Annotated in this window: 102 protein-coding genes and 1 tRNA gene (2 of these 103 running past the window's edge); 34 read left to right on the top strand and 69 right to left on the bottom strand. The window is 64.4% G+C overall.

Annotated elements, in window-relative coordinates; all coding sequences use genetic code 11:
* Nucleotides 1-1,119, bottom strand: partial view of a DNA polymerase IV gene (gene dinB / locus VJ923_RS04690; RefSeq protein WP_326439061.1) — the 5' portion only. The gene continues 297 nt to the left of window position 1, outside the view; only the first 1,119 of its 1,416 coding nucleotides appear in the window; the start codon lies at nucleotides 1,117-1,119; its stop codon lies off the left edge, out of view.
* Nucleotides 1,109-1,981 carry a DegV family protein gene (locus tag VJ923_RS04685; RefSeq protein WP_326439059.1) on the bottom strand — a complete coding sequence of 291 codons (873 nt, stop codon included), beginning with the start codon at nucleotides 1,979-1,981 and terminating at the stop codon, nucleotides 1,109-1,111. Before VJ923_RS04685 ends, dinB begins: the two co-directional genes overlap by 11 nt.
* 259 nt (nucleotides 1,982-2,240) lie before the next feature.
* Between VJ923_RS04685 and ileS the strand changes: the two genes are divergently transcribed.
* Genes ileS through hemH form a run of 4 tightly spaced genes read left to right on the top strand, consistent with a single transcriptional unit; the run spans nucleotide 2,241 to nucleotide 7,937 of the window.
* Nucleotides 2,241-5,087 (top strand): isoleucine--tRNA ligase, encoded by a 2,847-nt coding sequence (gene ileS, locus VJ923_RS04680; protein ID WP_326439095.1) that lies wholly within the window; start codon nucleotides 2,241-2,243, stop codon nucleotides 5,085-5,087.
* Between the two features lies 1 nt (nucleotide 5,088).
* The gene (gene lspA / locus VJ923_RS04675; protein ID WP_326439057.1) at nucleotides 5,089-5,649 is read left to right on the top strand and encodes a signal peptidase II; all 561 of its coding nucleotides are present in this window, start codon (nucleotides 5,089-5,091) and stop codon (nucleotides 5,647-5,649) included.
* Between the two features lie 49 nt (nucleotides 5,650-5,698).
* Entirely contained in the window at nucleotides 5,699-6,757 is a 1,059-nt protein-coding gene (locus tag VJ923_RS04670; RefSeq protein WP_326439055.1) for an RluA family pseudouridine synthase, read from the top strand.
* A complete protein-coding gene (hemH, locus tag VJ923_RS04665) occupies nucleotides 6,750-7,937 on the top strand; it encodes a ferrochelatase (RefSeq protein WP_326439053.1) in 1,188 nt (395 codons plus the stop codon). The genes VJ923_RS04670 and hemH overlap by 8 nt, the downstream gene beginning before the upstream one ends.
* Before the next feature lie 69 nt (nucleotides 7,938-8,006).
* On the opposite strand, the gene VJ923_RS04660 is transcribed toward hemH, so the two are convergent.
* Nucleotides 8,007-9,530: a helix-turn-helix transcriptional regulator gene (locus VJ923_RS04660; RefSeq protein ID WP_326439051.1), complete on the bottom strand. Its 1,524-nt coding sequence runs from the start codon at nucleotides 9,528-9,530 to the stop codon at nucleotides 8,007-8,009.
* Nucleotides 9,531-9,747: 217 nt separating this feature from the next.
* On the opposite strand from VJ923_RS04660, the gene VJ923_RS04655 reads away from it, so the two are divergent.
* Together VJ923_RS04655 and VJ923_RS04650 are read left to right on the top strand one after the other, a co-directional pair.
* Nucleotides 9,748-11,400, top strand: coding sequence for an FAD-binding protein (locus tag VJ923_RS04655; protein WP_326439049.1), 1,653 nt, complete (start codon nucleotides 9,748-9,750; stop codon nucleotides 11,398-11,400).
* Nucleotides 11,401-11,640: 240 nt separating this feature from the next.
* Nucleotides 11,641-13,272 carry an FAD-dependent oxidoreductase gene (locus tag VJ923_RS04650; protein WP_326439047.1) on the top strand — a complete coding sequence of 544 codons (1,632 nt, stop codon included), beginning with the start codon at nucleotides 11,641-11,643 and terminating at the stop codon, nucleotides 13,270-13,272.
* A 163-nt stretch (nucleotides 13,273-13,435) separates the two neighbouring features.
* Here the strand turns inward: VJ923_RS04650 and VJ923_RS04645 are convergent, their stop codons facing one another.
* The gene (locus tag VJ923_RS04645) at nucleotides 13,436-15,103 is read right to left on the bottom strand and encodes an FAD-dependent oxidoreductase (protein ID WP_326439045.1); all 1,668 of its coding nucleotides are present in this window, start codon (nucleotides 15,101-15,103) and stop codon (nucleotides 13,436-13,438) included.
* A gap of 327 nt (nucleotides 15,104-15,430) precedes the next feature.
* Here VJ923_RS04645 and VJ923_RS04640 point away from each other — a divergent pair, with 327 nt between their 5' ends.
* The 22 genes from VJ923_RS04640 (at nucleotide 15,431) to gluQRS (ending at nucleotide 39,382) form a co-directional block, all read left to right on the top strand.
* Nucleotides 15,431-16,843 (top strand): helix-turn-helix transcriptional regulator, encoded by a 1,413-nt coding sequence (locus VJ923_RS04640; protein WP_326439043.1) that lies wholly within the window; start codon nucleotides 15,431-15,433, stop codon nucleotides 16,841-16,843.
* Nucleotides 16,844-16,896: 53 nt separating this feature from the next.
* A complete protein-coding gene (locus tag VJ923_RS04635; RefSeq protein WP_326439041.1) occupies nucleotides 16,897-18,222 on the top strand; it encodes a coproporphyrinogen III oxidase family protein in 1,326 nt (441 codons plus the stop codon).
* 559 nt (nucleotides 18,223-18,781) lie between these two features.
* Nucleotides 18,782-18,858: transfer RNA gene (locus VJ923_RS04630), tRNA-Pro, on the top strand.
* A gap of 75 nt (nucleotides 18,859-18,933) precedes the next feature.
* The gene (locus VJ923_RS04625; RefSeq protein ID WP_326439039.1) at nucleotides 18,934-20,316 is read left to right on the top strand and encodes an MATE family efflux transporter; all 1,383 of its coding nucleotides are present in this window, start codon (nucleotides 18,934-18,936) and stop codon (nucleotides 20,314-20,316) included.
* 130 nt (nucleotides 20,317-20,446) lie between these two features.
* Nucleotides 20,447-21,757, top strand: coding sequence for a branched-chain amino acid transport system II carrier protein (gene brnQ, locus VJ923_RS04620; protein ID WP_326439037.1), 1,311 nt, complete (start codon nucleotides 20,447-20,449; stop codon nucleotides 21,755-21,757).
* Nucleotides 21,758-21,919: 162 nt separating this feature from the next.
* The gene (locus VJ923_RS04615) at nucleotides 21,920-23,854 is read left to right on the top strand and encodes an NADH-quinone oxidoreductase subunit 5 family protein (protein ID WP_326439035.1); all 1,935 of its coding nucleotides are present in this window, start codon (nucleotides 21,920-21,922) and stop codon (nucleotides 23,852-23,854) included.
* Nucleotides 23,855-23,867: 13 nt separating this feature from the next.
* The gene (locus VJ923_RS04610) at nucleotides 23,868-24,737 is read left to right on the top strand and encodes a respiratory chain complex I subunit 1 family protein (RefSeq protein ID WP_326439033.1); all 870 of its coding nucleotides are present in this window, start codon (nucleotides 23,868-23,870) and stop codon (nucleotides 24,735-24,737) included.
* 12 nt (nucleotides 24,738-24,749) lie between these two features.
* On the top strand, nucleotides 24,750-25,193 hold the full coding sequence (locus tag VJ923_RS04605) for an NADH-quinone oxidoreductase subunit B family protein (RefSeq protein ID WP_326439031.1): 444 nt from the start codon (nucleotides 24,750-24,752) through the stop codon (nucleotides 25,191-25,193).
* A gap of 6 nt (nucleotides 25,194-25,199) precedes the next feature.
* Nucleotides 25,200-25,946: an NADH-quinone oxidoreductase subunit C gene (locus VJ923_RS04600; protein ID WP_326439029.1), complete on the top strand. Its 747-nt coding sequence runs from the start codon at nucleotides 25,200-25,202 to the stop codon at nucleotides 25,944-25,946.
* 1 nt (nucleotide 25,947) lies between these two features.
* Nucleotides 25,948-27,036, top strand: coding sequence for a hydrogenase large subunit (locus VJ923_RS04595; protein WP_326439027.1), 1,089 nt, complete (start codon nucleotides 25,948-25,950; stop codon nucleotides 27,034-27,036).
* A 6-nt stretch (nucleotides 27,037-27,042) separates the two neighbouring features.
* Nucleotides 27,043-27,408 carry a 4Fe-4S dicluster domain-containing protein gene (locus VJ923_RS04590; RefSeq protein WP_326439025.1) on the top strand — a complete coding sequence of 122 codons (366 nt, stop codon included), beginning with the start codon at nucleotides 27,043-27,045 and terminating at the stop codon, nucleotides 27,406-27,408.
* 133 nt (nucleotides 27,409-27,541) lie between these two features.
* A complete protein-coding gene (locus VJ923_RS04585) occupies nucleotides 27,542-28,228 on the top strand; it encodes a CDP-alcohol phosphatidyltransferase family protein (protein ID WP_326439023.1) in 687 nt (228 codons plus the stop codon).
* A complete protein-coding gene (locus tag VJ923_RS04580) occupies nucleotides 28,215-30,503 on the top strand; it encodes a VanW family protein (RefSeq protein WP_326439021.1) in 2,289 nt (762 codons plus the stop codon). The genes VJ923_RS04585 and VJ923_RS04580 overlap by 14 nt, the downstream gene beginning before the upstream one ends.
* Nucleotides 30,481-31,788 carry a phenylacetate--CoA ligase family protein gene (locus tag VJ923_RS04575; protein WP_326439019.1) on the top strand — a complete coding sequence of 436 codons (1,308 nt, stop codon included), beginning with the start codon at nucleotides 30,481-30,483 and terminating at the stop codon, nucleotides 31,786-31,788. Before VJ923_RS04580 ends, VJ923_RS04575 begins: the two co-directional genes overlap by 23 nt.
* Entirely contained in the window at nucleotides 31,788-32,219 is a 432-nt protein-coding gene (locus VJ923_RS04570; RefSeq protein ID WP_326439017.1) for an amino acid-binding protein, read from the top strand. The genes VJ923_RS04575 and VJ923_RS04570 overlap by 1 nt, the downstream gene beginning before the upstream one ends.
* 64 nt (nucleotides 32,220-32,283) lie before the next feature.
* The gene (locus tag VJ923_RS04565) at nucleotides 32,284-33,720 is read left to right on the top strand and encodes a D-alanyl-D-alanine carboxypeptidase family protein (protein WP_326439015.1); all 1,437 of its coding nucleotides are present in this window, start codon (nucleotides 32,284-32,286) and stop codon (nucleotides 33,718-33,720) included.
* 11 nt (nucleotides 33,721-33,731) lie between these two features.
* Nucleotides 33,732-34,172 carry an FHA domain-containing protein gene (locus tag VJ923_RS04560; RefSeq protein WP_326439013.1) on the top strand — a complete coding sequence of 147 codons (441 nt, stop codon included), beginning with the start codon at nucleotides 33,732-33,734 and terminating at the stop codon, nucleotides 34,170-34,172.
* A 52-nt stretch (nucleotides 34,173-34,224) separates the two neighbouring features.
* Entirely contained in the window at nucleotides 34,225-35,949 is a 1,725-nt protein-coding gene (locus tag VJ923_RS04555; RefSeq protein ID WP_326439011.1) for a thiamine pyrophosphate-dependent enzyme, read from the top strand.
* A gap of 10 nt (nucleotides 35,950-35,959) precedes the next feature.
* Complete coding sequence (locus VJ923_RS04550; protein ID WP_326439009.1) at nucleotides 35,960-36,553, top strand: indolepyruvate oxidoreductase subunit beta; 594 nt, start codon at nucleotides 35,960-35,962, stop codon at nucleotides 36,551-36,553.
* A 1-nt stretch (nucleotide 36,554) separates the two neighbouring features.
* The gene (locus VJ923_RS04545) at nucleotides 36,555-36,998 is read left to right on the top strand and encodes an amino acid-binding protein (protein ID WP_326439007.1); all 444 of its coding nucleotides are present in this window, start codon (nucleotides 36,555-36,557) and stop codon (nucleotides 36,996-36,998) included.
* 6 nt (nucleotides 36,999-37,004) lie between these two features.
* Complete coding sequence (locus tag VJ923_RS04540; protein WP_326439005.1) at nucleotides 37,005-38,390, top strand: phenylacetate--CoA ligase family protein; 1,386 nt, start codon at nucleotides 37,005-37,007, stop codon at nucleotides 38,388-38,390.
* A gap of 11 nt (nucleotides 38,391-38,401) precedes the next feature.
* Nucleotides 38,402-39,382 carry a tRNA glutamyl-Q(34) synthetase GluQRS gene (gluQRS, locus tag VJ923_RS04535; RefSeq protein WP_326439003.1) on the top strand — a complete coding sequence of 327 codons (981 nt, stop codon included), beginning with the start codon at nucleotides 38,402-38,404 and terminating at the stop codon, nucleotides 39,380-39,382.
* Between the two features lie 2 nt (nucleotides 39,383-39,384).
* On the opposite strand, the gene VJ923_RS04530 is transcribed toward gluQRS, so the two are convergent.
* The 5 genes from VJ923_RS04530 to nrdR all read right to left on the bottom strand — a co-directional run bounded on the left by VJ923_RS04530 (nucleotide 39,385) and on the right by nrdR (nucleotide 42,478).
* A complete protein-coding gene (locus VJ923_RS04530) occupies nucleotides 39,385-40,314 on the bottom strand; it encodes a prenyltransferase (protein ID WP_326439001.1) in 930 nt (309 codons plus the stop codon).
* A gap of 105 nt (nucleotides 40,315-40,419) precedes the next feature.
* Nucleotides 40,420-40,962: a hypothetical protein gene (locus VJ923_RS04525; RefSeq protein ID WP_326438999.1), complete on the bottom strand. Its 543-nt coding sequence runs from the start codon at nucleotides 40,960-40,962 to the stop codon at nucleotides 40,420-40,422.
* A 121-nt stretch (nucleotides 40,963-41,083) separates the two neighbouring features.
* On the bottom strand, nucleotides 41,084-41,578 hold the full coding sequence (locus VJ923_RS04520; RefSeq protein WP_326438998.1) for a hypothetical protein: 495 nt from the start codon (nucleotides 41,576-41,578) through the stop codon (nucleotides 41,084-41,086).
* Between the two features lie 13 nt (nucleotides 41,579-41,591).
* Nucleotides 41,592-42,026 carry a dUTP diphosphatase gene (dut, locus tag VJ923_RS04515; protein WP_326438996.1) on the bottom strand — a complete coding sequence of 145 codons (435 nt, stop codon included), beginning with the start codon at nucleotides 42,024-42,026 and terminating at the stop codon, nucleotides 41,592-41,594.
* A gap of 5 nt (nucleotides 42,027-42,031) precedes the next feature.
* A complete protein-coding gene (gene nrdR, locus VJ923_RS04510) occupies nucleotides 42,032-42,478 on the bottom strand; it encodes a transcriptional regulator NrdR (protein ID WP_326438994.1) in 447 nt (148 codons plus the stop codon).
* Between the two features lie 297 nt (nucleotides 42,479-42,775).
* Here nrdR and lexA point away from each other — a divergent pair, with 297 nt between their 5' ends.
* Nucleotides 42,776-43,414, top strand: a complete 639-nt coding sequence (gene lexA, locus VJ923_RS04505; protein ID WP_326438992.1) for a transcriptional repressor LexA — start codon at nucleotides 42,776-42,778, stop codon at nucleotides 43,412-43,414.
* Nucleotides 43,415-43,491: 77 nt separating this feature from the next.
* On the opposite strand, the gene hflX is transcribed toward lexA, so the two are convergent.
* From hflX to VJ923_RS04335, 34 genes are all read right to left on the bottom strand, one after another.
* Entirely contained in the window at nucleotides 43,492-44,811 is a 1,320-nt protein-coding gene (gene hflX / locus VJ923_RS04500; protein ID WP_326438990.1) for a GTPase HflX, read from the bottom strand.
* Nucleotides 44,812-44,947: 136 nt separating this feature from the next.
* The gene (gene miaA, locus VJ923_RS04495) at nucleotides 44,948-45,874 is read right to left on the bottom strand and encodes a tRNA (adenosine(37)-N6)-dimethylallyltransferase MiaA (protein ID WP_326438988.1); all 927 of its coding nucleotides are present in this window, start codon (nucleotides 45,872-45,874) and stop codon (nucleotides 44,948-44,950) included.
* Nucleotides 45,867-47,225 (bottom strand): tRNA (N6-isopentenyl adenosine(37)-C2)-methylthiotransferase MiaB, encoded by a 1,359-nt coding sequence (gene miaB, locus VJ923_RS04490; protein ID WP_326438986.1) that lies wholly within the window; start codon nucleotides 47,223-47,225, stop codon nucleotides 45,867-45,869. The genes miaA and miaB overlap by 8 nt, the downstream gene beginning before the upstream one ends.
* A 12-nt stretch (nucleotides 47,226-47,237) precedes the next feature.
* Complete coding sequence (locus VJ923_RS04485) at nucleotides 47,238-47,567, bottom strand: stage V sporulation protein S (RefSeq protein WP_455423868.1); 330 nt, start codon at nucleotides 47,565-47,567, stop codon at nucleotides 47,238-47,240.
* Nucleotides 47,568-47,697: 130 nt separating this feature from the next.
* Nucleotides 47,698-48,783: an ATP-binding protein gene (locus VJ923_RS04480; RefSeq protein WP_326438984.1), complete on the bottom strand. Its 1,086-nt coding sequence runs from the start codon at nucleotides 48,781-48,783 to the stop codon at nucleotides 47,698-47,700.
* 3 nt (nucleotides 48,784-48,786) lie between these two features.
* Nucleotides 48,787-50,379, bottom strand: coding sequence for a ribonuclease Y (gene rny / locus VJ923_RS04475; RefSeq protein WP_326438982.1), 1,593 nt, complete (start codon nucleotides 50,377-50,379; stop codon nucleotides 48,787-48,789).
* 203 nt (nucleotides 50,380-50,582) lie between these two features.
* Nucleotides 50,583-51,287, bottom strand: a complete 705-nt coding sequence (locus VJ923_RS04470) for a regulatory protein RecX (RefSeq protein ID WP_326438980.1) — start codon at nucleotides 51,285-51,287, stop codon at nucleotides 50,583-50,585.
* A 6-nt stretch (nucleotides 51,288-51,293) separates the two neighbouring features.
* Nucleotides 51,294-52,349 (bottom strand): recombinase RecA, encoded by a 1,056-nt coding sequence (gene recA, locus VJ923_RS04465; protein ID WP_326438978.1) that lies wholly within the window; start codon nucleotides 52,347-52,349, stop codon nucleotides 51,294-51,296.
* Nucleotides 52,350-52,589: 240 nt separating this feature from the next.
* Nucleotides 52,590-53,777 carry a CDP-diacylglycerol--glycerol-3-phosphate 3-phosphatidyltransferase gene (gene pgsA / locus VJ923_RS04460; RefSeq protein ID WP_326438975.1) on the bottom strand — a complete coding sequence of 396 codons (1,188 nt, stop codon included), beginning with the start codon at nucleotides 53,775-53,777 and terminating at the stop codon, nucleotides 52,590-52,592.
* 3 nt (nucleotides 53,778-53,780) lie between these two features.
* Nucleotides 53,781-55,091: a 30S ribosomal protein S12 methylthiotransferase RimO gene (rimO, locus tag VJ923_RS04455; RefSeq protein ID WP_326438973.1), complete on the bottom strand. Its 1,311-nt coding sequence runs from the start codon at nucleotides 55,089-55,091 to the stop codon at nucleotides 53,781-53,783.
* An 8-nt stretch (nucleotides 55,092-55,099) separates the two neighbouring features.
* A complete protein-coding gene (locus VJ923_RS04450) occupies nucleotides 55,100-55,597 on the bottom strand; it encodes a YajQ family cyclic di-GMP-binding protein (protein ID WP_326438971.1) in 498 nt (165 codons plus the stop codon).
* Nucleotides 55,598-55,626: 29 nt separating this feature from the next.
* On the bottom strand, nucleotides 55,627-56,757 hold the full coding sequence (locus VJ923_RS04445) for a helix-turn-helix domain-containing protein (RefSeq protein WP_326438969.1): 1,131 nt from the start codon (nucleotides 56,755-56,757) through the stop codon (nucleotides 55,627-55,629).
* Between the two features lie 52 nt (nucleotides 56,758-56,809).
* Nucleotides 56,810-59,380, bottom strand: coding sequence for an FtsK/SpoIIIE family DNA translocase (locus VJ923_RS04440; protein WP_326438967.1), 2,571 nt, complete (start codon nucleotides 59,378-59,380; stop codon nucleotides 56,810-56,812).
* 7 nt (nucleotides 59,381-59,387) lie between these two features.
* Nucleotides 59,388-61,265: a ribonuclease J gene (locus VJ923_RS04435; protein ID WP_326438965.1), complete on the bottom strand. Its 1,878-nt coding sequence runs from the start codon at nucleotides 61,263-61,265 to the stop codon at nucleotides 59,388-59,390.
* An 88-nt stretch (nucleotides 61,266-61,353) separates the two neighbouring features.
* On the bottom strand, nucleotides 61,354-62,256 hold the full coding sequence (gene dapA, locus VJ923_RS04430; RefSeq protein ID WP_326438963.1) for a 4-hydroxy-tetrahydrodipicolinate synthase: 903 nt from the start codon (nucleotides 62,254-62,256) through the stop codon (nucleotides 61,354-61,356).
* Between the two features lie 142 nt (nucleotides 62,257-62,398).
* Entirely contained in the window at nucleotides 62,399-63,166 is a 768-nt protein-coding gene (gene dapB / locus VJ923_RS04425; protein WP_326438961.1) for a 4-hydroxy-tetrahydrodipicolinate reductase, read from the bottom strand.
* A gap of 169 nt (nucleotides 63,167-63,335) precedes the next feature.
* Complete coding sequence (locus VJ923_RS04420; protein WP_326438959.1) at nucleotides 63,336-65,540, bottom strand: polyribonucleotide nucleotidyltransferase; 2,205 nt, start codon at nucleotides 65,538-65,540, stop codon at nucleotides 63,336-63,338.
* A 157-nt stretch (nucleotides 65,541-65,697) separates the two neighbouring features.
* Nucleotides 65,698-65,985, bottom strand: a complete 288-nt coding sequence (gene rpsO, locus VJ923_RS04415) for a 30S ribosomal protein S15 (protein WP_326438957.1) — start codon at nucleotides 65,983-65,985, stop codon at nucleotides 65,698-65,700.
* 213 nt (nucleotides 65,986-66,198) lie between these two features.
* Nucleotides 66,199-66,966, bottom strand: coding sequence for a DNA repair protein RecO (recO, locus tag VJ923_RS04410; RefSeq protein ID WP_326438956.1), 768 nt, complete (start codon nucleotides 66,964-66,966; stop codon nucleotides 66,199-66,201).
* Nucleotides 66,967-66,978: 12 nt separating this feature from the next.
* On the bottom strand, nucleotides 66,979-68,949 hold the full coding sequence (locus tag VJ923_RS04405; protein WP_326438954.1) for a PASTA domain-containing protein: 1,971 nt from the start codon (nucleotides 68,947-68,949) through the stop codon (nucleotides 66,979-66,981).
* Between the two features lie 195 nt (nucleotides 68,950-69,144).
* A complete protein-coding gene (locus VJ923_RS04400) occupies nucleotides 69,145-69,804 on the bottom strand; it encodes a T6SS immunity protein Tdi1 domain-containing protein (RefSeq protein WP_326438952.1) in 660 nt (219 codons plus the stop codon).
* Nucleotides 69,805-70,037: 233 nt separating this feature from the next.
* Entirely contained in the window at nucleotides 70,038-71,360 is a 1,323-nt protein-coding gene (locus tag VJ923_RS04395) for a hypothetical protein (RefSeq protein WP_326438950.1), read from the bottom strand.
* A 162-nt stretch (nucleotides 71,361-71,522) separates the two neighbouring features.
* Nucleotides 71,523-72,896: a hypothetical protein gene (locus VJ923_RS04390; RefSeq protein WP_326438948.1), complete on the bottom strand. Its 1,374-nt coding sequence runs from the start codon at nucleotides 72,894-72,896 to the stop codon at nucleotides 71,523-71,525.
* A gap of 370 nt (nucleotides 72,897-73,266) precedes the next feature.
* Nucleotides 73,267-74,220: a GTPase Era gene (era, locus tag VJ923_RS04385; protein ID WP_407651367.1), complete on the bottom strand. Its 954-nt coding sequence runs from the start codon at nucleotides 74,218-74,220 to the stop codon at nucleotides 73,267-73,269.
* 10 nt (nucleotides 74,221-74,230) lie between these two features.
* Nucleotides 74,231-74,656 carry a diacylglycerol kinase family protein gene (locus tag VJ923_RS04380; protein ID WP_326438946.1) on the bottom strand — a complete coding sequence of 142 codons (426 nt, stop codon included), beginning with the start codon at nucleotides 74,654-74,656 and terminating at the stop codon, nucleotides 74,231-74,233.
* Between the two features lie 9 nt (nucleotides 74,657-74,665).
* A complete protein-coding gene (ybeY, locus tag VJ923_RS04375; RefSeq protein ID WP_326438944.1) occupies nucleotides 74,666-75,154 on the bottom strand; it encodes an rRNA maturation RNase YbeY in 489 nt (162 codons plus the stop codon).
* A gap of 3 nt (nucleotides 75,155-75,157) precedes the next feature.
* Complete coding sequence (locus VJ923_RS04370; RefSeq protein WP_326438942.1) at nucleotides 75,158-76,117, bottom strand: PhoH family protein; 960 nt, start codon at nucleotides 76,115-76,117, stop codon at nucleotides 75,158-75,160.
* 67 nt (nucleotides 76,118-76,184) lie between these two features.
* Entirely contained in the window at nucleotides 76,185-77,438 is a 1,254-nt protein-coding gene (gene mtaB / locus VJ923_RS04365) for a tRNA (N(6)-L-threonylcarbamoyladenosine(37)-C(2))-methylthiotransferase MtaB (protein WP_326438940.1), read from the bottom strand.
* Nucleotides 77,431-78,339: an RsmE family RNA methyltransferase gene (locus VJ923_RS04360; protein ID WP_326438938.1), complete on the bottom strand. Its 909-nt coding sequence runs from the start codon at nucleotides 78,337-78,339 to the stop codon at nucleotides 77,431-77,433. The genes mtaB and VJ923_RS04360 overlap by 8 nt, the downstream gene beginning before the upstream one ends.
* Nucleotides 78,340-78,348: 9 nt before the next feature.
* Nucleotides 78,349-79,500 carry a molecular chaperone DnaJ gene (dnaJ, locus tag VJ923_RS04355; protein ID WP_326438936.1) on the bottom strand — a complete coding sequence of 384 codons (1,152 nt, stop codon included), beginning with the start codon at nucleotides 79,498-79,500 and terminating at the stop codon, nucleotides 78,349-78,351.
* Nucleotides 79,501-79,550: 50 nt separating this feature from the next.
* Nucleotides 79,551-80,561 carry a heat-inducible transcriptional repressor HrcA gene (gene hrcA, locus VJ923_RS04350; protein ID WP_326438934.1) on the bottom strand — a complete coding sequence of 337 codons (1,011 nt, stop codon included), beginning with the start codon at nucleotides 80,559-80,561 and terminating at the stop codon, nucleotides 79,551-79,553.
* A 104-nt stretch (nucleotides 80,562-80,665) separates the two neighbouring features.
* Nucleotides 80,666-81,823, bottom strand: coding sequence for a radical SAM family heme chaperone HemW (gene hemW / locus VJ923_RS04345; protein ID WP_326438932.1), 1,158 nt, complete (start codon nucleotides 81,821-81,823; stop codon nucleotides 80,666-80,668).
* A 185-nt stretch (nucleotides 81,824-82,008) separates the two neighbouring features.
* Nucleotides 82,009-82,971: a tRNA dihydrouridine synthase DusB gene (dusB, locus tag VJ923_RS04340; RefSeq protein WP_326438929.1), complete on the bottom strand. Its 963-nt coding sequence runs from the start codon at nucleotides 82,969-82,971 to the stop codon at nucleotides 82,009-82,011.
* 12 nt (nucleotides 82,972-82,983) lie between these two features.
* A complete protein-coding gene (locus VJ923_RS04335; protein WP_326438927.1) occupies nucleotides 82,984-83,169 on the bottom strand; it encodes a hypothetical protein in 186 nt (61 codons plus the stop codon).
* A 100-nt stretch (nucleotides 83,170-83,269) separates the two neighbouring features.
* Here VJ923_RS04335 and VJ923_RS04330 point away from each other — a divergent pair, with 100 nt between their 5' ends.
* A complete protein-coding gene (locus tag VJ923_RS04330; RefSeq protein ID WP_326438925.1) occupies nucleotides 83,270-83,917 on the top strand; it encodes a flavodoxin family protein in 648 nt (215 codons plus the stop codon).
* A gap of 113 nt (nucleotides 83,918-84,030) precedes the next feature.
* Here VJ923_RS04330 and lepA read toward each other — a convergent pair whose 3' ends face one another.
* Nucleotides 84,031-85,836: a translation elongation factor 4 gene (gene lepA, locus VJ923_RS04325; protein WP_326438923.1), complete on the bottom strand. Its 1,806-nt coding sequence runs from the start codon at nucleotides 85,834-85,836 to the stop codon at nucleotides 84,031-84,033.
* Nucleotides 85,837-86,171: 335 nt separating this feature from the next.
* Between lepA and rpsT the strand changes: the two genes are divergently transcribed.
* Nucleotides 86,172-86,711, top strand: coding sequence for a 30S ribosomal protein S20 (gene rpsT, locus VJ923_RS04320; RefSeq protein ID WP_326438921.1), 540 nt, complete (start codon nucleotides 86,172-86,174; stop codon nucleotides 86,709-86,711).
* Between the two features lie 378 nt (nucleotides 86,712-87,089).
* On the opposite strand, the gene holA is transcribed toward rpsT, so the two are convergent.
* The 10 genes from holA to VJ923_RS04270 all read right to left on the bottom strand — a co-directional run bounded on the left by holA (nucleotide 87,090) and on the right by VJ923_RS04270 (nucleotide 96,388).
* Entirely contained in the window at nucleotides 87,090-88,058 is a 969-nt protein-coding gene (gene holA, locus VJ923_RS04315) for a DNA polymerase III subunit delta (protein ID WP_326438919.1), read from the bottom strand.
* Nucleotides 88,059-88,072: 14 nt separating this feature from the next.
* Nucleotides 88,073-90,412: a ComEC/Rec2 family competence protein gene (locus tag VJ923_RS04310; RefSeq protein WP_326438917.1), complete on the bottom strand. Its 2,340-nt coding sequence runs from the start codon at nucleotides 90,410-90,412 to the stop codon at nucleotides 88,073-88,075.
* Complete coding sequence (locus VJ923_RS04305) at nucleotides 90,409-91,149, bottom strand: helix-hairpin-helix domain-containing protein (protein ID WP_326438915.1); 741 nt, start codon at nucleotides 91,147-91,149, stop codon at nucleotides 90,409-90,411. Before VJ923_RS04305 ends, VJ923_RS04310 begins: the two co-directional genes overlap by 4 nt.
* A gap of 234 nt (nucleotides 91,150-91,383) precedes the next feature.
* On the bottom strand, nucleotides 91,384-92,610 hold the full coding sequence (thiI, locus tag VJ923_RS04300; RefSeq protein ID WP_326438913.1) for a tRNA uracil 4-sulfurtransferase ThiI: 1,227 nt from the start codon (nucleotides 92,608-92,610) through the stop codon (nucleotides 91,384-91,386).
* Nucleotides 92,611-92,871: a DNA-directed RNA polymerase subunit omega gene (locus VJ923_RS04295; RefSeq protein WP_022739952.1), complete on the bottom strand. Its 261-nt coding sequence runs from the start codon at nucleotides 92,869-92,871 to the stop codon at nucleotides 92,611-92,613.
* 18 nt (nucleotides 92,872-92,889) lie between these two features.
* A complete protein-coding gene (gene gmk, locus VJ923_RS04290) occupies nucleotides 92,890-93,453 on the bottom strand; it encodes a guanylate kinase (protein WP_326438909.1) in 564 nt (187 codons plus the stop codon).
* A gap of 22 nt (nucleotides 93,454-93,475) precedes the next feature.
* Entirely contained in the window at nucleotides 93,476-93,787 is a 312-nt protein-coding gene (gene mihF / locus VJ923_RS04285; RefSeq protein ID WP_022739954.1) for an integration host factor, actinobacterial type, read from the bottom strand.
* Nucleotides 93,788-93,939: 152 nt separating this feature from the next.
* Complete coding sequence (gene pyrF / locus VJ923_RS04280; RefSeq protein ID WP_326438899.1) at nucleotides 93,940-94,668, bottom strand: orotidine-5'-phosphate decarboxylase; 729 nt, start codon at nucleotides 94,666-94,668, stop codon at nucleotides 93,940-93,942.
* On the bottom strand, nucleotides 94,662-95,594 hold the full coding sequence (locus VJ923_RS04275) for a dihydroorotate dehydrogenase (RefSeq protein WP_326438897.1): 933 nt from the start codon (nucleotides 95,592-95,594) through the stop codon (nucleotides 94,662-94,664). The genes pyrF and VJ923_RS04275 overlap by 7 nt, the downstream gene beginning before the upstream one ends.
* A complete protein-coding gene (locus VJ923_RS04270) occupies nucleotides 95,594-96,388 on the bottom strand; it encodes a dihydroorotate dehydrogenase electron transfer subunit (protein ID WP_326438895.1) in 795 nt (264 codons plus the stop codon). Before VJ923_RS04270 ends, VJ923_RS04275 begins: the two co-directional genes overlap by 1 nt.
* Before the next feature lie 149 nt (nucleotides 96,389-96,537).
* Here VJ923_RS04270 and VJ923_RS04265 point away from each other — a divergent pair, with 149 nt between their 5' ends.
* Both VJ923_RS04265 and VJ923_RS04260 read left to right on the top strand, forming a co-directional pair.
* Entirely contained in the window at nucleotides 96,538-96,864 is a 327-nt protein-coding gene (locus VJ923_RS04265) for a hypothetical protein (protein WP_326438893.1), read from the top strand.
* Nucleotides 96,861-97,316, top strand: coding sequence for a type II toxin-antitoxin system VapC family toxin (locus VJ923_RS04260; RefSeq protein ID WP_326438891.1), 456 nt, complete (start codon nucleotides 96,861-96,863; stop codon nucleotides 97,314-97,316). The genes VJ923_RS04265 and VJ923_RS04260 overlap by 4 nt, the downstream gene beginning before the upstream one ends.
* A gap of 210 nt (nucleotides 97,317-97,526) precedes the next feature.
* Here VJ923_RS04260 and carB read toward each other — a convergent pair whose 3' ends face one another.
* The 3 genes from carB to VJ923_RS04245 form a co-directional block, all read right to left on the bottom strand.
* Entirely contained in the window at nucleotides 97,527-100,742 is a 3,216-nt protein-coding gene (carB, locus tag VJ923_RS04255; protein ID WP_326438889.1) for a carbamoyl-phosphate synthase large subunit, read from the bottom strand.
* Nucleotides 100,743-102,095: a glutamine-hydrolyzing carbamoyl-phosphate synthase small subunit gene (gene carA / locus VJ923_RS04250; protein ID WP_326438887.1), complete on the bottom strand. Its 1,353-nt coding sequence runs from the start codon at nucleotides 102,093-102,095 to the stop codon at nucleotides 100,743-100,745.
* 278 nt (nucleotides 102,096-102,373) lie between these two features.
* On the bottom strand, nucleotides 102,374-104,176 hold the full coding sequence (locus VJ923_RS04245; RefSeq protein WP_326438885.1) for an AAA family ATPase: 1,803 nt from the start codon (nucleotides 104,174-104,176) through the stop codon (nucleotides 102,374-102,376).
* Nucleotides 104,177-104,360: 184 nt separating this feature from the next.
* Between VJ923_RS04245 and VJ923_RS04240 the strand changes: the two genes are divergently transcribed.
* Nucleotides 104,361-104,576: a hypothetical protein gene (locus tag VJ923_RS04240; protein ID WP_326438883.1), complete on the top strand. Its 216-nt coding sequence runs from the start codon at nucleotides 104,361-104,363 to the stop codon at nucleotides 104,574-104,576.
* Nucleotides 104,577-104,718: 142 nt separating this feature from the next.
* On the opposite strand, the gene VJ923_RS04235 is transcribed toward VJ923_RS04240, so the two are convergent.
* From VJ923_RS04235 to VJ923_RS04180, 12 genes are all read right to left on the bottom strand, one after another.
* Nucleotides 104,719-106,011, bottom strand: a complete 1,293-nt coding sequence (locus tag VJ923_RS04235) for a dihydroorotase (RefSeq protein WP_326438881.1) — start codon at nucleotides 106,009-106,011, stop codon at nucleotides 104,719-104,721.
* Nucleotides 105,995-106,939, bottom strand: coding sequence for an aspartate carbamoyltransferase catalytic subunit (locus VJ923_RS04230; protein ID WP_326438879.1), 945 nt, complete (start codon nucleotides 106,937-106,939; stop codon nucleotides 105,995-105,997). Before VJ923_RS04230 ends, VJ923_RS04235 begins: the two co-directional genes overlap by 17 nt.
* A 4-nt stretch (nucleotides 106,940-106,943) precedes the next feature.
* The gene (gene pyrR / locus VJ923_RS04225) at nucleotides 106,944-107,540 is read right to left on the bottom strand and encodes a bifunctional pyr operon transcriptional regulator/uracil phosphoribosyltransferase PyrR (RefSeq protein WP_326438877.1); all 597 of its coding nucleotides are present in this window, start codon (nucleotides 107,538-107,540) and stop codon (nucleotides 106,944-106,946) included.
* A 331-nt stretch (nucleotides 107,541-107,871) separates the two neighbouring features.
* The gene (cgr1, locus tag VJ923_RS04220) at nucleotides 107,872-108,582 is read right to left on the bottom strand and encodes a cytochrome c-type protein Cgr1 (protein WP_326438875.1); all 711 of its coding nucleotides are present in this window, start codon (nucleotides 108,580-108,582) and stop codon (nucleotides 107,872-107,874) included.
* A 264-nt stretch (nucleotides 108,583-108,846) separates the two neighbouring features.
* Nucleotides 108,847-110,520, bottom strand: coding sequence for an AMP-binding protein (locus VJ923_RS04215; protein ID WP_326438873.1), 1,674 nt, complete (start codon nucleotides 110,518-110,520; stop codon nucleotides 108,847-108,849).
* Between the two features lie 211 nt (nucleotides 110,521-110,731).
* Nucleotides 110,732-111,283, bottom strand: a complete 552-nt coding sequence (locus VJ923_RS04210) for a helix-turn-helix domain-containing protein (protein ID WP_326438871.1) — start codon at nucleotides 111,281-111,283, stop codon at nucleotides 110,732-110,734.
* Between the two features lie 9 nt (nucleotides 111,284-111,292).
* Nucleotides 111,293-111,826 (bottom strand): 2-oxoacid:acceptor oxidoreductase family protein, encoded by a 534-nt coding sequence (locus tag VJ923_RS04205; protein ID WP_326438869.1) that lies wholly within the window; start codon nucleotides 111,824-111,826, stop codon nucleotides 111,293-111,295.
* Nucleotides 111,826-112,671, bottom strand: coding sequence for a thiamine pyrophosphate-dependent enzyme (locus VJ923_RS04200; RefSeq protein ID WP_326439089.1), 846 nt, complete (start codon nucleotides 112,669-112,671; stop codon nucleotides 111,826-111,828). Before VJ923_RS04200 ends, VJ923_RS04205 begins: the two co-directional genes overlap by 1 nt.
* A 1-nt stretch (nucleotide 112,672) precedes the next feature.
* The gene (locus tag VJ923_RS04195) at nucleotides 112,673-113,743 is read right to left on the bottom strand and encodes a 3-methyl-2-oxobutanoate dehydrogenase subunit VorB (protein WP_326438867.1); all 1,071 of its coding nucleotides are present in this window, start codon (nucleotides 113,741-113,743) and stop codon (nucleotides 112,673-112,675) included.
* 4 nt (nucleotides 113,744-113,747) lie between these two features.
* Nucleotides 113,748-113,954, bottom strand: coding sequence for an indolepyruvate ferredoxin oxidoreductase subunit alpha (locus VJ923_RS04190; RefSeq protein ID WP_326438865.1), 207 nt, complete (start codon nucleotides 113,952-113,954; stop codon nucleotides 113,748-113,750).
* 74 nt (nucleotides 113,955-114,028) lie between these two features.
* The gene (locus tag VJ923_RS04185; protein WP_326438864.1) at nucleotides 114,029-114,811 is read right to left on the bottom strand and encodes a ParA family protein; all 783 of its coding nucleotides are present in this window, start codon (nucleotides 114,809-114,811) and stop codon (nucleotides 114,029-114,031) included.
* 1 nt (nucleotide 114,812) lies between these two features.
* Nucleotides 114,813-114,846: the end of an AMP-binding protein gene (locus VJ923_RS04180; protein WP_326438862.1), read on the bottom strand. Its footprint extends 1,757 nt past the window's final position; only the last 34 of its 1,791 coding nucleotides appear in the window; the start codon falls outside the window, past its right edge; its stop codon occupies nucleotides 114,813-114,815.

Here is a 114,846-nt window from a genome sequence, read left to right as displayed (position 1 = left end):
GCGCTCCGTCTCGTCCATCGCGGCGAGGTCGAACAGCGACTCCTGCACAGGGGCGGCCGGGTCATCGAAGTGGCTGATGGCCACGCCTAGAAGGCGCACTCTCATGCCCGGCGCCCACAGCTCGCCGATCAGGCGGTGCACGACGGGAGTGAAGGCGATGTCGTCGTTGGTGGGGGCGGGCAACTGGCACTGGGCCGAGCGGGTGGTGCGGTTGTCGTAGCGCACCTTCACGGCCACGGTGCGCCCTTTGAGCCCCTTGCGGCGCAGGCGGCGGCCGACTTTGGCGCTGATGGTGGACAGGGCCGCTTCGATGTCGGTGCGATTATCAAGGTCGCGGGCGTAGGTCATCTCGTTGGAGACCGATTTCACCTCATCGTCTTCGGCCACGATGGAGCGGTCGCGTCCCAAGGCGCGATCGCGCATCATCTCGCCGTTCTTGCCGAAGACCTTTCCCAGGAGCGCCCTGTCGGCGCGCCCCATCTGCCCGAGCGTGCGAATGCCGTGGGCGTGCAGGGTCTTCTCGGCCGCCGCGCCCACGCCGGACAAGGTGCGAACGGGCAGCTCTTCCAGAAAGGCCTCTTCGGTGCCGGGGAATACCACGGTAAGGCCGTGGGGCTTGTCGCGGTCGGAGGCGATCTTGGCCACTGACTTCGAGGTGCCCACGCCGATGGAGCAGGTGACGCCGAGGGCGGCCACGCGCTCTTGAATGCGCTGGGCCACGGCTACGGGGTGCTCGATGTTCACGGCGGTAGGGGTCACGTCCATGAAGGCCTCGTCGATGGAGACCTGCTGCACGTGGGGTGTCTCATCGTGCAGGATGGCCATGATGGCCGTCGACACTTCGCGGTAGCGATGGAAGTGCCCGTGGGTCCAGATGGCGTCGGGGCAGAGTGTGCGCGCTATGGACGAGGCCATGGCCGAGCGCACGCCGAAAGCGCGCGCTTCATAGGAGCACGTGGAGACAACGCCGTGGAAATCGGCGTCTCCGCCGACGATGACCGGCTTGCCGCGCCAGGCGGGATGGTCGAGCTGCTCCACCGAGGCGAAGAACGCGTCGAGGTCGACCAGCAGAATGGCCGGCCCTTCCCAGGGTGGCAGGCTGGGAGAGCTATCGCTCACTGGCGAGGAAGAACAGGGCCATGGTGCCGGGGCCGGAATGCGCGCCGATGACCGGGTCGACATAGTTGATGAGGATGTCGGTGACCCCGAAGCGCTCGCGCACGAGCTCGGCCACGTACTCGGCATCTTCCACACAGTCGCCGTGGGTGATGAACACGGTCTGCTCGGACACCGGCGCGTTGGCCGTCTGCTCCATGTGGTCCACCAGCGCTTTAAGCGACTTCTTGCGCCCGCGCACTTTCTCCAGCGGGATGAGGTGGCCCTCGTCATCTACGTGCATGACCGGCTTGATGTTCAGCAGCGTGCCCGCCCAGGCGCTCGTGCGCGAGACGCGGCCGCCGCGGAACAGGAACATGAGGTCGTCCACGGTGAACCAGTGGGCCAGATGCAGCTTGTTGGCCTCCAGCCAGTCGCGCACCTCGCCGATGGGAGCGCCCTCCTCGCGCATCTTCGCGGCGTAGTACACGAGCAGCCCCTCGCCGAGGGAGGCGGCCAGGGTGTCCACCGTCATGACAGTGCGGTCGGAATACTCGCCGGCAAGCTCGGAGAGCATGAGGTCGATGGCCTGGCAGGTGCCGGAAAGGCCGCTGGAAAACCCGATGTAGAGCACGTCCTGCCCGCTTGCGAGCAGCCCCTCCAAAAGCTCGCGGGACTCCTTCAGGTTCGGAAGCGACGTGGTGATGACCTTCCCCTCGCGCATCATGGTGTAGAACTGCTTCAAGTCGGTCTTCTGCCCTTTGAGGTAGCTGCGGTGCTCCACCCCGTCCACCATGAAGGTGAGGGGCAGGATGTGCAGATCGAACTGATCGATGACCTCTTCGGGCAGGTTGCAGGACGAGTCGGTGACGATGGCGAAGGCCATGGAGAGCTCCTTATCGGTGGGAGGGCGTGCGGCAATTGCGACGGCAGCGCGGGCGCCCTCGGTTGCTTTGCGACCATTTTAGCGTAAAACCGCCTCTCATCGCCCGGCGAGCGCTTTGAAGCCTTTCCTGAGAAAAACTTGTAACTATTGCCCGCCTATGCTGCTCTTACCGTATACTTTGCTAGATGCACTCGCAGCCGCCCGCCCCCAAGCGGGCCGTGATAGATAAGACGAATTCGAAGTGGAAGAGGGACGAACCGTGTCGAACAGCTACAAAGACACCATGAACCTGCCCGAGACCGACTTTCCCATGCGCGGGAACCTGCCGGCCAACGAGCCTAAGCGGCTCGCCGTCTGGCAGGACATGGACATCTACCGCCGCGTGCTGGAGAAGAACGCCGACGGAAAGCCTTTCGTGCTGCACGACGGCCCGCCCTACGCCAACGGCCCCATCCATACCGGCCACGCCTTCAATAAGATCTTGAAGGACTTCGTGGTGAAAAGCCATGCTCAGCGTGGGTATTTCACCCCCTATATCCCCGGGTGGGACTGCCACGGCCAGCCCATCGAGCACATGGTGGAGGTCACCTTGGGGCCCGAGAAGATGGCCGAGATCTCCCAGCCCGAGCTGCGCCAGCGCTGCCGCGAGTGGGCCGAGAAGTACGTTGACATCCAGCGCGAGGGCTTCAAGCGCCTTGGCGTGAATGCCGATTGGGACCATCCCTACCTCACGTTCATCCCCAACTACGAGGCCGGTAACGTGGAGATCTTCAAGGACCTGTACCTGAAGGGCTCCATCTATCGCGGCCGCAAGCCCATCCACTGGTGCACCCACTGCCATACGGCGCTCGCCGAGGCGGAGATCGAGTACGGCGACGAGGTGTCGCCCTCCATCTACGTGAAGTTCAAGCTGGATGCCATGCCCGGCGTGTTCGAGGCTTGCGGGGCCGAGGGCGATGCCTGGCTGCTCATCTGGACGACTACCCCTTGGACGCTGCCGGCGAACACGGCGGTGTCTTTGGCCCCCGACGCCGACTACGTCATGGTGACGGTGGGCGGCGACAACCTCATCATGGCCAAGGAGCTCGTTGAGACTGTGGCCGAGGTGGCCGGCTGGGACGACTACGACTTCGTTCGCGGCGCCGACGGGGAGCCGGTGGCGCTTGCGGGCAAGCAGCTCTTCGGGCTCACCTACACCGCGCCGGTGCGCCACGACATCAAGGGCACGGTCATCTACGGCGACCATGTCACGCTGGATACCGGCACCGGTGCCGTGCACACCGCTCCCGGCCACGGCCAGGACGACTACCTGGTGGCGCTGGAGTTCGACATCCCCCTGCTTATGCCCGTGGATGACAACGGCGTGTTCACCGATGAGGCGGGCCAGTTTTCCGGCCTTTCCACCGACGAGGCGAACCCGGTCATCATCGACTGGCTCCGCGAGCAGGGAACGCTCGTGGCCGAGAAGAAGATCAACCACTCCTACCCGCACTGCTGGCGCTGCCACCAGCCGGTCATCTTCCGTGCCACCGACCAGTGGTTCGTCTCCATGGACAAGAACTCCCTGCGCGAGGATGCGCTGCGCGCCATCAATACGGAGGTGACCTGGATTCCCGCCTGGGCCAAGAACCGCATCGGCGCCATGGTGGCCGACCGTCCCGACTGGTGCATCTCGCGCCAGCGCAGCTGGGGCGTGCCGATTCCCGTGTTCAAGTGCGCCAAGTGCGGATCTACCGTGGCCACAGAGGAAACCTTCGACGCGGTCATCGAGCTGTTCAACACCAAGGGGGCCGACGCCTGGTTCACCGAGGCGCCGAGCGATTATCTGCCCCGTAACACCAAGTGCGAGATCTGCGGCTGCACCGAGTTGGTGCCCGAGAAGGACATTCTCGACGTGTGGTGGGAGTCCGGCGTGTCCCACACGAGCGTCTGCCGCCATCGCGCCGAGGCCGACGGTCTCACGTTCCCGGCCGATGTGTACCTGGAGGGCTCCGACCAGCACCGCGGCTGGTTCCAGTCCTCGCTGCTCACCTCCATCGGCGCCTACGGGGTGCCGCCCTACAAGTCGGTCATGCACTGCGGGTTCGCGGTGGACGAAGAGGGCCGCAAGATGTCGAAGTCGCTCGGCAACGGCATCGATCCCCAGGAGATGTGCGACAAGTTCGGCGCCGACGTGATGCGCCTGTGGGTGTCCTCTTGCGACTACTCCCAGGACTTCTCCATCTCGGAGAACATCTTAAAGCAGGTCTCCGACGCCTACCGCCGCTTCCGCAACACCTTCCGCTTCCTGCTGGGCAACCTGAACGATTTCGGGCCCGAGAACTTCGTGGAGAGCTGGGACGACCTCGAGCCTTTGGATCAGTGGGCGCTCGTGCGCCTCACCCAGCTGCTCGCCGACGTGGAAGCGGGCTACGATTCCTTCCGCTACAATGGCGTTTACCGCGCGCTCTACGATTATGTGAACGACATTTCGGCCGTCTACATGGACGTCACCAAAGACCGCCTGTACTCCGAGGCGCCAAACTCTCCGCGCCGCCGGGCCGTGCAGACGGTGCTCATGAACATCCTCGAGGTGCTCGTGCGCGTCATGACTCCCATCCTCTCGTTCACGACCGACGAGGTGTGGGAGTTCTATCCGCCGGCGTTCCGTTCCGTCGAGGGCCGCGAGCCCTCGGTGCAGCTGGCCGGCTGGCCCGCGTTGCGCGATTTCACGCCCGCGCTTCCGTCTGACGCCGGCGCGCAGGTGGCTCCGCTCGAGGAGATGATGGCCGTGCGCGAGGTGGTCACCAAGGCTTTGGAAGACGCTCGCAACGAGAAGGTCATCGGCAAGAGCCAGGAGGCCTCCATCGTGGTGACGGCCCCGGCGGCGCTTGTGGCCACGGCCGCCGCCTTCGATACGGCGGTGTTCGAGGAGCTCTTCATCGTGGCCAAGGTGCAGTTCGTGGAAGGCGAAGGCGACGAGGTGACCGCTGCGGTTACGGTGGCCGAGGGCGAGAAGTGCCCGCGCTGCTGGAACATCCGCGAGCTGGGCATTGACGCGGCCCACCCGGATGTGTGCGCCCGCTGCGCCGGCGCTCTTGAGGCCATCGGCTTTGAGGGCGAGTAACGTGGACAATGTGACGGACAACCGCAAGCGCAACGCCGGCATCTTCGCCGGCGTTGCCTTGGTTTGGCTTGCGCTGGATCTGGCCACTAAGGCCTATTTCAACGCCTTCGAAATCGGCCAGGTGGTGGCCGGGCCCTTTTTGGGGCTCTTCCAATTCCGCCTCGCGCACAACACCGGGGCGGCCTGGGGCATGTTCGACCAGTCCACGTTTGCTTTGGGCGTCATGTCGCTTCTGGTCTGCGTCGCGCTCGCGGCGTACCTATTCACGGCGGGCAAGCGGGCAAGTGTCGCAGAGACGCTCGGCATCGCGCTTGTGGTGGCCGGCGGCATTGGCAACGCGCTCGACCGCTTCACCTTGGGCTACGTGGTCGATTTCATCGACACTACCTTCATCAGCTTTCCCACCTTCAATGTTGCCGATATCGGGGTCACGTGCGGCTTCGTTCTCTTCTTCGCGGGCATGCTCTGGTCCATGCGGAAGGAGTCGGAGCAGGCCGCCGCTTCGATTCACGCGAAGCCCGATGCGAACGATTCTGAAAATGACGTGGACGAGCGCGAATAGCGCGTACAGGGGATAGCTGACCTTTTCCATCCGCGCTAGAATGGGTTTCATGTCAAGATCAATTTGCTATATCGCCACCGCAAGCGACGAGGGAAGTCGCCTGGATGCCCTGTGCGCCGCACGCGGGCTGTACGCCTCCCGCTCTGCCGCCGCGCGCGCTATCGAGGAGGGCCGCGTCTTCGTGAACGGCGCCGCGGTGTCCAAGAAGCACGCCGTGGCCGCGGGCGACACCATCGTTTACGAAGTGGACGACGAGCCCGAGACCGTCGTCGTGTACGGAGAGCCCATCGATTTGGATGTGCGCTACGAGGATGAGGACATGCTCGTCATCTCGAAGCAGGTGGGGCTCGTGTGCCATCCTTCGGCCGATCATTCCCACGGCACGCTTGTGAACGCGCTCATCTGGCACTGCGGCGAGGAGCATCTCTGCAACGTGCAGGGCGAGGAGGCCGACCGCCTCGGCATCGTGCATCGCCTCGATCGGGATACCTCGGGACTAATGCTCGCCGCCAAGACCGACGAGGCGGGTCGCGAGCTCATGGCTCAGATTCAGGAGCGCGCGGTGGACCGCCACTACCTTGCGTTGGTGCACGGCATCATGGCCCACGATACGGGCATGATCGATGCTCCTATCGCGCGATCGGCCGACGAGCGCTGCCGCATGGCCGTGCGCGATGTGCCCTCGGCCCGCGAGGCTATCACCACGTTTCGCGTGCTGGAGCGCTTCGAGGCGGGTCCCAAGGACGACGGCTACAGCCTTATCGAGTGCAAGCTGTTCACGGGTCGCACCCATCAGATTCGCGTGCACATGCAGTACACGCGCCACCCAATAGTGGGAGACCCGGTGTATGCCGCCCACGGCCCTCGCGACGCGCGGGCCCAGCTGGGGCTCGAGCGACAGTTCCTGCACTCCTACAGCATCGCCTTCGAGCATCCTGCGACGGGCGAGTCCATGGCCTTCGCCGACCAGCTGCCGCGCGACTTGGCCGAGGCGCTGGAGGGCTTGCGCGAGCGCTCGGTCGGGGTGACGGATGCGGGCCGCGAGGTGTTCGCCCTCATGGAGGCCTCTCCTGCGCCCTCGGTGGAGGGGAAGGTGCCCCATGAGTAGAAAGGTCGCGCCCGTACCGGGCAAGGTGGGCGTCATCATCGCGAACACGGGCACGCCGGCGGCCCCCACCCCCAAGGCCGTGAAGAAGTACCTCGCCCAGTTCCTCATGGACCCGCGGATCTGCCCCATGCCGCGCCCGGTGTGGTGGATGCTGCTTCACACGGTTATCCTGCGCAAACGCGCCAAGGCCTCGGCCGAGAAGTACTGCGCCATCTGGACGGCGGCCGGCTCGCCGATGGCTGTGGCCTATGGGGCCCTGGAGCGCGGGCTTGCCGACTACTACGCCGAGCGGGGGCTGCCCGTGGAAGTGCGCGCCGCCATGAGCTACGGCGCGCCGTCGCTCAAGCAGGCGGTCCGGGAGCTGAAGGAGGCGGGCTGCGAGCGGCTTGTGGCGCTGCCCATGTACCCGCAGTCGGCGCTTTCCACCACCTCCTCGGTGGCTGACGGGCTTGCCCGGGCTGTGCGCCGGGCGCGCTGGAAGGGCGCGGTAGATTTCATCGACGACTACAGCGAGAACCCGGTATACGTGCGCGCCATCGCGGCCTCCATCCGCAACGCGGGCTTCTCCGAGGAGCGGGGCGACCGGCTGCTGTTCTCGTACCACTCCATCCCGCTGAAGGATATCGAGGCAGGGGACACCTACGAGCTGCAGACCGGGGCCACGAGCCTGGCTGTAGCCGGCGAGCTCGGGCTCGACCGCCGCAGCTGGACCATCAGCTACCAGAGCCGCTTCGACAAGGGCCGTACGTGGCTGTCGCCCTTCACGCGGCCCACGCTCGTGCGCCTGGCCCAGGCCGCCGAGCCGGGCAGCCGCCTGTTCGTGGTGTGCCCGAACTTTGCGGTGGACTGCCTGGAGACGCTCTACGACGTGCCGAACGAGCTGGAGCCCATCTACCGCGCGGCGCTCGCCGGCGAGCTGGTGGATGCCGACGAGGAGCCCGGCGCCCTGGAGAACACCGGCAAACGCGCCGCCCATTGCGATGCGCACCTGGAAGCCCACCGCGACATCGCGAAAACCGTGCGCATGAAGCGCGCCTCCGAGGATTTCCGCCGCGGCGCCCACCGCCAGCTCGAAGCCGACGAGCCCTTCGTGTACGTTCCCTGCCTCAACAAGTCCAAGGCGCATCTGAAGGTGCTCGCCTCCGTGCTCGCTCCCTACGTGGGGGACGAGGGCGTCTAAGCTTTCTGTCATAGCCGTTCGCCGCGGTGCGGCAAGATGCTATACGGCGGCGAACGGCTCCGGTGCGGCTTATTTGGGGATTGAAGTAAGTTGCTGAACGGTTTGACGCACTGAAGTGATGACTTCTTCTTTCGAGTGCAGATCCATTTTCTTGTAGATGTGGCGCACGTGGGTGTCGATGGTCGATTGCGAGATGTAAAGTTCGTTGCGGATATAGGGGAGTGAATATCCTTGGGCAAGGTAGGGAAGAATCTCGCTCTCCCGCTTGGTGAGTCCGAATTTTGCGGATATGGTGTTGCATGCAGCCTGGAAGACGTCTGTGCCGCTTCGGTCGTCTGCGGCGGTATCGCTCGTGAGATGTGATGGGCTCGTAGCGGAAACGTTTGTGTGCTCCTCGCGCTTACCAAGCGTGAACGCAAGCCTATCTTGTGTGGCGATTGAAATCATAACCGCTATGGTCAATGTCGTCAGCGCGATAAGGAGCACTCCTTGGATCGTTCCTCCGGCGTAGGGCGTAAGGCCCAGTGCCGCTGGCGCTATGAGCGACCCCATGAGAAAGCCAAATTCAACGAAGAATCGTCCGAGTCCGAATATTCGCACAGGAGAAGCGCCGGTGCTTTGTGCGAGCTCTGCGAAATAGACAAAAGTAACCAGGTTGAGCAACGCTTGAGCGGCAAAGACAATGAGCGTTGCCGCTATCGCCCAATACGCTCCCTCGAAAAGCAAGAAAGAAAAGGCAATAGCTATGAGGGGAAGCGTCCAGCGATAGAGCGTCCCGAGATTCAACGAGCGAGAATAGCGGAGCAGGTATCCCATGAGAACGAGCGCTGTGATAGAGCCCGAAAGGACCGAGATGCTGAAAGTCCTGCTCTCAAGGGGTATGGCCCCCGCTATGACAAAGCTCCAGTAAAGCGAGACAACAAGAGTCGTTGCAGCGACTCCTATGCCGAGACGCACAAAGCCCCTGAGGGCAAAGTTGCCGCTCTCTTCCCGTGCTTTGCTTTTCAGAGGAGTCTCTATAGAACTCGCGCATTTCAGGCAAAGCACGGACAAGAGGGGAAATGCCAGCACCGTAGCGAAAGCTATGGTTCTCGGTAGAGCGAGAACGAGACCGTAGCAGACGAAAGAAATGAAAAGCGAGAGCGCGGAAACACGCTCTATCGCCGCCATATTGAGACGGCTGTAATGCGTACCCCACGCAACGGTAAGCGCGGCAGTTCCTATCGACGATGCAAACCCCGCAATCACGCACAACAGAGGACGGTGCTCGGCGGCGATATTTACCGTCATCTCAAGGATAATCGTCCCAAGAACCATGAAGGCGGCGGCGAAAAGAACAAGGCGCCTCCAGCCGTTTTCGTCGACGAGACACCGTCCTAAGAGGAAGAACAGAAGCAGTCCGACGGATGCGCCCAACATGGAAGCAAGCCAGAACCAGCCGAGGCTTACCTCGGTATTCGTCGAGAACGTGTCAGTGAAGATAGTCGCCATTCCCCAGGCAATAAGAAATCCCCATCCGCCGTTTGATAGGCGCATGGCCGCGAGCTTGCGACTACTCGGTTCAGGTACCTCACTGCAATTTAGGCTGCTCATTTGAAATCCTCCTTGTTGTTATTGTAGAGCAGGGGAGTGTCGGAGAGGGGCGCGCGAGCTCAATATTTAATCGAGTGAATCACGTGATATATCTTCTGCGACATGCTTTCAGGGGGTTTAAGCGATTGGAGGACGGGCTGGGAGGAATTACATTTATCGCGAAGCGGGGCGACGCTTGACTCGTCGGCCTTTGTCGATTCGCGTTATAGGAGGAGTTATGGAAAAGAAGATCTCGCGTAGGAGCTTTCTAGCGGGGGGAATGGCTGCCGGCATGCTGGGTGCGGCCTCGCTTGCTGGTTGTGCTCCAAAGATGAAGGGCGAGGCTGATTTGGCGGCTACGGGAGAGTCGTCGTCGCGAGAGACGACGGTAATTCCCAGCTCGGAGAATTTCGAGCCTGATTATTGGCCCGAGGAAGGCACAGTTGCCTTTGTTAAAGACCCTATCACAGACATTGCTGAAGTGAAAGAATACGATGTCGTTGTGTGCGGATGCGGTTTTGCGGGATCCTGCGTTGCTGCCTCTTTGGCAGAAAACGGAAAACAGGTGGCAATTCTCGAGAAACGCGCAACCTATGGCGCAAATGGCTACAGCGTAGCTGCTATAGGAGATCGTGTCCACAATGCCATGGGGGTTGAGATTGACAAAGATCGCTTTGTTAGCGACATGATGTCGACGGCGGGCGGCTATCGGGCAAATGAAGGTCTTATTAGAAATTTCGTAAATCGTTCCGGCGAGGCCATGGATTGGCTGCTCGATATGGTCGGCGATAAAATTTCCGAACCTACTCTTGGCACTCAGCAAATGGAGATTGGCGGAATAACTTGGTGGGCAAGTGACGTTTCCTTTGTGAACGATCAAATGGCTGGCGTGATTCCCCATGTGCTTGATTATGCGCAGTCATTCGGCTCAACAGACCTTTTTTACGAGACGCCCGCCTGCCAGTTGATTCAAGAAGAGACCGGTGAAATTACCGGTGTTATAGCGAAAACTACCGAGGGGCAGTATGTTCAGTTCAATGCCAAAGACGGTGTTGTTCTTGCAACAGGCGGCTACGAGCATAACGTTGAAAGGCTGAGGAAGTGCCTTCGTCCTCGAGATCTCATGTGCGCCGCATGGCTCAACATGAATAGCGAAAACACCGGAGACGGACATGAGATGGGACTTGCGGTAGGTGGGTTTGAAGACGAGTATCCCCATTGCTCCTGCACGGACCCTTCGGGAACGCCGAACCACACTTTCTTCGGTGCAGCCATGAACTCCTTCCTGCGTGTCAATGCCCAAGGCGAACGATTTATGAACGAGGGCATCCCCTTTGACTATCGAGCAAATTCCATCGGCAACCAGATTGGGGCGCACTGCTGGACGCTCGTTGACGGCGATGTGCTCGAGCATCTCCCGAGAATTAACCCAACAGCTCCCTATACGCCTGAGGAGCAGCTCGAAACCCTTGAGGCGGACTGCTTCAAGGCTGATACGCTCGAAGAATTAGCCAAGATGATCGAGGTCGACTACGAAACGCTTCAAAAGAGTATTGACCGATACAACGCCCTGTTTGATGCCGGCCAGGATGAGGACTTCGGAACGCCCGTGGTGTCGATGGCACCGGTGAGAACGCCTCCGTTTTATGCCGTCAATGAAAGCATCGTTCACCTTGCGACGGTGTGCGGATTGCAAGTGACGAAGAACTCGGAGGTGTTGAGTCTTCGGAATCGACGTCCAATTCCGGGCCTTTACGCTATCGGAAACGTGTCCGGGTCGATGTTCTCCACCACTTATCCGCATCATATCAGCGCCGTTTCTCTGGGACGCTGCCTTGCGATGGGCTATGTGGTTGGCAGGATTATTTCTGGAGTTGAGCAGCCCCTTTAACGCTCTGTCCTGCTGATTTGCGGTTGATGGGCGGGTATCACGTGAATCACCCGATATCGATGTTTTGACCGTTATTCGGGGGATACACGCGATGGAAATCGAAGCCTTGACGAATTAAGGTGCGTTCTGCAGCAGGGGAGATGAAGATTGCTCCCCGCGTGAAACCAATCCTTGTAGGAGGGACTTATGGAAAACAATGTGACGCGTCGTAGTTTCCTGATGGGAGGAGCCGCGGCAAGTATGTTCGGGCTTGCAGCGCTGGCAGGCTGTGCGCCCAGCAACGCGAGCAGCGCTTCAAGCTCTGCGGCACCTACCCCCGAATCGAATGGGACAACCCCGGGGGCGACTTCGGACAAGCCCTGGGAGGTTGCGCCTGCGGCAATACCTGAGGATGAGATCACCGAAACCATCGAGAGCGACGTGGTCATTATCGGCTTGGGCGCATCGGGCACCTATGCGGCCACTTCGGCCATCGAGAATGGTCTGTCCGTTACTGTTCTGGAGCGCAACGATACCTTCAATGCCAACGGCGGTTCCCACTTCATGTTCAACTCGAAGTGCCAGCTCGAGCAGGGCGAGGCGGTGGATACAGCGGTCGCGGTAAAGGACTTCCTGAACATCGGCAACTATAAGATGGATGGAAGCGCCGTATGGGCCTGGGCCAACCGCTCCGGCGAGGCGGCCGATTGGTTTGCCGATGTGGTGGAGCCCTATGGCCTGCACCCTGTTCTCCAGCATTCCGACGATGTAGTGATCGAGAAGATCTATCCGGGCACCATCCTGTTCATCGGCGGCGCCAACGAGCCCACTTCAGCCATCGACCAGGATCCCTACAATGGCGATTTGGGTCTCGGATTCGTTCCAGAGATCGACCTTCTGGGCACGCTGCTCGAGCACATCCAGGGCAAGGGGGCCGATGTGCGCTTCAAGCACACCTCCCAGCAGCTCGTGCGCGAGGAGGGCGGTCGCGTGACGGCGGTCATCGCCACCGACGAGTCCGGCGCCTACAAGAAGTTCGTCGGCACCAAGGGCATTGTCGTGGCCACGGGCTCCTACAGCCAGGACGCTGATATGCTCAACTTCTTCTGCCCGATGGTCACTCACAACCCCAACGGCGACAAAGTGGCCCAGTTCAATATGGGCGACGGTTCTGGTATCAAGCAGTCTCTGTGGGTTGGCGGTGCCATGCAGAACAACGGAGATCATCCTCCGATGATGTTCTGGGGATCCACGAACTGCATTAAGAATGTCATGGTGAACGCCACCGGCAAGCGCTTCATCGACGAGAACGCTGGTCAGTCCAACATGGCCGCGGCTCAGTTCAACCAGCCCGGCTCGACCATGGTGGCCCTGTGGAACGACGCCTACGCTGGGCAGCTGCCGGCCATCTCCTACCGCGCTGACGACCCTTCCTGGGCAGCAAAGCCCGAAGAGCTGCTCGCGAAGTGGAACGCGCTGGTGGAGGAGGGCGTCTTCATGAAGGCCGACTCCCTCGACGAAATTGCCGCGGCATTCGAGCTGCCCGCCGATGTGCTGAAGCAAACGGTAGAGACCTACAACGGCTACTGCGCCGCCGGAGAGGACCTGGAGTTCCACAAGGACCCCGCCACGCTCCACGAGCTTACGGGCCCCTTCTTCGCGACGAAGTACGATATTCCGGCTTCCCTGGCCTGTATGGGCGGTCTGCATGTGAACGCTCAGTCCCAGGTGCTCACGGCCGAGAGCGAGCCCATCGAGGGCCTCTACGCCATCGGACTGGCAGCCGGCGATTTCTACGCCAACCAGTACAGCACGCGCTTTGCCGGCAACAGCCTGGGCCGCTGCATGACTTTTGGTTACCTTGTCGGCCGCCAGCTGGCAGGGCTGGAGTAGTCGCCACTCCTGGCGCAAAAGAGACTTTGCGATCCGCGTTCCCCTCCCGCGCGGTGCTAAAGTAAGAAAGGACCTCCGATAACGGAGGTCCTTTCTTTCGGGGTGCCGGCAGCGTTTTGGGAGGGAGGGCGCTGCCGGCCGGATGAAGCGAAATGCGCGCCGCTTAGGCCTCGGCGAGCTCGTGGCCGAGCATGTAGCCGAAGGTGATGCAGCGGCCGTGGCTGTTGCCGGCCACGTTGATGGGATAGTCCACCGCGGTGATGTCGCCCATGATGTTGCCGAGAACGTAGAGGCCCTCGATGACGTTGCCCTCGGCGTCCAGGCACTGGAAGTCGTTGTTGCACTTCAGGCCTCCGCAGACGGCGAGCAGCGCGGGACCGACCTTCAGCGCGTAGAACGGGCCCTGCTTGACGGGCGTGAGGAACACGGGCTTCTTGTAGTAGTCGGTGTCCTCGCCGGCCTCGCACATGCCGTTGTAGCGGTCGACGGTGGCGGTCAGGGTCGCGGCGTCGCAGCCGATCTTCTGCGCCAGCTCCTCGATGGTGTCGGCCTCGTAGGCGATGCCCTGCTCGATGTAGAGCGGAATCTGGGTCTGGAAGTAGTCGGGGGCCAGCTGCAGATCGCTGCCGTAGGGGCGGAAGGAGTCCCAGAACATGCCGCCGCCGTAGGGCAGGCCGTTCACCAGGTCGGTCGGCCAGTTGGCGTCGAAGACCGACCAGGCCTCGCCGCCCGGCTGCTTGTTGATGGCCAAGGACTTGCCCTGCACCCAGGTGTCCTCGCACATGAAGCGCTCGCCGTTGTCGTTCACGAACAGGAAGGGGCCGTGGAACCAGCAGAAGGCCTGGGGGTGCATCATGGTGGGGAAGGGCAGATCCTGCAGCTGGGCGCCGACCCACATGCCCATCTTGTGGCCGTCGCCGGTGTTCACGCCCACCGGGGTGTACTGGCTGCGCGGCTGGCCGTACTCGGCGCAGATGGGGGCGTAGGCCTCGCACATCTCCAGGCTGCCTCCGATGTCGCCGGTGGCGAGCACGACGCCCTTGGCGGCGTTGTACTGCACGTAGCCGTCGGCAGTCTCGCAGATGCAGCCCGTGATTTTGCCGGAGTCGTCCTTGACGAGCTGTACGGCCGGGGAGTTGAACACGAACTCGGCGCCGTCCTTCACGGCGTCCAGGTAGCACAGCTCCGCGCCGGCGAAGCCGGTGGAGGTGAGACCGGCCTCCTCGGGGATTCTAAACATGTGATAGCCCGGCTGCTCGGCATAAACGTCGTCGTGGCTGTAGAAGGCGCCGACCATGGCCGTTCCGCCGAGGGCCTCGCACTTGTCGATGAGCCAGTTGGAGGCCTCCTCGGAGTTGTTGAAGAACTTCACGATGAGGTCCTCGTTGGTGCGGCTGGCGCACTGGGCGATCCAGTGCTGCTTGGCGTTCACCTTGTCCACCTTCGCGCCCAGCTCGTCCATGTAGCGGGAATTGATGGCGCCGAAGCCGCCGCCACGACCCTGGAAGGAGTCCGTCTTCTCGACGACGGTCACTTTGCCCCCCTTCTCGGCCGCCGCGGCCGCGCAGGCGCAACCAGCGAGACCAGCGCCGATGACGAGGATGTCGGTGTCAACGACAGAGGCGACGTCGGTGATAGGCTCCGGGGCGATCTCCCACTCGTAGGTGGCCTCGCCGGTGGCAGCCATGGGCTCGGCGGGCGCAGAAGCGCTTTCGGCCGGAGCGACCGGCGAGCAGCCGGCGAGTCCGGCGACGGCAGCGCCAGCGGCCGCAGTGGCACCGAGGCCGAAGAATGCGCGGCGAGACAGGCCCTTGGAGTTCGTTTCAGTCATAGGTTTCCCTTTCTTTCCCACACGGGACCCTCCGCCCCGTGCTTTTCTCTAGGGGGGCGCCGTGACTGCAGACGAATCGCAGGCTTCAGGCGCCTCCCTTTCGAAGCGCATAATGTCAAAGTGAGCGGCGGATAACATCTAACCTTTAGGCCCATTTCGCCCGTTCAGGCAAAAATGGGCCGATTCGGCCCATGGTCATTTTTAGGTAGTTTGTTAGTTTGAAAACAGGCAACGCGCCGTCGAGGGGCCGCAATCGCGCGGTAGAGTAGGATGGACCATAAAGCAAGTTCGCACTTGCGTGTTTTGGGAGGAATCGTGGGGGAGAAGATGAGGAGCCGGTTTGAGAACTGGCGACTTTTGGGGCTTGGCTTCTGGCAGGCCTGGCAGATTATTGCCATGTGCACCGATATCGTGGCACCCACCTCTGGGTTTCTGCTTGATCGCGATAGTGCGTTGGTCGTTCTGCTCGTGCTTATGACCCTTGGCTACTTGGCGGTCGTGCTCGCCTCGCGGCAGCTCGCCCCCTTCATTCGCCGTCGCGCAGCCTATATCGCGGCAAGCCTGCTCATGACGTCGGGTACAGCGGCCATGCCCTTGGCCATGATGTTTTTCGTCGGCCCTGCGGGTTTTGCTCTTTTCATCTTTGCCGCCGCCTGTGCCTCTTTGGGCAACGCGCTTCTGCTCATCATGTGGGGAGAGCTGTGGAGCGCCCTTGCCACGGGGCGCGTCGGGCGACACCTCTACGCCTCCTACACCTTCGCCTTCGTGCTGTTCTTCGCCATCTACTTCTTGCCACGTCTTTTGGCCGTGGCGGCTGCGGCTCTGCTTCCCATTCTCTCGACCCTTGCTCTGTATGCCTGTCATCGCGAGCCGCGACGAGAGCCTTCCGTAGTGCCCTTGGACGTGCGCACGATTCCTGTGGCGAGGCTTCTGCTGTGCCTGTTCGTCATCAGCGTCATCTGGGGCCTCACCCAGGGTATGGTGGTGACGTTTGCCGTGGGCGACGAGTTCTTTACGGCGAAATCGCTGCTTCTGGCCGGGGGCGGCATCGGCGCCATCACTCTTTCCATGGTGGTGTCCTCTTCGCCTTCCGAAGCGCTCACGCTCTACCGTCCGGTAATTCCCGCCGTTCTCGTCGGCATCATCTTGCTGTTGCTGCAGCCGGCAGTCTATCCGTTTCTCGGCTCGGGTCTCATCATCATGGGCATCTACTGCCTTGATATGCTCATCATGCTCGTGTCCACCGACATTGCCTTCCGCGGGCGAATTTCCGTTGCGCTCTCCTTCGGCCTCGCGATTCTCGTGACCAGGGCTGGAACCCTCGTCGGCTCTGTTTCCGCCGACGCCTTCATGTTCGCGCCGTTCTGGTCGACGCAGCTGCGCACCGACGTCTGCCTTATCGCCGTGCTCCTGCTTGCTGTCATAGGCATGCTGTTCTTCACCATGGCTGACGTCCAGCAGCTCTACGTGACGCCGCGGACCCAGAAGGCCGACGAGTCCCTCGACCAGAAGTGCGCGGCCGTGGCCGCCATGGGCAACCTCACCAAACGCGAGGCCGAGGTGCTCCTGCTTCTAGCCCGAGGGCGCTCCATTCCCTATATTTGCGACGAGCTGCACATTGCTCAGGGCACGGTGAAGCACCATGTGAGCAATATCTATCGCAAGCTCGGTGTCTATGACCGCCAGGGACTGCTTGACGCCATCGAGCAGGGCGGGGTGGGGAAGTCGGCTCTGACTTAGGCGGGAGTGCTACAATCCTCCTTACGCTTGATGAGACCCAGGAGGTACTGTAGATGCTTTCAGAGCGCATGCTCACCACCGTCGTTCGCGCCATGACCGATAAGACCCTCATGCTGCACCCCGTGCCCGAGGGCACGCTTCCCGATCCGGTGGAGGGCCGGCCCTATACGCTCTACGTGCATGTACCGTTCTGCGAGCGTTTGTGCCCCTACTGCTCGTTCAACCGCTTTCCATACCGCGAGCAGCGCGCCCGCGACTACTTTAAGGCCCTGCGCCAGGAGATGCGCATGCTGGCCGCCCAGGGCTACGACTTCGAGAGCGTCTACGTGGGCGGCGGAACGCCGACGGTGGACATCGACGAGCTGTGCGAGACCATCGATCTTGCCCGCGACCTCTTCCATGTGAAGGAGGTCAACTCCGAGACGAACCCCAACCACCTCATTCCTGAGTACCTGGACAAGCTTCAGGGGCGCATCCAGCGTCTCTCGGTGGGCGTGCAGTCCTTCGACGACGGGCTTCTGCGCCAGATGGACCGCTACGAGAAGTACGGCTGCGGTGCCGAGATCTTCGAGCGCATCGGCGAGGCGGCCCCATACTTCGAGTCGCTGAACGTTGACATGATCTTCAACTTCCCGACGCAGACCGAGGACATCCTCATCTCCGACTGCGAGAAGATCGCCACCTGCGGGTGCCACCAGACCACCTTCTCGCCGCTGTACCAGTCTCATGCCACCACGCGCAAGATGGAAGAGGTGCTCGGGCGCATGGACTACGACAAGGAGCGGCGCTTCTACCACATTCTGGACGATATCCTGGCCGGGGGAGAGCGCCCCTTCTTCGAGCGCCGCACCCTGTGGACGTTCAACCGGCTCGACGAGAACTGCGAGCGCAAGCAGCACTTGGAGGTGGACGAGTACGCCGTGGCCTACGAGGAGTGCGTGGGCATCGGCAGCGGCTCCATCACGCATTTGGGCGACAACCTCTTCGTGAACACCTTCAACCTGGAGGAGTACGGCGAGATGGTGCACGCGGGCGTGACGCCGCTGCTCGGCAAGACCGATCTGCCGCGACGCGACCTCATGCGCTATAAGTTCCTGCTGCAGCTGTACAGCCTGCGCTTCGACAAGCATGAGTTTGAGCGCGACTTCGGCGTGTCGGTGGAGCGCGGGCTGCCCGTGGAGATGGCCTTCATGCGCGCCAATAAGGCGTTCGCCACCGACAACGACGACGAGCTCACGCTGACCCGCGCCGGGCGCTATCTGGTGGTGGTGCTGTACCGCCAGTACCTCGCCGGCCTGAACAACCTGCGCGAACAGGCCCGAAGCAAGCTCACCGGCCTGGAGCACGACCTCCTATTCGGCGACGGCACCGAGAAGTAGCGCGCTTGCCGATGCCTAAAACGCAAAGAGGGCTCCCTGAGGGGAGCCTTCTTGTTGGGGGCTCTGAAGAGGGGCTCGACGATCATCAAGGCGACTAAGTCTCTCGGGATTGGCCCCAAAAGACCTCGAGTGCATTGAGAAAATGGTGCAGGTTATCATTTTCGTGAGCTTTCTTACCAGCATTTGATGATATACGATAAATTTGCTCTTTGATTTTTAGCTCCGCTCCGGTGAAATGCCCCAAAAGAATTCACTCGAAGGCATTTGGGGCCATTTGTTTGAAACGGCGTCGACTTCTGGCTGGGTTGCGTCCTGCGAGATGAGGGAGATGGCTCGGCGAGGCGCGTTCCGAAGGCGAGCGCGCTGCCGTGTCCGAGTAGCTCGGTCGTCGAGCCCTGTCCCGCCCTGTCCAGCCCGACAGCTATCGTTTCGCCGGCCTGCGGCAGGGTTTGCGCTCGAGCTTTGGCCGTTGGTCGCTCTTTGCAAAATTTTCTCTTGCAATGACGCGACGGTAAGGTTACTATAGTCAAGCTGTTTGAGCGGAAGCTCAAAAGAGCAACGGGTTGTGGCGCAGTTTGGTAGCGCACTTGACTGGGGGTCAAGGGGCCGCAGGTTCAAATCCTGTCAACCCGACCAGAACTTAGAGAGCCGGCATTATGCCGGCTCTTTCTGTTTGAAGTAGCGTTACAAAGCAAGGAAGTAGAGCGCCTCATGGCCTTTGGGAATGACACGACGCAGCGCGGTAGACGAGAGCGGAGCGCCTCGGTGCTCCGCAGGCTCGTGCTGCTCGCCATTCCCACGTTCGGGCAGTTGGTTGCCGAGCCGGCGTTCGTGCTCGTCGATACGGCCATCGTGGGCCATGTGGGCACTTCGGCTCTGGCGGGGCTGTCGCTGGGGTCTACGGTGGTGCTCACGGCGGTGGGGCTATGCATCTTTCTCGCCTATGCGACAACCTCGCAGGTATCGCGTCTGTTCGGAGCGGGGCATCGCCGTGAGGGACTGCAGGCGGCGATGGACAGCCTCTGGCTGGCGCTGCTCGTAGGCGTTGCGCTCGCCGCGGTGATATTCGCTTGCGCCGAGCCGCTCTGTTTCGCTTTGGGCGGGAGGGGGGAGGTGCTCGCTCAGGCCGTGGTGTACACGCGCATGGTGGTTCTGGGCGTGCCCGGCATGCTGTTGGTCTATGCGTCCAACGGGTTGTTTCGCGGGCTTCAGAAAGTGAGGATCACGCTGGTGGTCGCCGTGGCCGGGGCTGTGCTGAACACGGTGCTCGATCTGGTGCTCGTCGTCGGTCTGGGCTGGGGCGTGGGCGGATCGGGCTTCGCGACCTTCATCGCTCAGTGGTTCATGGCCGCCTGCCTCCTGACTCCCGCCTTGCGATGGATGTGCGAAGACGGCGTGGGTCTTAAGCCGCGCGCATCGGGTCTGCGGGCGGCGAGTGGCGACGGGCTGCCTCTCTTCTTGCGGACCCTGGCCTTGCGCGCGGCCCTGGTGGCCACGGTCATGGCGGCAGCCTCTCTGGGAGAAGAGGCCCTCGCGGCCTACCAGGTGGTGAATGCCGGCTGGAACTTCGTGCTGAACATTCTCGATTCCATCGCCATCGCCGCTCAGGCGCTGGTGGGGGCCGCTATCGGCGCGGGCGCGCGGGACAGCGCTCGCGCCATAACGCGACTTGCCGCGCGGGCGGGGCTCGGTGCCGGCGTAGCGCTCGGCGCCCTCTTCGCGCTGGCGGGGTTTGTCGCGGCGCCGCTGTTCTCGCCAAGTGCCGCTGTGCAGCACCTGGCGTCGGTGGGCATGGTTGCCGCGGGCGCCGGCCTTCCCCTGGAGGGGTGGATGTGGGCCCTTGACGGCATCCTCATCGGCGCAGGAGACTTCCGCTATCTCGCCAAAGCCTGCGCGCTCGTGTCGGCGGCGTACCTGCTTGCTCTTGGCCCTTTGACGTGGCTTGTGCTCCCGGTGGCGGGCGGCGCGGCAGGCACGGCTCTGCTGTGGGTCGGCCTCGGCGCGGTTCTCATGGGCGGACGCGCTCTCGCCAATGGGCTGCGCGTGCGTGGCGATAGGTGGATGGCGCAGATGTCGCGTCGCGCGCTCAAATAACCGTTTTGTGGCGGTTTGGTCCAGCGTCCGTAACTTTCTTTATGAAGATGGAGGGCTGAGTCGGTTTCTCATCGACAATGGAAAGCGCGAGAGAACGTCGCTTTGCCCGCAGGTCGATGGAGGAGGTGCCATGAACAAGGACGCGCTTATCGTGGGTTTGGCGCTGTTCGCCATGTTCTTCGGCGCCGGCAACCTCATTTTCCCACCCTATCTTGGCATGGAGTCGGGCGATTTGTGGCCCGTGGGCCTTGTCTGCTTCGTGTTCTTCGACGTGGTGGTCTCTTGCGTGGGCGTGTTCGCCATCAACAAGGCCGGCGGCTCCATCCTTGCCATTCAGAACGCCTTGGGGAAGAAGGCGGGGCTTGCGCTCAACACGGCGGCCATCTTCTGCGTCGGCATGCTCATCGCACCGCCCCGCTGCGCCGCCACCACCTTCGAGATGGGCATTGCCCCCTGGTTCGGCGACGCTATCGGCCTTTTGCCGTTCTCCGTGGCATTTTTCGCCGTGGTGCTGCTGCTGACCATGCGCCCCACGCGCATCATCGACGTAGTGGGGAAGGTGCTCACGCCCCTGCTTGTGGCGGGCATCGTGGTCATGGTCATTGCCGGCATCGCTTGCCCCTTGGGCCCTGTGGGCGCCCCCGAGACGGACACCGTCGTGGCCGACGGCGTGCTCGCGGGCTACCAGACCATGGACATCCTCGCAGTGGTGGGCTTCTCCATCCTGGTTCAGGAGTCGGTGCGGGCCGCCGGTTACCGCGATAAGCGCTCCCAGATGAGCGTCACGGCCCGGGCGAGCCTTGTGGCCTGCGTGCTGCTCGCCATTATCTATGGCGGCCTTACCTATTTGGGCGCCACCTCAGCCAGCGTGGTGCCGCACAACGTGAGCCAGGCCGAGCTCATCACGATGATCGTGTGGAAGCTCATGGGCGAGGCGGGCGTGGCGGTGCTCGGCGTCGTGGTAGGGCTCGCTTGCCTGACCACGGCCATTGGGCTTTGCGGCGCGACGGCCGATTATGTCGAGCGCATCACCATGCGTCGGGTGAGCTATCGCGCGGCGCTCATCGCCATGGTCGTCATTTCGCTGCTCATCTGCAATCTGGGTCTGACCAATATCATTGCCCTGGCAAGTCCCGTGCTGTCGGTCATCTGCCCGCCGTTCATGACGACGGTGGTGCTGCTGCTGTTCCGCGATCGCATTCGCAGCACGTGGGCGTTCAAGGGGGCGGCGGCGGCCGCTGTGGCCGCAAGCCTGGTGCTGACGCTGCACGAGCTTTCCGGCGCCTTCGCCTTCGTCGAGGCGGCGCCGCTGTACGCCTACGGCTTCGCCTGGCTGCTTCCCTCGGCCATCGGGGGAGTAGTCGGCGCCCTTCTGGGTCGACGGTTCGATTCCGCCGCGAGCGGAGTTTCTGCTCCAAAAATTGAGCAAGTGCACAACTAGAACGACCCTTTTACCGAGTATTGGCTCATCGTTAGAGAACGAGAAGGCGCTCACCTGCGCCTCCTTTGCTAAGGTATCGAGCAAGATCCACTGGATCCCGCCTAGCCGCAGCTATATGTAAGGCTGTGAAAAGGCCGATAGTTTAGGTTAGGAGGATCCTGTATGGAACTCAGTCTCGGACTGCTCGGCTTCCTCATCGTGTTCCCCCTCATCGTGGCCGCCGTGCTCCTGTTCGTGCGGCAGGAGGCGCCCAGACGCGTCATCGTCATCGCGGCGGCTGTCGTCATCGCGCTCGCCTCGGTGGCGCTGGTGGTCATGAACCTGGGGGCGTCCACGACGTTGTTCGAATTCCAGAGCGAGGCGCTCGACTTCGTCTGCACGGGCGTGTCGGTGGCCATCGCGGCGGTCATCATCGGCTTCGCCGTGCGCTACAAGAACATCTGGGCCGCCGTGCTCGCCATCGTGCAGATCGTCGGCACGCTCGTCCTCGAGTTCGCGTTCGCCCATGAGATCGAGGTGCCCTACGGGCTGTACTTCGACTCGCTCTCCCTGCTGATGACCTTCATTATCGGCGTGGTGGGCAGCGGCATCTGCGTGTACGCCCTCGGCTACATGGAGGACTTCCAGGCCCACGAGCCCGCGGGCGCGCCGGATCGCCGGCCGCTGTTCTTCGCGCTCATGTTCGTGTTCCTCTCCGCCATGTTCGTCATCGTGTTCGCGAACAACATGGAGTGGATGTTCACCGGCTGGGAGGTCACCACAGTGTGCTCCTTCCTCCTCATCGGCTACACGCGCACCGACGAGGCCATCGCCAACGCCTTCCGCCAGATCATCATGAACCTGGCCGGCGGCCTGGGGTTTCTGGTGGCGCTCTACTCCTGCGCGCTGACCGTGGGCACGTTCTCGTTCCTCGACTTCCTCGTCATCGGCGCCAACAACCCGGCGCTTGTGACCCTGGCCGCCTGCGCGCTGGCCTTCGCCGGCATCACGAAGGCGGCGCAGATGCCCTTCCAGACCTGGCTTCTGGGCGCCATGGTGGCTCCCACCCCCACGAGCGCGCTTCTGCACTCGTCCACGATGGTCAAGGCTGGCGTGTTCCTGTTGGTGAAGCTCGCGCCCATCTTCCACGTGGCCCCCGCGCCCGCGGTGATGGTCATGCTCGTGGGCGGCATCACCTTCGCGCTCTGCTCGTTCATGGCCATCTCCCAGTCCAACGCCAAGCGCGTGCTGGCCTACTCCACCATCGCGAATTTAGGCCTCATCTGCGCCTGCGCCGGCGTGGGCACGCCTGAGGCCGTGTGGGCGGCGAGCTTCCTCATCCTGTTCCACGCCATCGCCAAGTCGCTGCTGTTCCTGTGCGTCGGCACCGCCGAGCACCACATCGGCAGCCGCGACATCGAGGACATGGACCTCCTGTTCGACCGCATGCCGCGCCTGGCCCGATTCATGATGCTCGGCATCATGTGCATGTTCATCGCGCCCTTCGGCATGCTCATGGCGAAGTGGGCCACGCTCGTGTCCTTCGTGGACGCGCGCCAGGTTGCCCTCATCGTGATCCTGGCCTTCGGCAGCGCCGCCACCTTCATGTTCTGGGCCAAGTGGCTCGGAAAGTTGGCGGGCATCGCCGGCGAGCCCGAGAACGTGGAGCTCACGGTGAAGCCCACCGAGTGGGCATCGCTGCTGCTCATGGCCTGCCTGCTCGTGCTCGGCTGCGTGTTTCTGCCGGTCATCTCCGCGGTGCTGGTGGAACCCTATATCTTCTCGGTGTACGGTACGCTCGGCCAGGACATCGCCACCGACAACCTGTGGCTTGCCTCCATCTGCACCGTCATCGTGGTGCTCGTGCTGTTCGCCGGCGTGGGCGCCAAGCAGAGAGGCCACCGCGTGAACGTGTACCTCGCCGGCGTCAGCCGCGACAACGACAACCGCACCTTCCAGAACGCGCTGTCGGGCACCGCTGAGGCCAGCGTGCGGAACTGGTACATGGAATCGGTCTTCGGCGAGGCGCGCATCGCGCCGGTGGGCGTGGTGTTCAACGCGCTCATCATCGTGGTCGCCTTCGTCGTGTCCTTCGTAGCAACCCCGATCGTCTTCTAGAAAGGAGCGTGCAATGTCTCTGATTTCGACGCTCATCGGCACCCTCCTGTTCGCGATCATCGCGCCGGCGGTCGGCTGCCTGCTCGCCGGCCTCGACCGCATCGTGTCGGCACGCATGCAGGGTCGCGTGGGGCCGCCGCTGCTGCAGCCCTACTACGACGTGCGCAAGCTCTTCGAGAAGGAGCGCGTGGCGGTGAACTCCGTGGAGCGCGTCTATGTGGCCGCGGCCCTGCTGTTCGCGCTTCTCGCCGGCGGCATCTTCTTCTCCGGCGGCAACTTCCTCCTGTGCGTGTTCGTCATCACGCTCTCGAGCCTGTTCTTCATCATGGCGGCCTACTCCACCCGCAGCCCCTACGCCGAGGTGGGCGCCGCCCGCGAGACGCTGCAGGTGATGTGCTACGAGCCCATGGTGCTGCTCATGGCCGTGGCCTTCTTCCAGGCCACCGGCTCCTTCGACGTGGCGGCTGTGTTGGGGATGCCCCATCCCATCGTGTGCAGCATCGGCCTGGTGTTTCTCGGCGTGCTGTTCATCCTCACCATCAAGCTGCGCAAGTCGCCCTTCGACCTCGCGCTGTCGCATCACGCCCACCAGGAGCTCGTGCGCGGCGTGACCACCGAGATGAGCGGCCCCACCCTCGGTATGGTGGAGATCATGCACTGGTGCGAGAACGTGCTGTTCATGGGATGGATCGCGCTCTTCTTCGTGTGGGGAAGCCCCATATCGGCCCTCGTGGCCATCATCGCGGTGGTTATCGTGTACTTCCTGGAAGTGTGGATCGACAACAACTTCGCTCGCGTCAAGTGGCAGTTCATGTTCAAGTCGGCGTGGATCGTGGCCCTCGTGGCCGGCGGCGTGAACATCGCGCTGCTCGCGTTCCTGTAAGGAGGTGCCGCTATGGCATTCGCTTCAAAATCGCCCTGGGTCATCCACTACGACGGCTCCAGCTGCAACGGCTGCGACATCGAGGTTCTGGCGACGCTGTGCCCGGGCTTCGACGGCGAGCGCTTCGGCGTCGTCAACACCGGCAACCCCAAGCACGCCGACATCTTCCTCGTCACCGGCTCGGTGAACGAGCAGAACATCGGCGTCATCAAGGAGATCTACGACCAGATGCTCGAGCCCAAGGTGGTCGTGGCCTGCGGCATCTGCGCCTGCACGGGCGGCGTGTTCCACGACTGCTACAACGTCCTCGGCGGCGTGGACGCGGCCATCCCGGTGGACGTGTACGCCCCGGGCTGCGCCGTGCGCCCCGAGCAGCTCATCGACGCCATCGTGGCCGGCGTGGCCGCCCTCGACGAGAAATCGGCGGCCATGAAGGCCGCCCGGAAGGGAGCGTGAGCGCCCATGGATAAGTTCAGCCAAGTGTTCAACGAGGTGGCCCTCGCCGATGTGCACGAGCTGGCCGCCGCTCGCGCCGCCGACGGCTGGCGCTACGTGCAGATCCTGGCGGTGAACACCGAGGACGGCGTGGATTTGGTGTACTCCTACATGAAGGAGGGCCTGCTCGAGAACGACACGGTGAAGGCCGTGGGCGCCGACGACGTGGTGCCTTCCATTACCGATCTGTTCCTGGAGGCATTCGTCTGCGAGAACGAGATCCACGACCTGTACGGCGTGGACATCGAGAACATCGCCATCGACTTCGGCGGCATGTTCTACCAGCTGGCGGAGAAGGCCCCCATGACCGTGGTGAGCCCCGAGCAGCTGGCCGCCCGCGAGAAGGCGAAGAAGATTGCCGCGGCCAAGGCCGCCAAGGAAGCGGCCGCCAAGGCTCCCGCGACCGAGAACGCGGCCCCGGCAGCGCCCGCCGCCGGCCCCACCGAGGAGGAGATCCAGGCCAAGATAGCCGGTCTCGATCCGGAGAAGGCGGCGAAGGTGCGGGCGGCTATGGAGGCCAAGGCCAAAAAGGCCGCTGCCGCCGCGCAGGCCTCTGAGGCCGCCACTCCCGAGGTGCCGGCGCAGGTCGGCCCCACCGAGGAGGAGATCCAGGCGAAGATCGCGGGGCTCGATCCCGAGAAGGCCGCCAAGGTGCGCGCCGCCCTGGAGGCCAAGGCCAAGAAGGCCCAGAAGACGGAAGGGAAGGGGGAGTAGCATGGGCAAGGCGACCGTCATTCCCTTCGGCCCGCAGCACCCCGTGCTGCCGGAGCCTCTGCACCTCGATCTGGTGGTGCAGGACGAGACCGTGGTGGACGTGCTCCCGCAGATCGGGTTCGTGCACCGCGGCCTGGAGAAGCTCGTGGAGACCCGCGACTACAACCAGTTCATCTACATCGCCGAGCGTATCTGCGGCATCTGCGCTACGGGGCACTCCATCGGCTACGCCGAGACGGTGGAGTCGCTCATGGGCGTGGAGATCCCCAAGCGCGCCGAGTACCTGCGCATCATATGGCACGAGCTGTCCCGTGTGCACTCGCACCTCCTGTGGCTGGGCCTTGCCGCCGACGCCTTCGGCTTCGAGAGCATGTTCATGCACTGCTGGCGTTTGCGTGAGCGCGTGCTCGACCTGTTCGAGAAGACCACCGGCGGCCGCGTCATCCTGTCGGTCGTGAAGGTGGGCGGCGTGGTCCGCGACATCGACGCCACCCAGATGGCCGAGATCATCTCGGTGCTCGATGGCATCAAGGACGACTACACCAAGATCATGAACACCCTGCTCACCGATACCTCGGTGAAGAACCGCACCGTGGGCGTGGGCTACCTCTCCACCGAGGATGCTCGGGCGCTGTCCATGGTGGGTCCGTTCGCCCGTGCCTCCAACCTGCCCTACGACGTGCGCTCCTTCGGGAAGGGCGCCTACGGCGATCTGTCCGACTTCGAGCCCATCGTGGCCACCGAGGGCGACTGCTACGCCCGCGTGAAGGTGCGCTGCCTGGAGGTGCTCCAGTCGATCGAGATCATCAAGGAGCTGGCGGCCAAGATGCCCGCCGGCGACATCGAGGTGGCCGTGAAGGGGGCTCCCGCTGACGGCGCCCAGGCCTCCAACGTGCTCGAGCAGCCTCGCGGCGAGTGCTACTACTACGCGCGCGGCAACGGCTCCAAGAACCTGGAGCGCATGCGCATCCGCACGCCAACCTCGCAGAACCTCGCCGGCATGACCGTGGCGCTCAAGGGCTGCGACTTGGCCGACGTGAACATGATCATCCTGACCATCGACCCCTGCATCAGCTGCACGGAAAGGTAGGCGACCATGGGAAGCTTTAAACTGGGGGGCATGACCCTCGGATCGCTGTTCAAGAAACCCGAGACCGTGCTGTATCCCTTCGAGACCAAGCCGGCCCCGGCCGGCCTTAAGGGTCATGTGGAAAACGAGGTGAGCCAGTGCATCCTCTGCGGCATTTGCCAGAAGAGCTGCCCGGCCGACGCCATCGTCGTCGAGAAGAAAGAGCGCACCTGGTCCATCGACCCGTTCCGCTGCGTGCAGTGCGGCACCTGCGTGCGCCTGTGCCCGAAGAAATGCCTGGCGATGGAGCCGTCCTATACGCCGATCGCTACGGCGAAGACCTGTCGCGTGCTGCAGGTTCCCGACCCGAAGGCCGCAGTGACGGAATCGTAAGACTTGACGGGCCGTTAAGTTTCGTGGTGAGTCGGCGAAGGGCCCGCGCCTCTGGTAAAATGTGCCGATATTGGCGTAAGATGCCGGACCCCTGCGGGGGTCCGGTTTTTGTAGAGAAGGAGCTGGCTGGCTCATGGCAGACGAGCAGCGGGAAAAGCAGACGGCCACCGAGCAGGTGACAAGCGAGATATTCACGGCGGCCAACGTCGTGTCCTTCGTGCGCCTGTTGCTGGTGCCGGTCTATTTGTGGCTGCTGCTTGCGGGCTGCAATCTCGCCGCCACGCTCGTGTTCGCCGCGGCTGCGGCCAGCGATTTCATCGACGGCCAGCTGGCGCGCCGCACCCATACGGTGTCGAGGCTCGGTCAGATCCTCGACCCGGCGGTCGATCGCATCCTCATGGTCACCGGCGTGCTCGGCGTGTTTCTCGTCGGCCGCATCCCTTTGTGGGTCATCGTGCTCGTGGTGCTGCGCGACGCCTATCTGCTCATCGGCGGGGCTTGGCTTTTGTCCCGCTACCACCTTCGCGTGCCGGTCGTCTATCCCGGCAAGTTCGCCACAACGTTTCTGTTCGTCGGCTTCGCGGGCCTGCTGTTGAACTGCCCGCTCATTCCCGGCCTTGGCTGGTGCGACCTCTCCTGGCTGCCCGGCTTCAACGGAGCCGACGTTTCTTGGGGCATTTGGTTTGTCTATGCGGGCCTTGTTCTGTCCCTGGGCGTCACGGTGTACTATTCGGTGACGGCGGCTCGGGCCCTCGCGGCCGAGCTTGCCCGCGAGCGTAGGGCCTCTTCGGAGGATTCGCAGACCCATGGCGCCGCGTAAGCCCGCAGGGGAGAGGCCGAGCACGGAGGAGCGCCGGGCGAGAGCCCGGGCCGAGAAGCGCATCGCCATGCCCTCCAACCGCTCGAAGCGCCCGGCGGTCCAGAAGAAACCTGCGGCGCGCGCCGCTTCCGCCGGACCTTCCTCTCAGAAAAAGCCCACTGTCGCATCGGCGGGCGGCTCCGCCCGGAAGAGCTCTCGTTCCGCGGCGGTGTCCCGGGCGCGCTCTGTCTCGCAGACGCCCTCGCGGCCCTCAGCGGCCAAGCGCCCGACGACGCACGCCGCCTCTTCGCCGAGAACCGCGCCATCGGCCGCGTCGTCCCGGGCGAGGTCCTCTCGCTTCCCGTCGGCCGAAACGGAGAAGAAGCGCGGCCGCGGCCCCAAGCTCGGCCTTGCGGCTCTGGCGCTGCTGCTTGCCGTGATAGGGGGCGCGTGGGTCATCGACGGCGCCGTTAACGGCGCCCGCATTTATGCAGGAGTATCGGTGGGCGAGGTGGATGTCTCGGGCATGACCGAGGAGGAGGCCCGCCGCGCCGTGAGCGCGTTCTACAACCCGCGCGTCGACGAGGGCCGCGCGTTCATCTTCGCCAGCGACCAGGCGCGCAGCACGCTCGATACCGACATGGCTCTGGCTGAAGAGGACGCCCAGGCCGAGCAGCTCTCCATCGAGGAGGCTCGTGCCAACAAGCAGCTCTGGGTGGCCGAGGCGGGCACTTTGGGCGCCGAGGTTCCCGTGAGCGAGCTGGTCTCGCAGGCCTTTGCCGTCGGTCGGGAGGGCGGTCTGCCCGAGCGCCTGGGCGCCTCCCGCGACGGCTGCGTCGTGCCCGTCCATGTCGATTTAGACGAGGAGGCTCTCGAGGCGCTCTGCGCTTCCATCGACGAGTCGGTGGGAGACCCGCGCGTCGATTTCGGCATCGCCATCGAGGAGGGGGCCGTCACGGTGACCGAGGGCCATGATGGAACGGCGGTGGACCGGCAGGCAGTGGCCGACCAGCTTTCCGAGGGGTTCCTCGGGCCCGCCTCTGCCGACGTGCAGTTCGTCGCCCATCCCGAGCAGGCCTCGGTCCGCATCGGCAAGGAGAGGGCCGAGCAGGTGGCCGCGACGGTGCAGGCGGCTCTTGACCGGGGATGCACCTTCACCTTCGAGCAAGCGGAATGGAGCCTTGACGCCGCCGAGATCGGCCCGTGGGTGCGCACGCGCATCGAAGGGGAGGGCGAGCAGGCGGACCTTGTTCCCTATCTTGATGAGGTGGAGGCCTCGGCGGACGTTCTCGCCCTTATCCGAAACGCCGGGTACACCTCCGCCGCCACGGTGAGCTTCGCGGCCGACGCCGGCGAGATTTGGGTGAGCGCGGCCGACGGCTCGCGCTACCCGCATACGGCCGCGGCCGTCGCCGAACTCGACGAGGCGCTGTTCGATGCGAGCGCGACAGGCGACACGCCGCCGGCCATTGCCGTTGAGTGGGGCGCTGCTCCGGCGCGCGTCACGTTCGATAAGGCCCTCGAGATCGGCCTTATCGGCCAGATATCATCGTTCACGACCGAGTACAACGACAGTCCCTCCACGGCCAACCGCCGCCACAACATCCATAGGGCCGCCGATCTTCTGAACGATTCTATTGTGCCGGCGAACGGGGGAGAGTGGTCCTTCAACGCCACGGTGGGCGAGGCCAGCGAAGAGTCCGGCTTCCAGGCGGCCCATGCCATCATCAATGGCGAGTACGACGACGCCATAGGCGGCGGCATCTGCCAGGTGGCCACCACGGTATTTAACGCCGTGTATGAGGCGGGATACCCGGTGACCGAGCGTCGCAACCACTCGCTGTACATCTCCAGCTACCCCACGGGACGCGATGCCGCCATCGCGTTTCCCGATCTTGACCTCACGTGGGTAAATGACGGCACTTCAGATGTTTTGGTGCGCTCGCGCTACACCGACTCCACCCTAACCGTTACACTGTACGGTATCGATCCGGGCTACGTGGTCTCCACGCAGACCGGGGATTGGGAAGCCGGCGAGCCCTTCAAGAAGCGCACGAAGGTGGACGAAAGCGAGCCCGAGGGCACGCGCTACGTCAAAACCGCCGGAGCCGACGGCCGTTCGGTCACGGTGCACCGCGTGGTGCGCGACCGGGCGGGCAACGTGCTCCACGAAGAGGACTTCGCTTCGCATTACGCCCCGATCGACGAGGTGACCGTCGTGGGGCCGAACACACCGACCGCAAACGAGGAAGAGAAGGAAAAGGAGGAGGACCGTGTACTTCCAACCGGAGATTGAGACGATGCCCCGCGAGGAGCTGCGCGAGCTTCAGCTCGAGCGCATGCGCGAATCGCTGCGCAACGCCTACGAGAACGTGCCGCTGTACCGCGAGCGCTTCGATGAGGCGGGCGTGACGCCGGATGATCTGCAGAGCCTTGATGACCTCTCGAAGTTCCCCTTCGTCGTGAAGCAGGACATGCGCGACAACTATCCGTTCGGCATGTTCGCCCGCGAGAACGCCGACGTGGCCCGCATCCATGCCTCTTCGGGCACCACGGGCCAGGCTACGGTGGTGGGCCATACCGCCGAAGACCTGAAGAACTGGGGCGATTGCTTCGCGCGCGGCATCGCCATGGTGGGCGGCTCGAACGAGTCCACCATTCAGGTTTCCTACGGCTACGGCCTGTTCACCGGCGGTCTGGGTGCCCATGCCGGCGGCGAGGCCATAGGCTGCACGGTCATCCCCACCTCGTCGGGCAACACCAAGCGCCAGGTACAGATGCTCAAGGATTGCAAGACCGACATCCTCGCCTGCACGCCCTCCTACGCCCTGCTCATCGCCGATACGGCCATCGAGATGGGCTACAACCCCGCATCCGACTTCCAAATCTCCGGCGGTATCTTCGGCGCCGAGCCCTGCTCCGAGAACATGCGCCAGGAGATTGCCGACAAGCTCGGCATCCAGTACTGCGACGTGTACGGCCTCTCCGAGATCATGGGCCCCGGCGTGGCCATGGAATGCGCGGAGCGCGGCGGCCTGCATATCGCCGAGGACCAGTTCTACTGCGAGATCATCGACCCCGAGACGCTGGAAGTGCTCCCGGACGGCGAGGTGGGAGAGCTCGTCATTACGACGCTCACGCGCGAGTGCTCGCCTATGATCCGCTACCGCACCCGCGACGTCACCAGCATCAATGCCGAGATGTGCCCATGCGGGCGCACCCATCGCAAGATCGGGCGCCTTCTGGGCCGCACCGACGACATGCTCATCATCCGCGGCGTGAACGTGTTCCCGTCTCAGATCGAGCAGGTCATCACCGAGTTCCCGGAAATCGCCACCCAGTACCAGATCGTTCTCACCACACGCGGCCCGCTCGATCATGTGGAGCTTCAGGTGGAAACCGAGCCCGAGTTCCCCATCGACGAGGTGCGCGTGCTCGAGGATCTGCGCGGCCGCCTCGCTGCGGCGCTCAAGAGCAACCTGCAGGTGGCCGTCGACATCAAGTTCGTCGAGCCCAAGACCATCGCGCGGTCCGAGGGCAAGGCCAAGCGCGTCATCGACCTGAGAGGGGAGAACCACTAATGATTTCGCAGCTCACGGTATTTCTCGCCAACGAGAAGGGGCGCCTGGCCGCAGCTTGCCGCACGCTGGCCGACGCCGACATCAATATGAAGGCGCTGTTCATCGCCGACACCGCCGACTTCGGCATCGTGCGCATCTTCTGCGACACGCCCCAGCGCGCCGCCGCGGTGCTCACCGAGGCCGGCTTTCGCGCCTCCATCGCGCCGGTCATCGCGGTCTCGGTGAGCGACGAGCCGGGCACCTTGGCCGACCTGCTCGGATACTGCCAGAGCGCATCGATGAACGTCGAGTACGGCTACTGCTTCTGCACCGCCGACGGCAGGGCCATCGACGTGCTCAAGATCGAGGGAGACCAGGCCGAGGCGGTGCTCGCCGAGGCCGGCTTCACGGTGCTCGCTCCGGAAGAGGTTTACGACGTTGATCCGGCCTAGCATTTCACGACAGAGCCCGGCTGCCCGCGAATGCGCCTGTCTTGCAAGACGGGCGCTCGCCTGTTTGCTGGCCCTTGCGCTCGCCCTGCCCGCGGCGGTGCCCGCACGAGCCTTCGCAGATGTGCGCGGGGCCGATGAGATTCTCGGCGTCACCGTCGAGGCCCGAGGGCTGCCCGCGGCGGCCTGCCCGAACGTCACGGCGGCGTATGCCCTGGTCATGACCGAGGACGGCGAGGTGCTGTTCTCCCGCGACGGCCTGTCCCAAACCCATATCGCCTCCATCACGAAGGTCATGACGGCCATCGTGGCCCTGGATGCGGGGGTTGCGCTGGACAGCACGGTCACGGTGAGCCAGGAGGCGGCCCAAGTGGGGGAGTCTTCGGCGAATCTGTGGGCGGGGGATACGCTCACGCTGGAGGCCGCCGTCACGGGTCTTATGGTCTCCTCGGGAAACGATGCCGCCATCGCCATCGCAGACACCTTGGGCGAGACCATGAAGACCGACGAGGGCCAGACGGCCAACGAGGCCTTTGTCGCCGCCATGAACGCGAAGGCCGCCGAGCTCGGCATGACCGAGACGCTTTTCGCCAACCCCCATGGGCTCGATATCGGCCAGTACGACAACGAGATGTACAGTTGCGCGCGCGATGTGGCCCTCATGTGTGCCTACGCCATGAAAAACGAGACGTTCCGCTCCATCGTGGTCAAGGAATCGGCCCAGATCACGGTGAAGCGCGCCGACGGCAAGCCCGTGGTCATCGACTTGGAATCCACCGACAAGCTGCTCGGCACCTACGAGGGCGCCTGCGGCGTGAAAACCGGCTACACCGAGGCGGCGGGCAACTCGTTTGCGGGCGCCTGCGACAGGGGCGACGGCATGCTGTTTGCCATCGTGCTCGGCTCGCCCTCCGAGGACGCCCGCTTCGAAGACGCCAAGGCGCTGTTCGACTGGGTGTACAACAATCGCGTGAGCTACGCGCTGGCCCACAGCCCGGCCACGGTGGCCTCGGCTGCCCAGGGCGGCGCGGAGGTGCCGCTCATCGCCCAGGTGTCGCACCAGGCGTGGCCCGGACGCACGGTTGCGGCCACCTTCGCCGATCCGAAGGCGGCGGTGGAGGTGTTCGCTCCCGAGGGCAACGTAAGTCAGGAGATCGTCGCCAACGAGCTCGCCGGCGCCGTTGCCGCAGGAGATGTGGTGGGCGTGGCCAACTTCTACCAGGGCAACGAGCTGATCGCCAGCCAGGATTTGGTGGCCTGCGAGGATGCGCCGGCGCCGAGCATCTTCGAGGGCGTCGCCATCTGGTGGAACCGCCTGTGGGGCAACGACGAGCCGGCACCTACGGTAATCGTCAACGAGACGCCCCTCATCTACAGCAAGTCCCCCTCGAGGGAGGATCAGAAGTCCATCGCGGCCATCGCCGCGGGAATCGACGACGAGCCCGCACCGGCTGCCAGCGAATCTGGCGAGGACGGCTCTGCCGCCGACGGAAGCAACCAGTAAGGAGGTGGGCCATGACCGAGCGCTGCCCAGTTTGTTCCCACGAAATTTCACCAAGTGACACGGTATGCCCCACGTGCGGCTTCAAGCTGCTCGGCGCCACCCAGGCCTTCAAGCCCGTGGCGGTGGACGGAGCGGCGCCCGTCGCCCACGAGAGCGCGCCGGCTACAGCGACGCTGAACGTGGTGCGCGGCCCCCAGGTGGGCATCGTCTTCACCATGGGCGGCGAGCCGATCACCATCGGCCGCAGCCCTCAGTGCACGATTTTCCTGAACGATATGACCGTCTCCCGCATGCACGCCACCATCGAGCCCGAGGGCGGCTGCTATGTCATCCGCGACGCGAACTCGTTCAACGGCGTGTGGGTGAACAACGAGTCGGTCGAGGCGCGTACGCTGCGCCCCGGCGATTTCATCCAGATCGGCACCTTCTGCATGCAGTACGAGGAGAACTAGGCCGTATCGAACTTGAGCCGTCGCTGTTGAGGAGAAGAGGAAGAGAGAGTCTATGGAGCTGATGAGCGGCAACGAGGCCATCGCCCAGGGTGCCTGGGAAGCTGGCTGCACCGTGGGCGTGGCCTACCCGGGAACCCCTTCGACGGAGACCCTCGAGGCCTTCGCCAAGAAGGAGGGCGTCTACGCCGAGTGGTGCGTGAACGAGAAGGTGGCCGTCGAGGTGGGCATCGGCGCCTCGGCCGCCGGCGCGCGAGTGCTTGCCACCATGAAGCACGTGGGCGTGAACGTTGCGGCCGACCCGCTGTTCACCGCCGCCTACACCGGCGTCGGCGGCGGCCTGGTGATTCTCGCGGCCGACGACCCGGGCATGTACTCGTCGCAAAACGAGCAGGATTCCCACTACTATGCCCAGGCGGCGGCCGTCCCCTGTCTCGATCCCGCCGATTCGGCCGAGGCGCTGCGCTTCACCCGCGAGGCCTTCGAGCTTTCCGAGCGCTTCGATGTGCCCGTGATGATTCGCTCCAGCGTGCGCATCTCCCACACCAAGACGCCCGTCGAGGCGGGAGAGCGCGCCGAGGTGGCGCCGCGCCCCTACGAGAAGAACCCGGCGAAATGGGTCATGATGCCCGCCTTCGCGAAGCCGCGCCGCCTTGTGCAGCTCCAGCGCATAGACGATCTGCGCGCCTGGGTCGAGGACTGCTCGTTCAACGAGGTGGTTCGCGGCGATGGCGCCATCGGCGTCATCTGCGCCGGGGCGGCCTATCAGCACGTGGCCGAGGCCCTGCCCCAGGCGAGCATCTTCAAGCTCGGCGTCAGCTGGCCCCTGCCCGCAAACGCCCTGCGCGATTTCGCCGATTCCGTTGATGCGGTATACGTGATGGAGGAGGGGTCCGCGTACCTGACCGACGCCGTGCGCGCCTGCGGCATTTCAGTGAGCGAGACGCCGTGCCCGCTGCCGCGAGCAGGAGAGCTGACCCCCGGGCTCATTCGGGCCGCCTTCGGCGAGGCCGAGCTCTCCCACGCCGATGCCGCCACCGACCTTCCCGCGCGTCCGCCCGCGCTCTGCCCGGGATGCCCCCATCGCGTGGTGTTCAAAGAGCTCTCGCGCCTGAAGGCCATCGTCACCGGCGACATCGGCTGCTACACCCTGGGGGCCCTGCCGCCGCTTTCTGCCATGGACACCACGGTGGACATGGGCGCGTCGGTCTCCATGGCCCACGGCTTCGAGATCGCCCTTGCCGGCACGGAGCACCGCCCGGTGGTGGCGGTCATCGGCGACTCCACCTTCGCGCACTCGGGCCTCAGCTCGCTCATCTCCACGGTGTACAACCACGGGTCGGGCACAATCTGCGTGCTCGACAACCGCACCACGGCCATGACGGGACGCCAGGGAAACCCCTTCAACGGCGTGACCTTGCAGAACCGGCCCAGCCGCGAGCTCAATATCGAGGCGGTCGTTGCGGCCCTCGGCGTGGAAGATGTGCGCGTCATCGATCCGAACGACGTGGCGGCGGTGCGCACGGCCTTGAAGGAGGCCACCGCCACCGACGACCTTTCCGTGCTCGTGTTCCGCTCGCCCTGCGTGCTGCTGGAGCGGAATTTCGCGGCGCCGTTGTGGGTGGGCGGCGATTGCACGGGCTGCGGTGTGTGCGCGGGCCTGGGCTGCCCCGCCCTCGGCCGCGAGGAGTCGGGTCGCGCGCTCATCGATCCCGCTCTGTGCATCGGCTGTGGCCAGTGCGCGCAGTATTGTCGTTTCGACGCCATCGTCCCGGAATAGGAGTCCGCTCATGGTAACTGCAACGAAAACCGTGCTTCTGTGCGGCGTGGGCGGCCAGGGAACGATTCTCGCCGCCGACCTGCTCGCCTTCGGGTGCATGAGGGCCGGGTTGGATGTGAAGGTGTCCGAGATTCACGGCATGGCCCAGCGCGGCGGCGCCGTCACCACGGTGGTGCGCGTGGGCGAGGACGTGAAGTCCATGGTGTCCGACCTGGGCGCCGCCGACATCATCGTCGCCTTCGAGACCACCGAGGCGCTGCGCAACCTGCCCCAGCTGAAGGAGGGCGGCGCGCTTATCGTGAACGACGTGGCCATCCGCCCGCTGCCGGTGCTCACCGGCGCCGCCTCCATGCCCGAGCGAGCCCGCGAGCGCCTTGAGGCGGCCGGCGCGCTGCTCATCGACGCCGACGGCATCGCGCGGGCGGCGGGCAATGCGAAGTGCGCCAACGTGGCGCTCGTGGGCGCGCTTTCTGCGCGGCTCGATGTCCCCGTCGAGGTGTGGGAGAAGACCGTGGCCGAGCGCGTGCCCGAAAAGACGGTGGAGGCGAACCTCACCGCTTTCCGTGCCGGGCGGGCCCTCGTCCTGGAGAAGGAGGGCAACTAGCATGACCGTTTCCCAGATCAGCGTATTCGCCAACAGCCGCCCGGGGCACATGAACCGCGTGCTCGACCTGTTCGAGGACGCCGGCGTCTCGGTGCGCGGCTTCTCGGCAGCCGATACCGGAGAGTACGGCATTCTGCGCTTCATCGTAGACAAGCCCGACGAGGCCCTCGAGGCCCTTCAGGAGGCGGGCTGCGCGTGCGTCATCTCGCCGGTGCTCTGCCTCAAGCTCGTGGACAAACCCGGGGAGCTGTCGCGCGTCATGGGCGTGCTCGCCCGATGCGGCATCAACGTGGTCTACAGCTATTCGATGATTTCCACCTATATCGTGCTCTCCACCAACGACCCGGAGCGCGCCCACGAGCTGTTGACCGAAGAGCCCGTGGAGCTCATTTCCCAGGAAGACATCGCGCGCATCGTTGCCGAGCGTGCTGCGAAGGAGGCGTGAGCGAACGTGGCCGACGCTATGGAACCCATCGATGTGACCGCGAAGGGGGCGGCCCTGGCCGCTGCCGCCGCGGGCCGCTTCGACGCCCTGCCCATCTACAAGCCCGAGATCGAGTGCGCGCCGCGCGAGGAGATACGAGCCCTGCAGCTCGAGAAGCTGCAGGAAACAGTAGCCTATGCCTACGAGCGCGTGCCCTACTACCGGGAGAAGCTGGACGAGACGGGCGTATCCCCTTCGGACATCAAGACGCTCGAGGATGTGCGCAAGCTGCCCTTCACCGATAAGGCGGTGCTCCGCGAGACCTTCCCCTTCGGGCTGTTCGCCGTGCCCATGGACGAGATTCGCGAGCTGCACTCCTCGTCGGGCACTACCGGCAAGCCCGTGGTGGTCGGCTACACCGATGACGATATGGATATGTGGAGCGAGTGCATCGCCCGCCTCGTGCAGATGGCCGGCGTCGTGCCCGGCGACATGGCCCAGATGGCGTTCGGCTACGGCATGTTCACGGGGGGCTTCGGCCTGCATTACGGCCTGCAGCGCCTCGGCTGCGCCATGATCCCGGCCGGCTCGGGCAACACCGAGCGCCATATCCAGATGATCGACGACTACGGCACCACCGTGCTCATCGCCACGCCCTCCTACGCCATGCACATCTGCGAGGTGGGGGAGGCCATGGGGTACGACTGGGAGAAGTCGCCCTTGCGCGTGGGCCTGTTCGGCGGCGAGCCGTGCCCTCCGGGCCTCAAGGCCGAAATCGAGCGGCGCATGCATATCGTGTGCACGGACAACTACGGTCTGACCGAGGTCATGGGGCCCGGCGTGTCGGGCGAGTGCCTCGCCGAGCGCTTCCAGCAGCACATCGCCGAGGACCACATCCTGTGGGAGGTGGTCGACCCCGAGACGGGCGAGCCGGTGGGCGAGGGCGAGATGGGCGAGCTGGTGCTCACGCCGCTGTGCAAGCAGGGCATTCCCGTGCTGCGCTACCGCACGCACGACCTGACCCGTGTCACCACCGAGCCGTGCGCCTGCGGACGCACCCTCGCGCGCATGGATAAGGTGCGATCCCGCTGCGACGACATGCTCATCATCCGCGGAACCAACGTGTTCCCCTCGCAAATCGAGGATGTGCTTTCGGGCATCGACGAGGTCACGCCGCATTACCACATCATCGTGGAGACGCGCGGGGGCATGGACGCGCTCATCGTGGAGACCGAGCTGCGCCCCGAGGCATTCCGCGACTCCTTCGAGGCCATGGACGGCCTGCGGGCCCGTATTGCCGAGAAGCTCAAGGGCACGCTGCTCGTGGCGCCGGAGGTGCGCCTGGTGGAGCCCGGCGGCATCGAGCGCGCCATCGGCAAGGCCAAGCACGTCGACGACCGTCGCGAGAAATAGCGGCGAGCACTTTGCCTGCGCAGCCGAAACAGGTCGGATGTCATTCGAGCGGGAGCGAGTCGGCCGGCGCACCTGTCGTTGGCCGGTTCGCCCCATCGCCGACGGGGCGCATGCATGCGGGCAACGTCTACGCCGCCCTTGCGGCCTGGCTTGTGGCCAAGTCCAAGGGCGGGCGCATTGTGCTGCGCATCGAGGATCTCGACCGCGAGCGCTCCAAGACCGCCTATATCGATCAGGTGCAGCGAGACTTCGAGGCGCTGGGGCTGTACTGGGACGAAGGTCCCTATTTCCAACATGATCGCGATGAGGCCTACCATGCCGCCTTCGATATTCTGAGCGAGCGAGGGCTTATCTATCCCTGCTACTGCACGCGGGCCGATCTTCTCGCCGCCTCGGCCCCGCATCGCGGGGAGAAGCCGGTTTATCCCGGTACGTGCCGTCATCTGAGCGCCGAGGAGCGCGCGGAGCGGGAAGCAGGCGGCCGGGCGCCGGCGATGCGGCTTATGGTGGATGAGAGGGAGCTGTCGCTCGCCGATGCAATTCAGGGCCCCTACGGCCAGCAGCTTAAGCGCGATTGCGGAGATTTTCTTGTGCGTCGCTCCGACGGAGCCTTCGCCTACCAGCTCGCCGTGGTCGTCGACGATGCCGCCCAGGGCGTCACATCGGTGGTACGGGGCGTCGATCTTCTGTGCTCGACGCCGCAGCAGATGTATCTGCAAGAGCTGCTGGGTCTTCCTCACCCGACTTACGCCCATGTGCCCCTGCTGATAGGGGAGAGGGATCGCCGTCTTTCGAAGCGGGACAAAGATGCCTCCCTCGAGGAGCTTTTGGAACGGTTCCGCACGCCCCAAGCTATTGTAGGGCATATTGCCGGCATCACGGGCCTGGCTGAAAGCGATGAGCCTGCGACGCCCGAGGAACTGCTCGGGAGATTCTCGCTTGAGCAGTTCCTCGGGCGAATCCCGGATTTGGTGCAAATTCCCTGGCGCTAGGCCTAAACGAGCAGGGCTGCGGCGTAGAGGGCGCCCAGAGCCACGTTGAGCGCGCAAATCTGCCCCATGGCGCCGATGCGAGCGGCGGGGGTCAAAAGGTTCTTCCACAACCCCATGATGAGGGGGTATGAGGCAAGAGCCAAAAAGGGGAGTACGACAATGCCCCGAGAAAACCAGATGGCGATAATGAACACGATAGCGAGAACCCAGGCCACCATAAGGCCATGATAGAGCTTGCGCGTCTTGTCGCGTCCGAGCAGACAGGGGAGCGTTCGGCGCTGCGCGTCGATATCCTTTTCAATATCGCAGGTATTGTTGGTCATCATAATGAGGCCCACGCCCACGATAGTCGGCAGGGCCCACAGCAGCGCCAAGAACGTGAACGATCCCGAGAGGACGTGGTAGCACGCGAGCGGGATGAGGCCGCCCATGACCAAGCCGCTTACGGCCTCGCCGATGGGCAGATAGGATATCGGGGTCTTGCCACCGGAGTAGGCGACGACGATGACGGCCCCTACAAGAGCGATGACCAAGGGAATGAATCCGGCCTGCATGATGACGTAGATGCCCAGCGCGAAGGCGATGACGAGAAACCCGATGGCCAAAACGAGCGCTGACTTCGGGTTGACATCGTTGTAGACGAGCACCGAGTCTGACGCTTCCACATTATCGTCGGCAGTGTCGGTACCCTTAACGAAGTCGAAGTAGTCATTGAAGGTGTTCACCGAGGACTGCATCAGGATGCAAATGAGAAGAAGAAGCCAGGTCATAGCCGTATCGAGATACCCGGTTACGGCCAGGGCGCAGCTGGCGGCAACGAGCACGGGCATGATGGCTGCCGGCCAGGTGTGCGGAGCAGCCAGCTGAATCGCGAGGCGAGGGGAGAGGGGAGTGCGCGCTCCCCTACTGGATTGACTTGATGCAGAACCCATGTTCGAATTCGCTTTCATTGTGAGAGATGTTTGTTTACCTGGCATTATAAAAGAAGGACGCCCGAGAAGGGCGCCCTTCGAAAGGTTTGCAAGCTGGCGGCGCCTTTAGTTGGTCATCAGCGCCGCGGCAATGTCGCCGGAGGTGGAAGAAGCCGGTTCCCAGGTGTCGTCAACCTTCGTGTAGTTGATGGTAATCGGCTGCGTGGCGGCAAGCTCCACGCCGTCGAGGGAGCCGATGACGATCTCACCGATCCTCTGGTTGATCTCGTCGCTGGAGAGCGCCGCCAGCGAATCGGGGTCGGCGGTGATTTCCTGGACGGCCTGCTCGAGCGCAGCCTGGTAGCCTGTGTAGCTCTTGCAGGTGAGCGTGATCTGGGCCGTGGCGGTATCTCCGTCTACCGTGATGGAGTCGATGGCGTAGTTGAACCCATCGAGATAGGACTTCATGAACTCGGTGCCATCGATGCCGTAGACCGACAGCTGGCTCATGTTAATGGACTCGTTGAACTCGCTGACGAAAGCGTCGTCGATGTTCTTGATGCTGTCCAGTTCGGAAGTCAGCGAGGCACGAATGACATCTTCATCAGTCTGGCCGCCCGCACAACCGCTGAGAGAGACCATTCCGAAGGAGAGAGCCAAAACAGCCACCAGAGCAGCCAAAACTCCCTGTATAGTTGATCGAGAAATTAATTTTACATAACCCATATTATCAGCCTTTCTTATTACGGTATCTAAAAAGATGCGCCTATTGTAGCGTATTGGGTTTGCTTTAGCCCCATGCATTGCCGCCGTTTGAGGGCTGGGAGACGGTCGCTCCCTCGCCGAGGATGGCGCTGAAGTCTCCGGTCTGCATAGCCTCCAGGAGAACGGGCATCATGAGCGCGACGCCAATGGCGTTGATGATGAGCGCTGCCGCGCCTACGACGATACCTAGAATGGCCGTTTGGCGCAGTGCCATGGCAAAGTTGCGCTGGGAGTCGTTTATGACGGGCAGTAGCCTTCTTACTTTCAAGAACGAGATAATGCCGCACACGAGCGCGACGGTGCTGAGTGCCATGCCTCCCAAAATAAACGAGACAGGCCCTGCGATGGTGGCTACAGTGGAAAGCGTGCGGGCAGATTTCAAATCGGCCTCGATGAGCGCTCGCTGCTGGTCTTGGACCAACTGCCCGTTAGGGTCAGTGTTCTGCAGCGCATTCGAGGGCTCTTGTGGCGCCTCCGGCTGCTGAGGGGCTTCGGTGTTTTGCTCGTTGTGCTCGCTCATAGTTGGCTCGATTCTAAGAAACGCCGCTGCTGCCGAAGCCTTGGGCGCCTCGATCGCTGTTTGGCAGTGCTGAAATGTTATGTAAAGTGATAGAGGGGGTAGCTACAATCATCATCTGCGCGATGCGTTCCCCCTTTTTGAAGGAGAATGATTCATGGGGGTCGAGATTGACGAGGGCGACCTTGATCTCTCCGCGATAGCCGCTGTCTACCAGTCCCGGTGCATTCACGATGGAGATGCCGTGCTTGGCGGCCAAGCCGCTTCGCGGGATGACGAGGCCGGCAAAACCGTCGGGAATGGCCATGGCGAAGCCGCAGGGCACCAAAGCACGCTCAAAGGGCTTCAGTTCCCCATCTTCGGCGGCGCGTAAATCGAGGCCGGCATCGCCTGGATGGGCATAGGAAGGCGCCGGAAGCGCTTCGTCGAGCCGCTGTATCATCACATCCATGATTCTTACCCCAAGTCCTTCAAGGCCTCGGAGAACTCCTCGACGTTCTGGAAGTCCTTGTAGACGCTGGCAAAGCGGATGTAGGCTACGTCGTCGAGGCCGGCAAGGCGCGCAAGCACCATGTCGCCGAGATCGCGCGAGCGAATCTCGTTGCGCTGGCCGGAGCGAAGTTCGGATTCAATACTCGAGATGAGGTTGTCGATCTTCTCCGGAGTGATGGGGCGTTTCGCGCAGGCGATGAGCAGACCGCGCATAAGCTTCTGTCGATCGAAGACCTCCGATGAGCCGTCGGCTTTCGTGACGAGAATGGGGTTTTCGGCGATGCGCTCGTAGGTGGTGAAACGCATGCCGCATTCCAGGCATTCGCGACGACGCCTGATGGAGGCGCCTTCGTCGGCCGAGCGCGAGTCGACGACTTTCGATTCAAGGTAGCCGCATGAAGGACAGCGCATGGGTTCTCCTTCTCTGATTGGTGAGTTGATTACCTATGATACCCTACCTAGTCAAAACCTCTCCCCTCTTCAAAACATTGCTACCTTCGCGACATCGGATGAGGCGCGACTTAGGCGAAGAAGATGAGAAACGAGGCAATGGTGCTGAGAGCGAAGGCGATGGGAAATTCATAGCGTGCCATTTTTTACTCCTGACCTCTTGCGTAGAACCTTTGTTCGCAGTTATAATAGAGCGAACAAAGGTTCACGTCAAGAGATTTTAGAAACAAATGTACGCTTTATTTGAAAGGACGCTCTATGACCCAGAAAGTGACCAAGCGACAGCAGGCGGTTCTCGACTGCATTGAAGCGTGCATTCGCGAGAAGGGCTATGGCCCTACCGTGCGCGAGGTGTGCCAGACGTTGGGCCTCTCCTCCCCCTCCACGGTCCATGTGCATCTGAAGGCGCTGGAGGATAAGGGCTTTATCAAGCGCGACCCCCTGAAGTCCCGCTCCATTGCCCTCACCTACCCCATCGAAGAAGTGCCCTCCCCCTCCACGGCGTTTGCGGCTGCCTACAGCAAGCTCGTCAACGTGCCGCTCGTGGGCAATGTGGCCGCGGGCTCCCCCATCCTCGCCGAGGAGAACATTACCGACACTATTACGTTGCCCACTGATATCGTGGGCGATGCTCCCTCCTTCATGCTTTCGGTGCGCGGCGAGTCCATGATCGAAGCCGGCATCAACGACGGCGATTACGTGGTGGTCAAAGAGCAGCCGGTGGCCAACAATGGCGATATCGTGGTGGCCATCATCGACGACGGAGCCACGGTGAAGCGTTTCTATCGAGAGGCCGACCATATCCGTCTTCAGCCCGAGAACTCCACCATGGAGCCCATCATCACCACCAACTGCGCTATAGCGGGCAAAGTGGTTGCCGTGTTCCGGCGCCTCTAGCTCCGTTTTGCTCCCCGGTAAGCGACAACGGCCCCGATTGAGATCGGGGCCGTTGTCGCTTTGTCGGGGGCATTGGCTTACACGTCGTCGGAGGCGAGGTAGCCGGAGAAGGCGCTAGCGAAAGCTGGGGCAGCGAGCATCTGGATGCGCGTCCCCTCTGCCTCGTGGCTCTCGGTGACGATGTGGCAGCGCTCGTGGGCCAGCGAGACCAGATCGCCGCGCTGGTAGGGTATCAACACATCGAGCTTCGTGTCTGTCGCCGACGCCGCTTGGGCGATGGCGCCGATGAGGACGTCTATGCCCGCTCCCGTGCGCGCCGAGACGAACTGAGCGTGAGGGAAGCGCCGATTGAGCCCGGCGAACATGTCGGCATCGAGCAGATCGCACTTGTTGAACACCGTTATCGTCGGAATCTTCTGGGCGCCGATCTGGTCGAGCACTTCGTGCACGGCGTCGATTTGAGGCTCGAACTCCGGCGATGAGGCATCGACCACATGCAGGATGAGGTCTGCGCCCGTGATCTCGTCCAGGGTGGACTTGAAGGCCTCCACGAGCGTTGTCGGCAGCTTCTGGATAAAGCCGACGGTATCGGTGATGGTGACCTCGCGGCCTTCGGGCAGCTCGAACTTACGTGTCGTGGAATCGAGGGTTGCAAAGAGCTTGTCGTAGCTGAGAACCTCTGAGCCCGTCAGGCGGTTGATCAGCGAGCTTTTTCCCGCATTGGTGTAGCCGGCGAGGGCCACCTTGAACATGCCGCTGCCGTAACGGCTCTCGCGCTGCAGCGAGCGAACACTGGAGAGATGCTCCAATTCGCGACGAATGCTCGTGATGCGCTTGCGCACCATGCGGCGGTCGACCTCGAGCTGGCTTTCGCCCTCACCGAAGCGCGAGCCCACGCCGCCGCCCATTCGATTCGAGGCAAGGTGGGCCCACATGCCGCGCAGACGCGGGTAGAGGTACTGGTTTTGGGCGAGACGCACCTGCAGGCGTCCCTCCTTCGAGGTGGCATGCAGCGCGAAGATGTCAAGAATGAGCGCCGTTCGGTCGATGACCTTCACGGACTTGTCCATGATCTTCTCGAGATTCGCCTGCTGCGAGGGCGTAAGCTCATCGTCGAAGATCACTAGATCCGCTTCGGTTGCCCGCGCCAACTCGGCGATCTCCTCGGCCTTGCCCGAGCCGACGAAGGTGCGGGGGTTCGGCGATTCGAGACGCTGCGTTGTGGTGGCCACTGCATCGGCCCCGGCGGTATCGGCCAGGCGCGCGAGCTCGGCAAGGGACGATTCCAGGGGCCAGGCGAGTCCTGGACGGTCGACCCCGACAAGGACGGCGCGCTCGCGACGCTCTTCGGCCATGGTGGCCGGACCTTTTTGGATTACGGATTCGTATTCAGTCATAGAAGATGCTCCTTATGCGGTAACGACAGATAGCCCCTCAAGGGGTAGTAGGAAAAAAGTATCAGTCGTTACAGGCGCATGAGCATCACTCCTTAAACGGGGCACGCAGCGGTGCCGCGAAACGCTCGCTATGATATCACAGTTGCGCGAGAATCTCGTTCGCTACCTGTTCCGCGTCTCCTTCATTGGCGTTAATCCAGCGGATGCGCTTGTCGCGCCTGAACCACGTGCGCTGTCGCTTTCCATAGCGGCGTGTGGCGAGCTTGATGGCTTCGATGGCCTCATCCAGCGTGCAGCGCCCCTCGAGGGCCTCGACGATTTCCTTGTAGCCGATGGCCTGAGGTGCTGTGACGCCCTGGCGAAAGCCGCTGGAGAGAAGGTCGCGCACTTCCTCCACCAAACCTGCCTTGATCATGGCATCGACTCGCGCGTTAATGCGGGCGTTGAGCACTTCCGGGTCAACCGAGAGCCCGAATTGAACAGCGGGAACGAAGGGCGCCACCGAGGAGAGGCGCTCCTTCTGATCCGCGTAGGATTCCCCTTCCTCCAGCATTTCGAAGGCGCGAATGACGCGGCGCACGTTGTTGGGGTGAAGCGCGGCAGCGCTGCGGGGGTCGCGCTTTTCGAGCTCGTCCCAGAGCGCTTGGGCCCCATGCTGCTTGGCGAAGGCCGTCCACCGTTCGCGAACGGGGTTTGCCACCTGGTCCCCTTTGGGAAACGAGAAATCGTCGAGGGCCGCTTGCACGTAGAGCCCGGTGCCGCCGCAGAGCACCGCCCGCTTGCCCCGGCGGTCGATGTCGGCGAACGCATCGCGCGCATAGGCTTGGAAGAGCGCCGCAGAATAGGGCTCGCCGGGGTCGACGAGGTCGAATCCGTGGTGCGGCACGCGCTGCTCGCAGACCGGGAGCTTGCCGGTGCCGATGTCCATGCCACGATAGATCTGCATAGAATCGGCGCTCACCACCTCGCCGCCGATCCGCTCGGCCACGATTTGGGCGGCATCGGTCTTGCCCGAGGCCGTCGGCCCTACAAGGGCGATGACCGGCGCGGAGATATCAAGCATCGACGACCGTGCCCGACAGGTACCAGGTTCTCGCCTCTTCGATGCGCACTGGAACCATCGAGCCGATAAGGGCCGCCGCATCGATGCCGGAGGGAATGGGAGCGTGAACCGTTTGGTTCTTGGGACTCTTGCCGGCGAGGATGGCGCCATCGCGCTTCGAGGTGCCCTCCACGAGCACATCGACGACGGTGCCGAGCTCGGCTTGGTTCGCCTCAAAGGCCTTGCGCTGCACCAAATCGACAAGGCGGTCGAATCGGTCCTGGATGACCTCGCGGGGCGTATCGTCTTCCATCTCGGCGGCCGGCGTGCCCTCGCGCTTGGAATAGATGAACGTGAACACCTGGCTGTAGCCCACTTCCTCAACGAGGCGGTAGGTCTCCATGAAGTCCGCTTCGGTCTCACCGGGAAAACCTACGATGATGTCGGTGGACAAGGCGATGTCGGGGCGCACCGCGCGCAGCTTCTCGATAAGGGACAGGTAGCGCTCGCGGGTGTAGCGCCGGTTCATGGCTTCAAGGATGCGGTTGGAGCCCGATTGCACGGGAAGATGGAGCGCCGGCATGAGCGAGCGAAGGGTGCCGAACCGCTCGATGACCTCATCGGTGAGGTCCTTAGGGTGGCTCGTGGCGAAGCGAAGCCGCTCGATGCCCGTCGCGTCTACCGCATCGAGCACGTCAACGAAACGGGGCTCGCCGTAAAGGTCGCGCCCGTAGGAGTTCACGTTTTGGCCGAGCAGGGTGATCTCCTTCACGCCCGCCTCGACGTAGCCGCGCGCCTCTTGGGCGATGTCCTCCAGCTTGCGCGACTTCTCGCGGCCGCGCACGTAGGGAACGATGCAGTAGGAGCAGAAGTTGTTGCAGCCTACGGTAATGGGAAGCCATGCGGCCCAGGCATGCTCGCGGGCCGTGGGCAGATCGGACGAGAACGCTTCTCCCGCCTCAAGCACCTCAGACGCGCGGTCGTGGCGCTCGATGGCGCGTCTGAGCAGTCCCGGCAGCGAGCCGAGGTTGTGGGTGCCGAAGACCACATCAAGGTGCGGCAGAGCCTTAAGGAGCTTTTCGCCGTCGCGCTGGCCGATGCAGCCGCCAACGGCGCTGTAGCGCTTGCCCAGCGGCGAGCCCTCGCGCAAGGGAATGTTCTTCATGGAGGCAACCTGCCCGTAGAGGCGCGTGTCGGCGGCCTCGCGCACGCAGCAGGTCATGAACACGACCAGGTCGGCTTCCTCGATGGTCTCTACCGGAAACGAGCCGAGGCCCTCGAGCATGCCGCTCACGCGCTCGGAGTCGTGCTTGTTCATCTGGCACCCGAAGGTGTGAATGCAGAAGGTGGTCCCTTCGAAGACGCTGCTCATCGGATTTCGCCCCTAAAGCGCCGCAACCGCTTCGGGGGCTACGACAGCCGCGCTGTGGCGGGGCTCCACGGCAAAGCGGATGGCCGTACGGTACTCGCCGTCGATCACGATGTCGGCGAAGGAGGGGATGCAGCAGATTTCGATGCCCACCGGCGAGAGGAATCCGCGCGAGATGGCAACGGCCTTGACTGCCTGGTTGACAGCTCCCGCGCCCACAGCCTGTATCTCCACCGAAGCGCCGTCCTTGATCATGCCGGCAATGGCGCCGGCCACAGAGGCGGGGGAAGATTTCGAAGATACTTTGAGACACCCGATGGCGGGTTTGGATTCGGTGGTAGGCACAGCGCGTCCTTGTCGTTTGTGGTGCGGTTCTTCTCTGAATGTGGTTCGTTTCATGCCGGACGCCCGAGGGCTCCGACGTCGATCGCTCATTTTACCCGTTGGGCAGAGCGGGTGCAACAGCGCAGAGGAGCTAAGGCATCCTCCGTATGGGAACGGTGATGCGGATGGCCTCGGCGTTGACGGAGATGTCGGCCTGCCCGGCTGCTTCCAGGTAATACCCCTCGACGATGGGCTCCATCAGGCGGGCGACACCGCGGCGAAGGGCCTCGGCGTCCTCGGGGGCCAGCTTCAGGCCGCGCGCTCGTCCTCGAGCGCCGGGGACGGGCTTTTCGCGCGAAGGGGCAGCGGGAAACGACTCGTTGGCCATGCGATCGGTGAGATTTTCCAAGGGCGCTATGGCCCCATCGAGGATGCGTCGCGCCGAGCGCTCTGATAAGGGAAGCCCCATGGCCTCGCAGCGCTCGCTCAGATCCGCAGGATCGGAGGCGAGGGCAAGCCGCTTCACGAAGGAAAGGTCGAGGCCCTGCCCCCCAAAGGCGCGCACTGCCGGCGAGAGCGACGCGGCGCCCCTGTCGTAGAGCGTGGCCGCCACTTCGACGGGCGTCCCGGTGAACACCTCGCAATCGCCTCGATGTTCCAGGGCGAATTCCGCGGTGGTGCGCAGGATGTTCTTCGGTCCGCGCATGGCCCAGGCGCCCGACGACTCCCGCTCGAATCGGGGAAACGTCGATTGGTCGGTCTTCTCCCCCAGCCTTGTGGCGTCCGTCGTCACCGACAGGCAGGTGCCGAGGTTCGGGGCCGATTGCAGCACGCTGGCCTCTTCGGCGTTCACGGAGATGGAGAACAGCGCCATGCCGCGCCCGTGCATGCCCCACTTGTCCATATGGGCGCTGTCGAGCTTGGAGGTGACGCGGGGCTCGAACACGCGCTCGTGCAAAGCCTCGGGGATGCCCGCGCCGTCGTCGATGACCGTGAGCAAGCGCCGCTCCCCCACCTTTTGCGTGGCAAGGAAGATGTGCCGAGCCCCGGCGTCGCGGGCGTTGCGCAGAAGCTCGATGACGATATCCTCGCTCGATCGGATGTCTTGGGCTGCTTGGCGCCGCTCGGCCTCTGAGGACCTTAGACGGACGAAGCCGTCCCCGAGGTCTGCTTCGACCCGGAGACGGCTCTCGCCGCATACGTCGTCTATGAATTCCGTGAGTGCTTCGTCGGCCATGGCTTATTTGGCGTAATCCACCGCGCGGCTCTCGCGAATGACCACGACCTTGACCTGGCCGGGATACTGCATCTCGTTTTCGATCTGCTGGGCGATGTCGTGAGCGAGCACGACCGAGGCGGACTCGTCCACCACCTCGGGCTCTACCATGACGCGGACCTCGCGGCCGGCCTGGATGGCATAGGTGCGCTCGACGCCCTTATGGGAGTTGGCGATCTCCTCGAGCTTCTCGAGGCGCTTCACGTAGGCGTCGAGGGTCTCCTTGCGGGCTCCGGGGCGAGCGGCGGAGACGGCGTCGGCAGCCTGGATGAGCACGTCCACCACGGAATTGGGCTCGATGTCGTTGTGGTGAGCCTCGATGGCATGGACGATTTCGGGGCGCTCTCCGAAGCGACGGGCCAAATCGGCGCCGATGACGGCGTGGCTGCCCTCGACCTCGTGATCGACGGCCTTGCCCAAATCGTGCAGCAGGCCCGCGCGCTTGACCGGGATGGGGTCGAGGCCGAGCTCCGAGGCCATGACCGAGGCCAGGTAGGCGACCTCGAGGGAGTGGTTCAGCACGTTTTGGCCGAAGGAGGTGCGGTAGCGGAGGCGACCGAGGGTGTTCACCAGCTCGGGGTGCAGATCGTGGATGCCGGCATCGAAGGTGGCCTGCTCGCCGGCCTCCTGGACGCGCTGGTTCACGAGCTTGACCGCCTTGTCGTACATCTCTTCGATGCGGGCCGGGTGGATGCGACCGTCGGCGATGAGGTTCTCCATGGTGACGCGGCCGATCTCGCGGCGAACCGGGTCGAAGCAGGAGATGGTGACGCACTCCGGCGTATCGTCGATGATGAGGTTCGTTCCCGTGAGCTGCTCGAAGGAGCGGATGTTGCGGCCCTCGCGGCCGATGATGCGGCCCTTGAGGTCGTCGGAGGGAATGTGGATGGTGGAGACCGTGGACTCGGCGGAGTGGTCGGCGGCCACGCGCTGGATGGCGAGGCTCAAGATCTCGCGGGCCTTTTTGTCGGCCTCGGCCTTGGTGCGCGTCTCCGCATCGCGGATGATGACGGCGGATTCGCGGGTGACCTCGTCGTGAATGGTCTCCAGCAGCTCCTCCTTGGCTTCCTGGGGGCTCATGCCGGCGGCGCGCTCGAGAGCCTGGTTGATCTCGACCTGGGCCTCGTCGCGATGGCGCTGGATGGCGTTCTCGGCCTCCTCCACATCGCGCTCGCGGCGTTCGACCTGGCCCTGAAGAGAAGAGAGCTGGTGCTCGCGGGCGTCAAGGGACTCCACGCGACGATCGAGCGATTCCTCGCGCTGAGAGAGCGTCTCCTCGCGCTGGGCTATGCGGTTTTCCGCCGAGCGGACCTCGCGCATGCGCTCCTTGTTCTCCTGCTCCATCTCCTGCTTATAGCGAAGAGCCTCGTCCTTGGCCTCTACAGCGGCTTCACGTCGCAGCGTCTCGGCTTGCTTTTTGGCATCCTCCACCAGGCTCGCCGCTTCGCGGGCGGCGTTCTTGGTGGAGGAGCTGGCAATGAGTCGATTGACGATGAAACCGAGGACAAGGCCGATGACGATTGCGACAATCACGAAGACAATTGTGACGATATCCATGGCCGTTTCCTCCTTTCATCTGGGCTTTCATGCCCATTCGATGTCATAAAAAATGCCCGTGGCCGGGCATGAGCATAGTTGCGCAAAGATACGAGGACTATGGAATTCTCTATCTTAAATGCCCTTGAGGGCCGTATGCTCTTAAGCCACGCAGGATAGTATAGCGTATGGCCGTGGCTTTCGACAGACGCAAAGGAGTAAAGTCATGAATGGTCCCGAGAGTCGCCTTCCCGCTCGCGCTCCTCGTACCACTGGCGGGCGGCGCATGAGGCGATATCGGTGGCAAACCCCTGATTCACAAGGCGGCGAAACGCGGCCTCGCGCGCCTGCTTCGCCCGGGGCGGACGGCGACGCAGCGCCGTAAGGGCGCGCTGCACCTCGAAGTCGCGCCCTTGCTCGTGGTGCTCTATCCAGGCATCGAGGGACGCGGGGTCGATGCCGAGCTCGGCGATTTCCCGCTCGGCATCGCGCAGTCCCTTGCCCGCCGTAAGTCGCATGCGGATAAGGGCGTCGGCGTAGCGCCGGTCGTCGACGATGCAGACGCGCGCGGCGCGGGACAGGGCCTCCTCCACGTCCGCCGGAGCGAAATCGTCTTTGAGGAGGCGATCTCGAAGGTAGGCGCTCGAGCGTTCCCGAACGGACACCCAGCGCAGTATTCTCCGATAGGCCATATCGGCTGTTTTATCGGCGGCCCCCTCGTTTTCCGAAGCCGCATCGTGCCCTGCGCGCTCCCCCATCCGGCCATTGCCCAACTCGAATGCGCTTGGTGCAAGCACGGTGCGGGCGTGTTGGTCGCGAGGCTCGGGCGAAGAGAAGCGATCGCTTCGGGAGTCGGGCGCGCTCTGCCCAGCCTCGAGGGCGGCGATATCCGCCCTGAGCGAGGCAAGTATGGCAGCTTTATCGGGCATGGGCGGCTATTTCTTCTTGCCGGATTTGGGCGCCGGCGCGAACGACTCGTTTTCAGCGGGACGTTCGATGATGGGAATCTCGTAGGCCTCGCGCACCTTGCCCTCGAGCTCCTCGCGCAAATCGGGGTTCTCCTTAAGAGTCTGCTTGGCGGCCTCGCGTCCCTGCCCCAAGCGCTCCTCGCCGTAGGTGTACCAGGCGCCGGATTTCTTGGCCACGCCGCATTCCACGGCCATGTCGACGATGCAGCCCTCGCGGGAGATGCCCTCGCCGTACATGAGGTCGAACTCTGCCTGGCGGAAGGGAGGGGCCACCTTGTTCTTAACCACTTTGGCGCGCACGCGGTTGCCGACCACGTCGCCGTTCTGCTTGATGGAGTCGATGCGGCGGATATCGATGCGGACGCTGGAGAAGAACTTGAGCGCGCGGCCGCCGGTGGTTGTCTCGGGGTTGCCGAACATGACGCCGATCTTTTCTCGAAGCTGGTTGATGAAGATGCAGGTGGTGTTCGATTTAGAGAGCGAACCGGCGAGCTTGCGCAGGGCCTGGGACATAAGGCGGGCCTGAAGGCCGACGGTGGTGTCGCCCATCTCGCCCTCGATTTCTGCGCGCGGCACGAGTGCTGCCACCGAGTCGACGATGACGCAATCGATGGCTCCGCTGCGCACGAGCATATCGCAGATCTCGAGGGCCTGCTCCCCCGTATCGGGCTGGGAGATGAGCACCTCGTCGATATCGACGCCGATGCGCGCGGCGTAGACCGGATCGAGGGCATGCTCGGCATCGATGAAGGCGACGATCCCGCCGAGCGCCTGGGCCTCGGCGAGTATCTGCAGGGCCAGCGTGGTTTTGCCGCTGGACTCCGGACCGTAGATCTCGATGATGCGCCCGCGCGGGACGCCTCCGATGCCGAGCGCGGCATCGAGGGGCAGAGCACCGGTGGGAATGACGCCGATGTTCAGGTCGGCACCGCCTTCGCCCAAGGTCATGATGGAGCCCTTGCCGAACTTCGACTCAATTTGGTCGGTGGTGAGTTTAAGCATCTTTTCTTTGTCTTCGTTCATGACCTCTCCTTGTCTGGCTTAGGCGAACAAATGGCCTATTTAGCTCTATTATACGAACAAACGTATGCGCGTCAAGCGAAATTCTCTATAAATATAATGCTCGGTTGGCGCGCTTTATCAGCCTAGGAGCGCAGAACCGCGGAAATGACGCGGGGATTTCCCGTTGCGAACCTCCCCGCATTCGCTTCTCCCGCGCTTGATAGTCGCAAGAGGGCCTCCCCGTTTGCCCCGTCGCCACCTCTAGCGCGAAGAAGCAAGGGCCTCGTCTATGATGCGCAGCGCGGTCAGCACGGTCTGAAGGCGCACCGCTTCCCGTCCGCCTTCGAACTGGTAGCGCTTGGCGTGGGTCTCTCTCGCGGTTGCGCAGCCGATCCACACGGTGCCCACGGGCTTGTCCGGCTCGGCCCCACCGGGGCCGGCGATGCCCGTGACAGAGACGGCCACATCGCAGCCGATCTCGCGCAGGGCTCCGCGGGCCATCTGCAGGGCCACCAGCTCGTCGACCGCCCCTTGAGTGGCCAAGACGTCCTTGGAAACGCCGAGCACCTCGTTTTTCACCTCGTTCGCATAGCTCACGATGCCGCCCCTTACCGCCGAGGAGGAGCCCGGGACAGAGGTGAGCATGGCGGAGATGAGGCCGCCGGTGAGGCTTTCGGCCGTGCCCACGGTCAGCTGGCGCGCCGCGGCCCGCTCGACGACGATGCGCGCCTGCTCGTCGATGGCCTTCTGAAGAGCGGCAACCTCGGTGGGCGCCGGCTTTGCCGTCTCCGCCTCGGACGGTGCGCTGTGCTGGGCGGAGCCGCCTTTGAGAAGATGGCGCGCTTTAACGAGGTAATCGAGCATGGACATGATGGTGAGGATGAGCGCGATGATCATGACGGCCCAGGAGAGCACGAACATGGGGTTGGTGAAGGCGCCGGCCGCCGTGCTGAATGTGAGTGTGTCCTTGAGCAAGAACAGCACGATGGCGATGATCTGGAACACCGTCTTGGCCTTGCCGTACCAGCTGGCCGCGATGACGGTGCCCTTGCTGGCGGCCACCATGCGGATGCCCGAGACGATGAACTCGCGCGCCAGAATGATGAGCACCGGCCAGCCGGGCAGCACCGAGAGCTCTACCAGGGCGATGAGCGCCGCTGTTACCAAGATCTTATCGGCCAGAGGGTCCATGAACTTGCCGAAATCGGTCACCTCTCCGCGACTGCGGGCCAGATAGCCGTCGAGCCAGTCGGTGCAGGAGATGAGGATGAAGATGCCGGCGGCGATGAGGCACTTGGCCTCCATGGTGATATCGGGCAGCCCGACCCATTCGGGCCAGGGACTCAAGATGGCGAGCACGAACACCGGCACCAGGCAGATGCGGATGAGCGTGACGATGTTCGCCGGCGTCCAGAGCTTGTCGGGCGCCGTGGGCTGGATGGTGGTCATGGCCTAGTCGCCCTCCATTTCATAGAGCAACGTGTCGATGATGGTGGTTTGAACGATATCGCCGGGCTCGCCATGGTGGATGTAGGTCACGCCGTCCACGTCGGGCGCCTGGCACTGGGCGCGGCCGAAGAGCTGACCGTCCTCTTCGGTGCCCTCCACGAGCACGGACGCTGTCTGGCCGATGCGCTCGGCGATGCGCGGCCCGCAGGCGGCATCCGCGGCGTCGCGCAGGATCTGCGCCCGCTCCGCTTTCTCGTCTTCGTCCACTTGGTCGGGCAAATCGAAGGCGGCCGTCCCCTCTTCGCGGGAATAGGGAAAGACGCCGATGTAGTGGAACAGCCCCTCGGAGACGAATTCGAGCAGCTCTTCGAACTGCTCTTCGGTCTCGCCGGGAAAGCCGGCGATGAGGGTCGTGCGCAAGGTGATGCCGGGCACGGCGGCCTCGATGCGCTCGATGAGGCCGCGGAACTTCTCGGCGCTGCCGGCGCGGTTCATGGCGCGCAGAACCGGTGCGCTCACATGCTGGAGCGGAATGTCCAAGTACGAGCAGACGTTTTCCCGCGCCGCCATGACAGCGAGCAGCTCGTCGGTGATGCCCTCGGGCTGCAGGTACATGACGCGGAACCAGGTATCGGGATGGGCCTTTGCCAGTTGGTCGACGAGCCATGCGAGGTCGCGGCCTTCGGGGAGGTCGGCGCCCCAGCGGCCCGTATCTTGCGCGATGAGGACAATCTCATGGGCGCCCTCGGCGATCTCCCGCGCCACATCGGCGGCAATCTGCTCGAAGGCGAAGCTGTGGTAGCGGCCGCGAATGAAGGGAATGGTGCAGTAGGAGCAGAACCGGTCGCAGCCATCGGAGATCTTCACGTAGGCGAAGCTGCGCGAACCGGTCGTATCCGCGACCCCAGCGGCGCTTCGCTCAGGGGCGGGCCCTACAAGGCCCTCGACGATGGCCACGATATCGTCCTCGCGGCTGCAGGGCACAAAGGCGCGCGCCTCGGCGAGCTCGCAGGCCAAATCCTCGCCGTAGCGCGCAGGCATGCAGCCGGCCACGATGAGCGGCGCGGCTCCCGCCTCTACCTTTGGGAGAGCGGCCGCCTCGAAGATGGCATCGATGCTCTCCTCGGTGGCCGCCTGGATGAAGGAGCAGGTGTTCACGATGACGGCGTCGGCCGCAGACGCATCCTCGACGATCTGGTAGCCCGCCGCAGAAAGACGCCGCGCCATAGCGGCGGAATCGACCTCGTTCTTCGCGCACCCCATGGTGATGAGGCACACGGCGGGAGCGGCGATAGCGCTGGTAGCGGTGCTCACGGAATGCCCTAGCGGTAGTTGACGTACTGCAGGGGCTGGCCGTAATCCTGGCCGCGCAGATAAGCGATGACCTCCTGGAGCGTATCGCGCGAAGGCGAGCTCACGCGCAGCTTGTCGCCCTCGATGGTCACCTTGCACTTGAGCTTCTGGGCCTTGATGTCCTTGTTTATCTTGCCGGCCGTTTCCTTGTCGATGCCGTTGACCACCGTGGCCACGCGGCGCACGCCGCCGCCCGAAGAGGCGATGGCGTCGCCCCATTTGACGGCCGTAAGCTCGATGCCGCGCTTAATGAGCTTGCTGCCGATAACGTCGATGACCTGGGAGGCCACGAAATCGGCCGGAGCCGTCACCGTGAGCGTGCCAGTGTTTTTATCCAGGGAAAGCTCGGCGCCGGAGTCCTTCAGGTCATAGCGCTGGGAAAGCTCCTTGCGCGCCTGCTGGAAGGCGTTGTCCACCTCCTGCATATCAACGGTGGACACGACATCGAAGCTGGATTCTTTAGCCATAAGATGGTCAGCCTTTCTAGGTGGGGCCCTTAGGCCTCGTCGGAATTGTCCTCGTCGGAAGAGCTGCCGGTCGCCTCATCGTCCGATGAGTCGGAAGCGCCCTCCCCGCTTGAAGCGTCGTCCTCTCCCCCATCGTCGGAGGACGGGTTGTCGGTTGTGGAAGCGCCGGCTACGCCGTTCTCGCGCTTCCAGTCCTCGAGCACTTGCTCGAAGTTGACGGTATAGGTGTAGACGCCGCGGCCGTTCTCGTCTTTGGCCTCGACCTCTTTGCCGTCAACGGAGATCTTGACCGCCTCGGGCTCATCGCCAGACAGGATGAACTTGAGCGAGTCGGTGACGTTGAAGTCCTCGGTCTTCGGGCCGGTGACGGTGCCGGCCTCCACGGTCTTGCCGTCGAGGGACACCTCGATATAGGCCTCGACGCCCTCGGGGACCGTGTAGGTGAATTTCGCGCTGGTCGGCGCCACGGGCTGCTGGGTCGGGGTTTGGCTGTCGGTTTGCGCAGAGGCGCCCGTATCGGTGCCGGCCGGGTTCTGCATACCGGAGATGGGCACCGTGGGCACGTCGCTTTCTGGAGTGGCGCGATTGCCGAAGGCCAGCACGATGACGAGCACGAGCAGGCCCACGATGATGGCCCCGATGATGACCAGGGGCAGAAAAGAGCCCAGATTGGCCACGATGCCCGGGGCCTGGCGACCCTGGACGAGGTTCGTGTACTGGGGCTGGGGCGCCGGCGCGCGTCCGTTGCGCGAGGAGGACGACCCGTAGCCGGACCGGCTCGTGCGGCCCGCGCTGGAATAGTCGTCGCGATAGGAGCTGCGCGAAGAGGCGCCGCGGTTGGAGGGAAGCGCCACGGTGCGGCCGTCTCCCCGCCCGCGCTCGCCGCGGCCCGTGACCGGGCGGCGTCCCGTCTCGAACTGGTAGGCCTCGTCGCGGTAGGCCCGGGTGACCTCCGTCGGGTTGAGCCCCACCAATCGCGCGTAGGCCCCTACCATGTTCGACGTGTATCCGCGGGGAGGCATGCGAGCGAAATCGCTCTCTTCGATAGCGCGCAGGATGTCGGGGCGGATGCGCAGCTTGCGGGCGGCCGTGGACAAATCCATGCCCTTGCGCTCGCGCGCGCTTGCCAGCATATCGCCGAATGATGTCTGTCTCGCCACGTTGGTCTCCTCCGTGTCGGTATCCCGTGCTTCCCGAGGGTCGGCGCGGGCGCTATTCCAGGTTGTCTGTGGCCTCGAAGGCCTTCAGCGTCTCAAGTTCCATTTGGTCGACGAGCACCTCGCGCGGGCGGCTTCCGTTAGCCGGTCCCACGATGCCCTTTTCTTCCAATTGATCCATTATACGTCCAGCTCGGGCGTAACCGACCTTCAGGCGGCGCTGAAGGTTGCTCGTAGAGCCCAAATCGCTTGAAACCACCACATCGGCAGCCTCCCACAGAAGCGGGTCGTCGGCCTCGGAGCCGCCCTCACCCGCGGGAGAGGAGTCGCCGAGGGTCACCACGTTGGTCTTCAGGATCTCGCTGTGGTACTCCGGCTCGCCCTGGGCCTTCAGGTGGGCCACCACGGCGGCGATCTCCTCGTCGGACACGTAGGGACCCTGAACGCGTACGGGCTTGGGGTACTCGGGCATGCCGATGAGCAAATCGCCGTGGCCGATGAGGTTCTCAGCGCCCGTTGAGTCCAGGATGACGCGCGAGTCGATGCCGGAGGCCACGGTAAGTCCGATGCGGCAGGTGATGTTCGCCTTGATGAGACCTGTGACCACGTTGGTGGACGGACGCTGGGTGGCGATGATGAGGTGGATGCCGGCGGCGCGGGCGAGCTGGGCGATGCGGCTGATGGAGAACTCCACTTCCTTGCCAACGTTCATCATGAGGTCGGCAAGCTCGTCGATGACGATGACGATATAGGGGATGGGCTCGCCGTAGGGGTTCTCGGGAGGCTCCTCTCCCGCCTTGGCTGCCGCTTCGTCAGCCGCCTGGGCCGCCCGAGCCTTCTCGTTGAAGGAGATGATGTTGCGCACGCCGCATTTCGAGAACATTTTCAGGCGCCGCTCCATCTCGGCCACGGCCCAGGAAAGGGCGCTCGACGCCTCGCGGCACTCGGTGACCACGGGAACGTAGAGGTGCGGAATGCCCTCGTAGGGGGCGAACTCCACGCGCTTGGGGTCGACCATGATGAAGCGCACCTCGGCGGGGGTCGCCCGCATGAGGATGGACATGATCATGCCGTTGACCTCGACGGACTTGCCCGAACCGGTCGTGCCGGCGATGAGCACGTGGGGCATTTTCGCGAGGTCGTGCACGATGGAGTGGCCCTCGACGTCCTCGCCGATGGCCACCTGCAGAGGACCGGGGCCGGCCGAGGCGAGCACGTCGGGCAGATACACCATCTGCCGCTTGCGGTTGGGCACCTCGATGCCCACATAGTTGGTGCCGGGGATGGGGGCGAAGATGCGCACGCCGGGGGCCGCGAGAGCCAGAGCGATGTCGTCGGTGAGGTTGGTGACCTTGCTCACGCGCACGCCGGAGGGCAGATCCACTTTGAAGAGCGTGACGGTGGGGCCCTCCACCCAGCCGACGACCTCGGCCATGACGCCGAAGTCCTCAAGGGTGCCCTGCAGCTCGCCGGCCACCTCGCGCAGCTCCTCCTCGGTGGAGCCGCGGCGAGCGCCGCCGCCCGTGGAGAGCAGGTCCATAGGCGGCAGCTGGAAGCCGTCCTTCGAAACCGGCTGGGCCGGCGCCTTCTTCTTGGGCGGCGTCTTCTTGCGCACGGGTTTCGTCTCGGCCGAGGTGCGCTCGGCCTTATCGGCCTCATGGCGCTTGCGTCCGAGCTTGCGGGTCATGGGGGCGGCGGGCTCGGCTGCCGAGATATCCTCCACCTCGGCCACGTCGCGCGGGTCGGGCGCCTGGATGGGCACGAGAGTGCCGGTGTTCTGGCCGCCCAGCTGGCGGGTCACCGCCGCGCCGTCGAAGTTGGCACTGCGGCCGCGGCGCCGGGGCTCCTCGCCCAGCGAGATGCGGGCGGTGGGCGCCTGGGGATGCGCGCTTGTCATATCCAGCGAGTCGGCCACGGTGGAAAGCGGCGTGCCCTTCTTGCCGCGGCGCACCGAGCCCAAAGAATCGGGCACGAGCGAGGCGAGGCCCTCGCCATCGAGGTCGTAGCGGGCGCGCACCTTCTCGAGAAACGCGGAGATGGAAAAGCCGATGATGATGACGCCGGCTATAGCCACTCCGATGAGCAGGATGCCCGAGATGACCGGGCCGAACAGCGTAAGGCCCACCCAGGCCAGCGCCGCGCCCACATACCCGCCATGGGTCACGAGCGCTATGCGGTCGAACAGGGCCGCAGGCCCGATGCCCGTGGTGGGCGTGAACAGGGCGATGATGCCGAGCAGCGCCACCAAGATGAGCGACAGGCCCACGGTGATGCGCAGCGACATGCGCTCGGATTGCAAACGGTAGAGCACCGCGCCGCCGATGGCGATAAGGAAGAACGGCATGATGTAGCAGCCCACGCCAAAGACCACGTGGAGCGACTCCGACAGGAAATCGGTCACGATGGCCCCGGCCGGAGCTGCCGCGGCGATGAACAGCACGATGCCTAAAATAATGAAGCCCACGCCCACGATGTCGCGGCGCGTGCGCTCGTCTAGGATGCGCGGCTCGGCATCCACCGAGCGGCTGCGGGCAGCGGCCGATTTGCGCGTCCCGCTCTTGGACACATTCTCCGAGGCCTTCTTCGAGGGCGCCTTGGTGTTTTTGGAACCGGAAGTGCGAGCCACGATGCGCCTATACCTCCAGCAGGTTCACGACGACCATGGGGCGCTGCTTGGTGCGCTCCCACAAAAGCGAGAGCAACGCATCGCGGCCGGCCTTGCGCAGCTCTTTCGCGCCGCCGTCCTTGGAGAGGCACTTGCGTAGGGCGTTGCCGACCGTGGTCGCGGCCTCGTGGGCCAGATAGTAGTCGTCTCCGCCGGTGATGCCGTGCATGGAGACCTGCACCTCGCCCACCACCTTGCGGTCCTTCATGTTCACCGCCGCGGCCACCGAGGCGAAGCCCTGGTTGCCGAGGGTGTTGCGCTCGTCGAGCACGTCCTGGGACGTGTCGCCCACCGATAGGCCGTCCACGTAGACGATGCCCGAGGGCACGCCCTCACCGCGGGCCACGCCGCGAGCGGAGAGCTCCAGCGAGTCGCCGTTCTCCAAAACATAGATGTTGTCCGGATCCACCCCGGTGGCCTCGGCGAGCTTAGCATGGGCGCGCAGGTGGGTGGCCTCGCCGTGAACGGGCATGAAGTTCTTCGGCTTGGCAATGGACAGCATGATCTTGAGCTCTTCGGCGCCGGCATGCCCCGACACATGCACGCGGGCGCGGCTCTTGTCGTAGACGTCGGCGCCGATCTTGGCGAGCTGGTTGATGACGCGGGTGACGGCCTTCTCATTGCCGGGGACCGGCGTGGCCGAGATGATGACGGTGTCGCCCTCCTCGATCTCGATGGTCTTGTGCTCGCCGTTGGCGATGCGCGCCAGCGCCGAGAGCGGCTCGCCCTGGCTGCCCGTGCACATGATGACCACCTGCTCGGGCGGGATGCCCTTTAGATCGTAGGCGTCGATGAGGTTGTCGTCGGAGATGTTCAGGTAGCCGAGGCGACGGGCGATATCGGTATTCTGGATCATGGAGCGACCCGTGACGACCACCTTGCGGCCGTTTTTCACCGCCGCATCGCAAATCTGCTGCATGCGGTGAATGTGGCTGGCGAAGCTCGCGATGATCACGCGGCCCTTGGCCTGGGAGATGATCTGCGCGAGCGTCTTGCCCACCTCGGCCTCGGAAGGCGTGAAGTTCGGGTTCGTTGCGTTGGTGGAGTCGCTCATCATAAGGTCGATGCCCATCTCCGAGAAGCGCGCGAGCGCCCCGAAGTCGGTGGTGATGCCGTCGATGGGCGTCTGATCGAGCTTGAAGTCGCCGGTGTGCAGCACGTTGCCCGCCGGACTCTGCAGAAATAGGCCCACAGCGCCGGGGATGGAGTGGTTCACGGCGAAGAAATCCACGGTGAAGCAGCCGAGCTTGACCTCGTCGCCGGGCTTGATCTCGATGAGCTTGGCGTTCTTCACGCGATGCTCGGCGAACTTGCCCTCGATAAGGCCCAAGGTGAGCTTGGTGGCGTAGATGTTCACCGTGCGGTCGAGGTCCTTCAAAAGATAGGGCAGCGTGCCGGTGTGGTCCTCGTGGCCATGGGTGATGACGATGCCGCGCAGCTTATCGGCGTTCTCCAGCACATAGGTGTAATCGGGCAGGATAAGGTCGATGCCCGGATGGTCGTCGTCGGGAAACATGAGGCCAGCATCGTCTAAGATCATGTCGCCGTTGCACTCGAAGGCCGTCATGTTCTTGCCGATGGCGTCCAGACCGCCCAGCGGGATGATCTTCAGCTTGGCGCGGGGGTCCTTGCCGGCCTTGGAGCCGCGTCGCGGCTTTTTGCCCGTATTCGGCGCCTCCTTGGCCGCGGCCTCTTCCCCACGGGAGAGCTGCGGGCGCTTGCGCTCGAGATTGACGCGCTTAAACGACGTGTTGTTCTTGCGGCGGTCGCCTCTCTTCTGCGGGCCCTTGCTGTTCGATCCGCTCTCCGCGCGACCGTTCTGCTTTTCTTGGTTGTCTTTGGTCAATTCTGTTCCTCTTTCTTAGGTATGCATTCGCAAAAACGCCGACCCGTGCTCTAACGGGCCGGCGTTGCTCGTTCACTTGCGCCCGAGGCTAGTCAAGTACGCCCACCTCGCGCATGATGGAGGCCAGACGCGCCGACTGTTCGGGCGTGGCGTCTACTAGAGGCAGGCGCACGCCGCCCACGGGGAAGCCGATAAGGCGCAGGGCCTCTTTCACGAGAATCGGGTTCGAAGTCTCGAACAGGCCCGTCATAAGGGGTAGCAGGGCCTCGTTGGCTGCCTTCGCCTCATCCCACTCGCCGCGTGCGGCCAAGTCAACGATGGCCTTCATGCGGTCGGGGGCCACGTTGCCGATGGTGGAGATGACACCGACGCCGCCCAAGGCCATGATATCGAGGGTGGCCGAATCGTCGCCGGAGTACACATCGAAGTCCGCGGGCGCGTTATCGATGATGTGCTTGATTTGCTCCATGTTGCCCGAGGCCTCCTTGATGGCCACGATGTTGTCGCAGTCGTGGGCCAGGCGCAGCGTGGTGTCGGCCTCCATGTTGATAGAGCAGCGCCCCGGGATGTTGTACAGGATGATGGGCATGTCCGTGGAATCGGCGATGGTCTTGAAGTGGCGGTACAGGCCCTCCTGGGGAGGCTTGTTGTAGTAGGGCACCACGCACATGAAGCCGCTGACGCCGAGCTTGCCGGCATCCTGGGCAAAATGCACCGTATCGGCGGTGCAGTTGTCGCCCACGTTCGCGATGACGGGGACGCGGCCGCGGACCGCGTGCACCACGGCACGGAACAGCTCGAGCTTCTGGGGGTAGAAGACCGTCGGGCTCTCGCCGGTGGTGCCGTTCACGATGATGGCATCGCTGCCGCCGACAACGAGGCGGTCGGCCAGCTCTTCGGCCCGGGCAAGATCGAGTTCGAGGTCGGCGTTGAACGGGGTGACCATGGCCGGAATCATGCGGCCGAAGCGAGGATCGCGCTTGAACTCCATGGAAGTGTCTCCTTAAACGTACGTCGGGGGCGCTTGCGCCCAGTCAACGCTCTATTATGCCATTGAAGGCCGCTTAAGGAAACGCAGGGGCCCGTAAGTTCGCCAAACGCACAACCTAACGGGCCCCAAGAGTGAGAGCGTTTTACGCCATGAAGGTTTCGAGACCGACGACGAGCCCGTCGCGCTCCCCCACGCTGCGGATGCCGAGCAGCACGCCGGGCATGTAGGAAGTGCGGTCCCACGAGTCGTGGCGAATCGTGAGCGTCTGGCCCAGAGAGCCGAAGATGACCTCCTGGCTGGCCACAAAGCCCATGGAGCGCACGGAGTGCACCGGCACGCCATCGACGAGCGCCCCGCGGGCGCCTTGTGCGCCGGGCATCTCCGTCTCGCGGCCGGGAGCCTCGCTCACCCGCGGAGCGCGGGCCTCGGCGATGATCTCGGCCGTGCGCACGGCGGTGCCGGAGGGCGCGTCCTTCTTGTTGCAATGATGGAGCTCGATGACCTCGGCTTCGGGGAAATAGGGAGCCGCAGCGCGGGCGAACTCCATCATGAGCACCGCGCCGGTCGTGAAATTGGGCGCATAGAACAGGCACGTGCCGGGCGCAGCTGAGGCGGCGAGTCCCTCCAAGGTCTCCCCCGAAAGCCCCGTGGTGCCCACAACGCAATCCACTCCCCGCGGCAGAGCCACGGACAGATTGCCCGCAACAACGTTCGGCTGCGTGAAGTCAACGAGCACGTCGACTTCCCTTGCGTCCAGGGCATCGGCCACGGTGCCGAACACCGGGAACGGGGCTTCTTTCGCGTTCGGATCGATGCCGCAGGCCACTTCCATATCGGGTGCGGCTGAAACCGCATCGACAACGGCAGATCCCATCCGGCCAGCATAGCCAGCCACAGCAACTTTAATCATTTCGAACTACTCCTTAGTTTCCAAAAGCGCAGCTAAGTAAGGGTACAGAGGAGATGCGGGGTGCTCTGACCGAGCGAATCAAGATACCCCGTGCCTCCGACCAGCGACATCTTCCAACAGGAATCTCAAAGAAGAAGAGCCGCAATCAGAGCGGCTCTTCCAAGATGCGCTAGTTGCTCTCGTGGCGACGGCGCGGGGTTCGGCCAGCGCGGCCCGGACGGTTGTCCCCACCACGGTCGCGACGCTCGCCGCGATCCTCACGACGGGCCGGAGCGGAGCCGGCCGGCGCATCGGGCTTGTCGAGGCGGTCCAGCGAGATCTTGCCCGTCTTCGGGTCAACCTCGAGCACCTCCACCTTCACGATGTCGCCCAGGTTCAGCACGTCTTCCACCTTGCCGACGCGGCCGTTGGCCACGCGCGAGATGTGAAGCAGGCCGTCCTTGCCGGGAGTGAGCTTCACGAAGGCGCCAAAGTCCTTGATGCCGACGACCTCGCCCTCGAAGACCTCGCCCACCTCGGGCTCCTTCACGATGCCCAAGATCATGTCCTTGGCCGCCTGCATGGCGGTACCGGACACAGCGCCCACGTGGATGGTGCCGTCTTCCTGAATGTCGATGGAGGCACCGGTCTCCTCCTGGATGCCGCGGACGACCTTGCCGCCGGAACCGATGACGTCGCGGATCTTGTCCACGGGGATCTTGATGGTCTCGATGCGCGGCGCGGTCTCCTTCATCTCGGCGCGGGGGCCGTCGATGGTCTCGAGCATGGCAGCGAGGATATGGGCGCGACCCTCGTGGGCCTGCTTGAGAGCGCGGGCCAGGATGTCGACGGACAGGCCGCGGGCCTTGTTGTCCATCTGCAGGGCCGTAATGCCCTTGGGCGTGCCGCACACCTTGAAGTCCATGTCGCCGAGGAAGTCCTCGATGCCCTGGATGTCGGAGAGGATGACCACATCGTCGCCCTCCTTGATAAGGCCCATGGCCACGCCGGAAACCGGAGCGGAGATCGGCACGCCGGCGTCCATGAGAGCCAGGCAGCTGCCGCAGGCCGAGGCCATGGAGGACGAGCCGTTGGACTCGAGCACCTCGGAGACCACGCGGATGGCGTAGGGGAAGGTGTCGGTGTCGGGCAGCACCGGCAGGATGGCGCGCTCGGCCAGGGCGCCATGGCCCACCTCGCGACGCTTCGGGGCGCCCATGCGGCCGGTCTCGCCGGTGGAATAGGGCGGGAAGTTGTACTGGTGCATGTAGCGCTTGCCCTCTTCGGGCCAGATGGTGTCGAGGCGCTGCCACTCGTTGAGCATTCCCAAGGTGCATACGGACATGACCTGGGTCTGGCCGCGCTGGAACAGGCCCGAGCCGTGGACGCGGGGCAGGTAGCCCGGCACGATGTAGAGCGGGCGAATCTCCTCGGGGGTACGGCCGTCGGCGCGCTCGCCGGTCTCGATGATCATGGCGCGCATGGCGCGCTTCTCCAGGGCCTTGAGAGCGGCCTTGATGTCGCTGCCCCAAGCAGCGCGCTCCTCATCGCTGAAGTCGCCCTCGATGACGGCGGCCTTCAGATCTTCCACCTTCTGCATGCGGGAGGCCTTGTCGGCATCCTTGAGCGCCGCGGACATCTCGTCGAGATGAGCGTTGACGCGCTCGGCCACGGACGGGTCGGCCTCGTGGATGGTGTAGGTCATGGGCGTGGGGTTCACCTTGGCGAGGAAAGCGGCCTGCTTCTCGCAGAAGGCGGCGATGGCCTCCTGGCCGAAGGTCATGGCGGCGAGCATGTCCTCCTCGGAGATCTCGTCGGCGCCGGCCTCCACCATGGAGATATAGTCGGCGGTACCGGCGATGGTCAGCTCCAGGTCGGAGGCCTCCATCTCGTTCACCGTGGGGTTCACGATGAACTCGCCGGTCTCAACGTCACGTCCGATGCGCACGCAGGCGGCCGGGCCGTCGAAGGGGGCACCGCCGGCGAGCAGGGCAGCGGAGGCGCCGGCCACGCAGATGGTGTCGGGCGGGTTCTCGCCGTCGACCACGAAGGTGGTGGCGACGATGTGCACCTCGTTCTTGTAGCCGTCCGGGAAGCCCGGGCGGATGGGACGGTCGACCATGCGGGCCACCAGGGTGCCGCGGTCAGACGGCTTGGCCTCGCGCTTGAGGTAGCCGCCGGGGATGCGGCCCACGGCGTACATCTTCTCGATGTAGTCGACGGTCAGCGGGAAGAAGTCGTAGTCCTTCTCCTGATTGGAGACGACGGCGGTCACGAGCACGCTCGTGGCACCGCAGGTCACGAGCACCGCGCCGGTGGCCTGCTTGGCCAGCTCGCCGGTCTCGAGGCGGTACTGCTTGCCGTACAACTCGAATTCTTCGACAATTTTGGTCATGGCGATTTCTTTCTCTTCACCTCCCCCGCCTCATTGCGGGGAACTTCTTCGGGTGCGGCTACTTACATTCGCCGCCCTCGCGACCGGTCGCGCCTCATGCGCTTCCGACCGCCTTCTATAGCAAACGGGGCCCCGCAGGGCCCCGAATCTGCTCGAACTAGATGTTATCGCGGATGCCGAGCTTCTTGATGAGCTCGCGGTACTCCTCGATGTTGCGGTCCTTGATGTACTTCAGCATGCCGCGGCGCTTACCGATGAGCATCATGAGGCCACGACGGGTGTGGTTGTCCTTCTTGTGCGTCTTCAGGTGCTCGGTGAGGTTGCGGATGCGCTCGGAGAGGATGGCGACCTGAACCTCGGCGGAGCCGGAGTCCTGATCGTTCTTGCCGAATTCCTTGATGAGTTCGGCGGTGCGCTCCTTGGAGATGCTGAGCTTGCTGGCCATAGGTGATCCACCTTTCTTCCCGGGGGCTCTCCCCCGCTCGTGCCGCAGGACGCGGCTTTTCCGTTTCCATCCGCCTTGAGTAGCCATGGAAGTGGTCCGTGGGAACCAAAGGCGAATTGCGCCGCCGTTTTGGCAGCTGGCCCAGTATAGGGCACCTTTCGCGAAACGCATCCAAAGTTTTGGCGAGCGTCACGGTTTCTGCACGAACGGGGCCTAGAACAGCCCGCTGGTGAAGAGGAACTCCAACGACTTCAAGGGGCTGCCCACATGGGCGCGCACAAGCCCCTGCACCAGATGGAGCACGGCAAAGCTCGCCGAGGCGTCCGCCGGGCCCGCCGCGATGGCGTCGAAGGTGCTGGTCAGAAAGTACTGGGCCCAACGCAGCGTGGCGGCATCCTCCGCAACGGTCTCGAAGTGCGCGCGGCATTTCGCGCAGACAACGCCCCCGTCGATGGCCGAGAAGGGCGCCACGGTTCCATTCGCAAGCTCGACGGCCTCTCCGCAGCCCACGCAGACGTCAAGGCTCGGGCGCAGGCCCGAGAACGCGAGAATCTTCAAAAGCTCGGCGGCGCAGAGTGCCAGACGATGGGCGTCATCGGAATCGTCCATGGCATCCAGCGCCCGGCAGGCCGACTGGAACAAGCGAGGATTGGCCAGATCGCGCTGACTCATCCGCCCGAGCAGCTCGAGCACAGGCGACGAAGCCGCCGAGGCCTCGAGTCCCGTGCGCAGGTGGTCGTGGGCCGCTATAAGGCGCGCCTCCTTCAGGATATCGAGGCTGCGCCCTTTTGCGAGAAGGCAGTCCACGACGCAAAAGAGCTCGGTGCGGGCCGCGAAGCTGCTCTTGGGCTTGCGGGCCCCCTTGGCCACGGCTCGCTGCTGGCTGCCGTCCTCGGCAAGCAGCGTGAGGATAAGGTCGCTCTCCCCCAGCTTCGTGCGCCGCAGCACCAGGGCCTTCAGAGCGTAGGTAGGCTGGGCCACCGTCAGCGCCTTTTAGTAGCGGATGGAGGGGCTGGCGTAGGACACCTCGTTGTCGTCGTTCCAGACGATGCCGCCCTCGATGGTCGTGAGCGTTTTGGAGAACACAGTCTCCTGGCCGAGGCCGAAGGGCATGGTCACCACTTCGTATTGGCGAGCCTCTACGGTGTAGAGCACCTCGCCCTCGCCGCGGTAGGCGCAGTTCTTGATGTTCTCCACCTTGAAGCTGCCCTCGTCGGTTTTCAGATTGGCTCCGGGCAATATCTCGCGGGTAAGCTCCACCAGCTCCGTGCCGCGGGAGTGCGCGATGTAGAGCACCACGTCCGACCCGGAATTGAGCTCGGTGCCCGCCGCAGGATCGGTGGAGACGGCCGTGCCCTCCTCGATGTCCTCGGTGGTGTACCACTCGGTATCCACGTTGTAGCCCTCGGCCTCGAGCGCCGCCTTGGCGTCGCCTTCGGAGAGTCCCTCGACGGAAGGCACGGTATAGGGAACGGCCACGGTCACCGTGATGGCGTCGGCGGATTTCACCTCAGTGCCCGCCTCGGGGCTCACAGCGAGCACGGTGCCCGCCGGCTCATTGGATTTCTGCTCGGCGTAGGTGACGGCTGCAAGGCCCTCGCCCGTCAGCGCATCGGCAGCCTCGGTCTGGGAAAGTCCCACGATGGCGGGAACCGTGCGCGGCGTTGCGACCGTCAGCGTTACCGTGCTGCCCTCCTCGGCGCGCTTGCCCTGCTCCGGGTCACTGCCTAAGACCGTGCCCTGGGGCTCGTCGGACTTCTCTTCGGCCACTTCAACCGTAAAGCCCTTGGCGGCCAAGGCATCTGCAGCTTCGAGCTGGCTTAAGCCAACGACTTCGGGAACGGACTTACCGCCCCACATCTCGGCCAAATAGGTGCCTCCGGCGACCATCAGCAGCACCACGGCGCAGGCGATGCAAAGGGCGGCGATGAGCGGGGCCTTGGATCGCGCGGGCTTAAGCTCGCCCAGAGGCGCATCCTCGGTCAGCGCGTCGAAGGCGCCGGGCTCTTCGGTGAAGGCGGCCTTATCGGCATCGAAGGCATCCGGGGCGCCATCCCCGTCTTCGAAAGCCTGCTCAGGCGCATCGTCGAAGGTAAGGTCGATCTCGCCCGTGACAGGCTCCGCCTCCCGCTGGGTAAGGGCGGCCTGGTCGGCCACCACAATGGCCGAGGCGGCCTCGATGAGCTCGGCTTCGGCAGTCGGCTCTTCAACCGGAGTCGTCTCAGACGCATCGAGGATAAGGTCGGTCTCGGGCTCGGGGGCCTTAACGTGGGCGCCCTCCACCGTAAGCTGGGCCGCGCGCTCTTCCTCTCGGCGCTCCTGCTCTTCGCGCTCCAAGGCCGCCAGACGCTCCTGCTCCTCGCGTTCGAGGGCTGCAAGGCGCTCGCGCTCGGCGGCTTCCGCCGCACGGCGCTGCTCGCGGGCCTCGGCCTCGGCCGCGCGGATGCGCTCCTTCTCAGCCGCAGTCTCGGCGCGCAAACGCTCCTTCTCGGCCTTCATCAGCTCCTTGGCCTTGCGTGCCTCTTCCTTCTCCTGCATCTTGGAGAACTTCTTCGCGAGCTTCTGCTGCTGGCGATCGCGACGGCGCAGCTCTTTTTCCGTCAGCCCCATGGCGTAGTTGCGTGCCCGGGGCACGTACTCGTCGTTGATGCGGGGAATCTCGGCCGTGTCCCCCGCCTGGGCCGTGGCGGGCGGAACATAGCTCGAGTCCACCAAACGCTCGAAGCCCGATAGGTCGGGAACGTCGGGCCCGTCGGGAATGGGGTCTACCAGGTCAGCCACCGAGGCCCGAGGCGCGGAAGGCTGCGGCTTTGAAGCGATATCGGGCACCTTCACGACCGGGGGCACCTCGACTACCGGCGGCACGTTGATGGTGCGGGCGCCGCTGGAAACAAAGACCTCGCCGCAGTTCTCGCAAAACGCGGCGTCGTCACGATTATCGAATGAGCAGTTGGGGCATTTCATCGACGTTCTCCTCATTGATTCCACAGATGAAGAGAATTGTAGCCGATTTTCCCATCAAGCAGCCCGCACATCCAGCAACAACAAAGTTACTGGTTTGGCCAAACAAGTCAGCGAATCATTTCTCCCGAGGGAAGCGCTCCGTCAGCACTTCCCTCTTCCACCTCGGAGAGCCCCCGGCATCCAAAGGAATCGGCCTTATTCAAAACTGATGTTGCCGATCTTGGTGCCCTCGGGCAGGTCCTTCACAGCCTCCCACAGCTGGCCCGTCATGCCCCAGTACACTTCCATGTCCACGATGTCCATGTTGTCGCCCTCGTCCTTGCCGCCCAGGAACAGCGGCACGGTGTAGCCGACGCAGTTGCCGCCCGCGACGGGATCGTGGCCGGAGAGCCACTCCTCGTAGCCCGCCTCAAGGAACGCGTTATCGCGGTTGCCGACGCCGTCGACGTTGAGGAACTCCACGAGGCCCATGTCCGTGCAGGACGTGCTGGACGCCTCCGGCTCGAGGATGTCGACGCTCCCCTGCGCGTCGAGGACATAGCACTGGCCGAGCCAGTTGTAGCCCACCGGGCTGAACTCCCCGCGGTAGTCCGTGTAGAAGGCGCCTATCAGCTCCCTCCACTTCGGGAGCTCGTCGCGGCGGAAGACGGTGAACAGACCGTCGCCGAACGAGCGGCCGCCGAGCGTGTCCACGAGCTCGGCGTAGGGGTCGGCCGAAGCCGGGGCGTCCGCGACCTCGTACCCGAAGCTGCGCAGGAACGGGGCGAACGGCGACTCAGCCGGCAGCGGCTGCGCGCCCGCGACCTCGGGCTGCACGGCCTGCTGCTGCTCCTTCTTCTTGCGGTTCCAAAACATGGTGCCTCCTATCGCTCAAGACTCTCACTTCTCGCGGTTTCGCTTATGTCCGCAGCGGCGCATCTCCCGAAGGCCCCAATCCGCGTGCCTTCGTCCTATCGGCCGGCGAAACCCGCACTTCACTACCATGTTTGCCAATATAGCACTTCTTCTTGGTCGGCCAACGAAACCGTTACCGCCTTACGGAGATGAGAGCCAACACCGCGCCTATGCCGAACACAGCCGCGCCGTCCTCATCTCAAATTCATCTTGAAGCCGAACCCTGTCCTTGCCCCCAGATAGAGAGACTCCCGGCCCATCCACTCGAATGCGCCGAAGAACTCCCTTGGGGGGATGCGCGCGCCAGCTGCCAGACAGAAAACGGGGCTCGCCGCCAAGGCTGCGCCGCTGGTGTCGCTGACCACGACCTCGATCGTGCAGATACTGGTCGTGTAGCTGCATATCAGCTCCGCCCTTCTCCCGTCGGGAGATTCTGACGATAGGAGCGCCCACCTGTATCGACACCCGCCCTCCTCGATGTCCTCGCACGCCATTTGCAGCGCTTCGGAAAGAGCAGGGAGGACGTCGGAAAGCTCGATGGCCGCGATTCTCAGTATGCCAGTGGAGACGGCGCCGCGTTTTTGCGAGGACAGCCGCAGAAGCTCTCTCGCATCGAAAGCGACTTCAACGCGAAGGAGTCCCTCTTCCAGGACGGCTGACGGCCGGGCATCCCTTCCGCAGGCGATCTCCAGGGAGCATCCCAGCAAATCGAGCTCGGCGTGGACGGCCCTAGCCGCCATCTCGCACACGTACGACGTCGCCGCGCAGATCCGACTCGACACATCGGGGCTCGTTCCGGCGCCCTTTATCATGATTCCCGGAGACGTCTCCCCGTCCAACGAATCATCGCCATGCTTGTGCAGCCTGAATGTGAGCCCTGATTTCGCCGTTAACACGGCGATCTCGTCTCCGTCCCAGGCCAAGCTTCCCAGGCACTGGCGTCGTAGATCGAATGTGAGTGGCGACAGCCGCGCGACGAGCGTTCGGTTGAGAACCGACCCCGAACCGTCGCAGATCGCCATCCAGACGTCGTGACTCAGCGTGCCGAAGAGAACCTCCACGTAGGCCGTATCCCCTGCTCTCGAAGCGCAGGAAGCGTACCTCCATGGCCGATTCGGCTCCTGGGTGCCCACCGACTCGCATGCCGACAAGATTCCTGACAGGTCCTCCCCCGTTGCGCGCTGCGCCAGATCTACCCCTATCCGCATGAGCGTCAGCCCGGTCCGCCTCACCTCCTCGTCGTCGGCCAGCAGCAGAGGCTCTGGATCGAACGCCACGGGAACCGATAGGACGCCTGCGCTGTCGCAGCAGACGGCAAGCTCGCTATCGTCGGGAACGCACATCACGGAAAGCTTCCAGAACCCATTCGTCTTGATCTCACCCACCTCAAGGCTCACTTGCTTCGTGACGCCTGCCGTGAGAGTTCTGAATGTCTGCTGCTTGCCCGCCCAGTTTTGCTCGTAATCGCGGCTCACTGCCTGATTGCGCGTAAAGCCCTCGGCGACGAGCCGATCCACTGTGGCAGGATCTTCCCGATAGGGCCATTCGATATCTATCCAATTCAGTCGCACGGCTCTCCCCGATCGAAGCGGACGTTGCTGATTTTAGTGCCTTCTGGAAGGTCCTTTATCAGATAGTGCATTTGGGCGCACAAGCAGAGCTTTCTCGCTCCATTGGCTCTAGTAGCCCTCAGGCATGAGCGGCACCTCCGTGGTGCCGAAGTCGGAGTACCAGGCATCGGCGGAGACAACGACGGGATCGCCGCCCTGCGCGGCGGGCGCGATGCCGTTCACCTCCGTGTACAGCTCGACCAGGACCCCGTCGGCATCGAGATAGTAATGCAAATCAATGTAGTCGACGCTCTTCACTCCCTCGAAGTTCATGTCGGGCGGCAGGACGCTCCCCTCTACGACGAACACGTATTCGGTGACGCCCTCCTCGTGGTCGTAGGCGTAGGCTTGCCCGGCGAGGTCGACCAGCGCGAGGGCCTGCTCGCTGCCGGTTGAGTCTTCCGGCAGACCGCCCTCCCCCTTCGACACAAACAGGCCCCCCTGGAACACCATGTTCTCGTCGCCCTGGAAGAACGTGAGCATCGCGTCGTCCTCGTTCCCATCGGTCTCCACATACAGCACCGCGTCACGGCCGTCCCGCAGGATCTCCACATGTGCTGTCGCCCGAGATTGACCGTCTGCGACGACCTCGGTCTCCATGACGCACGTCAGGTTGTCCGGCAGCGCGCCGATGGCCGTCGTGGCCACCTTCTGGGCAGCCTCCAGGTCCGTGGACGCCAGTTCCGCTTCGGGCGCCGTCGCCTCGGGAGCATCAGCGTCGCGTCCGTCTGCGGACGCATCGGAGTGGCCTGAAGACGACACGTCGGACCGCGCGCCAGGGTCGGCCATCTCAGGATAGGCCTGAGACCATGCGCGCAGGAACTCCTGAGGATGAACATTTCCGAAATAGAGAGCAACAGGCGTTGCCACGATAAAGAGCGCTAGGCAGGCGGCGTACAGCGCAGTGCACACCTTGGCCGACATGCCCTTGACGCGCTTCGTAAGGTTAGAGTTCCACAACAGGCCGAAAACGAGGCCGCCGAACGCGCAGTTGGCGAAGCTGATGACGGCGCTCGACCGAAGTTGCGGCCGATTCGTGAAGTAGGACGGGTAGAACAGGACCGCATAGATAATCATGACAGCATACTGGAGAACGCCCGTCAGCAGCCCAACGCAGAGCGCGAACTGAACCACGGGCGACGCCTGGGCGAGGGGTGCCCCGGCACCCAGCAGGATTGCCGTCAGCCCCGCCGCCAGAAGCGCAGCCACCGCCATGCACGCAAAGCCAACGAGGTAGCTGCCGACGAGCAGGCCCGCGATCGACCACCCAACTGAGGTGCGCCAGCTCGCCAGAACCGGTGGCAGCTCCTCGCCTTCGACGGGCGCTGGCGCGGCCCACTCCCCGTCGGTCGCCCATTTCTCATAGCCGGACGCCGGTGTCCCGCATTCCGGGCACGCCGGGCGGCTGCGCGCGTAATCGCATCCACAGTTCTCGCAAATCACGATCTTCACCTTTCCTCATTATCATCAGGACTTTTGCCCCATTATGCACCCGAATGCCTGCCTGTGGCTATCAACTTTTCGCTGGAAATTGGGAAAAGGACCCAGCTACCGCCTCTCGACCTGAGAGAGCCATGCGAAGAACTCCTCATCTATGCCCTATTCAATTTGTCTTACTAAGGCAAAGTCGTCCTCGGACAGACAGCAGGGCGACTCCTCCGCCATTGCGACCAGCGTCTCAAGCGCCAGAGGCTATGACACACTCGTCCAACTCGCGGCACTTGGACTACGGCGACACTGGCGTTAGACTCAATCATCTTGAACAAAAGCTCTCATTGGCTTGTTCGATGCGAGCACACTTGGCTGGGGACAGTTACGCTCCCTCGCCGTAGCCGAAGCGGCGGATTTGGTTTGCGTCGCGGCGCCAGTTCTTGCGAACCTTCACGGAGAGGTCGAGGAATACCTTTGCACCTAAGAGCATCTCCAGGTCTCTGCGGGCCTCGGTGCCGATGCGCTTGATGGCCGCGCCGCGCTTGCCGATGATGATGCCCTTCTGGCTATCGCGCTCCACGTAGATGACGGCGTAGATGCGGTAGAGGTTGGGGGCCTCGAACTCCATCTCCTCCACGCCCACGCCGATGGCATGGGGCACCTCGTCGAAGAAGTTGCGCAGCACCTTCTCGCGGATGAACTCGGCTACCATCACTTCCAAGGGCTGGTCGGTTTCCATGTCGGCCGGGAACCACGCCGGGCCCTGGGGCAGAAGGAACTGCACCTCTTCCACGAAGGCGTCCACGTTGCACCCCGTCTCGGCGGAAAGCGCCACCATGGCGTCCCAGTCGCAGAGCTTCTCAGCGGCTTCGCGCTGGGCGCTGATTTCGGCTTCGGTAGCGAGGTCGGTTTTCGAGAGCACGCAGATCTTGGCCGAGCCCTTCGAAGCGCGCACCTGGGCGGCCACCCACTCGTCGCCCCGGCCGATGGGCTTGGAGGCGTCGATGAGCATGGCCACCACGTCCACGTCCTCCAAGGCTTTGATGGCGCTCGTGTTCAGCTCCTCGCTCAGGGCGTCCTGAGGTTTGTGCAGGCCGGGCGTGTCCACGATGATCATCTGCATGTCGTCGGTGGTGTACACGGCGCGGAAGCGATGGCGCGTGGTCTGGGCCGTGTTGGAGGTGATGGCGATCTTCTTGCCCATGATGGCGTTCAACAGCGTCGATTTCCCCGCGTTGGGACGCCCGACAAGCGTAACGAAGCCGCTCTTGAAGTCGGAGTTGGTGGGAAACGAGCCACCCATGGGGTTTTCAGCGAAGTAAGCGTCGAGGTCCATGGTGTTCCTTTCAGATGAGGGCGAGAAGGTGCGGAACGAAGATGATGAGGCCGCAGACGACCGAGCCGATAGAAGCGAGCAGCACGGCCCCGGCCGCGGCGTCCTTGGCGGCCTTGGCCAAGGGGTGCCATTCGGGCGAGGCGATGTCGACCACCGATTCGATGGCGGTGTTCAGCACCTCGGCAACCGCGACCACCATGATGCAGAGCACCAAGGCGAGCCATTCGGCCTGGCCTATGCCGAGGGAGATGCCGGCGATGACGGCCAAGGCGCCGATGGCCCACTGAATCTTGAGGTTGCGCTGGGAAGTGAATGCGTAGGCGACGCCCCGGCCGGCGCAGCGAAAGGCGCATGCAAGGGGGAAGCGACCCTCACCGCAGCGGCGGCTGTCCTGAGCGGTGCGGGTCAGCGGCTCTTTGGGGGCGCGGTCCGGCAAGGCCGGTTCCTAGCGATTCTCGGCCATGGGCGGCAGCTCGCGCTCGGCCCAAGCGGTGAGCAGCTCGCGCTCGCGGGCTTCCATGACTTCGGCCTCTTCATCGACGATGTGATCGTAGCCGCACAGATGCAGAAGGCCGTGAACGACCAGAAGCGAGATCTCCTGCTCGAAGGTGTTGCCGAACTCGGCGCTTTGGCGCTCGGCCACGTCCGGGGCGATGATGACGTCGCCCAACTCGTAGAGCGGGCAAGCCGGACCGTCGGCCGCCGTGATGTCGTCGGCGATGTTGTCGCACTCGAAGGAGAGCACGTCGGTGGGGCCCTCCATGCCGCGGAAGCGTCCGTTGAGCTCGGTCATGGCCTCGTCGTCGACGAAACTGATGGACACCTCCGTGTTGACGGGCTTGTTCTCGCTCTCCAAGACGAACAGGGCGAGGTCGTGAATGGGAAGCGGCTCGACGGCTTCCTCGCGATGGCTGCACGTGATGAGGATTTCCATGGGCTAGCTCGCCTTTCCCGCCGCGCGCTCGTAGGCGGCGACGATGGTCGCGACCAGGGAGTGACGCACGACGTCCTTTCCGGTAAGATCGCAAAACGCGATGTCGTCAATGTCTTCGAGGATGGAGCGCACCTGAACCAGGCCGCTCGTGCCCTTAGGCAAGTCAATCTGGGAAACGTCGCCGGTGACGACGATCTTCGAGCCGAATCCGAGGCGGGTGAGCGCCATCTTCATCTGCTCGGGGGTGGTGTTTTGGGCCTCGTCCAAGATGATGAACGCGTCGTTTAAGGTCCGGCCGCGCATGAAGGCCAGAGGGGCTATCTCGATGGTGCCGTTCTCGATGAGGGCATTCGCGCGCTCCTGGTCGAACATGGAGTAGAGCGCGTCGTAGAGCGGGCGGATGTAGGGATCCACCTTCTCGAAGAGCGTGCCGGGCAGAAACCCGAGGTTCTCACCGGCCTCCACGATAGGGCGCGACAAGATGATGCGGCCGACCTCTTTGCGCTTTAAGGCGGCGACGGCCATGGCCATGGCCAGATAGGTCTTGCCCGTACCGGCCGGTCCCACGGCGAAGGTGACCGTGTTGTCGCGAATGGCATCCACATAGTGCTTCTGACCGGCGGTCTTAGGACGAATAGCCCGGCCGCGATAGGTGAGCAGCACATCGTCGCGCAAGGCGGACGGGGCAAACTCGGCCTGGCGAAGCAGCTCCACGGAATGACGCACGGAATCGACGTCGGGGGCGAGACCCTCCTCGACAGTTTTGAAAAGATCGGCGATCAACGCCGTGAGCTGCTGCACCTCCACCGCATCGCCCTCAAGGGCAATGCGATCGCCGCGCACGGTGATACGGGCAGAGAAAGACTCTTCCAGGATGTGCAGAATCTCGTCGGAGGCGCCGACCACCAGGGCCATGTCGACCCCGTCGGGCGCGGTGAGCGTTGTGTGGGCAATATCAGTCATGGGCGCTATTGTACCCTATGTTGTGCAATCGCTCCAAAACCGCACCGAGTTGTCAGACGGACGACGCTTAAAGCTCTACGGAACAAAGCGCGCCGATGGTGGTGCCGGCGGGTGCGGCCACCTCGAGGTAGCTCTCGGTAGTGGCGCGTTCGGTGCTTTCCACCAAGGCAAGCTCGACGGTGCCCGCGCGGGATGCGCGGTCGGCTTGGGCGAGCTCGTCGGAGAGGGCCCGCAGCCGGGCGGCGCGAGCCGCCTTCACTTCAGCCTCAACCTGGTCTTCGCGCTCAGCCGCCGGCGTGCCTTCCCTCTTCGAATAGGGAAAAACGTGAATCTTGCTGAAGCCGCAGCGGCGGGCAAGTTCGCAGGTATCCTCGAAATTCTCGTCGGTCTCTCCTGGAAAGCCCACGATGATGTCGGTGGTGAGCGCGATAGAGGGCACTTGGGCGCGCAGGAAATCCACTAAATGGCGGTAGTCTTCGGCGTCGTAGGGCCGCGCCATCTCGCGGAGGATCTTGGAGCTTCCCGACTGCAGCGGCAGGTGAAGGTGGCGGCAGAGTCGGCCCTCGGCCTCGGCGAGCAGAAAGACGAACTCGTCGGAAACGTCATTTGGCTCGATGGAGCCGATGCGGAAGCGGCAGGGCGGTTCGTTCGGCCCGTGGATGTCCGCGGTCGCCGCGAGGAGGCGGCGGCAGAGCTCGACAAGATCCGTGCCATCGTCGTCGTAGGAGCCGAGGTTGATGCCCGTGAGCACGACCTCTCGCACCCCTTCCTCGGCTAGCGCCATGGCCTCGGCCACCACCTCGTCGGCCGGCCGGCTCACCGCGCGCCCGCGCGCCACGTGCACGATGCAGTAGGTGCAGGCGTTGTCGCAGCCGTCCTGGACTTTGATGCCGATGCGCGTGCGCCCGTCCGTTGGGAGGAGGGGCGCGGGATCCTTCGACTCCGCGCCTTCGGCGCTCCGCTCGGGAAGCTGCGGCAGAAACGCGCCCTCTTCCAGATACAGCGCCATGCCGGCCTTCGGAACCACGGTGACCCGATCGCCCATGGCCTCGTAGGTCGAGGCATCGATCTGTGTCGCGCAGCCCGTGACGACGACCTCGGCGGTTTCGGCGGCGGAGAGCGCGTGGCGGACGGCCTTGCGGGTCTTCTTCTCGGCCTCGCCGGTAACGGTGCACGTGTTCACGATGATGAGGTCCGCTGCGCTCTCGGGCACCGGGATGCCGCCGCGCTCGGCGAGCAGGCGCTCGAAGAGGTCGGCCTCCACGCGGTTCACCTTGCAGCCGAGGTTCACGACCGCGTAGCCGAACGGGGCCTTATTCATCGGCATCCTCGTAACGGGGAAACATGTGCTCGAAGGCCTCGGCGGCAGGGGGCGCCTCGATAAGCCGCGGCTCGGCATCGGCCAAGGCCGGGCTCGCGTCGGGCTTCCGCTGGCGGTTGCCCATGCCGCCCAGCTCGTAGAGCGCAAGGGCCGGGGCGACGATGCCCGCCGTCTCGGTGCGCAGAATGGAGGGACCCAGCGTGACAAGGCGGGCCCGCGGATTGCTCGCGAGAAGGACCCCGACCTCCTCCTCGGAAAGGCCGCCCTCGGGACCGACGACAACGGCGATATGGGCGTCATCTGCCGGCGTAAGCGTTTCTGCGAGCGCGCCGTGGACGGCATCGTGCAAACGCGCGCTCTCGGGCGCCTCCTCCCAGCAGATGAGCACCGCCGTGGCCTCGCCGAGCATGGCCGCCGCCTCGCGCACCGATGCCGGCCCGCTCACTTCGGGAATGCGCGGCTGGCCCGATTGCATGGCGGCGCTCTTGGCGATGGTGCGCCAGCGCTCGGTCTTGGCCGCGGCCTTCTTGCCGTCGAGCTTCACGATGGACCGCGCGCAGGATAGGGGCACGAAGGCGGCCACGCCCACTTCCGTGGCATGGCGGATGACCGTCTCCATCTTGTCGCCCTTGGCCAGGCCCTGCAGCAGAATCACCTGCGGGCCCGCGGCCGCAGCCTCCTCATGGCGCGCGATTGACACTAAAGGCAGGTTGTCGGAAAAGTCCGCGATCTCGCATTCGAAGTAGTCTCTATCGGCATCGATGACGGCGATGTGCTCCCCCACCGCCAGGCGCAGCACCTTGGCGTGCTTGGCGTCTTCCGCCGACAGCCGCAGCGGGAACACCGCCTCCGTCTCGGCGGCGAGCACCTGGTTTTCCAAAAAGAAGCGCGGCAGCGACATGGCAGCTTCCTATTCGAAGATGTCGCGGAGCTTCTGCAAGGGCGAGCGCTTCTCCTCGTTCACGTCCTCGCCCATCTCCTCGGCGAGCTCTTCCAAAAGCTCGCGCTCGCGCTTGGAGAGCTTGCGGGGCACCTCGACGGCGATGTGCGCGAACAAGTCGCCGCGAGCATCGCTCTTCAGCCGCGGCATGCCGAAGCCCTTCACCTTCACGATCTGGTCGTTTTGGCATCCCTCGGGAATAGCGACGACGACCTTCTCGTCCTCGTAGATGCCGTCGATCTCGATATCGGCGCCCAGCGCCGCCTGCACCATGGGCACCACGAGCTTGCAGTGCAGGTTGTCGCCGTCGCGCTCGAAGAACTCGTCGGGGGCAATGCGCACGGTGACGATGAGGTCGCCGGCGGGCGCGCCCTGCATGCCGGCCTCGCCGAAGTCGTGGATGCGCAGCTGCTGACCGTCGCGGATGCCCTTGGGGATGTCGATGGAGACGCGCTGGCGGTCGGGCACGCGGCCCTGGCCCTCGCATTCCGGGCAGGGGTTCTCGATCATGGTGCCCACGCCGTGGCATTTCGGGCACGTGGTGGCCGACTGCATGTCGCCGAGGAAGGTGTGCTGCACGGTGACCACCCGCCCGCTGCCGTGGCATTCGTCGCAGGTGACCTCTTTGCCGTCCTTGCCAAGGCCGGTGCCGTCGCAATCGGGGCACGGAGCCAAACGGTCGTAGACGATCTCCTTCTTCTCCCCGGTAGCGGCCTCCTTCAGGCTGATGCGGATGCCCACGCCCATGTCGCGGCCGTCCTTGCGCACCTGGCGGCCTCCCGCGGCCGCGCCGCCGAAGAAGGTGGAGAAGATGTCGCCCATGCCGCCGAAGCCGCCGCCTCCGAAAAGGTCCTCGAAATCGATGCCGACGCCGCCATAGGGGTTTCCGCCGCCCGCAGCGCCCGGAATGGTGCCGAAGCGGTCGTAGGCGGCCTTCTTCTGCGGGTCGGACAATACGTCGTAGGCCTCGTTCAGCTCCTTGAACTGGTCTTCGGCATCGGGCGCCTTGTTCACGTCGGGGTGCAGCTCGCGCGCGCGGTGGCGGAACGCCTTTTTGATCTCGGCTTCGGAGGCGTCGCGGGAGACGCCGAGGATTTCGTAGAGGTCCTTGTTTGCGGCCATGATGGGATAGAGTGCCTTTCTGAATGCTTCGAAGGGTTATGCGGGCGAGCTTACTCGTCGTGGAGCACGCACTGGGCGGCGCGCACGGCGCGGATGGCGCCCGCGTAGTTCATGCGGGTGGGGCCGATGACGGCCACGACGCCCTCGCTGTCGCCGCGCCCGTAGGGGCAGGCGACGATGGAGACGCCGGCCAGCTCGGAGGTAGGGTTCTCGTGTCCGATGCGCACCATGACGGGGCCATCGCCCTCAACGGTGTCGTCGAAGGCGTGCAGCAGCACCCGGTCGTCCTCGAGCACTTCCATAACGGGCAGAAGCGCTTTGGAATCGCTGAACTCCGGCTGGCGGAGCAGAGAGGAGATGCCAAGGGAGTGGGCGCGATTGCCGTCGCTCTCGCCGAGACACTCCACCACCTCGTCGATGATGAGCTGCACGAGCGGGTCGCGCAAGGCCTCGATGGTGCCGGCGTCCAGGTTGCGTCGCACGTCGCGGGCGGACTGGCCCACGAGCACGCGGTTGAGCAGGTTCTGGGCCGCCGCCAGCTCGTCGCAGGTGACTTCGTCGGTAAACGAGATGGTGCGGTTCACCACCTGGCCGTCCTCGGCTACGACGATGACGATGGCCTGATAGTTCGAAAGCGACACCAAGGTGAGTTGGCGGATGCGCCCGGAGAACACCGAGGGGGCCATGACGATGGAGAGGCAGTCGGTGAGCCGGGCGAGCGCGGCGCTCGTGCGCTCCATGAGGGCATCGAGCTCCGAGGCGCTGGCGCGAAGCTCCTCCACCATGGAGGGATGAGGGCGCTCCTCTTCGGCCAGGCCCGAGGACAGGAGCTCGTCGACGAAGGTGCGATAGCCCGCATCGGTGGGCACGCGCCCAGCGGAAGTGTGGGGCTGCTGGATGAAGCCGGCATCTTCGAGGACGGACAGGTCGTTGCGCACCGTGGCCGGGCTCACGCCCAGACGATGGCGCTCTGCGAGCGTCCGCGAGCCTACGGGCAGCGCGTACTGAATGTAGTCCTCGATGAGCGCGCGCAACACCCGCTGGCGTCTCTCCGACAGCATCGACTCTCCTTCCTTCAACGGCGTTGACGCTATTTTAGCAACCTCGTCAAGAGAGTGCTAACGTTCTACGCAAGCGACACAACCCCGCAGGTGGAAGGCGCTCCTTACGGGGCCAGGTCCAAGAGGCGGCCGTAGAGTTCGTTGCCGCAGAGCCAGCCGGTGTCGGTGGGGCGCCAGCGGCCGCCTTCGTGCACGGCGAGACCGAGGGAGGCAAGCTCGTCGAAGGCGGCGGGCACGGTGCCTTCCGCCGAGAGAGGCGCGCGGTCGTCGCCGCTTCGCTGGCCATCGATAATCGCAGCCGCTTTCGCCACCTGCTCGTCGGAGGCGCCCCGGGCCATGCGCATGGCGAGCATGAGGTCCTCGGCGGCCATCTGGCGGGCGTTCAAGTCGTCGACCACGCGCCCGTCTTGCACGCGCATGCGGCGCATCTCGTTCTGAGTCATGGTGACAGCAGAACGGCCGAGCCCCAGATAGGGCGCACCCGTCCAGTAAGCGGTGTTGTGACGGCTCTCGAACCCCGGTTTCGCGTAGCTCGCCACCTCGTAGCGGTGAAAGCCGGCGTCATCCAGGATGCGCGCCGCCGTCTCCATGGCCTCAGCTTCGACATCGTCGTCGGGTTCGGCCATCTCCCCGCGCATAATGGCGGCATCGAAGGGCGTATGCGGCTCGATGGTGAGCGGATACACGCTCAGGTGGGCCACGCCAAGGGACACCGCTTCGCGCACGCTTTCCGCAAACGACTCGGCGCTCTGCCCGGGGATTCCGGCCATAAGGTCAACCGATACGTTTTCGAATCGCTCCTGAGCCGCACGAACCGCCGCGCGGGCCCCCTCGGCATCATGGGCGCGGCCGAGAATGGACAGCACCTCGTCATCGAAGGACTGCACGCCGATAGAGAGCCGATTGACCCCGAGCGCCCAGATGTCGCGCACCATGTTGCCGTCCAGGCTCTCGGGGTTGGCCTCCATGGTGCACTCCACCTCAGGCTCCAAATGCATAGACATTGAAAGTGCGTACAGCAGCATGGAAAGCCGCCGCATCCCGATATAGCTCGGCGTCCCTCCCCCGAGATACACCGTCTCAAGCGCCCCGAGCTTTCCCTCCTTGGACGCCCGGCGAATGTCCATCACGAGCGATTCCACGTACTCGTCGATGACCGGCGAATCCCGCTCCACCGCCGAAGTAGCGAAATCGCAGTACCCGCACCGCCTCACGCAAAACGGAATATGCAGATAAAGCGCCTTATAAGGGTCGTAGCCCAAGAAAATACCTCATTTCCGAACGAGTAGTCTCGCGACAGAGGGTGTTCCAACCGAGCGAGTTCCGCAGCGACTGGAAATGTCCAGTGGACATTTCCACAAAGCGAGGACTGTCTGAGCGAATTGGAATGCCCTCTGGCGCGAGACGGACAGAGCCGAATCAAAATACCTCGCGCGAGACGAACTAATCACGAATGCTCCCGAGCAATCTCAATCAGGTCATCAAACACCTGGCCAAAATCTTCCAGCGTCGTGCAGTAGTTGATGCGCCCCCGTGCCGCGGCGGCGCCGGGAAGTCCCGCCATGTACCACATGGCATGCTTGCGCATCCGCACGATGTTGCGCCCCTCGCGCTGGGTGAGCAGCCGCGCATGGCGGCGGGCCATGGCGATGCGCTCTTCGATGGACGGCGGCACAGGCTCATCGTCACCCGCGAGCACCGCCTGCACCTGCGAGAACAGCCACGGGTTGCCCTCGGCGCCCCGGGCGATCATCACCGCGTTACAGCCCGTCTGCGCGGCCATGGCCACGGCATCGGCGCCGCGGCGGATGTCGCCGTTGCCGACGACGGGCACCGACACCGCATCGCGCACGCGCCCGATGACGCCCCAGTCGGCGGCACCGCGGTACAGCTGCTCGGCGTAGCGCCCGTGCACCGTAACCGCGTCGGCTCCGGCATCTTCCATGGCGCGCGCGAACGCGACCGCCGTCTCGTCGCCCTCGGCCCAGCCGCGACGGAACTTCGCCGTCACCGGATGGGAGACGGCGCCCTTCACCGCCCGCACGATGGCGGCGGCGAGCTCAGGGGTCTTCATGAGCGCCGACCCGTCGCCTTTCGACACGATTTTGCGGGCCGGGCATCCCATGTTGATGTCGAGGTAGGCCAAGCTCTCCCCCATCATGTCCTCGATCCAGGCAGCTTGGGAGGCCATGACGTCCGGCTCGTGGCCGAACAGCTGCACGGCCACCTGGCGCTCCCCCTCGGCCAGGGCGAGCAGATGCCGCGTCTTATCGTTGGCGAACGAGAGCCCTTTGGCCGATACCATCTCGGTGAAGGCCATGTCGGCCCCGGCCTCGCGGCACAGCGTGCGAAACGCGATGTCGCTCACCCCGGCCATGGGCGCGAGAAGCACCCGGTATTTCCCGAACAAGCCCTCCATTGCTTACAGAATCCCGAACAAGAGCATTCCGATGAGCACGATGAACCCGATGAAGAACAGAAGGCACCCGATACCGGCCGCCGCCTTGGAGGTGCCGGACATGCCCATCTGCTCCCGCTCCTCGGCGATCTTCTTCTCGTCGAAGGGGTCATTGATCCAGTCGTATTCCTCTTTGGGTTCCTTGGCCATAGGTGCTTCTTTCGGCTGCTGCGTTTGACGGTGTAGAATGGGAATAGTTTAATAGATGCGCGCGCCAGGCGCGCCGATAACACAAGAAGAGGAGAGATTCGTGAAGGTACTGCTCATCAACGGGAGCCCGCGCATGAAGGGCAACACCAACCGCGCGCTGGAGGAGGCCGCTTCCGCCCTTGAGGCCGAGGGTGTCCAGACCGAGGTCTTCTGGATTGGCAACAAGGAAATCCGCGGCTGCATCGCCTGCGGCATCTGCAAACGCACCGACGACCATAAGTGCGTGTTCGCCGAGGACTGCTGCAACGAGCTCATCGGTAAAATTGCCGAGGCCGACGGCGTCATTATCGGCGGGCCGGTCTACTATGCCGGCGTGGCCGGATCGGTGCGCTCGCTGCTCGACCGCGTGTTCTACGCCGGAGGGTCGCTCTTTGCCCACAAGCCCGCTGCGGGCGTGGGCATCGCCCGGCGCGCCGGGGCCATCGAGGCCGCCGACCAGATCAACAAGTACTTCCAAATCTCCAACATGCCCGTGGTTTCCAGCGCTTACTGGGGCATCGCCTACGGTCAGACGCCGGGGCAGGCGCAGGGCGACGCCGAGGGCCTGCATACCATGCGCACCCTCGCCCGCAACATGGCCTGGATGATCAAGTGTCTCGACGCGGGCCGCGCCGCCGGCATTAACCCGCCGGCCGCCGAGCCCAAGCCCTTCACCAACTTCGTTCGCGAGGACTTGCTGGAAGGGTAAGCTCAGAGGAGCAGGAATCGTCTCCTGCGGGGGGCGCGGGCGCAGTGACGTTACAAACAAAGCGGGCCGTCATCGCGACGGCCCACTTTGCGTTTTCGCTCTGCGCTGCGGCTCTACTCGTCCACTTTCAGGATGGCCATGAAGGCCTCCTGGGGCACTTCCACGTTCCCGATGGCCTTCATGCGCTTCTTGCCGGCCTTCTGCTTTTCCAGCAGCTTGCGCTTGCGCGTGATGTCGCCGCCATAGCACTTGGCGAGCACGTCCTTGCGCTTGGCCTTCACCGTCTGGCGCGCGAGCACCCGCCCGCCGATGGCCGCCTGGATGGGAACCTCGAACATCTGGCGCGGGATGATCTCCTTCAGCTTATCGCAGAGCACGCGCCCGCGGTCGTAGGCCTTGTCCTTGTGCACGATGAACGACAGCGCGTCGATGGGCTTGCCGGAGAGCAGGATGTCCAGTTTCACGAGCTGCGAGGGCTTGTAGCCGTCCATCTCGTAGTCGAGGCTCGCGTAGCCCTTCGTGTTCGACTTCAGCTTGTCGAAGAAGTCCAAGATGAGCTCGGAGAGCGGAATCTCCCAGAGCATCTCGACCGTGGTCTGCGACAGATAGTTCATGGTGACGAAGTTGCCGCGGCGCCCCACGGCCAGATCCATCACGGCGCCCACGTAATCGGGCGGGATGAGAATCTTCGCCTTCAGGTAGGGCTCTTCCACATGATCGATGGAGCCGGGGTCGGGCATCTCCTGGGGCGAGTGCAAGGACACCATCTCGCCGCCCTTCAGGTACACGTGGTACTCCACCGAAGGCGCCGTGGCCAGAAGGTCGAGCCCGAACTCGCGCTCGAGGCGCTCCTTGATGACCTCCATGTGCAGAAGGCCCAGAAAGCCCACGCGGAAGCCGAATCCCAAAGCGTGGGAGGTCTCGGGCTCCCACACGAGCGCCGGATCGTTCAGTGAGAGCTTCTCCAGCGCCTCCTTCAAAGGCTCGTACTGGTCGCCGTCGATGGGGAACAGGCCCGTGAACACCATGGGCTTGGCCTCGCGGTAACCCGGCAAGGGCTCGTTCACGCCGCCGTCGGCCAAGGTGATGGTGTCGCCCACCTTCACCTGGCTCACGTCCTTGAGGCCCGTGACCAGGTATCCCACTTCGCCCACGTAGAGCGCCTCCTCGGCCACCTCCTGCGGGTGGCGTGCGCCCACCTCCTCCACGAGGGTCTCGGTGCCCGTGGCCATCATGCGGATCTTGTCGCCCTTCTTGATGCGGCCGTCCACCACGCGGATGAGGGCCACCACGCCACGGTAGGCGTCGAAGTAGCTGTCGAAGATGAGCGCGCGCAGGGGTGCCTCGCCGTCGCCTGTGGGTGCGGGGATGTTGTAGACCACCGCTTCCAGCAAATCGTGGACGCCTTCGCCGGTCTTGCCGGAGGCGAGCACCGCGTCATCGGCGGGAATGGCCAGACCGTCCTCGATCTCGGCCTTCACGCGCTCGGGCTCGGCGGCCGGCAGGTCGATCTTGTTGATGAGCGGGATGATCTCCAAATCGGCGTTCATGGCCAGCATCGCGTTGGCCACCGTCTGGGCCTCCACGCCCTGGGTGGCGTCCACCACGAGCACCGCGCCGTCGCAGGCGGCGAGGCTGCGGCTCACCTCGTAGGTGAAGTCCACGTGCCCGGGGGTGTCGATGAGGTTCAGCTGATAGGTCTCGCCGTCGTCGGCGGTGTAGGCCACGCGTACTGCCTGGCTTTTAATGGTGATGCCGCGCTCGCGCTCGATGTCCATGGAGTCGAGCAGCTGGGCCTGCATGTCGCGCTTGGCCACCGTGCCCGTCAGCTCCAGGATGCGGTCGGAAAGCGTCGACTTGCCGTGGTCGATGTGAGCGATGATAGAAAAGTTGCGAATATGGGAAAGCTCGTGGGTCACGCGGGTCCTCTTCCAATGTGCGCCTCTTGCGAAGAATTTGCCGCTCGGGCAAAAATTCTCCGGTACCTTCAACGAATCTTTGGTATTCTACCGCATTGTGTATCCAGCGATACGGACGCGGGACATTTCTCCCGCCAAATCTGCAGACGTGGCTGCAATGAGAAGATTGCTATTGCTGGCGGCTTCGAAGTCTTGCCGACTCGAGGCCAGGGACGCGGAGAAATCCCGCCGCCTCCCGTTTCGCACGATTGCCCGTGGCCGGGGTGTGCCGCCGCGCGTTCGTGTCGTTGGATACCGCAGATAAGGTAACGACCGAACAAGAAAGGCACTGTTTCATGGCTAACATCAAGTCCCAGAAGAAGCGCATCATCACCAACGAGAAGGCCCGCATGCGCAACCGCGCTGTCAAGGCCGAGCTGAAGACCGCCACCCGTCACGTCAAAGACGCTGTGGCCGCCGGCGACGGCAAGGCCGCTTACGCCTTCGCCGTGGCTGCCTGCCGCCTCATGGACAAGGCCGCTTCTAAGGGCGTCATCCACAAGAACCAGGCCGCCAACCGCAAGAGCGGCATCATGCACCTGGCCAACACCGTGGTGACCGAGGCCGACATCGCCGCCTACGAGAAGGCCGCTCCGAAGGCCCAGAAGACCGGCTCCAAGAAGGCCGAAGCCAAGGCCGCTCGCAAGGCCGCCATGGCCGCCGCCTCCGAAGAGAAGGCCAAGCGTCGCGAGAAGCAGCTGAAGGAAGAGAAGAAGGCCGCCGAGCGCAAGGCCAAGGAGGCCGAGGAGGCTGCCAAGGCTGAGGCCGAGGCCGCTGCTGCCGAGGCTGCCGCCGAGGCCGAGGGCGAAGAGGCCGCTGAGGAAGCTGCCGAGTAAGCTTCTCGACATATGCTAGACAAGACGGGCCGCCGCAATGGTGGCTCGTCTTTTTTGGCCAAATAATCGCGATATGGACACGCCCTGCAATGAGAGAGACCTAGCGCAAGCCTCTGAACAGGCCTTATTGAATTTTCGTTTCGCATATGAGCCTTAAATTCGCTGATAAAGCGTCCATATCCCCGTTATTTGGCAAGAAAATGCTTCACTTAGCCAAATAACGGGGATATGGACACGCAAAAGCTGGCTTTCGAAGAAGAAGTGCGCTGAAACTGAACCTTGGAGCAAAAAAAATGCGGCCGCGGGCAGAGACTGAACCTATGAGCCACTACTGTGGGTGCGCGCAAAGGCTGAAAATCTGCATGCAAAGGCCGAGCCCTAGCGGCGAAGCGTTTCCACGAGCCAGCGGTAGAAGACCTCGTCGGCGTCTGCTCCGCTTTTCATGGCCTGTTCGGCATCGCGGGAGGAGGCGAGAGCGCGGCGCAGCTCGTCCGGGCGGTAGTTGCGGGCCCACGCTCCGTGGTTCTTCACGCGCCAGTCGGGAGCGCCCAGCGCCTTCGCGAGGCCTCGAGGGTTGCCGCGCCGCGCCATGGACTGAGCCGCCATGAGCTCGCGCAGCCGTGTGGCGCAAAACGCGATGAGCACATGGGGCGAGACCGAGTCCATCTGATCCATGAGGGCCAGGCACTTGCCGAGGTTGCGCTCGGCGAAGGCGGCGGTGAAATCCCACGGCTTCACTTCGGAGGTGCGGGCCACGAGCGCTCTCACCTCGCGCTCGGACACGGCATCGGAGCCGCTGCGGGCCAGGGCAATCTTCTTCAGCTCGTTGTCGAGGTGCACCGTGTTCTCGCCGACAAGCTCCACGAGGGCCGAGGCGGCGCCCTCGGTGAGCACGATGCCGTGGCCGGTGGCCATGGCGCGGACGCGCTTGGGAAGCTCCCAGCTCTTGGGTGGCGCGCAATCGATGACGGCCTTGGGGCCCACTGTGGCGAGCGCCTTGTACAGCCGTGTATTCTTGGCGAGCTTCTCCCCCTCACAGGCGAGCACCGTGGTGTCGCTGGGGGCCTTCAGATAGGCAATGAGCTCCTCGGCATCGGCCTTCTTGAGCTTGTCCACGTTGCGCACGTACACGAGGCGCACGGGACTCGCAAAGGGCATGGTGTTGCAGGCCGCGGCGATATCGGCGCCCTCAGCGGTCTCACCGTCGAACTCGTCGGAGTTGAAGGCCATGTCGCCCAGCTTGGCCAAACGCGCCTTAAGGCGCGCGATGACCGCCTCGCGCTTCAAGGCGTCCTCTCCCACGGCCAGATAGGCGGGCAGCAGATCGTTGTTGTCGTTGGTAGCCATGGGCCCATTGTACCCTATCTGGTCTCGCACTCCTGCCTCTCCGGCGATACGGTGAGCGTATCCTCGGAAAACGCCACGACTACGTTTCCCGCCTCATCGCTGCAGTACGTGGCGCACCCGATCGAGGCGAGCAGGTCGAGCGCCTCCTGCGAGGGATGGCCATAGCGGTTGTGCTCGCCTACGCCGATGAGGGCCACTGAAGGGGAAACCCGGTCGGCAACTGAAGCGTCGAGGCTTTTTTTCGAGCCATGATGGCCCACCTTGAGCACGTCCACCCCCTCTGCGGGCAGACGCTCGGCCATCTTCACCAGCTGCTCCGCCTCGGCATCCCCGCACAGAAGGGCCGTCCACTCTCCCTCTCCGTCTCCGTCGCCATCCCATGAGCAGAGGAAGCTGAGGCTATCGGCGTTGCCGCCCTCGTCGGCGAACCGCCCGGGCCAGACCACGGTCAGGCGGAACCGCCCGCAGCGCACCGTGTCGCCTAAGGCGAGCCCTGCCACGCCGCCAGGGTAGCCCTCTCCTTCGGCATCGGACAGAAGCTCACCGCAGGAGGCGCACGGACAACGGAGCAGGTCCTCAGCTACGAGGAGGGTGTCCACAGCAGCCACGTCCCCAAGCGCCTTGAGTGCGCCGCAGTGGTCGTCGTCGCCATGGGTGATGGCAACCGCATCAAGGCGCGAGACGCGCTCCCGGGCCAGGGCCGTTTTCAGCATCGCCTCCTGGTTTCCCGTGTCAACGAGCAGGGCGGCTCCCTGGCTGCGCACGAGGAACGAATCTCCCTGACCCACGTCGAGCATGACGATGGCGTCGTCGGCTCCGCCGAGCGGAGCGCGCGCTATCGCCAGGGCGAGCGCAACGGCAGCGACGGCCGCAGCGAGCCTCTTGCCGCTTATGCGGGGCCACCAGAGCCAAAGAGCGGCGCAGGCGACGACCGAGATTGCCACGGCAAGGCCGACCGGCGCGTCAACGGGCCAGCAGGACGCCGGGAGGGCCGCTAGGTTTTCGACGACGAGGGACAAAGGCGCGCTGGCAAGGGTCGCAAGGGCCATGAGATGAGGCGCGGCCCCGGGAAGGACGCAGGCGACGAGCACGGCGCCGAAGCCGACGACGCACGCGAGTGTGAACAGCGGGGCCGCTATCAGGTTCGCTGCCAGCGACAACAGCGGCACCTGGGCGAAAAGCGCCGCCGCATAGGGCTGGGTCGCGAGCGCCGCGGCCATGGTGAGCGCGGCGGCGTCCCCGAAGAGCCTTCTGGCGCACGACCCCGCGCCGCCGAAGGCCGCGGCAATGAGCGGCGCGAACAGCACGATGCCCAGCGTCGAGCCTGCAGAGAGGACAAACGAGGCCGAGATCGCGCAGGGCGGGTCGAGGCCGACGAAGGTCACCAGGCACCCTCCGAGCGCGTTCAGCGACGAGTTTCGCCGGTCGGTGCACAGGGACAGCAGGCCCGAGAAGGCCATGAGCGCCGCGCGCAGCACCGACACGGGCATGCCGGTGAACGCCATATAGCCGAGCAGAAACAGCGAGATGGCAAGCGTCGTCGTTCTTCTGCCCGCCCTCAAGACCCTGAGGCCGAAACCGACGAACAGCACCACGATGGATAGATGGGCTCCCGACACGGCCACAAGATGGGCCAGGCCGACGGTTTTGAACTGGTCGTAGAGGCCCTCATCTTCAATGGGCGCCCGATAGCCGCAGACGAGCGCCTGCAGAAGCCCTGCGCGACCGTCGCCGTGGGCCGCTATCGTCTCAATGGCCCGTTGCCGCAGAGCGCTCAGCGCCGACCTTCCGACCAGGGCCGCCCCCTCGCGGTCTGAAACGGTAAGCGATCCGGCGAGGCCGTCGTTCCAATAGAACTCCGCAGCCTGTTCCGTCGGGCGCTTGAAGGAGGCCTCCGCTTTGAACTCGTCCCCCTGGAGCAGTCCCATGGACTCGGGCAGGTTCACCCTGACCGGCACCGTGCGCCCCTGCTCGTCAGTCGCCCGGGCCCGGGCGCGCCACCCGAACTCCCCTCGCCGCGCGTCCTCCTCGAGCACCACCTCCCAGGTATCCGAATGAGGATTCCCGTCGGTTTGCTGCTGCAGGACGCAGGCCCAAAGGCAGCTCAGGGCGAGCGCTGCCAACAACCCCAGCAGCACGGTGCGGCCCATCGCGGACCGTCTTCGGACCAGGGATGGGACAGCGACGAGCGCCGCGCCCGCCAAGGCCGCCGCGGCGCCGATGACGAGGGCTCCGCGCGGCACCCCGCGCAGGCAGGGCCACAGAAGCGCCGTCGCGGCCCAAAGGGCGAGGCCCGTCACGAGCAGCGGCGGAAGAGAGGGCCGCGGCGGTTGAGCGCACTCGCGTCCTCTCACAGACACAGTCCATCCCGCAACGCCTCGAGCTTCTTCTCCCCGATGCCCGAGACGCGGATCAAATCGTCGATGCTCTTGAAAGGACCGTTCGCCTCGCGCTCGGCGATAATCTTCTCGGCCGTAGCCTCGCCGATGCCCTTGAGCGTCTGCAGCTCTGCGGCGCTGGCCCGGTTGATGCTCACCAAGCCGCCGGAGGACGAGCCGGATGACGCCGCACCGTCCGAGGATGCGGCGGCGAGGCCGTTGCTTCCCTCACCCTTCGAGGGAATCACGATCTGCTGGCCGTCCTGCACGACCTCGGCCAGGTTCACCGCCGCCGTTTCCGCATCGGCACCCGCCCCGCCGGCCGCCTGCACCGCGTCGATGATGCGACTTCCCTCATTAAGATAGTAGACACCCGGGGCGCCTACGCACCCGTCCACATGAACGCACAGCTTCGCCGGCTCGGTGTCTTGCGCTTCCCCAATTACCACGCTAGTCGAGTCGTCGACGTCACCAACGCTGCTTGGGGGCGCGGCCTGCTGAACGAAAGCATCCTCAGAAAGCCCGTCAAGTTCTGCGCTCGCCTCTTGGCGAGTTATCTCGAACGTCTCCCCACCGCTTGCGCCCGCGACGAGAACGCCCGAAACGAGAACGACCAGCAGCAAGATGGTGACAAGGCCGGCGAACACCGGCTTTGGCACGGCAGCGAGATGCAACTTAGCCCTGAGGCTCTCTGCCTGTTCTTGAAAGGCCATGGGGACTCCCTTCTCACGAGATAAGGGAACGCTACTCCCGCACAACCGCAGAAATGACGGCGGGATTTCCCGCTGCGCACCTCCCCCCTGCCGCGCTTTTGTCGCTTGATTTGCCTAAAAGCGTCTCCCGCAGACCACACCCCTGTCGCCAGATGAGCCGATAAAGCCTTTCGCTCATACAAAAAGAGCGTCCCGAATCAGGACGCTCTCGAACATATATGAGGGATGGAAAGCTTAGCTCGCCCGCTCGTCGCGTCGCTTGCGCGGCTTATACGCAGGGCAAGCATAGTCGTGGGGCTCCGCCGCATCGGCAAGGGCTGCCACCCACTCATCGAGGGGATAGGCGGCCTCCGCCTCGCGCACTTCATCGAGTTTCGCGTGGGTCTCGGGATTGCGCGGCATGAACAGCGTGCAGCAGTCCGGCGCGTCCATGGACGAGATTTCGAAGGTGCCGAGCTCTTGGGCCTGGTCGATAATCTCCAGTTTGTCGGAGCCGATGAGCGGACGCAGCACGGGCATCACGACGGCATCGTCGGTAGCGCGGATGTTGTCGAGGGTCTGCGAGGCCACCTGGCCCAGGCTCTCGCCGGTCACCAGAGCGCCGGCCCCCTCGCGCCGGGCGATTTCCTCGGCCACCTTGAACATGAGGCGCCGGTACAGGATGACGCGCAGAGACGGCGGGCACGCAAGCGAGATCTCGCGCTGGTAGTCGCCGAAGGGCACCACGTACACGCGCCCGATGCAGCCCGTGCGCGCGAGCACCCGCGCGATGTCGTCCACCAGAAACTCGGAGGCGTCGGAGGTTTGCGGGCGCCCGGAGAAGTGCACGCCCACCGGCACCGCACCCCGGCGCGCCATGCGCCACAGGGCCACGGGCGAATCGATGCCCGAGGACAGAAGGCCCACCACCTTGCCCGAAGAGCCCACGGGCAGGCCGCCGATGCCGCGCACGCTGCGGGCGTACACGTAGGCGGTACCCTCCACCGCCTCGACGCCCACGGTCACATCCTGGCCCTTCATTTGCACGCGCTTGGCAGGAAACGCCTCGCAGAGCACCGCGCCGATGTCGCGGTTCATCTGCATGGAGTCGATGGGAAACACCGTGTGATTGCGCCGCGCCGACACCTTGAAGCTCTCGAAGGGCTCCGCCTCGGCCAGCGCGATGCAGGCCGCCTGCCCCATGACCTCTAAGGAAAGCTCGCACTTGAAGCCGCACGACGCCCGAGCCACGCCGGGCACGCCCAGAATGGCGTTGGTGCACTGGTTTGCCACCTCCAGGCTTGTGCCCTCGCGCAGAAACACGAGCAGCCGTCCGGAGATGCGGTGGATGGTGACGACCGGATAAGCACCAAGAAGCACCTCCAGGTTTCGCTGAAGGCGCTTCTCGAATACTCCGCGGTTGCGTCCCTTGAGTCCGATCTCGTGGTAGTGCACGAGAATGATTCGCTGGAACTCCGTCATTTAATGGTTCTTAACGTCGATCGACTCCGGGTCGTAGGAGACCTCGCCGCGGGCGATCTCATTGAACGCCATGGACAAGGGCTTGGTGTCGGCGGCGCGGGCGATTTCCACGGCCGTCTGCAGCTGGATGGCGCGATCGCGCTGGCCGCGCATCATATCGTTGATGTCGTGGGCGCGCTTGGAGGCCAGGGCGCACAGCAGGAAGCGGTCGTTATCGGTACGGTCAAGCAGAACGTCGATTTTCGGTTCGATAATGCTCATAGGGCGAATAACCTCTTACTATTGCTCGGCGATTTCGTTGACGTAAGCGACGAGCTGGCGAGTGGCCTCATCCAAATCGTCGTTCACAAGCCGATAATCATACTCCATTTTTTGGGAAAGTTCCACCAAAGCGGTGAGCATGCGCTTTTCCACCACGTCATCGGTCTCGGTCCCGCGCCCGCGCAGGCGGCGCTCCAGCTCTTCCAGCGAGGGCGGCTCGATGAAGACGAGGTGCGCCTCGGGCATCTTCTCCCGCACTTGAAGGGCCCCCTGTACCTCGATCTCGAGGATGACCTGGCGGCCCTCGGCCATCTCGCGCTCCACCGAGGCGCGCGGCGTGCCGTAGCAGTTGCCGGCATAGGAGGCCCATTCCAGAAAGCCCCCCTCATCGGCCAAAGCGGCGAACTCCTCGCTTGTGAGGAAGTAATAGCTGACGCCCTCTTCCTCACCGGGACGAGGGCGCCGCGTTGTGGCCGAGACCGATAACCAAGCGTCGGGCACTTCTTTGAGAAGCCGCGCTATAAGTGTTCCCTTGCCGGTCCCCGAAGGACCGCTGATGACGAACAGGTTTCCGTGTCTCATGTATTCCTTTGCCCTAAGTTGCTTACTTGGAAAGACGAGCGAGCAGAGCCTCGCGCTGGCGCTCGCCGATGCCGCGGATGCGACGGCTCTCGGCAATCTGCAGCTCCTTCATGATGCGCTCGGCCTTGGCCTTGCCATAGCCGGGCAGCGTCTCGATGAGCGTGGAGATCTTCATGCGGCCCACAACGGGGTCATCGCGCATATCGAGAACCTGGGCGACGGTGAGTTTGCCAGTCTTCAGCTCTTCACGAACCTCCGCCCGCTTGATGCGTGCAGCCTTTGCCTTCTCAAGAGCCTCGGCGCGGGCCTCAGGGCTGAGTTGGGGAATTGCCATTTTCTGTTCTCCTTCCGGTTCGGGCTGAGGGCATAGTACCATGCATTGATGAGGAATCAACACGTAATTTACGCGGAATCAATAATTGCGGGATTTCTCCCTATTTGTTGGCCGTATACGGGTCATTTTTAGGCAGCAATTACGCTTGGAGCTTACTCCAATTCCGCCGCGATGGCATCGAAGGCGGCCACTGGGTCGGGCGCCTCGGTAATAGGGCGGCCCACCACGATGTGGGAGGCGCCGGCCTCGAACGCCTGGGCCGGCGTGGCCACGCGGCTCTGGTCGCCGAGCGCGGCGCCGGCCGGGCGCACGCCGGGGGTGACGATGTAGGCCTCAGGCCCCAGAAGCTCGCGCAGGGCGGCCGCCTCCTGGGGCGAGGCCACCACGCCCGAGATGCCCGCCTCGGCCGTTTGGGCCGCGAGCGCCGCCACCTGCTCGGGCAGAGGACGCGCCACGCCCGTGGCCGCCAGGGCCTCGGGGCTCATGGAGGTGAGCACGGTGATGCCGAGGGTGGCGGGCACCGGGCCGCCATATTCGCCCGCCCCCTCCACGGCACCGCGCTGGCCGGCCTCCATCATGGCCACGCCTCCCACGGTGTGCATGGTGAGCATGTCGGCGCCGCTCGCGGCGGCCGAGCGGGCCGCACCCTGCACCTGGTGCGGGATGTCGTGGAACTTCAGGTCGAGGAAGACGTTGAAGCCGCGGCGCTTGAACATCTTCACGATGGCCGGGCCCTCGGCGTAGTACAGCGTCATGCCGATCTTCAGCCACTTCGCGTGGCCCTCCAGCTTGTCGGCCAGCGCAATGGCCTCCCAGGCGTCGCAGTCGAGCGCGACGATGACGCGGTCACGGGCGGGAATGGTGTCGAAAGACGTTAGCACAGAAGACCTCCAATGAGCTCGTTGACGTCGGAGACGCCCTGGGATTCGCAGTAGTCGATGATGCCGTCGATGACGTCCACCGTGGCAGCGGGGTTCGCGAAGTTCGCCGTGCCCACGGCCACGGCGGTGGCGCCGGCCAGCATGAACTCCACGGCATCCTCGCCGGTGGAGATGCCGCCCATGCCGAGCACGGGCACCGACACCGCGCCGGCCACCTGCCACACCATGCGCAGGGCCACGGGCTTCACCGCAGGCCCCGAGAAGCCGCCCACCACGCGGGCGAGCTTCGGGGTGCGGGTGCGCGCGTCTACGGCCATGCCCAGAAGCGTGTTGATGAGCGAGATGGCATCGGCTCCGGCCGCCTCGGCGGCCCGGGCAATCTCGGCCACGTCGGTGACGTTCGGCGTGAGCTTCACGATGAGCGGGCGCTTGGTGGCCGCGCGGCACATGCCCACCACCTTCTCCACGCTGGGAACATGGCAGCCCATGGTCATGCCGCCGGCGTCCACGTTCGGGCACGAGATGTTCACCTCGTAGGCGTCCACTGGCGCCTCTTCCAAAGCCTCGATGACCGAGACGTACTCGTCGAAGCTGTGGCCCGATACGTTCACGATGGTGGTGGCGCCGATGGACTCAAGCCAGGGAAGCTCAATGTCCTTCAAATGCTGCACGCCGGGGTTCTGAAGGCCGATGGAGTTCAACATGCCCGAAGCGGTCTCGGCGATGCGGGGGCTGGCGTTGCCCTCCCAGCCGTTCAGAGACACGCCCTTGGTGGTGACGGCGCCGAGGGTGGCGACGTTCACGAAGTCGTGGTACTCCATGCCGGCCCCGAAGGTGCCCGAGGCCACGGTGACGGGATTCTTCATGGCGAGGCCGCCCAGGTTGACGGCCGTATTCACGTTGGTTGCATGGGGCTCTCGGCTCATTACCACACCACCTTCTTCGAAGGGAACACCGGGCCGTCCACGCAAGCCCTCTTTTTGCCGTCGACGGTATCCACCACGCACGACAGGCAGGCGCCCACGCCGCACGCCATGCGGCGCTCGAGCGACACCTCGCAGAACACGCCGGCCTCCTCGGCCATGGAGGCCACCAGGCGCATCAGCGGCTCGGGGCCGCAGCAGGCGACGTAGTCGAACAGCTCGCCGGATGCGGCGGCCTCGCGCAGGGCCTCTTCCACCAAGGGCGTGCAGAAGCCCGCGTGCCCGAAGGTACCGTCGTCGGTAGAGCAGACCGGCTCGCAGCCGAGGGCGGCGCCGTAGCGCTCGCGGGCCACCAGCGCGTCGATAGTGGAGGCGCCGAGGACGGCCGACACGTCCACACCGCGCGCCACCAGCTCCTCGACGAGGGGATACAGAGGCGCGCTTCCCACGCCGCCGGCCACGACGAGGGCGCGCTTGCAGCCCTCGGGCACCTCCCACCCGCGACCGGTGGGGCCGATCATCTCCACCGCATCGCCCGCGGCAAGCTCGGTCATATGCTCGGTGCCGAAACCGAGCACCTGATACATCATGTCGACCGTGCCCGCCTCCCGGTCGGCGGCGTAGATGCCGAGGGGCCGGCGCAGGATGTGGCCCTCCATGCCGGGAATCTTCACGTGCACGAACTGGCCGGGACGGGCCGTGGCCGCGATTTCCGGCGCGCGCACCGTCATGAGCCAGATTTTGCACCCCATCTCTTCGTTCACCAGAATGGGCGCGTTCTCATTGCAAAGCGTCATAGGCTCTCCTGTCGCGTCAGCGGAAATCACACGTTGCCTGACATTCTAACGCATAAAAAGCTGAGGTTACTGCATCCAAAGGCGCACGGACATCCTCTTTACTTGCATTACGTAATGCAGTATAGTGTTTGACAGCAAAGGAGGTACCTATGGGCGCAACAGCTACATTGAACATACGGCTTCCTGAAGAGCTGAAAGAGCATGGAATGCAAGTGCTCGCCAAGCGTCGCATCAGCGTTTCCGAAGCGGTGCGGCAGTTGTTCTGCGAACTCGAGCGGAGCCAGCAAGTTCCAGATTTTCTCGCTGATGCAGCTCCTCGCGATGACATCCAGGGAAAGCGAAGGCTTTTGCGGGCCATGGTCGGCGCATCGCGCCCGACGCCTGATTCTCTTGAGCCCCCCATCGCACCGAAGGATCACGACTGGCGCGAGGATTGGCGCGAGCATCTTCTCGAGAAGCACGGCGGTGCGCAATGAACATCCTCTTCGACACCAATGTCGTCATCGACCTGTTCACTGACACTGATGACTTTAAAGCCGCTTTCACCGCTGTCGACGTTGCTCTGTTGCGCGACTTCAAGCTTTGGCTTCCCGCGTGCTCGACGCCCTCTATTCGCTATCTGCTCACGGCACGAAAGCTCATGAACGCGGCTGATGCCCGGAAGGCCTTCGGAGACTTGCTGCAGCTTTTTTCCATCGCCGACACCACGTCCGCCGATTGCCTCGCTGCCTATGAGCACGAACACCGCGACTACGAGGACGACCTCATTGCCTATTCTGCGCATCGCACGGGCGTCGACTTCATTGTCACTCGCAACGGCCGCGACTTCGAGAAGTCTCCCGTACCCGTTCTCTCCCCTACCGAGTTCGTTGACCTCTTTAAGCCGGCAGATATAGTCTACGGCTGGGAAACGCTGCCGTCGGAATAAGGGGCGGGTCGTCTCGCTCGGGATCGCCCCGCGTCATCCCGAGCGACAGGCGCCCCGTTCCATCCCGAGAGCAAAAACACCCCATGTCATCCTGAGCGAGCGAAGCGAGTCGAAGGATCTTCCGGGCAGGAGGGATCCTTCGACTCCTGTCTTCGGCCTCCGCTCAGGATGACACGGCGACCCGAGCGCAGGATGGCACACAGTGGCTTTCTACAGCTCCTGCAAGGGGGCGACGTCCAGGTCGCCGGAGCGGGCGGCCTGCATGCCGGCTATGAGGGCCTGGGCGGCGGCGAGCGTGGTGGCGTAGGTGATGCCGTGGCGGACGGCGGCGCGGCGCAGCTCGTAGCCGTCGTCGCGGGTGGCCGAGCCCAAGGGCGTGTTGATCATGAGCGAGATCTCGCCGCTGGCGATGGCATCCACCACCGAGCTTGCCCCCTCGTGGATCTTGCCCGTCGTCTCGCAGGGCACGCCGGAGGCGCGCAGCACGGCGGCGGTGCCCTCGGTGGCCAACAATGAGAACCCGAGGCGCGTAAGCTCTCGGGCGATGAAGGCCACGGCGCGCTTGTCCTGGTCGTTCACAGAGATGAAGGACGTACCTCCCGCGGGTTCGGCGTAGTCGATGGCCATCTGGGTCTTCATGTAGGCCGCCGGGAAGCTGTTGGCGATGCCCATGACCTCGCCGGTGGAGCGCATCTCGGGTCCCAGCAGCGCATCGGCGCCGGGGAAACGGCCGAAGGGCATCACGGCCTCCTTCACGAAGTAGCGGCCCGGCTTCGCGAAGTGCTCGGGAAGATCCAGCGCGGCCAGCTTCTCCCCCGCCATGATGCGGCTGGAGAGCTTCGCCAAGGGCACGCCCGTGGCCTTCGAGATGAAGGGCACTGTGCGGCTGGCCCGCGGGTTGGCCTCGATGACGTAGACGACCCCGTCCTTCACGGCGAACTGGATGTTCACGAGGCCGCGCACGCCCAAGGCCAGCGCGATGCGCCGGGCGATGCTCGCCATCTCGTCCTGCACCTTCGCCGACAGCGAGAAGGGCGGCAGGCAGCAGGCCGAATCGCCCGAGTGGATGCCGGCCATCTCGATGTGCTCCAGGATGCCGCCGACGTACACGTCCTCACCGTCGCAGAGCGCATCCAGGTCGCATTCCACGGCCCCTTCCAGGAATTTGTCCAGGTACACCGGATGGTCGGGCGACACCGTGGCGGCCTCGGCCACGTAGCGCGCGAGCCCCGCGTCGTCGTAGACGATGCCCATGCCGCGGCCGCCAAGCACGTAGCTGGGGCGCACGAGCAAGGGATAGCCGATCTCGCGGGCGGCGGCGCGGGCCTCATCGAGCCCTGCGGCCATGGCCGAGCGCGGGTAGGCGATATCGAGGGAGTCGAGCAGCGCGGCGAACCGGTCGCGGTCCTCGGCCAGATCGATGGCGTCCGGGCTCGTGCCCATGATGGGCACCCCGGCCTCTTCCAGAGCGCGGGCCAGCTTCAGCGGCGTCTGGCCGCCGAGGGTGACCACCACGCCGTCCGGCTCCACCGCGTCGACGACGTCCATGACGTCCTCGTAGGTGAGCGGCTCGAAGAACAGCATGTCGGAGGTATCGTAGTCGGTGGAGACCGTCTCGGGGTTGCAGTTCACCATGATGGTCTCGAAGCCCGCCTCGGCCAGCGCCCAGCTGGCGTGCACGCAACAGTAGTCGAACTCGATGCCCTGCCCGATGCGGTTGGGGCCCGCACCTAAAATGAGGGCGCGCTTGCGCTCCTTCGGCGCCACTTCGGACTCGTGCGCGTCATAGGTCTTGTAGTGGTAGGCGGTCTTCGTGGGGAACTCCGCCGCGCAGGTGTCCACGGTCTTGAAGGCGGGACGCGCGCCGAGAATTTTGCGGCAGGCCCGCACCATGCGTTCGTCCGAGCCGGTGAGTACGGCAATCTGGGCATCGGAGATGCCGTAGCGCTTCGCGATGACGAACGCCTCGGCGTCCATATCCTCCAAGGAGCATCCGCGCAGGGCTTCCTTCACGGCCACCATATCGGCCATGCGGTGGCAGAAGAACGGGTCGATGCCCGTGCGCTTGTGAAGTTCCCCAACGCTCATGCCGCGGCGCAGGGCCTCGGCCGCCAGGAAGACGCGCTCGGCCGTGGGGCGCGAGAGCGCGGCGAAGAGCTCCTCGTCGCCAAGTGCGCCCTCCTCCCCTGCCCCATCGGCGCCAAGGCCCGCCCGGCCGCACTCCAGGGAGCGCAGGGCCTTGCCCAAAGCCTCCTCGAAGGTGCGCCCCACCGCCATGACCTCGCCCACGGCCTTCATACGGGTGGTCAGCGTGTCATCGGTTCCTTGGAACTTCTCGAAGGCGAAGCGCGGGGCCTTCACCACGCAGTAGTCGATGGCCGGCTCGAAGCAGGCGGGAGTCGTGCCCGTCATGTCGTTCATGATCTCGTCCAGCGTGTAGCCCACGGCAAGGCGCGCCGCCGCCTTCGCGATGGGAAAGCCCGTGGCCTTCGAGGCCAGGGCCGAGGAACGCGACACGCGGGGGTTCATCTCGATGATGACCATGCGGCCCGTCTCAGCATGCACGGCGAACTGCACGTTGGAGCCGCCCGTAGCCACGCCCACCCGCTCGAGCACCGCGAGCGACGCGGCGCGCATGCGCTGGTACTCAAGATCGGTGAGCGTCTGGGCCGGGGCCACGGTGATGGAGTCGCCGGTATGCACGCCCATGGGGTCCACATTCTCGATGGAGCACACGATGATGCCGTTGCCGGCCGCATCGCGCATGACCTCCATCTCGTATTCCTTCCAGCCCTCGATGGACTCCTCCACCAGTACCTCGCCGGCCGGCGAGAGTTCAAGCCCCTGGGACACGATGCGAACGAGCTCGCCTTCGTCCCGCGCGATACCGCCGCCGGCGCCGCCCATGGTGAACGACGGACGCAGCACCACGGGAAAGCCCAACTCGCTGGCGATGCCCAGGGCGTCTTCCACCGAGTAGGCGTAGCCGGCCCGCGAGACCTCGATGCCGAGGTCAGCCATGCACTCGTTGAACATCTTGCGGTCCTCGCCGCGCTCGATGACGTCCACATCGCACCCGATGAGCTCCACGCCGTAGCGCTCGAGCACGCCGGATTTCGCCAGTTCCACAGCCGTGTTCAGGCCCGTCTGGCCGCCGAGGGTGGGCAGGCACGCGTCCGGGCGCTCCCGGGCGATCACCTTCTCCACGAACGCCGGCGTGATGGGCTCCACGTAGGTGGCGTCGGCCAGCTCCGGGTCGGTCATGATGGTGGCTGGGTTAGAGTTCACCAGAATGACGCGGTAGCCCTCCTCGCGCAGCACCTTGCAGGCCTGGGCGCCGGAGTAGTCGAACTCGCAGGCCTGGCCGATGACAATGGGACCGCTCCCGATAACGAGAATGCTCTTGATGTCGTCGCGCTTGGGCATTTACGCCACCTCCCCTTCCGCGGTGCTTCCGAACTTCCAACCGGACAGGCGGTCGGTCGCGATGTCGATATCCAGATAGTCCGCGCGGCCCTCCATGAGGCGCGCGAAGGCACCGAACAGGTAGTGGGCGTCGGTGGGGCCGGGGGCCGCCTCCGGGTGGTACTGCACGCTCACGGCCGGCACGTCCAGGAAGGCGAAGCCCTCGGCGGTGCCGTCGTCGAGGTTCACGTGGGTGAGCCGGATGCGCCCGAAGCGTTCGTTGTCCACGACGGGGGCGATGTTGCGGTAGCCCCATTCCCGCAAGTCATCCACGTGCTCGGTCGCCCCGCCGGAAAGCTCGGGCACCAGCGCCCCCAGGCTCTGGAAGCGGGGGCAGAAGCCGTGGTTCTGGGCCGTGACCTCCACCCGCCCGGTGAGCAGGTTCTGCACCGGGTGGTTGCCGCCGTGGTGGCCGAACTTCAGCTTGTCGATCTTTGCTCCTGCGGCCTTGGCCATCATCTGGTGCCCTAGGCAGATGCCGAACAGCGGCACGCGGCCCAGCAGCTTCTCTGCCGCGCGGTAGGTCTCCTCCACCGCCTCCGGATCGCCCGGGCCGTTGGAGAGGAAGACGCCGTCGGGGTCCAGGGCCAGCACCTCTTCGGCCGGGGTGTCCCAGGGCACTACGACAAGCTCGCAGCCTGAGGCCACCAGGCCGTCTAAGATGGAGCGCTTCACGCCACAGTGGTAGACGACCACCTTGAAGCGGGGGTCGGCCGGCGCGGCCAGGGCGAAGTCGTGGGAAGCGGGCAGGTCCGCGACGCCGTAGGAATAGCTGCCGCCGCAGGAAACGCCGGCGGCCAAGTTCTCGCCCACGAGCGTCGGGCTTTTGCGCACCTTCTCGAGCAGCGACGCAGCATCCGCATCCGTGGTGGAGACGACGGCCCGCTGGGCGCCGGCATCGCGGATGTGGCGCACGAGCGCCCGGGTGTCCACGCCCTCGATGGCCACGACCCCCTCGCGCCCAAGGTAGTCGCCGAGGCTCTCCTGGCTGCGCCAGCTGGAGGGTGTGGGGCACATATCGCGCACCACGAGCGCCCGCAGGGCCGGCCTCTCCGCCTGGGCGTCGTCGGCGTTCACCCCGTAGTTGCCCACCTGCGGATAGGTCAGCGCCACGATCTGCCCCGCATAAGAGGGGTCGGTGACGATTTCCAAATAGCCTTCCAAGGAGGTGTTGAAGCAGACCTCCCCGAACGCCTCGCCGGGCGCGCCGCAGGAGGTGCCGGCGAACACCGCGCCGTCCTCCAGCACGAGCAGCGCCGGCGCTCCCGCCGGCTTCGCCGTGGCCGCCCGCAGCTTTTCCGCAATCTTGCTCAAGGGTTCCGTCCTTTCCGCGACCTGCTCGCCCTCGCCTGCGCGCCCATGAAAAAAGCGCTCCCGCCTTGGACGGGAGCGCTCGCACGCGCACAAGATAAAGTTCGCTCATCGCACCTTGCCGGTCTCTCAGTACCGTCCGTTAAAGGTCAAAATTGAGCATAGAGTACCCTCCAGAGTATGCATCTGCACAAAAGTAAGCGGCACTGGAGCTGGGTTCAACGGCGCGCATCCGCCAACAGCCGTCGCAACCGAAGACCGCAGCCGAATGGCGCCGCGACCTACAACGACCTGCGACCTGTGGCCACGGCCAGCGATTTGCCGGAGAAGGCGATGCCGTAGCGCAGGCTGCCCGCACTGCTTCCGGCCACCTCCGCGTCGTAGGCCCGCGCCTCTATCTGGGCCAGGGCCTCGGCGGCCAGCGCCTCTATCTGGGCCAGGGCCTCGGCGGCCAGCGCCTCCAGGCGCTCCGCCCCGGCGCCGCGCTCGAACTTCAGCTCCAGGGTGATAGCGGGCAGCCCCGCCCGCTCGGGAGCGAGGCGGATGCCGAAGCGCCCGCGCCCCGCCTCGCGGTTCGAGACCGGGTTCCCGTAGCCGGTCGCGCCGAACAAAAGCCCCACCAACAGCATGTGGTAGCTGTTCTCGCTCGTTAGGTCGTAGCAGCTCGCCGCGTTCAGGAGAACGCCCTCCAGCTCCTCGGCGAGCGCGCCAGCATCCCCATCGACCAGCGCGCGGTGAAGATCGATGAGGCAGTCGCGGCCTCCGGCGATCTGCGCGAAGCGGTCGATGACCTCGCTGCGGTACAGGGACGCAATTTCCAAATTGGGGATGCGCAGCCGTCGCACGACGTCCTTGGAGTTGGGCTGCTCCGTATCGTCGGTGGTCAGATAGCCGGCAAGGTACAAAAGGGACCAGAGGGCCTCGGGTCGGGCGTCCAAGTCCCCGAACACAACCGAAAGATCGAGGGCGGCCTCCACGGAGCCGCCCGCATTAAGCAGCCCGTACACCTTCCTCATCAGCCGCGCGTCTCCCCCGCGCACCATGGCCGCGATGGGCGCGTTGGAAGACGTGTTGCCCCAATAGGGCGCGCACTCGCAATCGTTGTCGAAGTAGTTGAGCACGCTCCAAGGGTTGTACACATCCACCGAGCCGAAGCGGTAGCCGTCGTACCATTGGCGCATCTCGGGGAAATGGGCGGCTTGGCCCAGGTAATTGGCCAGCGCGCGCACCTCGTCTTCCGTGAAGCCGTAGCGCTCGTCGTACTTGGTGTTGAGAGAGGTGTTCACCACCAGATTGTTCAAATCGGAGAAGACGGACTCCTTCGAGATGCGCTGTACACCCGTGAGGCACGCGAACGCGAGAGCCTGGCCGCCGTCCTTCAGGGCCGCCGTGAGCCATCCTTTGAGAAACGAGACCATCTCGTCGTAGTACCCGTTGTCACGAGCCGCCATGACCGGCGCATCGTACTCGTCGATGAGGACGACGGGGCGACGTCCGTGGTGTCTGAAAAGCAAGCGAGTGAGGTTGATGAGGGAAGACTCGATGTCCCCGTCTGTCGCCTCCCATCCCGCAACACGATCGAAGTACGCGCGCTCCTGCTCGTTCAGCTCGGAGCTATCGGACAGATACCCATGGCGGATGTATTCCCATACGATCAATTGGCGTAGAGCATTCTTGGCATCTTCCCAGTTCTGCTTCTTCACCGGGTTGAAGCTGATGTATATGACGGGATAGGCGCCCTGGTGCTCGCGGTAGCGGCCGCCGTCGGCATCCCAGATGGAAAGGCCCTCGAAGAGATAGGCAGCGTCCTCGGCGTTCGGGTCGCTCGCCGGGGGTATCTCGAAGAAGGACTTGAGCATGGTCATGTTCAGCGACTTGCCGAAACGGCGCGGGCGGCAAAACAGCGTGACGGCGGCGGAGCTGTCGAGCACGTCGGCGATGAGAAGGGACTTGTCGACGACCACCGACCCCTGCACCGCCGCGGCGAACCCGTCGCGCCCGATGGGCAGGCGTCGCCGGCCTGACAGGTCGGACAGGCGCACGTCGCCCTCGCGATAGATACCGTTCTCGTAGGTGCCCGTCATGCCGCCGCCTTTCTCCCTCGTAGCGTTTCCCCGATTATAAACGAAGGACCGCTGCATGCGGTCCTTCACAGGGAATGAGCGGAAGCGGGTGCATACCGCCAACAGCGAGTCATCGACTGTATCGTCCCATCTCCAACGACATACCCTTTCGCGGTAACATTGGGACACTCCGAGGAGGTGCGCTATGCCAACCGCAACGAAGGACGCCGAGATTGAGTTCCGCACAATCGAAGAGCTGAAGCGACAGGCTCTGAACGGGCGAGAGACGCTGCGCCCTGATTCCACTACGGGCATCACCGTCCTCCCGCCCTGGATGGACGCCCCCGAGGACGAGGGGCTCTACGATGACCTCTCATGCGCCGCGTTGAATTCAAGCGACCAGGACGAAGTCGAGCGGTAAGCTGCAACAGACTCTTGCGCACAGCCCCGCCAGGGGTAGCCTACGAGACTGGGGGGCGGGTGCTCCGGAGTGTCGGGAGAAGCAAGAAGGGACCGCCCGAAGACAGCCCCTTCCAGATGAAGCGTTATTTCGCGGCAGATGCCTACTCGACGATGGCGCCGTCCTCCATGGTGGCGTAACCGCCGACGTAGACGTCGGTGGCGCGGCCCACGAGCTCGGCCCCGATGAAGCCGGAGTTGTTGGCCTTGGAGCAGAAGTCCCCCACGGCGACCGTCCAGGCGGCCTCGGGATCGATGACTGTAAGATCGGCGGTAGAACCGGCCTCGATCTTCACCGGCTCCTGGCGCAGGATCTCGCGCGGGGCGACGGCCATGGCCTCGACCATGCGGCTGTAGTCGATGACGCCCGTGCGCACGAGGTGCGTGAGCACGAGGGAGAGCGAGGTCTCGAGCCCGGTCATGCCGAAGGGAGCCAGCTCGAACTCGCGGTCCTTCTCCCAGTCGGTGTGGGGCGCGTGATCGGTGACGATGGCGTCGATCACGCCGCTCTTCAGACCCTCGATGAGCGCGGCGGCGTCCTCGGCGGTGCGCAGCGGCGGGTTCACCTTGAGCGAGGTCTGGTACTCGGCGGTGATGTCGTCCTCGGTGAGGAACATATGGTGCGGAGTCACCTCGCAGGTCACCGGCAGGCCCTCGGCCTTGGCAGCAGCCACCAGATCCAGTCCGCGCTTGGTGGTGATGTGCTGGATATGCAGCGGGCAGCCCGTAAGGCGGCAGAGCGCGATGTCGCGGGCGATCTCGAGCTCCTCGCCCTCGGCCGGCCAGCCGACCATGCCCAGACGCGTGCTCGCCACGCCCTCGTTCACCTGGCCGTCGGATACCAGCGAGTCGTCCTGGCAGTGGGCCATGACGACGGTGTCGAACTGGCGGGCGTAGTCCATGACGCGGCGCATCATGCCGGCGTCCTGGATGCCGTGGCCGTCGTCGGTGAACACGGGCGCGCCGTGGGCGTACATGTCGCCCATGTCCGAGAGCACTTCGCCTTTGAGGTCCTTGGAGCAGGCACCCGACGGAATGACGCGGCACTTCCCCACCGCGGCGGCGCGGGCCTTCACGTACTCCACGGCCACGGCGTCGTCCACCACCGGGCTCGTGTTCGGCATGGTGCACACGGCCGTGAAGCCACCATGGGCAGCGGCGCGAGAGCCGGAGGCGATGTCCTCTTTCTGCTCCTGGCCCGGATCGCGGAAGTGCACGTGCATGTCCACGAGGCCGGGGGTGACGATCTTACCGGAAAGGTCGCGCTCGACGCCCTTCTCCATGGAAAGGTTGTGGCCCACCTCCACGATCTTACCGTCGCGGATGAGGATGTCGGCCACTTCGTCCAGGCCGATCTGGGGGTCGATCAGACGGGCGTTCTTAAGCATCAATGCCATCGTTGCTACCTCCTAGGAGCAGGTACAGGGCGGCCATGCGCACGAGGACGCCGGCGTAGACTTGGTCGAGGATGATGGAGCGCTTGGGGTGGTCGGCCATGAAGCTGTCGAGCTCCACGCCGCGGTTGATGGGACCCGGGTGGCACACGCATGCGTCGGGCTTCATGAGACGGTCGCGCTCTTCGGTGAGGCCGTAGAGAAGGTTGTACTCGCGCAGGTTCGGATACGGCGCGCCCTCGAAGCGCTCGCGCTGGATGCGCAGCATGTACACCACGTCCAGCTCGGGCAGGGCCTCGTCCAGGTTGCTCGTCACATGGTCGGCGCCCAGGATGTCGGGGCGAGCGGGCAGGAGCGTGGGGGGTGCTATGACCGTCACCTCGCAGCCCATGATCTTCAGCGCCGGGATGAGCGAGCCGCACACGCGGGAGTGCGCGATGTCGCCCACCACGCCCACGTGCAGGTTATCGAAGGAGCCCTTCTCCTCCCAGATGGAGTACAGATCCAGTAGCGCCTGGGTGGGATGCTGGTGCTTGCCGTCGCCGGCGTCGATGACCGACACGCCGGAGACGTCCGCGATCTTGCGGGGCACGCCCGCCCAGCGGTCGCGCACCACGATGCAGTCGATCTTGTAGGAGCACAGCGTCTTCACGGTGTCCACCAAACTCTCGCCCTTCACCGTGGCCGTGGAGGAGCCGCCGAAGTTCAGGGAGTCGGCAGACAGGCGCTTCTCGGCGATCTCGAAGGAGGAGCGGGTGCGGGTGGAGGGCTCGTTGAACATGTTCACCACGGTGAAGCCCTTGAGCGTGGGCACCTTCTTGATGCGGCGCTCGTTCACCTGCTTGAAGTTCTTGGCCGTCTCCAGAATGGTCATGATGTCATCGGCCGAGTACTCGGTGATGTCGATAAGGTGCTTGTGATCGAAGGCCATTGACCTACTCACCTTCCTTCTTAGTCAGTGCCGCGGCGCCTGCGCGCTTGCCCGGCTCGATATCCAGAATCTCCACCGCGGAGACGCCGTCGACCTCTTCGAGGAACAAACGGACGTTCTCGCTGGAGGAAGAGGGCACGTTCTTGCCCACGAAGTCGGCGCGGATGGGCAGCTCGCGATGGCCGCGGTCCACGAGCACCGCCAGCTCCACGGCGGCCGGGCGGCCGATGTCCATGAGGGCGTCGAGCGCCGCACGGATAGTGCGCCCGGTGTAAAGGACGTCGTCGACCAGAACAACCGTAAGGCCGTCGATGTCGAAATCGATTTCGGTGGAATGGACTTCAGGAGACATATGGGTCGCGAAGTCGTCGCGATAGAAGCTGATGTCCAGCTTGCCCAGGGGCACCTCAACCCCTTCGATCTCCTCGATTTTGTGGGCCAGCATCTTCGCGAGCAGATCGCCGCGCGTGACGATGCCCACGAGCGCGATATTCTGCGCGCCCTTGTTGGCCTCGAGGATCTGGTGCGCCATGCGCGTCACCGCTCGCTCGATGTCGTCTGCATCCATGCAGATCGACTTGACCATGCTCTCGTCGTTCATACACACTCCCTTCTTTAGGGTCAGTGCGTACAGACGAGTCCGCGAAGCTCGCGTCCGAGTTTCCGCGCGCTTCGTGCCGCCATTCGGGCAAAAGAAAAAGCCCGTCTGGCGACTAGGCTTCCTGCGTCGATGCGTCTTGGGCTCGCTCGCTTCTCGTTGCGCGCCCCGCGCTGATGGGGTTACCTTGTCGGCCTCTCTGTACCGCATTTAAAGGACGCGCTCAATATAGGACTGCAGCGAAAGCAGCGCAACCCCTTTCGATGACTTTTTTCGTAATGAACAAAAAAGGCCGCCCGAAGGCGGCCTTAAGAAGGCAATCTCTATGCGGAGATTACTTGTTCAGGCTGTCGAGCTCCTTCACCAGGGCCTTGTCGTCAGCAGCGCTGATCCAACCCTCGGGGATAGGGGCGTCGTTGTGGCAGCTGGAGCAGTAGTTCACCGAGGAACGATGGGCCTTGTGGCACTCGCCGCAGGCGACCTCGCCGTGCTGAGGCACGTGCGGGTTGCGCTCCATGTCGGAGGTGGCCTGGATCAGGTCGTCGCGCGTCATGTTGTGGCAGGACTCGTTCAGGCAGAACTGGTCGGGCTCGATACCGCGGGCGGCCACGAGGTCCTCGAGGGACTTCTCGGGCACGACCTGCTGGCCGGTCTGGGTGTTCAGAACCTCGTAGTTGCCGGTGACCCAGCTCATGCCCTCGCCGATCTGCTCGGACAGGGTGGGAACGTGGCAGCTCATGCAGGTGTCGCCGTTCTGAGCGCGATGCACGGCGGCCATCATGCCGCTGGCGGTCTCGAGGTTGTTGCCCCACTTGTCCACGGCAGGCTCGCCCGGCTCAGCCTCGTAGGTGGGCAGATAGGGATCCATCGGCGTGTGGCAAATAGCGTTGCAGAAGCTGGGCTGCTCATGCCATACCCAGAAACCGGCGCCGGCCACGACGAGCACGGCGACGACAACGCCCACCACGATGGGCCACTTCTTCTTTTTCTTCTGGGCAGCGGGCTCGTCGACCGACTGCTCCACCTTCTTCTCTTCTTCCGTCATGCCTCTTCCTTCCAGTTGGGGATCCTTGAGATGCCCTTCGGCATCTCCTTCCTTCGAAGCGAGAAGATCTGCCCTCCCCAGCTGACCTCAAACCTCGAGGGGCAAGGGCGGCGCTTCATTGGCGCGACGCCATCGCCCCTTGGGGTTTCGCTTCGGTAGCATGATACCCGATATGCGCGGTTCGAGGCAACGCCGCTCACCGCAAAATTTCGCCAATCGTGCTCGTCAAACGAAAGAGGCACCCTTTCGAGTGCCTCCCGTTACCTAATCGTGAACGCCGTCGGTCTGGCGGATGAGCTTGCGCTTGATCTTGCCGCCGATGGTCTTGGGCAGCTCGTCGGTGTACTCGATGATGCGCGGGTACTTGTAGGGCGCCGTGGTCTTCTTCACGTGCTCCTGCAGCTCGCGGGTGAGCGCGTCGGTGCCCTCGTAGCCGCGGGCGAGCACGACGGTGGCTTTCACCACCTTGCCGCGGATGGGGTCGGGCGCGGCCGTCACGGCGCATTCGACGACCGCGGGGTGCTCCACGAGCGCGCTTTCCACCTCGAAGGGCCCGATGCGGTAGCCCGAGCACTTGATGACGTCGTCGTTGCGGCCCACGAAGAAGCAGTAGCCGTCCGAGTCGCGCCAGGCCATGTCGTGCAGGTTGTAGTACTCTCCGCCCACCGCCTCGGCCGTCTTCTCCTCGTTGCCGTAGTAGCCCACGAACAGGCCCGGCGGGTAGGCCTCGGTGAGGCCCGTGACGCAGATGGCGCCCTCCTCGCCGTCCTCCACCTCGCGGCCATCCTCGTCGAGCAGCTTCACGTTCAGAAGCGGCGAGGGCTTGCCCATGGAGCCGGGGCGCGGCTCCACCCACGGGAAGGTGGCCAGAAGCACCGGGCCCTCGGTCTGGCCGAAGCCCTCGCGGATCTTCTTGCCGGTGAGGCGCTCCCACTGGATGGTCACCTCGGCGTTCAAAGGCTCGCCGGCCGTGGCGAAGTTCTCGACGCTCGACAGATCGTAGGAGGCCACGTCCTCCTGCAGCATGAAGCGATACATGGTGGGCGGCGCGCAGAACGTGGTGAGCTTATAGTCCTGTATCTTCTGAAGCAGCTTGGTGGGCACGAACTTGTCCATGTCGTAGGCGAAGATGGTGGCGCCGGCGATCCACTGGCCGTAGATCTTGCCCCAGCCGAACTTGGCCCAGCCCGAGTCGGTCACCGACATATGCAGCTTGTCCTCCTTGACCTGCTGCCAGTACTTCGCCGTGATGATGTGACCGAGCGGGTGCGCGAAGTTGTGCTCCACGGCCTTGGGGTTGCCGGTGGTGCCGCTCGTGAAGTACATGAGCATGATGTCCTTCGACGTGACACCGGCCTCGCCCTGGGGCCGCTCGAAGGTATCCGGGAAGCCGGCGATGAGGTCGTCGAAGTCGACCCAGCCCTCGCGGCTGCCGTCGACGATGAACTTCTCGCGCACCGTGGGACACTCGGACATGGCCTCTTCCACCTGGGCGCACACGTAATCGTCGCTCACGGCCACGATGGCGCGCACGTCGGCGCTGTTCGCGCGGTAGACCACGTCCTTGCGGGTGAGCTGCAGCGTCGCCGGGATGATGGTGGCGCCCAGCTTGCAGAGCGCGACGGCGCACACCCAGTACTCCCAGCGGCGGCGCAGAATGCACATGACCACATCACCCTTGCCAATGCCCATATCGGCGAAGGCGTTGGCGGCCTGGTTGGACAGGCGCTTGATGTCGGTGAAGGTGAAGGTGCGCTCCTCGCCGTGGTCGTTGCACCACAGAAGGGCGCGCTTATCGGGCTCTACGGCGGCCCACTCGTCCACGACGTCGAAGCCGAAGTTAAAGGCCTCGGGAACCTCGATCTTGAAGTTCTCGGCGAAGTCCTCGTAGGAGTCGAACTCAATACGGGGGCAGTATTTCTTTAGAACGTGATCCATGGTGCGTGCTTCTCTCTTAACTCTCCTGTGCTTGTCCGTCGCTTTCCCCGTTGTCCGCGAAGCGCCTCCCGACATTCCAATTCGCTCAAACAGTCCTCGCTTGGTGAAAGTGCCCACCGGGCACTTTCAGTCGCTGCGGAACTCGCTCGGTTGGAACGCCGGAAGTCGCTTCGCTCCCCGGCCAAACCCGTGTGACAACCTTGGTCGGAAGTTACTCCGCGATGATGGTGATGAAGGTGGCGGGCTCGTCGCCGTGGCAGCGCTGGCCGTGGGGGTGCTCCGGGTTGAAGTAGATGGAGTCCCCGGCGTTCAGGACGATATCGCGGTCCTCGAAGGTGAGGACGAGCGAGCCGTCCACGACGTAGTTGAACTCCTGGCCACCGTGGCACACCAGCTCGGCCGGCTCGTCGCTCGGGTCGAGCACCACCCTCAGCGGCTGCATGATCTTGCGGGCGTAGCGCCAGGCCAGGTCCTCGTACTGGTAGCCGGGGAAGCGATCGACGTTGATGCCCTCCCCCGCGCGCACCACGTGGTAGGTGTCCAGCTTCGGGGCGTTGCCGGTGAGGATCTCCGTGAGGTCCACGGAGAACTTCTTGGCCATGTGGTAGATGGCCGAGATGGGGATGTCCACCCCGGTCTCCTCCCAAGCGCGGTAGGTCTCGATGTCCACGCCCAGCTCCTGAGCCATGGTGTGGCGGGACACGTCGCAGGCCTCGCGCAGGCCCTGGACGCGCATGCCGAGCTCTTTCAGATTCTCATCCATGATGATCCCCTATGCTTCCATGCCCAGCCCGAGGGCGATCTTGTTCTTCTCGAGCATCGCGGGCTTCTTGCCGGCCACCGAGGCGAGCGCCCCTTCCAGGGTCTCTCGCTCGCAGAAGGGGAACTCCGCCCACAGCTTGCCGATGAGCACGATGTTGCCGAGGCCCTTGATGCCGGCCTCCTCGCACAGCTTCGCGGCCGGGATGCCGATGACGGTCACGCCCGCCGCTTCGCGCAGGTCGGGCACCATGGCCGTGTCGGCCACGACGATGCCGCCCGCGGCAACCGTGGGCAGGAACTTGTCGAACGAGGGCTGGTTCAGGGCGATGAGGGCGTTGGGATGCAGCACGAGCGGGCTGCCGATGGGCTCGTCGGCCAAGGTGACCGAGCAGTTCGCCGTGCCGCCGCGCATCTCGGGGCCGTAGGAGGGCATCCAGGACACCTCGCGGTCCTCGATGAGGCCGGCCGTGGCGATGACCTTGCCGGCAAAGAGCGACCCCTGGCCGCCGAAGCCGGCGATGACACACTGGAGCTCGCGATCCATTAGTTCTCCCCCTTCTTCTCGGGATGGGCGATGGGGCACGCGGCGTTGCGGGCGCTCGCGGCCTCGGCAGCGTTGGCGAAACCGTCGGCCACCACGTCGCGGTACACCCCGAGCGGGTAGTACGGCAGCATGTTCTCACGCATCCACGCGAAGGCGTCCTGCGGGGTCATGCCCCAGTTGGTGGGGCAGGTGGAGACCACCTCAACGAAGGAGTAGCCAACGCCGTCCACCTGGTTCTGGAACGCCTTCTTGATGGCCTTCTTGGCCTTGCGCACGTTCTTGGGCGAATCCACGCAGACCCGCTCGATGTAGGCCGGGCCGTCCAGCGTGGCCAGCAGCTCGCTCACGCGGATGGGATTGCCCGCCGTGGCCACATCGCGGCCGTAGGGGCTCGTCTGGGTCACCTGGTTCGGCAGGGACGTGGGGGCCATCTGGCCTCCCGTCATGCCGTAGATGGCGTTGTTGATGAAGATGACGACGATGTTCTCGCCGCGGGTAGCCGCGTGGATGGTCTCGGCCATGCCGATGGAGGCCAAATCGCCGTCGCCCTGGTAGGCGAAGACGATCTTGTCCGGATGCACGCGCTTCACGCCCGTGGCCACCGCCGGGGCGCGGCCGTGGGCCGCCTCGATCATGTCGCAGCCGAAGAAGTCGTAGGCCATCACCGAGCAGCCCACCGGCGCCACGCCGATAGTGTCGCCCTCGATGTCCAGCTCATCCATGGTCTCGGCCACGAGGCGCTCCACGATGCCGTGGGGGCAGCCTGGGCAGTAGTTGGTCACCACGGGCAACAGCGCATGGGGCCGCTCGTAGACCACCTTCATCTCGCGCTCGTCCTGCGCCATGCTACTCACCGACCTTTCCGTTCAGAGCCTCCACGGCAGCCAGAACCTCCTCCGGCGCGGGAATCACGCCGCCGGTACGCCCGTAGAACTCCACGGGCACGGTCCCGTTCGCCACGAGGCGCACGTCCTCCACCATCTGGCCCATGTTCATCTCCACCACGAGGGCCGCCTTCGCGCGGCCCAAGGCCTCGGCCAGGGCGTCCTCGGGGAAGGGCCACAGGGTGATGGGGCGCACGAGCCCGGCCTTGATGCCCCGCTCACGGGCGGTGTTCACGGCGCTGCGGGCCACGCGGGCCGCCCCGCCGAAGGACACGAGCACGATGTCGGCGTCCTCGGTGCGGTAGCATTCGGCCCGCTTCTCGGCGGCCTTGATGGCGTCGTAGCGCTCGTAGCGCTCGCGGTTGAGGTCCTCCAGGGCCGCGGCGGTCAGATACAGGGAGTTCGCCACGTTATGGGGCCGGCTGTGGCCGTGGCCCGTCGTGGCCCAGGGCTTCTCGGGCAAATCGGCCGGATCGATGGCCTCGGGCAGCACTACGGGCTCCATCATCTGGCCGAGCATGCCGTCGGCCAGGATCATCACCGGCACGCGGTAGCGGTCGGCCACGTCGAAGGCCTCGAAAGCGCAGTCGGCCATCTCCTGCACCGTGGAGGGGGCGAACACGACGATCTGGAAGTCGCCGTGGCCCGTGGCCTTGGTGGCCTGCCAGTAGTCGGCCTGGGAGGGCTGAATGCCGCCAAGCCCCGGGCCTCCCCGCTGCACGTTGATGATGACGCCCGGCAAATCGGCTCCGGCCATGTAGGAGATGCCCTCGCTCTTCAGCGAGATACCTGGCGACGAGGACGAGGTCATCACGCGCGCGCCCGCCGCGGCGGCGCCGTAGACCATGTTGATGGCCGCCACCTCGGACTCGGCCTGCAGGTAGGTGCCCCCCACCTTCGGCATCATCTTCGCCATATAGGCCGCCACCTCGGTCTGCGGGGTGATGGGGTATCCGAAGAAGAAGCGGCAGCCGGCGCGCATGGCCGCCTCGGCCATGGCCTCGTTGCCCTTCATGAGTACTTTCTCTGTCATAGATCTACCTCTCCACCGTGATGGCCACATCGGGGCACATCGTCGCGCACGAGCAGCAGCCCGTGCATTTCTCCTGATCGACGCAATGGGCCGGATGATAGCCCTTGGCCGTGATGACAGCCAGATCCAGCTCGAGGATGGATGCCGGGCAGACGTCTACGCACAGGCCGCAGCCCTTGCAGAAGAAGTCGTCAATGGTTACTCGCGCCATGGGAAACCTCCCTCGTTCTCTCGGGCGGCGCCGCCCGGCGCCGCGCTCGTTTCTCTCTCATGAAGCGGCCGCGCTCATGCCCAGGGCGGCGCAACCAGCACTTCCACAGGATAGCCATCGGGGATGGCCGCCAAGGCCCCTGACCCCGCGGTTTCTCGCCGAATGGCCGACATGGGCACCGTAGTGCACACAAGCGGCAGCTTGGCCGCCGCAGCCACAGCCTGGGCAAACGGAACGCTCGCGGCCACCTGCTCAAACGTCGTCTCGCCCTGGAGGTGCGTGTTGTTCACGACACCCGTGGCGGCAAGCCCGCACGTCTCCTGGATCTCGGCGAGCACCGCGAGCGCCTCGGCGGGCGTCTGGGTGAGGTTGCGCCGCTCGTTCACCACATAGAGCACGGCGGCCGCCCCCGCGCGGATGGCCGGGGCGAAGCGCGCCAGCGCCGTGGCGCCCGCGTCGTCGCCGCCTGCGTCGATGACGACGATGCGGCGGGGAACCGTATCGGAAGCCGCTCCCTCGCCTTCCGATACGCCCGCACGCTCGGCAGCCGCCGCGTAGGCGGCCTCGATGGCGGGCACCACGGCACCGGTGAGCGAAGGCACATCCAAGCTCGTGCCCGCGCCGCCGAACACCGGGGCGATGAGCCGCACGCCGCGCTCCTCCAGAACCCCGGCGTACTCGCTCGAGCGGAAGTACGGGTTCACCACGTCCATGTCGGCGAGCGTCACCTCGCACCCGGCCGCCGCGGCGCCGAGCGCCAGGTTCAGGGCGAAGTTGGTCTTGCCCACCCCGTAGTGGCCCGTGACCACCACAACCGGCGCGAGCGCGAAGGGCGCAACACCCGATCGGTCGGCCACGCTAGATCAGCCCCTCGGGAGTCTTTGCGGCCTCG

This window comes from Adlercreutzia shanghongiae, assembly GCF_035830635.1.
Lineage (GTDB): Bacteria > Actinomycetota > Coriobacteriia > Coriobacteriales > Eggerthellaceae > Adlercreutzia > Adlercreutzia shanghongiae.
The sequence above is the reverse complement of the archived record's forward strand: the minus strand, read 5'-3'. Positions and strand labels throughout refer to the sequence as shown.

What these genes read in the sequence shown, in the direction of transcription:
- VJ923_RS04685 (WP_326439059.1), bottom strand. Translation starts at nt 1,981, where the DNA reads ATGGCCTTCGCCATCGTCACCGACTCGTCCTGCAACCTGCCCGAAGAG.
- VJ923_RS04670 (WP_326439055.1), top strand. Translation starts at nt 5,699, where the DNA reads ATGTCAAGATCAATTTGCTATATCGCCACCGCAAGCGACGAGGGAAGT.
- hemH (WP_326439053.1), top strand. Translation starts at nt 6,750, where the DNA reads ATGAGTAGAAAGGTCGCGCCCGTACCGGGCAAGGTGGGCGTCATCATC.
- VJ923_RS04660 (WP_326439051.1), bottom strand. Translation starts at nt 9,530, where the DNA reads ATGAGCAGCCTAAATTGCAGTGAGGTACCTGAACCGAGTAGTCGCAAG.
- VJ923_RS04655 (WP_326439049.1), top strand. Translation starts at nt 9,748, where the DNA reads ATGGAAAAGAAGATCTCGCGTAGGAGCTTTCTAGCGGGGGGAATGGCT.
- VJ923_RS04650 (WP_326439047.1), top strand. Translation starts at nt 11,641, where the DNA reads ATGTTCGGGCTTGCAGCGCTGGCAGGCTGTGCGCCCAGCAACGCGAGC.
- VJ923_RS04645 (WP_326439045.1), bottom strand. Translation starts at nt 15,103, where the DNA reads ATGACTGAAACGAACTCCAAGGGCCTGTCTCGCCGCGCATTCTTCGGC.
- VJ923_RS04640 (WP_326439043.1), top strand. Translation starts at nt 15,431, where the DNA reads ATGAGGAGCCGGTTTGAGAACTGGCGACTTTTGGGGCTTGGCTTCTGG.
- VJ923_RS04635 (WP_326439041.1), top strand. Translation starts at nt 16,897, where the DNA reads ATGCTTTCAGAGCGCATGCTCACCACCGTCGTTCGCGCCATGACCGAT.
- VJ923_RS04625 (WP_326439039.1), top strand. Translation starts at nt 18,934, where the DNA reads ATGGCCTTTGGGAATGACACGACGCAGCGCGGTAGACGAGAGCGGAGC.
- brnQ (WP_326439037.1), top strand. Translation starts at nt 20,447, where the DNA reads ATGAACAAGGACGCGCTTATCGTGGGTTTGGCGCTGTTCGCCATGTTC.
- VJ923_RS04615 (WP_326439035.1), top strand. Translation starts at nt 21,920, where the DNA reads ATGGAACTCAGTCTCGGACTGCTCGGCTTCCTCATCGTGTTCCCCCTC.
- VJ923_RS04610 (WP_326439033.1), top strand. Translation starts at nt 23,868, where the DNA reads ATGTCTCTGATTTCGACGCTCATCGGCACCCTCCTGTTCGCGATCATC.
- VJ923_RS04605 (WP_326439031.1), top strand. Translation starts at nt 24,750, where the DNA reads ATGGCATTCGCTTCAAAATCGCCCTGGGTCATCCACTACGACGGCTCC.
- VJ923_RS04600 (WP_326439029.1), top strand. Translation starts at nt 25,200, where the DNA reads ATGGATAAGTTCAGCCAAGTGTTCAACGAGGTGGCCCTCGCCGATGTG.
- VJ923_RS04595 (WP_326439027.1), top strand. Translation starts at nt 25,948, where the DNA reads ATGGGCAAGGCGACCGTCATTCCCTTCGGCCCGCAGCACCCCGTGCTG.
- VJ923_RS04590 (WP_326439025.1), top strand. Translation starts at nt 27,043, where the DNA reads ATGGGAAGCTTTAAACTGGGGGGCATGACCCTCGGATCGCTGTTCAAG.
- VJ923_RS04585 (WP_326439023.1), top strand. Translation starts at nt 27,542, where the DNA reads ATGGCAGACGAGCAGCGGGAAAAGCAGACGGCCACCGAGCAGGTGACA.
- VJ923_RS04580 (WP_326439021.1), top strand. Translation starts at nt 28,215, where the DNA reads ATGGCGCCGCGTAAGCCCGCAGGGGAGAGGCCGAGCACGGAGGAGCGC.
- VJ923_RS04570 (WP_326439017.1), top strand. Translation starts at nt 31,788, where the DNA reads ATGATTTCGCAGCTCACGGTATTTCTCGCCAACGAGAAGGGGCGCCTG.
- VJ923_RS04560 (WP_326439013.1), top strand. Translation starts at nt 33,732, where the DNA reads ATGACCGAGCGCTGCCCAGTTTGTTCCCACGAAATTTCACCAAGTGAC.
- VJ923_RS04555 (WP_326439011.1), top strand. Translation starts at nt 34,225, where the DNA reads ATGGAGCTGATGAGCGGCAACGAGGCCATCGCCCAGGGTGCCTGGGAA.
- VJ923_RS04550 (WP_326439009.1), top strand. Translation starts at nt 35,960, where the DNA reads ATGGTAACTGCAACGAAAACCGTGCTTCTGTGCGGCGTGGGCGGCCAG.
- VJ923_RS04545 (WP_326439007.1), top strand. Translation starts at nt 36,555, where the DNA reads ATGACCGTTTCCCAGATCAGCGTATTCGCCAACAGCCGCCCGGGGCAC.
- VJ923_RS04530 (WP_326439001.1), bottom strand. Translation starts at nt 40,314, where the DNA reads ATGGGTTCTGCATCAAGTCAATCCAGTAGGGGAGCGCGCACTCCCCTC.
- VJ923_RS04520 (WP_326438998.1), bottom strand. Translation starts at nt 41,578, where the DNA reads ATGAGCGAGCACAACGAGCAAAACACCGAAGCCCCTCAGCAGCCGGAG.
- dut (WP_326438996.1), bottom strand. Translation starts at nt 42,026, where the DNA reads ATGGATGTGATGATACAGCGGCTCGACGAAGCGCTTCCGGCGCCTTCC.
- nrdR (WP_326438994.1), bottom strand. Translation starts at nt 42,478, where the DNA reads ATGCGCTGTCCTTCATGCGGCTACCTTGAATCGAAAGTCGTCGACTCG.
- lexA (WP_326438992.1), top strand. Translation starts at nt 42,776, where the DNA reads ATGACCCAGAAAGTGACCAAGCGACAGCAGGCGGTTCTCGACTGCATT.
- hflX (WP_326438990.1), bottom strand. Translation starts at nt 44,811, where the DNA reads ATGACTGAATACGAATCCGTAATCCAAAAAGGTCCGGCCACCATGGCC.
- miaA (WP_326438988.1), bottom strand. Translation starts at nt 45,874, where the DNA reads ATGCTTGATATCTCCGCGCCGGTCATCGCCCTTGTAGGGCCGACGGCC.
- miaB (WP_326438986.1), bottom strand. Translation starts at nt 47,225, where the DNA reads ATGAGCAGCGTCTTCGAAGGGACCACCTTCTGCATTCACACCTTCGGG.
- VJ923_RS04480 (WP_326438984.1), bottom strand. Translation starts at nt 48,783, where the DNA reads ATGGCCGACGAAGCACTCACGGAATTCATAGACGACGTATGCGGCGAG.
- rny (WP_326438982.1), bottom strand. Translation starts at nt 50,379, where the DNA reads ATGGATATCGTCACAATTGTCTTCGTGATTGTCGCAATCGTCATCGGC.
- VJ923_RS04470 (WP_326438980.1), bottom strand. Translation starts at nt 51,287, where the DNA reads ATGCCCGATAAAGCTGCCATACTTGCCTCGCTCAGGGCGGATATCGCC.
- recA (WP_326438978.1), bottom strand. Translation starts at nt 52,349, where the DNA reads ATGAACGAAGACAAAGAAAAGATGCTTAAACTCACCACCGACCAAATT.
- pgsA (WP_326438975.1), bottom strand. Translation starts at nt 53,777, where the DNA reads ATGACCACCATCCAGCCCACGGCGCCCGACAAGCTCTGGACGCCGGCG.
- VJ923_RS04450 (WP_326438971.1), bottom strand. Translation starts at nt 55,597, where the DNA reads ATGGCTAAAGAATCCAGCTTCGATGTCGTGTCCACCGTTGATATGCAG.
- dapA (WP_326438963.1), bottom strand. Translation starts at nt 62,256, where the DNA reads ATGGAGTTCAAGCGCGATCCTCGCTTCGGCCGCATGATTCCGGCCATG.
- dapB (WP_326438961.1), bottom strand. Translation starts at nt 63,166, where the DNA reads ATGATTAAAGTTGCTGTGGCTGGCTATGCTGGCCGGATGGGATCTGCC.
- VJ923_RS04420 (WP_326438959.1), bottom strand. Translation starts at nt 65,540, where the DNA reads ATGACCAAAATTGTCGAAGAATTCGAGTTGTACGGCAAGCAGTACCGC.
- rpsO (WP_326438957.1), bottom strand. Translation starts at nt 65,985, where the DNA reads ATGGCCAGCAAGCTCAGCATCTCCAAGGAGCGCACCGCCGAACTCATC.
- VJ923_RS04405 (WP_326438954.1), bottom strand. Translation starts at nt 68,949, where the DNA reads ATGAAATGCCCCAACTGCTCATTCGATAATCGTGACGACGCCGCGTTT.
- VJ923_RS04400 (WP_326438952.1), bottom strand. Translation starts at nt 69,804, where the DNA reads ATGTTTTGGAACCGCAAGAAGAAGGAGCAGCAGCAGGCCGTGCAGCCC.
- era (WP_407651367.1), bottom strand. Translation starts at nt 74,220, where the DNA reads ATGGACCTCGACGCTTACTTCGCTGAAAACCCCATGGGTGGCTCGTTT.
- ybeY (WP_326438944.1), bottom strand. Translation starts at nt 75,154, where the DNA reads ATGGAAATCCTCATCACGTGCAGCCATCGCGAGGAAGCCGTCGAGCCG.
- VJ923_RS04370 (WP_326438942.1), bottom strand. Translation starts at nt 76,117, where the DNA reads ATGACTGATATTGCCCACACAACGCTCACCGCGCCCGACGGGGTCGAC.
- mtaB (WP_326438940.1), bottom strand. Translation starts at nt 77,438, where the DNA reads ATGAATAAGGCCCCGTTCGGCTACGCGGTCGTGAACCTCGGCTGCAAG.
- VJ923_RS04360 (WP_326438938.1), bottom strand. Translation starts at nt 78,339, where the DNA reads ATGTCGCTGCCGCGCTTCTTTTTGGAAAACCAGGTGCTCGCCGCCGAG.
- dnaJ (WP_326438936.1), bottom strand. Translation starts at nt 79,500, where the DNA reads ATGGCCGCAAACAAGGACCTCTACGAAATCCTCGGCGTCTCCCGCGAC.
- hrcA (WP_326438934.1), bottom strand. Translation starts at nt 80,561, where the DNA reads ATGCTGTCGGAGAGACGCCAGCGGGTGTTGCGCGCGCTCATCGAGGAC.
- VJ923_RS04335 (WP_326438927.1), bottom strand. Translation starts at nt 83,169, where the DNA reads ATGGCCAAGGAACCCAAAGAGGAATACGACTGGATCAATGACCCCTTC.
- rpsT (WP_326438921.1), top strand. Translation starts at nt 86,172, where the DNA reads ATGGCTAACATCAAGTCCCAGAAGAAGCGCATCATCACCAACGAGAAG.
- holA (WP_326438919.1), bottom strand. Translation starts at nt 88,058, where the DNA reads ATGGCTACCAACGACAACAACGATCTGCTGCCCGCCTATCTGGCCGTG.
- VJ923_RS04305 (WP_326438915.1), bottom strand. Translation starts at nt 91,149, where the DNA reads ATGGCCTTTCAAGAACAGGCAGAGAGCCTCAGGGCTAAGTTGCATCTC.
- thiI (WP_326438913.1), bottom strand. Translation starts at nt 92,610, where the DNA reads ATGACGGAGTTCCAGCGAATCATTCTCGTGCACTACCACGAGATCGGA.
- VJ923_RS04295 (WP_022739952.1), bottom strand. Translation starts at nt 92,871, where the DNA reads ATGAGCATTATCGAACCGAAAATCGACGTTCTGCTTGACCGTACCGAT.
- gmk (WP_326438909.1), bottom strand. Translation starts at nt 93,453, where the DNA reads ATGAGACACGGAAACCTGTTCGTCATCAGCGGTCCTTCGGGGACCGGC.
- mihF (WP_022739954.1), bottom strand. Translation starts at nt 93,787, where the DNA reads ATGGCAATTCCCCAACTCAGCCCTGAGGCCCGCGCCGAGGCTCTTGAG.
- VJ923_RS04275 (WP_326438897.1), bottom strand. Translation starts at nt 95,594, where the DNA reads ATGAGCCGAGAGCCCCATGCAACCAACGTGAATACGGCCGTCAACCTG.
- VJ923_RS04270 (WP_326438895.1), bottom strand. Translation starts at nt 96,388, where the DNA reads ATGACGCTTTGCAATGAGAACGCGCCCATTCTGGTGAACGAAGAGATG.
- VJ923_RS04265 (WP_326438893.1), top strand. Translation starts at nt 96,538, where the DNA reads ATGGGCGCAACAGCTACATTGAACATACGGCTTCCTGAAGAGCTGAAA.
- VJ923_RS04260 (WP_326438891.1), top strand. Translation starts at nt 96,861, where the DNA reads ATGAACATCCTCTTCGACACCAATGTCGTCATCGACCTGTTCACTGAC.
- carB (WP_326438889.1), bottom strand. Translation starts at nt 100,742, where the DNA reads ATGCCCAAGCGCGACGACATCAAGAGCATTCTCGTTATCGGGAGCGGT.
- VJ923_RS04245 (WP_326438885.1), bottom strand. Translation starts at nt 104,176, where the DNA reads ATGACGGGCACCTACGAGAACGGTATCTATCGCGAGGGCGACGTGCGC.
- VJ923_RS04240 (WP_326438883.1), top strand. Translation starts at nt 104,361, where the DNA reads ATGCCAACCGCAACGAAGGACGCCGAGATTGAGTTCCGCACAATCGAA.
- VJ923_RS04235 (WP_326438881.1), bottom strand. Translation starts at nt 106,011, where the DNA reads ATGGCATTGATGCTTAAGAACGCCCGTCTGATCGACCCCCAGATCGGC.
- VJ923_RS04230 (WP_326438879.1), bottom strand. Translation starts at nt 106,939, where the DNA reads ATGGCCTTCGATCACAAGCACCTTATCGACATCACCGAGTACTCGGCC.
- pyrR (WP_326438877.1), bottom strand. Translation starts at nt 107,540, where the DNA reads ATGAACGACGAGAGCATGGTCAAGTCGATCTGCATGGATGCAGACGAC.
- cgr1 (WP_326438875.1), bottom strand. Translation starts at nt 108,582, where the DNA reads ATGACGGAAGAAGAGAAGAAGGTGGAGCAGTCGGTCGACGAGCCCGCT.
- VJ923_RS04215 (WP_326438873.1), bottom strand. Translation starts at nt 110,520, where the DNA reads ATGGATCACGTTCTAAAGAAATACTGCCCCCGTATTGAGTTCGACTCC.
- VJ923_RS04210 (WP_326438871.1), bottom strand. Translation starts at nt 111,283, where the DNA reads ATGGATGAGAATCTGAAAGAGCTCGGCATGCGCGTCCAGGGCCTGCGC.
- VJ923_RS04205 (WP_326438869.1), bottom strand. Translation starts at nt 111,826, where the DNA reads ATGGATCGCGAGCTCCAGTGTGTCATCGCCGGCTTCGGCGGCCAGGGG.
- VJ923_RS04200 (WP_326439089.1), bottom strand. Translation starts at nt 112,671, where the DNA reads ATGGCGCAGGACGAGCGCGAGATGAAGGTGGTCTACGAGCGGCCCCAT.
- VJ923_RS04195 (WP_326438867.1), bottom strand. Translation starts at nt 113,743, where the DNA reads ATGACAGAGAAAGTACTCATGAAGGGCAACGAGGCCATGGCCGAGGCG.
- VJ923_RS04190 (WP_326438865.1), bottom strand. Translation starts at nt 113,954, where the DNA reads ATGGCGCGAGTAACCATTGACGACTTCTTCTGCAAGGGCTGCGGCCTG.